Consider the following 112,254-nt stretch of genomic DNA (forward strand, 5'->3'; position numbering starts at 1 on the left):
AGGTGATCACACGCTCCGACTTGTACAACCCGGCCGTCTTCAGGCCCTCGAGTTCTAAACGGAGATGGGTGAGGAAGGCTGAAGTCATGGCGCTCTCGCTTCAAGAAAACATCGCGTGCCTGACGAGTATCATGACGGCTTTAGACTTGCAGCAAAATCCCTCGTTCTCCGGGACCGAGCGCAAAAACGACAGGGCATTTCACGATGAGAGGGCGGGTCGGACATATTGTGTCGCGCTGGATGCGTTACGAGACATTTTTCGTCCGACCCCGAAAAGGATCGGCCACACTACTCCTCTCGCGCCGCGTCTGCGGCGCGAGAGACCACTCAAAGCGTCAACAAGACGACGCCGCCTGGGGCAAGAAGCAACGAGCGAGCAGGCAGTCGATAACAACTTGTCCGCCTGCCCTCACCCGTCCACATATCCGTCGATAACGGCGAGAAACGCCTCGCCGTAGCGTTCGCGCTTGCTTTCGCCGATACCGGGAATGTCAAGCAGCTCGTCGAAATCGCGCGGGCGCTCCTTGGCGAGTGCAATGAGGGTCGCGTCGGGGAAGACGACATAGGGCGGGACGTTGAGGTCCTTGGCGATCGAGAAGCGCTCGGCGCGCAGCAGTTCGAAGAGTTCGAGGTCCGAACCCGCCAGATCGGCGCGCTCGCGCTGCGAGCCCGACTTGGCACCGCGCGCCGCCTTACCAGAGGTCGGGCGGTCCTTGCGGAAGAATACCTGGCGCTCGCGCTTGAAGACGGCGCGGGCCTCCGGTTCGAGTTTCATCGCGCCGAAGGCGGCGTGGTCGACGCTGATCAGGCCCGCCGCCAGCAATTGCCGGAAGACCGACTGCCAGGTGCGGGCCGGCAGGTCCTTGCCGGCGCCGAAGACCGGCATGTCGACATGGCCGAAGCGCTCGGTCTTCTCGTTGACCGTGCCCATCAGAACGTCGACCACATGGCCGGTGCCGAAGCGTTCGCCAGTGCGGTAGACGGCCGCCAGCGCCTTGATCGCCGCCTCCGTGCCGTCCCAGGTCTCGACCGGCTTCAGGCAGGTGTCGCAATGGCCACAACGACCGGGGTGGGCCTCGCCGAAATGCGCAAGGATCGCCTGGCGGCGACAGCCGGCCGTTTCGCAGATCGCGAGCAGCGCGTTGAGCTTGCCACGTTCGATCCGCTTGATGTCATCCGCCGCGCCGCCCTCGTCGATCATCCGGCGGCGCTGCAGAACGTCGGCCATGCCATAGGCCATCCAGACCTCCGACGGCTGGCCGTCACGGCCGGCGCGACCGGTCTCCTGATAATAGGCCTCGACCGATCCCGGCAGATCGAGATGGGCGACGTAGCGCACGTCCGGCTTGTCGATGCCCATGCCGAAGGCGACGGTCGCGACAAGGCAGAGGCTTTCTTCCTTGAGAAAAGCGTCCTGATGTTTGTCCCTGAGCGTACGGTCCATGCCGGCATGATAGGGCAAAGCGCGGATGCCCTGCGCATTCAGCCATTCGGCCGTATCATCGACCTTGGCGCGCGACAGGCAGTAGACGATGCCGGAGGCGCCTTTGAAACGCGAGAGAAAGCGCAGCAATTGCTGGCGCGGCTGGTCGCGCTCGACGATTTCATAGGCGATGTTCGGCCGGTCGAAGCTGGTGGTGAAGATCTCGGCTTGGTCGAGTGCCAGCCGCTCGACAATGTCGTCGCGGGTATGCGGGTCGGCGGTTGCCGTGAGCGCGATGCGCGGCACGCCGGGATAACGCTCGGCAAGCAGCCCGAGCGCGCGGTATTCGGGGCGGAAGTCGTGGCCCCATTGCGAAACGCAGTGCGCCTCGTCGATGGCAAAGAGCGCGATGCGGGCGTTGCCAAGGAGATCGGCGAAGCCATCGGTGACGGTCCGCTCCGGGGTCACGTAGAGAAGGTCGAGCGTGCCGTCGTGGATCTGCCGCCTGACGGCGATCGCTTCCTCGCGCGAAAGCGACGAGTTGAGGGCAGCCGCGTTGACGCCGAGCTGTTTCAACGCCTCCACCTGGTCGCGCATCAGCGCGATCAGCGGCGAGACGACGACGCCCAATCCGGGCCGGCAGAGTGCGGGGATCTGGAAGCAGAGCGACTTGCCGGCCCCGGTCGGAAAGAGCACGACCGCGTCGCCGCCAGCGGTCACATGTTCGACCACCGCCTGCTGCTTGCCGCGAAAGGCGGAATAGCCGTAGACGCGCTTCAGCACGTCGAGCGGCGCCCGGCCGGCTTCGTCGAAGAGCTGGCTGGCAGCGCTTCTTGAGGGCGTCGCCCTTTCGACGAACTCCATCACATCTCCTTCGGGAATCACCTTGGCCATCATCGCAAGAAGCGCAGGCAATGCCATAGCCCTTGCCGCAACTGAAGAGACAAGAGCGGTTTTCCCGAAAGTGCGCCGGCGCTTCCCGGGGGATTGCCCCCTTTGACAGCTTGACCTTGACAACGCATCGGTACTTTAGTGACGCGCAGAAATCGGGACGTGACTATGGCAAATATTCTGGCGGCGAGCGGCGGCGTCAAGCAGGTCATCTGCATCAATTGGGGTACGAAATACGGCGCACCGTTCATCAACCGGCTCTATGCCATGGTGGCGCGCAACATCACCCCGCCCTTCACCTTCACCTGCTTCACCGACAATCGTGAAGGCTTGCGCCCGGAGATTCTCTGCGAGGACTTGCCCCCGCTCGACATCGGCGAAATGCCCAAGAATACGCCCGGCATCTGGCAGAAGTCTCGGCTCTGGGGGCCGAAGCTCGGCAATCTCAAGGGCCCCGTCGTGTTCCTGGACCTCGACCTGGTGATCGTCGGTTCGCTCGACGGCTTCTTCGAGGAGGGAGAGCCTGACGACGTCATCCTCGCCCGCAACCAGACGACGCCGTTCGAACGCCTCGGCCAGACCTCGCTGTTTCGCTTTCCGGTCGGCAAGCTGGTGCCGCTGCAGGAAAAGTTCCGCGCCAACCCGCAAGGGATCGCCGACGAATACCGTTTCGAGCAGCGCTTCGTCACGCGCAACGCGCCGGGCGGAGCCAAACTCTTCCCGCGCCGCTGGGTGCTGCATTTCCGGCAGGACTGCCGCCGGCCGTTCCCGCTCAACTACTTCCTGGCGCCGCGCCTGCCCAAGGACGCGCGCGTCGTGCTCTTCCCGCGCAATATCCTGCCGCAGCATGCGATCGAGGGACGCTTCGGCAAGAAGGACAAGGTATCCACCCCGCTTGGCCACATTCTCGGGCTGTTTGCGCCCAACCGCTACGAGAAGAATCCTTTTACCTATCTCAGACACTACATTCGCCCGTCGCCGTGGGTGGCTGAGCATTGGCGCGAATAGTCGAGACGCCATCAAGAACAGGCCGGCCTTCGCCGTCTCGGCCGGAAGAAACGAGCAACTAGCGTGCCGCCGGCCCCTTCACGCGGCCGGAAAGCACGCCGAAGCCCTCGATGATCGCCTCCTGGTTTTCAAGCCGCGTCACCTCGTGCTGCACCTCCTGAAGCGTGCGCAAGAGCTGCGGCACCGCTTCGAGATCGCCTTCCTCGGTCGCATAGGCCAGTTCGCGTTCGAGTTCGCGCACCTGCCAGTGCAGCGCCTTCGAGCGCTGGTGCAGCGCCAGCGCCTGCAGATAGCCTTCGCGGGCATCCTCGGGCGCGGCGGCCGTCGTCGCAGTCCAGAGCCTGGCATAGCGGATCTGCTGGTCGATCGCGGCAATCAGCGCGCCGAAGCCCTCGGCCTGCAACTGTTCGAGCAGATCGTCCCGGTTCAGGCGCGGCCCCTGCGCGGCCGCGGCATTCAGCACCGCCGCCCAGCAGCGCTGCAACTCGCGATGATCGAACTCGATCGTCGAGATCTCGTCATACTCGTCGAACAGCAGTTGCGGGTGGTTGACGATGGTGAGCGCCAGCACGCTTTCGCGCAGAAGCGGGGCCACCTGCTGTCCGCTGACCAGCGTCGAGCGTGCCAGCCGATCGGAGATCGCGGTCGGGCCGCTTGCATTCGGCCCGCGTGGCTGACCGGCGCCGCGCGACCCGCCACCGCCCTGCCGGCCGCCCCGTTCGAAAGGACGCCGCTCGCCCCGCCCTGACCCTGACGATTGCAGGAAGGCGTTCAGCCGGTCGCGCATGTCCTGGCCGTAGTGGCGGCGCACGCTCTCGTCGGCGATGACCGACGTCACCTGCTTCAGCCGCGCTTCAAGCTCGGCACGCTTTTCCGGCGTGTCGAAGGCACCGCCCTGAACCTCGCGCAGCCAGACCATCTCGGCGAGCGAACGGGCATTGGCGAGCACCTTGTCGAAGGGCGCGCGCCCTTCCTGGCGCACGAGATCGTCCGGATCCTTGCCGTCGGGAAGCATGGCGAAGCGCACCGAGCGGCCGGGTTTCAGATGCGGCAGCGCCAGATCGACGCCGCGGTTGGCGGCGCGAATGCCCGCTCCATCGCCGTCGAAGCACAGCACCGGCTGCGATGTCATCTTCCACAAAAGGTCGAGCTGGTTTTCGGTGAGCGCCGTGCCGAGCGGCGCAACGGCATTCTCGACGCCCGCCTGATGCAGCGCGATCACGTCCATGTAGCCTTCGACGGCGATGATCGTTCCGGCCGCATCGTCCCCGCCGGCGTCGCGGGCGCCCCCTTGCGAAGCACGGCGGGCGCGGGCGAAATTGTAGAGCACGTTGCCCTTGTGGAAGAGCTCGGTCTCGTTCGAGTTCAGATATTTGGCCGGCGCATCCGGCGACATGGCGCGGCCGCCAAACGCGATGACCTTCTCGCGCGACGACAGGATCGGGAACATGATGCGGTCGCGGAAGCGGTCGTAGGAAAGCGGCAGGTCCGCCCCGTGCACGACGAGGCCGCAGGCCTCGATCTGTTCCTTGGCGACACCCTTGCCGGCGAGATGTTCCTTGAGCGCGTTGCGGCTGTCGGGCGCGTAGCCCAGGCGAAAGGTCTCGATCGTGCGCCCCGTCAGCCCGCGCTCGCGCAGATAGGCGCGCGCCTTGGCGCCATTGGCCGTCTGCAGCTGGTCCTCGAAAAACGCCGTCGCCAGCTCCATCACGTCGAGCAGGCTGGTGCGTTCCTTCTCGCGGCGCTCGGCCTGCGGATCGGGCTGAGGCATGGCAACGCCCGCCATGTCGGCGATCTGCTGTACGGCTTCCGGGAAGCTCAGGCCCTCGAGATCGGTGAGAAAACGGAAGTGGTCGCCGGAAACGCCGCAGCCGAAGCAATGGTAGCGGCCCTTGCGGTCCTCGCAGTGAAAGCTCGGCGACTTCTCGCCGTGAAAGGGGCAGCAGGCCCAGTAGTCGCCGCGCGAGACGTTGGTCTTGCGCCGGTCCCAGGCAACGCGTTTGGCAATCACGTCCGAAATCGGAACGCGATCGCGTATCTCGTCAAGGAAGGACTGTGAAAAGCGCATGGATACCTCTGGTCGATCCTCCATATAGGCGGCATGGCGGACAGACGCCACAGCCGTGATCCTGCGTGCACGCTATTCACAGGAGCGAAACGGGAAGCGCATCCTTAGCGTTCAATTTTCGGTTGAGTGTGAATATTTTCTAAAGACCAAAAGTAGCGCTTGACACCCCTTTGCCGAAAAGGATCAATTCGCCCTCTCGAATTGGATCACTTGCCATGGCCATTTCCGTCAAAGTGCTCGCTTCCAGTCCGGCCTTCTTTACCGCCGTGTTGAGCTACGCGCGCGGCATGGTGGAGATGTATGCGGCCAACCCGCGGCTCGCATCGATCTTCGCCTCGCAGCAGCGCTGGCTGATGGCCCAGTCCGGGCTTGCCCTCTATCACGACCGCGATCCGGACGACCCGTCGAGCGGTCTCTATAGCGGCCGTTTCATCAACTATGCCGTCATGCATGGGATAGCCAGCCGCAATACCGCAGCTTCCTTCGTGCAGGAAATGGTTGCCTACCGCTTTGCCAGCTACATCTCGGTGCAACCGGACAAGCGCAGCCGGCCGCTCGAACCCACGGAGGCAGCGCTCGACTATGTCTGGAAATGGATGCAATCCCATCTGGCCATACTCGACGCCTTCGATGGCCAGTCGCGGCTGGCGCGGCTGAGCGAGGAGCAAGACCAGTTCGGCCGGCTGCAGGCCGCCGTCGCCCACGCGCTTGTCGGCAACGATATGGTTCGTCGTCCGGGCCCGACCTTCGACCTCTTCACCTGGGTCAATTCCGGTGGCGTGGTGATGGACGATCTGTTCTCGCGCATCGGCGCCTTCGATCCCGAAGCGGAACGTTTCGCCATCGGGCCGGTTTCACCCGGAGACCTCAGCGAGCGCTTCATCATCTCCAAGACCCACCTCAAGCGGATCTTCGACAAGGCGGCCCTCCTGGGCAGCATGGAATGGGAGCGAACGCCCGGGCGTGGGGAGGTCTGGCTGTCGAAAGCCTTCATCCGCGAATACTGGGACTATCAGGCAGAGAAATTCGCGCTGATCGATCGCGCATTCCAAGCGACGTTCCAGGCGAAAAGCGAAGCGGCGACGCCCGTCCGATCCGAACGGGCGCCGGCGCTCACGTGAGCGGGGCTACTTGAGCAGTTCCTTCACCAGGCCCGAAGCCTTGGCGAAGTCCATCTGGCCGGGATAACGCTCCTTGAGCGCATTCATGCACTTGCCCATGTCGCGCAGGCCATGAGCACCGGTCTCGGCGATCACCGAGGCGCAGAGTTCCTTGACCTTTTCCTCCGAAAGCTGAGCCGGGAGGAACCGGTTGATGATGACGATTTCCTCGCGCTCCTGCGCGGCAAGTTCCGGCCGGCCGGCGTCGTCGTAGATACGGGCCGACTCCTCGCGCTGCTTGATCATCTTGGCGAGGATCTGCAGGATGTCTTCATCGCTGACCGGGTCCTTGCCCTGGCCGCGGTTGGCGATATCCCGGTCCTTGATCGCCGCCTGGATCAGCCGCACGGTCGAGGTACGCCGTGCGTCCTTGGCTTTGACGGCTTCCTTCAGTGCGTCAGCGAACAGGTCGCGCATGTCCATACTCCATGTCGAAACCGGCCCGCGGTGCTCTGCCCGGAACCGGTTCGAAACCATTAATGTTGTCGTCGTCTTAAACCAGTGTGACAGGCGCAATCAAACGGAATACGCAAGCAATTGAATTATAAGGAATTTTATTTCCAGACAATTCATGGGTGGCCGGTTGACCCGGCTAAGCGCTTTGGGTATTTTCCCGCACCTGCACAACATCGGCATGAGAGCACTTTTCCGCGGGGTTTCCGCGCGTCCATGCCTGAGCAAAGAAATGGCGATCGACCGCCGGGCTTTCAAGCCCCGCGCTCCGCGCCGCAACGGGATAGGAACGATGACCGCGACACCCGCATGGACCACTGAAAAACCAACCGCACTGCTCGTTCTGGCCGACGGCACCGTGATCGAGGGCAAGGGCATCGGCGCGACCGGCAAGGTGCAGGCGGAAGTCTGCTTCAACACCGCACTGACCGGCTACCAGGAAATCCTGACGGACCCCTCCTATCTCGGCCAGATCGTGACCTTCACCTTCCCGCATATCGGCAACATCGGCGCCAACGACGAGGACATCGAAGACCTGACGCCGGCAGCCCGCCGCGGCGCGGTCGGCGTCATCTTCAAGGCCGACATCACCGAGCCGTCGAACTACCGCGCCGCCAAGCATCTCGACGCCTGGCTGAAGGCGCGCGGCATCATCGGCCTTTGCGGCATTGATACGCGTGCACTTACCGCCTGGATCCGCGAAAACGGCATGCCGAACGCCGTCATCGCCCACGACCCCTCCGGCGTCTTCGACATCGACACGCTGAAGGCCGAAGCCAGGGCCTGGAGCGGACTTGAAGGCCTCGACCTCGCCAAGGTCGCAACCTCCGGCCAGTCGTCGCGCTGGGACGAGAAGCCCTGGGTTTGGAACGAAGGCTCCTCGACGCTCGGCGAAACCGATGCCGCCTACCACATCGTGGCGCTCGACTACGGCGTGAAGCGCAACATCCTGCGCCTCTTTGCCGGCCTCAACGCCCGCGTCACCGTCATGCCGGCCGCAACCAGCGCCGACGAAGTTCTGGCGCAGAAGCCGGACGGCATCTTCCTGTCGAACGGCCCGGGCGACCCGGCGGCAACCGGAAAATACGCCGTGCCTGTCATCCAGGATCTCTTGAAGACCGACATTCCGGTGTTCGGCATCTGCCTCGGCCACCAGATGCTGGCGCTGGCACTCGGCGGCAAGACCGAGAAGATGCACCAGGGTCACCACGGCGCCAACCACCCGGTCAAGGACCACACCACGGGCAAGGTCGAGATCGTCTCGATGAACCACGGCTTCGCGGTCGATTCGAAGTCGCTGCCGGAAGGCGTTGAAGAGACTCACATTTCGCTCTTCGACGGCACCAATTGCGGCCTGCGCGTCGCCGGCAAGCCGGTCTTCTCGGTCCAGCATCACCCGGAAGCCTCCCCCGGCCCGCAGGACAGCCACTACCTCTTCCGCCGCTTCATGAACCTCGTGCGCGAGAAGAAGGGCGAACCGGCACTCGCCGAGCGCTGAGAGCGCGACTGAAACACCTTCCGAAGGCCCGCCCCGAGCGGGCCTTTTCTTTGGGCGCATGGCACCGGCGGCACGTGCACTGGGATCGACGTCAGCGATCCGCCCCTTGTTCGGCGAGCCGCTCCGCGATGAAATCGACCACCGCCCTTACCGACGGGAGCTGGCCGCGCCGATGGGGCATCAGCAAGGTCGTCGTCACCACGCCCGCCTGCCAACCGGGAAGCACCCGCACCAGCGTCCCGTTCTCGATCTCGGCGCGACAGAGCTTGCGCGGAAAGGCCACGATCCCGAGGCCCGCAAGCGCCGCCTCGAGCAGCACCTGGGATTCGTCGGCTATAAAGCGCGGTGTGGGCCGCACGGAGACGATGGCACCTTCTTCGTTGCGCAGCGTCCAGCCTTCGCTCGTGAGCGACGCCAACAGGCCGTCGTGGCCCGCAAGATCTTCCGGACCGGAAGGCATGCCGTGCTCAGCAAGATAACCGGGTGCTGCGACCAATCCGATCGGCTCCGTCGCCACCCGTCGCTGCACCAGTGCGGAATCCGGCAAGGGCGCGAAATGATCCCGCACGGCAATGTCGAAGCCTTCCTGGATCAGATCGACGAAGCGGTCCGTCGCGTGCAGCACCACCCGCATCTTGGGATAGGCGAGCGCCAGTCGCGGCAGCAGCCCCGCAAGGGTCATCTGCGCCGTCGGCACCGAGGCGGTGATCCTGACCGTGCCGCTCGGTTCGGCGAGCCTGCCCATGACCACCGCCTCGGCCGCTTCCGCCTCGATCAGCATCGCCGCCGCATGCCGGTAGAAATCCTCGCCGACCTCGGTCACCGTGAAGCGCCGGGAGGTGCGGTTGATCAGTCGGACGCCGAGCGTCTTCTCAAGCTCGGCCACGCGCTTGCTGAGCGTCGATTTCGGCACATTGAGCACCCGTGCCGCCGGCGCAAAGCCCTTGTGGTCGACCACATGGGCGAAGATGATGAAGTCGTTGAGATTGCGCATGGCGGGTTCCGGTGGCTGCATGCATGGACGATCTATCGATATTTCACGGTTTTCCGCAGAGTCGTCCACGATTTTCGCAATCCGCGTCGAATAGGAAGGATCGCGCCTGGCGCCGCGACGTTGCGCGTGGTTGACCCTCGGCCACCCTTCGCGCATCCTTTCCTGCAACTGGAGGTGACGATGATTACAGGTCCACAGTGCCGCGCCGCCCGGGCGCTGATCGAAATTTCGCGCGAGATGCTTTCGAGCTTTTCAGGTGTCGACGAGGAGACGATCCTCAGGTTCGAACGCAAGTTGGAGACGCCCGGCGACGCCGTGATCCTGTCGCTGAAGCATGCGCTCGAAAATGCCGGAGCGGTGTTCCTGCCCGAAGGCGAGCGCGGCATCGGCGTGCGGCTGAAGTTCACGCGCTCCGAGGCGCGCCGTCTCTCGATCCTGGAAAGCGAGGGTGGCGTCGTTGGCGACGACGAGGTCCCCGGCGCCTGAGAATGGAATCTGATTTCAAGGCCTTAGCCGGCTGACTTGAATCAGGATGGCCAGCCGTTGAATCGCTTTGCGAACGAAAAAGCCCGCCGTTGCCGGCGGGCTTTTTCATTGAATGCCGTGCCTCAAGCTTACTTGCAGGCGGCGCAGAAGCGCTGGATGCGGCGGCAGGCTTCTTCGAGCTGGGCTTCCGAAGTCGCATAGGAAATGCGGAAGTTCGGACCGAGACCGAAGGCCGAACCGTGCACGACGGCAACGCCTTCGGATTCCAGCAGTTCCGAAACGAAGTCTTCGTCCGTCTCGATGACCTTGTCCGACGGCGCGGTCTTGCCGATCAGGCCGGCGCAGGACGGGTAGACGTAGAAGGCGCCTTCCGGCGTCGGGCACGAGATGCCCTTGGCCTGGTTCAGCATCGACACGACCAGATCGCGGCGGCCTTCGAAGATCTTCTTGTTGGCAGGGATAAAGTCCTGTGTGCCGTTCAGCGCCTCGACGGCCGCCCACTGGGCGATCGAGGTGGCGCCCGAAGTCTGCTGACCCTGGATCATGTCCATGGCCTTGATCAGCTGCAGCGGGCCGGCAGCGTAGCCGATACGCCAGCCGGTCATGGCATAGGCCTTGGAAACGCCGTTCATCGTCAGCGTGCGGTCATAAAGGCCGGGCTCGACTTCGACCGGAGTCGCGAACTTGAAGTCGCCATAGGTCAGGTGCTCGTACATGTCGTCGGTCAGAACCCAGACATGCGGATGCCTCATCAGCACGTCGGTCAGCGCCTTGAGTTCGGCATGGCTATAGGCAGCGCCGGACGGGTTGGACGGCGAGTTGAAGATGAACCACTTGGTCTTCGGCGTGATCGCCTTTTCCAGGTCCTCGGCCTTGAGCTTGAAGTTGTTTTCCTGCCTGGTCGAGACGGTGACCGGCGTGCCGCCGCACAGCGCTACCATTTCCGGATAGGAAACCCAGTAGGGCGCCGGGATGACGACTTCATCGCCCGCGTTCAGGGTCGCCATGAAGGCGTTGAAAAGAATCTGCTTTCCGCCGGTGCCGACGATCGTCTGGGCAGCCGTGTAGTCGAGGTTGTTTTCGCGCTTGAACTTCTTGGCGATCGCTTCGCGCAGTTCCGGAATGCCGGAGACCGGCGTGTACTTCGTCTCGCCGCGATTGATCGCGTCGATGGCGGCCTTCTTGATATTGTCGGGCGTATCGAAGTCCGGCTCCCCGGCGCCGAGACCGATGACATCGCGGCCCTTCGCTTTCAGCTCACGGGCTTTCTGCGAAACGGCGATGGTGGCGGAAGGCTTTACACGGGAAAGGGCATCGGCAAGGAAGGCCATGGGTGAAGGTCCTGATCGTTTCGAGACGAGGTGATCGCTACGGAACGTAAAAAAGCCAGGCTCCATAGCGGTTAGGTCTATGTCGAAAGACGCCCGGTCTTGCAAGCGCCAGAACGGCAAAAACGCCGGAAATGCGGGCAAAAAGCGTTACCATGACAAAGTTTCATGAGTGCGATCAGCATCCTCGATCATCCGGAAGAATTCCGATGAGGCTCTCGGGCGCGTGCAGCACCACGGAAACGCCACTGCCGCAGCCCCATAAATGGCCACGATTCATGTCAGCCAGAAACGGTTGTTGATCGCGATTTATTCAAAAAAATCAGCGCAATCGCGCAAATTCTCAAATGCCATAATTTAGCCACCACAACTGTCGCGGACCGCCGCAATTCCGTCCAGCAACAGCCGGTTTCCGGGCTTTTCCTTCGATCATCCGAACACATTCGCATTACGGGGGTTATGCAATGTTTCTCGACGACGAAATCGCTTCCACGAAGACACGGCAGAACGAAGCGCGCTGGGGCATGTACCTGGCGCTCGCGGCCCTGGCCGCCTGCATCCTGATGTTCATCGGTCTGATGACCCAGGCGAGTGCGCAAACGCCGGACGCCAAGCCGCAGCAGATGGCAGGCTATGTTCGCCCCAACGATATGGGCACCGGCGCCCTGCTCTTCCCTTCAAAAGAACCCGGCTATTTCGTCGAGGCGCCGCGGCTTGCGACCGACGTTCAGATCGACGTCAACGGCCCGATCATGCGCACCCGCGTCACCCAGCGCTTCGAGAACCCGAGCAAGGGCTGGGTCGAGGGCACCTATGTCTTCCCCCTGCCCGAGGATTCGGCCGTCGATACGCTGAGGATGCAGATCGGCGACCGCTTCATCGAGGGCCAGATCAAGCCGCGCCAGGCCGCCCGGGAAATCTACGAACAGGCGAAGGCCGAGGGCAAGAAGGCAGCGCTTCTCGAACAGCAGCGCCCGAACATCTTCACCAACCAGGTCGCCAATATCGGCCCGGGTGAAACGGTGGTCGTGCAGATCGAGTACCAAAGTGCTGTCCGCCAGTCGAACGGCCTTTATTCTCTCCGTTTCCCGATGGTCGTGGCGCCGCGCTACAATCCGCAGCCGATCGTCCAGACCGTCGACCTCGACAGCCGCACCGGCTATGCGGTCAGCGATCCGGTCCCGGATCGCGAGAAGATCGGAGCGCCGGTCCTCGATCCGAAGGCGAATGCGAAGATCAATCCGGTGACGCTCACCGTCAACCTCAAGGCCGGTTTCCCGCTCGGCGACGTGAAATCCGCCTATCACGCGGTCGATATCGCCAATCTCGACGATCTCAGCCGCCGTGTGACGCTGAAGGGCGATAGCGTGCCGGCCGACCGCGACTTCGAGCTCACCTGGAAGGCGATCGAGGGCAAGAGCCCCTATGCCGGCCTGTTCCGCGAAACGATCGGCGGCAAGACCTACCTGCTCTCCTTCGTCACGCCGCCGGCCGCCGCTGAAGCCAATGCAAAGCCAGTCAAACGCGAGGTCGTCTTCGTCATCGACAATTCCGGCTCCATGGCCGGCCCTTCGATGGAGCAGGCCAAGGAGAGCCTGGCGCTGGCGATCTCCAGGCTGAAGCTCGAGGACCGCTTCAACGTCATCCGCTTTGACGACACCATGTCGGTGCACTTCCCCGAGCTTGTCGAGGCGACGCCGGACAAGCGCGAGGACGCAATCGCCTATGTGCGCGGGCTGACGGCCGATGGCGGCACCGAGATGCTGCCGGCGCTGGAAGCAGCCCTTCGCACGCAAGGGCCGGTTCAGGCCGGCGCGCTTCGCCAGGTGGTCTTCCTGACCGACGGTGCCATCGGCAACGAGACGCAGCTTTTCGAGGAGATCCAGAAGAACCGCGGCGACGCCCGTGTCTTCACCGTCGGCATCGGCTCTACCCCGAACAGCCACTTCATGACCAAGGCGGCCGAATATGGCCGCGGCACCTTCACGCTGATCGGCTCGGAGAGCGAGGTCGCCGCACGCATGGGCGAGCTCTTCACCAAGCTCGAAAGCCCCGCGATGACCGACATCGCCGCAAGCTTCGAGGGGGCTTCCGCTGGCGACATCACGCCAAACCCGATGCCCGACCTTTATCGCGGCGAGCCCGTGGTGCTGACGGCCGAGCTCGATGGCACGCAGCCTCAGGGCAAGCTGCAGATCCTCGGCAAGGCCGGCGACCAGCCCTGGCGGGTGGAGATGGACATCGCCAAGGCCTCGGCCGGCCAGGGCATCGCCAAGCTCTGGGCGCGCCGCAAGATTGACGACCTCGAAGCGAGCGCCTCGACGATCGCCGACCCGGCGACCCTCGACAAGCGGATCGAGACGGTGGCACTTGCCCACCATCTCGTCTCCCGCGTGACCAGCCTCGTCGCCGTCGACGCGACGCCATCACGCCCCGCCAGCGAGAACCTGAGCGAAACGAAGCTGCCGCTCAATCTCCCTGCCGGCTGGGACTTCGGCAAGGTTTTTGGCGAGGAGCCGGCTGGCAATGCGCCGGGCAAGGTGGATGAGCGGGATGCCGCGCTCGAAAGCCGGACCAAGCTTGCGATGGTGACGGCCGACCGCATGCTCGCCGCACCGACGGCGCGGGCGGCAGGTCTGCTCGCGGAAGCCAACAACCAGGTCGCCCTGCCGCAGACGGCGACGGAAGCGGACAGGCAGATCCTGATCGGCCTGATGCTGCTCGCCTTCGCCCTGCTGGCCGGCACGACCTTCGTCTTCTGGCGCGCGCCGATCGCCGCCGTGGTCAATGCCGGAGTGCGCCGCCGTGGCCGCTGACAACGAAACGCCCGAACCACATCAGGGCTTTCTCGCCCGCCTCTCGGCGGCCGAGACGATCGTGCTCGCGATCATCGCCCTCATTGCCCTTGCCGGTCTGCTTTTGATCGGCAAGGGTTTCTACATGAAGGCGAAGGCCGAGGTCTCGCAGGTGCTGCTGAAACGCACCTTCGAGGCCCAACTGCACGGCAACCCGGATGGCAAGCCCTGGCCCTGGGCCGACTTCCAGACCGCCGCGGAGATCTCGGCGCCACGGATCAACCGCTCGGCGATCGTGCTCGAAGGTGCAAGCGGCGAAGCGCTCGCCTTCGGGCCCGCCTGGCTGACGACGACGCCGCTGCCCGGAAACGAGGGCACCTCCGTCATCGCCGCCCACCGCGACACGCACTTCCGCTGGCTGAAGGACGTCAACCCGGGCGACCTCCTGGTGCTGACCCGCAAGGACGGCCGCCGCTTCCTGTTCCGGGCCGGCGAAAGCCGCGTTGCCCGCTGGGACGAAAGCGGCATCAATGCGTCTGCCAGCGGCCACCACCTGGCGCTCGCCACCTGCTGGCCCTTCGATGCGATCGAGCAGGGTCCGATGCGCTACATCGTCGATGCCGAGCTCATCGGCGAACAGCGCCCGGTGCCGCTGACCACGGGCTCGATCTCGAAATAAACCGCTTTTGATCGGATGTGACTTGAACCGCTCCGTCGATCGCCCCAGCTTGGCTTCTGGACGAGTCGGCGTGGGAGAAACGGAATGCGGCAAGCGGGCGCTGGAACATCGGCACGGGCGGCAAATCGGTCAGGCACGGTCGCCATCCTGGCGATCTCCGTCGCTCTGGCAGCGTTTGCCCCTTCGGGCGCCGGGGCACAGGAAGTGCGCGAGTTTCCGAGCGAGCACGGCACCCTGCGCGTCGAGACGCTCGCGACCGGCCTTGAACACCCCTGGTCCGTCGAGGCCCTTCCCGATGGTAGCCTGATCGTCAGCGAGCGCCCGGGACGGATCCGGATCGTGCACGACGGCAAGGTCTCGAAGCCGCTGACCGGCGTGCCCAAGGTCGCAGAACGCGGCCAGGGGGGCCTGCTCGATATTGCCCTTGACCCGGGCTTTGCGGAAAACCGGACGCTCTTCCTGACGCTGGCAGCAAATGGCAATGGTGGCTTCGGTACGGCGCTCATGCGCGCGAAACTGACCGAAGACGGAACCGGTCTTGCCGACGTCAAGGAACTCTTCCGGATGAACAAGTTCACCGGCAAGGGTCAGCATTTCGGCTCGCGTATCGCGATCGCCCCCGACGGCAGCCTGTTCTTCGGCATCGGCGACCGCGGCGAAGGCGACCGGGCGCAGGACCCGCGCGATCATGCCGGCGCCATCCTGCACATCAATGCCGACGGCAGCATTCCCGGATCGAACCCCTATCACGGCGGCACCGGGGGTCTCGCGGAGGTGTGGTCGAAAGGCCACCGCAATCCGCAAGGGATCGCCTTCGATCCGAAGGACGGCACGCTTCTGACGGTCGAGCACGGCGCGCGCGGCGGCGACGAGATCAACAATCCGAAGGCCGGCCACAATTACGGCTGGCCCGTCATCACCTATGGCAAGGACTATTCCGGCGCCGAGATCGGCGAAGGGACGGCGAAAGAAGGCCTCGATCAGCCGCTCTTCTATTGGGATCCCTCGATCGCGCCCGGCGCGCTTGCCGTCTATCGCGGCAAGATGTTCCCCGAATGGGACGGCGACCTTCTGGTGGCGGCACTGAAGTACCAGTTGCTGGCCCGCCTCGAGCGTGACGACAGCGGCGCCATCGGGTCGGAGGAACGGCTGTTCGACGGCGAGTTCGGCCGCATTCGCGACGTGGTCGTGGCGCCCGACGGAGCCTTGCTGATGGTGACGGACGAGGAAGACGGCGCCGTGCTCAGGGTCTCCCGGGCGGCAACGCAGTAGCCGGCGCCCGTCACCACCTCACGAAAGACGATCTCGAACCTCGCGCCGGAACATGAATTTCAGGCCGGACCAGACGGCATCGACGGCGCAAACCTTCACGTCGACGAGCCCGAGCGGCAGGAAAATGTCGCGCAACACGTCCTCCGTCAGCGTCGTCATCCGCTTCGACGCCTTTTTCGGCCAGGAGACCCACAGCATGCCGTCGGGCTTCAGCCTTGCAGCCAGCATCGGCGCGCGCTGTTCCAAGGCCGATCGCTGCGTTTCGAACACATGCGCATAGTCAATGTTGCGCGCGGCCATCGTGCCGATCGCCGTTTCGAAGGTCCGAAAGCCAGCAAAGCCGCTGATCGCGTCGAGCCCGGACGGCACCCCGAGAAGCAGGGCATGCTGCCCGTCCTTCAGCCCCAGCTTGCGCCCAAGCGGCGTGCCGGAATACCCGGCGTCGCTCATGGCCGCCGCCCTTCAACCGGGCAAAGGAGCCAAGCCCCCTCGTGGGCGCCCTCTCCCGCTGCCGCATCGCCGACCGTTTCCATCGCGAACAACTCCGCCCGACCTTGGCGAGGATGAGCCTTGCCCGGCGAAAACGCAACTGCTAGACGCGCCTGTCCGAGGGGAGAACGACATGCCGCGCATTCAGGCCAATCTGCTGCTTTTGATTTCAGGCGCCATCTGGGGCGCCGGCTTCGTTGCGCAGTCGACGGCGATGGATGCGATCAGCCCGCTCTGGTTCATCGCGCTGCGTTTTGCGATCGCGACACTGGTCGCCATGCCCTTGGCCATCATCGAGACGAAACGTGCGGCCGAGCCGATCAAGCTGGCAACCGTCCGCAATTTCATCTTCATCGGCCTGGCGCTTTTTGCCGGCGCGGTCACGCAGCAATACGGCCTGCTCGACACCAGCGTCACCAATTCCGGCTTCCTGACCGGGCTCTATGTGGTCTTCGTTCCCGTGTTGACGGTGATCTTCCTGCGCCGCAGGCCGCACTGGGTGATCTGGCCGGGGGCGCTGATGGCGCTGTTCGGCATTTTCCTTTTGAGCGGCGGCACGCTCTCGACGCTGACGGGTGGCGATTACCTGACGGTGGTCTGCGCCCTGTTCTGGGCGGTGCAATTGCTGCTCATCGGCCTGTTCGCGCCGAGCAGTGGTCGGCCGATGCTGTTGTCGATGACGCAATTTGCCGTCTGCGCCGTGCTCGGCTTTGCCCTCGCCGTAACGACAGAGCCGCTGAGCTTCGCGGCGATTGAAGGCGCGCTCTTCGAGATCCTTTATGCCGGTATCTTCTCGAGCGGCCTTGCCTTCATTCTTCAGGTCGTCGGGCAGCGCTACACCACCGCGCCGCAGGCCGCGATCTTCCTGTCGAGCGAAGCGCTCTTTGCCGCCCTCTTCGGCGTTCTCCTGCTTGGCGAAGTCATCACCCCGATCGGTTATGCCGGCTGCGCCATCATCTTTGCCGCCATGCTGACCGTCGAGATCGTGCCGGAACTGACGAAGGGCCGTCGCGCCGCAGCCCCTGCCTGAGGGCTCCTCAAGAAACTATAGGCACCCCGCCGCCAAGACGCTGGACTGAGGCTTTACTTGCTGTTGTTCAGGCAACAGGCCCGTTGCTTCGCAACGAAGGCGTGGCTTTGCCCTGCGTTTTCGACCCGGCCCGATAGCTGTAGATTTTCTGCAAGAATTCCACGTAAGAAACCGCCGACGTGAGAAGCCTCAAACATATCAGGGAGTTGCCGAAAGCACGCGTCATAAGCGATTGGCCTGCTTTACGCGCCGCACACAGGAAATCGGTGAAAACCACTCAATTTTGCAGCAATTGTTTTCAAAAAGCTGTGATTTCAACAGCTTGCGATATATTTTGCGCAGCGCCCCGCAAAGCCGCAAATGACCGATTTTTGAGCAATGACAAGACGCAATACCAATCCCGAAAAGTTTTGCTTGCCAATTCAAAATAAACCCATCAATCTTACTTCCGTTCGGGCAATCTGCGAACACGGGAAGATCTTGAAATAAAAGCGGGCCGGAGACGCAAAAACTCCGGGCGGCCAGACCGATGGGAAGCATGGTGATGCGACCCTTCCTATGGCTGGCTGCGGTAACCAGGACCCTTTCCTCAAACGTCGAGAACTGCCTGCCAACGCCCAATCGGGCAAAACTGCAATGCTGCCCGTCCGTCAAACGGGTGGAGAGAAAAGGACCTGACGCATGGCCGAAACTGGCACTGTAAAATTCTTCAACACCGACAAGGGCTTTGGTTTCATCAAGCCTGACAACGGTGGTGCAGATATCTTCGTACACATTTCCGCAGTCCAGGCTTCCGGCCTGACCGGTCTGACGGAAAACCAGAAGGTAAGCTTCGACACCGAACCGGATCGCCGCGGCAAGGGCCCGAAGGCGGTCAACCTGCAGATCGCCGGCTAACGCCGCAATCTGCTGACAGATTCCAAGTTGAAGCCCGGCATACTTGCCGGGTTTTTTTGTTTTCGATCCGGCGGAGTTTGCCGGTCGCCTTGTTCAGGCTCCGTTCAGTTTGGCGCCGTTAACCTTCCTCTCATCATGAAGCCCGGATGGATCCGGTCCATGCGATAGGATTGAAGCCCATGAACAAGTTCATCAAAGCCGCCGTTCTCTCGATCGCCGCAGCCGCCATCGTCGTTCCGACGTTCGGCGTTGCCGAGGCGGGCGGCCGCCACCATCACAACAACGACGATGCATGGGCAGCAGGCGCAGCGGGTCTCGTTGCCGGCGCCCTGATCGGCGGCGCGATCGCCTCGCAGCCGCGCTACAACGGCGGTTACAACGAGCGGGTCTATATCGATCCGGAACCGGAATACGACTACTACGAACCGCGCCCGGTCTATCGCCCTCGCCCGGTCTACCAGGCACGCTCGGTTGTCGTCGACAGCTACGGCGGCGGCTACCGCTCGCTCGAGCCGTGGACGCCGTCCTGGTACCGTTACTGCTCGCAGCGTTACCGCTCGTTCAACCCGGACAGCGGCACCTTCCGTGGCTATGACGGCCGCAGCTACTTCTGCACCGCCGGCTGATCAGGTTCGGTGTAAGAATCGAAAAGCCCATGTCTTGATCGAGACATGGGCTTTTTTTTTATGTGCGGCATGCGGGGCTCAAAGCCCGCGCAGGTAGGGATTGGTGCGGCGCTCCTCGCCGATCTGGCCGCCCGGGCCGTGGCCGCAGATGAAGCCGACGCTGTCACCGAGCGGCAGGATCTTGTCGCGGATCGAATCGAGCAATTGCTGGTGATTGCCGCCCGGCAGGTCGGTGCGGCCGATCGAGCCGTGGAACAGCACGTCGCCGACATGGGCGAAATTCTGCGCCCGGTTGAAGTAGACCACGTGGCCGGGTGCGTGACCCGGGCAATGCAGGACCTCGAAGACGTGGTCGCCGAAGGAGACCGTGTCGCCTTCTTCGAGCCAGCGATCCGGGATGACGTTCTGAACCTTCATCGCCAGCCCGAAGCGCTCGGCCTGGCTTTCGAGCCTCTCGAGCAGCGGCAGGTCGTCCTTGTGCGGGCCGATGATTTCGAGCCCGAGCGCATCCTTCAGTTCCTTGGCGCCGCCGGCATGGTCGATATGGCCGTGGGTGATCCAGATCGCCTTCAGCGTGATGCCGTTTTCGCGAACCGTCTGCAGGATGAGATCGACATCGCCACCGGGATCGACGATCACGCCTTCCTTGGTTTCGCTGTCGAACAGCACGGTGCAGTTCTGCTCGAAATGGGTAACCGGGATGATGCCCGCCTGTAACATGCGCGTCTGCCTCTCTAGAGCATGTCGCGCAAAGGTGTGTGAGCGGTATTGCGATAACGACATGCGACAAATCAGGAACCTAAAGTGTCGGAAGCGAATCTGGAAGATCGCAACGCGCTTTGGGATCTCATCATCTTCCTATAGCGGCAATTGGCGTCCGTGACAGCGCCAATCAACGCAGCGAGGCGATCTGGGCGGTGGCGGGCTGAGGCGCCGGCCATTGCACGGTCGTCATCAGCAGCGCCGAAATGGCGACTTCCGCGGCAACGACGATCCTGACGACCGGCTTGAGGCTCAGAGCGGTGAAATTGTTCTGCTCGGGCTGGCTGTTCTGCATTTCCGTCCCCTCTCCCGTTGCCCTGTTCTCCTGGCGCGTCCCTGCGCGGCAACGGCTGGAGAATGTCACAGCGTCATATTTCGTGACGTTCCCGGGGGAACATCCACGCGCTTGCCGGCGTTTGGCCCTCGTCAATATAAGGAGAAACACGATGGTGAAGCTTACCCGCCCCCTGTTGCGAGCCGCTGCGGCCGCGGGTTTGGTGTTGGCGATCGGTACGCCGTCCGCCTTTGCAGCCATGACCGCGACCACGGTGACGGACCTCAACATCCGCACGGGTCCGGGCCCTCAATATCCAACGGTCGGCCTTGCGACCCGCGGTAGCACCGCGATCGTCGACGGCTGCATCGAAGGCAGCAAATGGTGCCGCATCGACGTCGGCGGCGTGCGCGGCTGGGTCTATGCCCAGTATCTGACGACAGATCTTGGCGGCTCGGCCGTCGTGGTTCAGGAGCGTCGCGCCGATCTGGCCATTCCGGCCGTTACCTACGAGGTGCAGCCCAATGATCCCGTCGTCGTCAGCAGTGGCGATGAATTGATCGGCCCGGTCGAACAGATCGACCCGATCGTGCCGCCGGACAACGTGCGGACCTACGTCACATCGAACCCCGGCGAGACCGTCTATCTCGACGGCGAGGTCGTGGTCGGCGCCGAACTGCCCCAGACCGTGGCCGTCCAGCGTGTCCCCGACTATTCCTATGACTATGTCAGCATCAACGGCCAGCCGGTTCTGGTCGAACCGGCAACGCGACGCATCGTTTACGTCTACCGTTGATCGCCAAGAACTTCCGGCGGCCTGAGTGGCCGCCGGAAGTGCATTGGACAAGGCGCGCGCTCCCTTACCGCGTCCACGAATCATTCGCCCTACAGGCACCGAGCGTCGGCGATCCAGCCGCCGGCAATAGCCTCTCGCCTCGCGCGATTGACGCTGTTTCGCCTAAAAATCAGCCAAATCAATAGACTATGGCGCAGGCACCCAGGCCGGCATTTCGCTCAAATTGACAATAAACCAGAATAGGCTTCAACCTATCGATGCCGGATCATCGGCTTTTAGTGGCCCGTCCACGACGAGCCACGACACGGAGGGATCAATGGAAGCATTAATGCCTATCATTACCCAATTGATCGCGGGGGCGGCCGGCGGCAACGCGGCCAGCGCAGTGTTGAAGCAGCAGGCATTCGGTGTCGTCGCACGCACCATCGTCGGCGCAATCGGAGGCCTCGGCGGCGGGTTCCTCATCCAGATGCTCGGCGGCGAAGCAGCCGCGACCGGACTTGCCATGCAAGCCATCGGCGGCCTCGTCGGCGGCGGCGTGCTGAGCGGCATCGTCGGGCAGTTCTTGGGGAAGACCGCCTAACTCTGCGATCATATCCGTAGCAAGACAAAAGGCGGCCCCTGGCCGCCTTTTCTGCATTCGAGACAGTTCCAAATGCCGTTACTCGGCGGCCGCGGCGACCGGGTAGACTTCCTTCATGTAGTCGTTCATCAGCGTTTCTGAGATCGTCGCCGGCGTGAAGCGGTAAGGCCCGATTTCGGAGACCGGCGTCACTTCGGCGGCGGACCCGGTCAGGAAGCACTCGCTGAACCCGGACAGTTCCTCCGGCATGATCGTCCGCTCGACCACTTCATAGCCGCGGCGCTTGGCAAGCTCGATCACCGTGCGGCGGGTAATGCCGTCGAGGAAGCAATCCGGCACCGGGGTGTGGATGACGCCGTCCTTGACGAAGAAGATGTTGGCGCCGGTCGCTTCCGCCACCCGGCCGCGATAGTCGAGCATCATCGCATCGGCATAGCCCTTGGCCTCGGCCGCATGCTTGGAGATGGTGCAGATCATGTAGAGGCCGGCGGCCTTCGACTTCGACGGCGCCGTCTGCGGATCCGGGCGGCGATATTCGGCAATGTCGAGCCGGATGCCCTTGAGCTTTTCCGCCGGGTTGAAGTAGCTGCCCCACTGCCAGATGGCGATGGCGACATTGATGCGGTTGTTCTGCGCCGAAACGCCCATGCTCTCGCTGCCGCGCCAGGCGATCGGCCGGACATAGGCCTCGGAGAAGCCCTGCCGCTTCAGGAGCTCGACGCTGGCGGCATCCAGTTCCTCCACCGAATGGGGGATCTTGAAGCCGAGGATCTCGGCGGACTGATGCAGGCGCTGGTTGTGTTCGGTCAGCTTGAAGATGCGGCCGCCATAGGCGCGCTCGCCTTCAAAGACCGCGCTGGCATAGTGCAAACCGTGGGTCAGCACGTGAATCTTGGCATCCTTCCACGCGACGAACTCGCCGTTGAACCAGATCTGTCCGTCCAACTGATCAAAAGGAACCGCTGCCATGGTGTCATCCTCCGGCGCATGCGCGCCATTCTTAGTTGATTATCGTCCTGCTTTCAGTCTATCGGCAAACTGATTGAGGGAAAATTCAATTTCGTGATTTTGGATTTGCGATCGGAACGGCACGGCATATCCTTTCCAGATGTTGCCAATGCCAAATGTCTCGCTTACCGAGCATGGACGCTATCGACACGGTAAAAATATGTCAATAAAGCTGACGTATTTTTCCGAATGTTTCGCAAGTTGCAATCAGGCTGAAAGGAAATGACCGCGTGGCCGGCCAATCCAAAGAGAACACCCGGTATCTGAGCGATGCCGCCACCGATGACGATACGATCGATTTCGAGATCATCGAGCTGCTCTTCTTCGCCTATCGCGACTTTACCTCCGACCCCGATGCGATCCTTGAAAAGAGCGGCTTCGGACGGGCGCACCACCGCGTCGTGCACTTTGTCGACCGGGAGCCCGGCATGACCGTCGCCGACCTGCTGGACACGCTGAAGATCACCAAGCAGAGCCTTGCCCGCGTGCTGAAGCAGTTGATCGATTCCGGCTATATCCGCCAGGAGACCGGTCCCGAGGACCGGCGCCAGCGCATGCTCTATACGACGGAAGAAGGCCAGGCGCTGGCGCGTGCGCTTGCCGAGCCACAGTCCCGCCGCATAGCGGATGCATTGGCAAGAACCGGTCCGGGTGCGCGCGAAACGGTCAAGTGCTTTCTCGCCGGTATGAAGAACAACGACTGAGACTGAGACCCGCCCTAGCGCGGACTTGGCCTGGAACTTGGGAAGCGTGGAATGACGACAAAAGCGACTGTCTCGGACGATGCGGCTCACCTTCTGGTCGTCGACGACGACCGGCGCATCCGCGATCTGCTCAACCGGTATCTGGTCGAACAGGGCTTTCGCGTGACGACCGCGTCCGACGCCGACGAAGCTCGCCGCAAACTCGTCGGCCTCGACTTCGACCTTCTGATCGTCGATGTGATGATGCCGGGCGAAAGCGGCATTTCGCTCACCCAGAGCCTCCGGCAGATCAAGACCGTGCCGATCCTGATGCTGACGGCGCTGGCGGAATCGAACTCGCGCATCGAGGGTCTCGAGGCCGGCGCCGACGACTATCTGTCCAAACCCTTCGACCCGCGCGAACTGGTGCTGCGCATCAACAACATCCTGCGCCGCAACCAGCCGGCCCAGGCTCCCAAGGTCGACCAGGTCATCTTCGGCCCCTATACCTTCTCGGTGGTGCGCAAGGAGCTTAGGCGCGGCGCCGACCACATCCGCCTGACGGACCGCGAGCAGGAGATCATGACGCTCTTCTCGCAGCGCGCCGGTGAAACGATCCCGCGCCACGAGCTGATCGGCGACGACGCCGAAGTCGGCGAGCGTACGATCGACGTGCAGATCAACCGCCTGCGCCGCAAGATCGAGGATGACCCCTCCAACCCCGTCTGGCTGCAGACGGTGCGCGGCATCGGCTACCGGCTGAGCGTGGACTGAAGTGGCAGCCCTTCCGATGAGCGCGGCAAACAATGGCAAGCTTTGACGGCATAGAGCAAGGAACGACAGGGGCGAGCGACAATGCCTGGAGGCGTTTCACCCGCTGGCTGCGCCGTCGCCTGCCCATGGGGCTTTACGCCCGCTCGCTGCTGATCGTCATCATCCCCATGGTGCTTCTGCAGTCGGTGGTCGCCTTCATCTTCATGGAGCGCCATTGGCAGCTGGTGACGCAGCGCCTGTCGGCGGCCGTGACCGGCGACATCGCGGCGATCGTCGATCTCATCGACACCTTCCCCGAGGATCGCAACATTGCGGAGATCATCCGCATCGCCCGCGAGCAGCTCGATCTCAGCATTTCCGTGGACCCGCCCGGCGAATTGCCGCCGCCGCGCCCCAGCCCCTTCTTCGAAATCCTCGACCAGATCCTCGGCGAGGAAATCTCCAACCAGCTCCGCCGCCCCTTCTGGATCGACACGGTCGGCAATTCCAAGCTCGTCGAGATCCGCATCAAGCTCGACGATGGCCGCATCCTGCGCGTCTACGCCCGCCGCAACCAGGCCTATGCATCGAACACCCACATCTTCCTCGTCTGGATGGTCGCCGCCTCGCTGGTGCTCCTGACCATCGCGATCCTGTTCCTACGCGGCCAGATCCGGCCGATCCTGGCGCTGACGAAGGCGGCGGAGAGCTTCGGCAAGGGCCAGAAGATCGACGACTTCGCGCCGCGCGGCGCCGACGAGATCCGTCGCGCCGGCCTCGCCTTCATCCTGATGCGCGAGCGCATCGAGCGGCAGATCGAGCAGCGCACCGCGATGCTGACCGGCGTCAGCCACGACCTTAGAACCATCCTCACCCGCTTCAAGCTGCAGCTGGCGCTTGCCGGCAACAATCCCGACCTCGACGGCCTCAACCAGGATGTCGAGGACATGCAGAACATGCTGGAGGGCTATCTGGCCTTCGCCCGCAGCGAGGCGGAGGAAGATGTCGGCCAGCTCAAGCTCAGCGATCTGATGACCCGGCTTGCGGCGGAAGCCGAGCTGCTCGGCAAGACGCTCACCACCTCCGTCGAGGGCGAGGACGAGGTTCGCGTGCGCCCGAACGCCTTCACCCGTCTCGTCGCCAACATCGCCTCCAACGCCTACCGCTACGCCAACACCGTCAAGATCGATGCACGCCACAGTGCCAAGTGGCTGACGATCACCGTCGACGATGATGGTCCAGGCATTCCCGAACGTTCGCGCGAGGACGTGTTCAAACCGTTCTTCCGCCTCGACGAGGCCCGCAATCTCGACAGCTCCGGCACCGGCCTTGGGCTGGCGATCGCCCGCGACATTGCCCGCAGCCACGGCGGCAACGTCACGCTCGGCGACAGTCCGCTCGGGGGCCTGAGGGCAACCGTGCGCGTACCGGCTTGACCTTCCCACCCGGGCGGGACACTGCTGTCGGCGATCGAGGCTGAGGGGAAGCGGGCAATGGCAGACGCCATCAATTGGGGCGATTGGGAACGACGGGTCGCCGAACTCTGGGCAGCCTTCGACACTGTCGACGTGGACGCTTTCCTAGCACGTATCGATGCCCTTGCCGCCGAACTGCCGGCGGGACACGCCATCGGACTGTTCGAAAGAGCCTCGGCGCAGGATTCGACGGGCAATGAAGCAAAAGCCGAACGGCTCTACCGGCAGGCGCTGGAAAACGGCCTTCAGGGAATTCGCCGGCGGCGCGCCACCATCCAGCTCGCGAGCACGCTGCGCAATCTTGGCCGCGCCGATGAAGGCGTCGCGCTTCTGAACGCCGAGCTGACCCAGCCGGCGGACGAACTCGACGATGCGGTCGTCGCCTTCCTGGCGCTCTGCCTCGTCGATACCGGGCAGGCAAAACAGGCGGCGGCACTCGCGCTCGGCAGCCTGTCGCGGCACCTTCCCCGCTACAACCGCTCGCTCAAACGCTACGCCGAAGCAGTGCGCACCGACGCCTGATTTCTAGCGCTTGTAGATCGAGATCAGGCCGCGCCGTTCGTTGAAACGGTGCCAGGCATCGATGCGGCGCGGATGGCGTGCGCGCATGACGTCGAGCGGCGCCAGCAGCCGCCCGTCGCGGCCAAGGGCTGCATCGAGGATCTCGATGATGCGACGGTTCGGCCAGGGCTTGCGCGTGATCGTCAGCAGCGCCCGGAAGGCCTCGTCCTCCCGCCCTGCCCCAAGCTGATGGGCGATCAGCCCATAGGCAAAGGCAGTCGAGCGGCTGACGCCGGCATGGCAATGCACGAGAATGCGGCTCTCCACGTCCTCCGCCGAGGGGCGCATGGCCTCGAACACCTCGAGCACCAGATCCGGGAAATGCTGCGTGGCGTTCGGATTTTCCTGGTCGCGCATGCGCACGACCCGGTGGCTCGCGTCGGCAATGACGGGCACATCGGCATCCGGCAGTTCCGGATCGAGCAGTGAGAGCACGTGGCTTGCGCGCCAGTCGCGCGCGGCATCGGCAGCGCGCCACAGGCAGGACACCTTGACGCGTTCGGGGATCGCTTCGATTGCAATGGTCATGGGATCACATCAGCTTCTTGCCGTTGGGGACCGGCCGTTCGGTGGCAGCCAGCACGATCGCGCCGGCCTCGTCTGCAAAGCCCAGGGTCAGCACTTCCGAGCGCACAGGCCCGATCTGACGCGGCGGAAAATTGACCACGCCCAGCACCTGCCGCCCGACGAGATCCTCCGGACGATAATGCACCGTGATTTGGGCTGATGACTTTTTTATGCCGATTTCCGGACCGAAATCGATTTTCAGCTTGAAGGCCGGCTTGCGGGCTTCGGGGAAAGGCTCGGCTTCGACGATGGTGCCGACGCGGATATCCACGCGCTCGAAATCAGCAAATTCAATCGTTTCCGCCATCACAAATCCCTTTGCATGAAAAATTCTCCGCCGCCGGATTAAAGCATCGGAGGAGATTCCGGAAGCGCGCCGACTTCGGCAGGCTCCCCGCGAAATCTGGCCTCCTCCCATGAGCGGCGCGCGAACTGCTCGGCAAGAAAATCGACGAAGACCCGCACCCGCGGTGGCAGGAAGCGCCGGTGCGGGTAGACGACCGTGATCGGTTCCGCCTCGGCATAGTTGCAATTGGTCAGAAGCGGCACCAGCCAGCCCGCCCTGATGTCTTCTCCGACCAGAATCTCCGAGAGCCGCACGATCCCGATGCCCGCAAGCGCAAGCCGCCTGAGCGCTTCGGTGCTGTTGGCCTCGACGGAGCCCCGGACACGGATCGCGCGCCGGCCATCGCCATCCTGGAACTCCCAGACATTGAGGCGGCCGCGCGCGGTTATGGCGAGGCAGACGTGCCGCTGCAGGTCGTCGGGCGTCTTCGGAACGCCGTGCCGTTCAAGATATCCCGGCGCCGCACAGATGACGCGGCGGTTCGATGCCAGGCGCCTCGTCACCAGCGTGCTGTCGCTTGGCGCCGCGACCCGTATCGCAACGTCGGCGTCACCGCTCATGAGATCGACGACCGCGTCGCTGAAATCGAGCTCCAGATCGATCGTGGGGTAGCGCGCTATGAAGTCGGGCAGCATCGGCACGATCAGGCGATGACCGAAGGCGCTGGGCAGGCTCACCCGCAGCCGCCCGCGCGGCACCGCCCCCGGTTGGATGGCGATTTCCGCATCCTCGATGTCCCCGAGGATGCGGCGGGTCGATTCCGCATAGGCGCTGCCTTCGCTCGTCAGGCTGATGCTGCGCGTCGAGCGCTGCAGCAGCCGCACGCCGAGGCGCGCCTCCAGCCGGCCGACGATCTTGCTGACCGCCGACGGCGTCATGCGCAGCCGCCGCGCCGCCGCCGAGAAATCGCCCTCCTCGACGACGGCGAGAAACACCGCCATGGCTTCCTGTCGATCCATCTCATCTATTCCATGTCGTCACAGATGAACCGAAATTATCATGGATTATCGCGGTCGGCGATGGGTTGTAGCCTGAGCCGGAACTCAGATGGCAAAGCTGAAGGGTGACGGAAATGGACGATCAGCGGATCAATGTGCCGATGAGCTACCAGCTGCATTCCTGGGCGCGGCGTCAGCGCAGCGCCGCGATCGGCAAGACATGCCGCCGGACAGCAAGGGCGATCTGGAGGTTTCTGCTCGGCCGGCAAGCGCGCCGCCAACAGAGTACACGCGCTGCCGTCGCTTCCACGCGCACGCCATAGCCGCCGGCACCATCACGGCACCGGTGGCCCTGCGGGCTCAGCCCGCCAGTTCTTCCGCCCGCTTGCGCGCCGCGGCGATCGCCTTGTCGAACAGCGGCTGCATGCCGTCGTCGGCCATGAGCACGGACAGGGCGGCAGCGGTGGTGCCGCCGGGCGAAGTCACGTTCTGGCGCAGGCGCGCCGCTTCGTCGGGGGACTGGTGCAACAGTTCGCCAGCTCCTGCGACGGTTTCGCGCGCGAGCCGCATGGCAAGGTCCGCCTCAAGGCCGGCCTTGCGGCCCGCCTCGGCCATGCACTCGACGAGGTAGAAGACATAGGCCGGCCCGCTGCCGGAAACGGCGGTGACGGCATCGATCTCGGCTTCGGTCCTGACCCATTCGACCGGACCGCTGACCTTCAGGAGATCGTGAACCTGGGCGCGCTGCTGATCACTGACGCGGGCATTGGCAAAGGCGCCGGTGACGCCGCGGCCGATCATCGCCGGCGTGTTCGGCATGGCGCGCACGGTCGCCGCGGCACCCAGATGGGTTTCGATAAAGGCAAGCGTCTTGCCGGCTGCGACCGAAACGATGACGGTGTCAGTACCGACGAGCGACTTCAGCGGCGGCAAGACCGCCTCCATCACCTGCGGCTTGACCGCGAGGAAGATCGCGCCCGCCTGGACACCCGCCGGCGCCGAGGTCGCATGCGTGACGCCGTTGTCGGCAATGAGCTGTGCCATGGCCGGCGGCGGACCGGGATCGACGACGAGAACGTCGGCGCCCTTCACACCGCTCTTCAGCCAGCCGGAAAGCATGGCGCCGCCCATATTGCCGGCGCCGACGAGCACGATGGGCCCGGAAGCGGCATTGGTCATGATCAGGCTTCTCCAACCGTTTCGAACAGGACCGCATCGACGGCGCGCTGCGCGTCCATGCCGGACCAGACGACGAATTGAAACGCCTGATAATAGGATTCGCAAGCGTCGAGTGCGCTTGAAAGCAGCACTTCGACCTGCTGATTCGTGGGCTCGGCGCCGCCGGCAAGCAGCAGCGACTGGCGGAAGATCACCACTTCCTCCTGGCGCCACAGATCGAAGTGACCCATGAGCACCTGCCCGTTGATATGGGAGAGCAGGCGGATGACTTCGTTGACCCGGCTTTCCGGCACCTTGATGTCGAAGGCACAGGCAAGGTGCAACGCCTCGAATTCCTCCATCCAGGAGAAGGAAACGTGGTAGTCCGCCCACTTGCCTTCGACCGTCATGGCGATTTCGTCTTCGCCGGATCGTTCGAACGACCAGTCGTTATTGGCAGCCACGAACTCGATCATATCGACCGGGTTGGATTGGCGCTCGACTTCCATTTCCAAAAGGCTCATGCATCACCCTGTATAGGTGTGGCATGGGCAAGCGTCATCACGTTCACACGACGCAACGCTGCAAACCCAACACCGATTACAAACACACTATGATTGCTGAACTCACATCCATCCTGGCTGACTTACCCTGCCCGGAGCTTACGTGGTTCGTTTCGAATCATCATTTAAAATCAGTGTATAATGGCGGAGTCAGGCTGCCAGCCCCTCGGCCCAAAAATAGCCGTGAACAATCGCGCCCACGTTGTCATGTGAATGAAGCGGTTGAGCTTAACTGACTCTGCCATAAGGGTTTTTTGGCAGTGTCCACAGGTGGAAAACTTTTCAGCTTTTATTAACCACCCATCGCGCCGTTTCAGACGCATGCTGTCTGACGACAGCAAAACGCCCGCAGAAGAGGTCCGCGGGCGAAGTAAAAACGCTGAAATGCCGTTATTTCAAGGGAATCGCGTTACTTGCCCTCGTCAACGAGACGCGCTTCAAGAGCCTCAATACGGGCGAGAAGCGCATCGTTTTCCTCGCGCGCCTTGATGGCCATTTCCTTGACCATTTCGAACTCTTCGCGCTTGACCACGTCGAGCGAATTCAGCGCCCGCTCCGCCTGCGCCCGGAAGGCCGTTTCAACCTCGCGGCGCACGCCTTGAGCGGCGCCTGCGGCATCGGTCATCAGCTTGGCAAAGTCATCCAGCATGCGGTTGGTGCCTGTGCTCATCGTCGCGATCTCCATTTCAGCCATCGCCTCCATAAAGAGCGATGCGGTCCATGGGTTTCAGGTAGGGTCACCGGCGGCCCGATGCAAGAAAAATCACGCGCGCCATCACGGCTCCCTTCACGACCCTGTGTGCTGGCCGCGCATCGCCGCCCTTGACCGGGGTGAAATCGCTCGCCATGTTCCGCCGAAACAACCGGCCCGGCACGAGAAGAATAAATTGGAAACCCTAGCGACCCGCCTCGCCATCCTCCCCTTCCCCGAAATCGATCCCGTCATCGTCCAGATCGGGCCCCTTGCCATCCACTGGTATGGGCTCGCCTATGTCGCCGGTATTCTGCTGGGCTGGTTCTATGCGCGGCGTCTGGCCATGAATGCGCCGCTCTGGCGCGACGACAAGCCGGCGATCACGCTGCAGCAACTCGACGACTTCCTGCTGTGGGCGGCGGGCGGCATCGTGCTCGGCGGCCGCATCGGCTACATCCTTTTTTATGATCTCGGCTCCGTGCTTGCCAACCCGATCCGCGCGCTCGAGATCTGGAACGGCGGCATGTCGTTCCATGGTGGCTTCCTCGGCACCACGCTCGCGATGATCCTGTTTGCGCGAAAGAACAAGATCGCGCTCTGGAGCCTGTTCGATGTCGTCGCCGCCGTCGTGCCGATCGGCCTGTTCTTCGGTCGTATCGCCAACTTCATCAACGGCGAACTCTGGGGACGGCTGTCGTCGATGCCCTGGGCCATCGTCTTCCCGACCGGCGGTCCCTTTGCCCGCCACCCGAGCCAGCTTTATGAAGCTGCACTCGAAGGCCTCGTGCTCCTGGCCGTGCTGGCGTGGTTCATCTACCGTCACCACGCGCTCAAGTCGCCGGGCCTTGTCACCGGCATCTTCGTGCTTGGTTATGCCATGAGCCGCATTTTCGTCGAATTCTTCCGCGAACCGGACGCGCAGATCGGCTATCTTGCCGGTGGCTGGCTGACCATGGGCATGCTTCTGTCGCTGCCGATGGCGCTCGCCGGCCTCTGGGCGATTGCCCGGGCGCGGCGCGCAGCCGCCTGAGAGCGGAAAAGGCAAGGGTGCGCGGCTTTGTGAGCCGCGCCTCGGCGAATGGACGAAGGCATGACGACACCACTTGCGGACAAGATCAAGGCGCTGATCAAGGCCCACGGCCCGATCAGCGTCACCGATTATTTCTCGCTTTGCCTGGCGGATCCGGAGCACGGCTACTACCGGGTGCACGAACCCTTCGGCAAGGAGGGCGACTTCACCACGGCGCCGGAAATCAGCCAACTCTTCGGCGAGATGATCGGCATCTTCCTTGTCCATGCCTGGCAGCAGCACGGCGAACCGGGAAGCGCCGTGATCGCCGAGATCGGCCCCGGCCGCGGCACGATGATGGCCGACATGCTGCGCGTCGTGCGCCGGCTTGCGCCCGATCTCTATGCTTCCGCCAGCGTGCACCTTGTCGAAACCAGCGAGCGCCTGCGCAAGGTCCAGTCCGAAACGCTCGCCGCCCACGGGCACAAGGTGGAATGGCACACAAGCTTCGAGACCTTGCCCGAAGGCTTCCTGCTGCTTGCTGCCAACGAGCTGTTCGACGCCATTCCGATCCGGCAATTCGTGCGCACCGCGCAAGGGTTCCGCGAGCGCATGGTCGGCCTTGATGCTGACGACGAACTGACCTTTGCTGCCGGCGTTGCCGGCATCGATCCGGACCTTCTGCCGACGCCGACCCAGGGCATCGCCGAAGGCACGATCTTCGAGATTGCGCCGGCCCGCGACGCCGTCATGTCGGCCCTTTGCGAACGGCTGAAGATCAGCGGCGGCACCGCCGTCATCATCGACTACGGACATCTCGCCACCGGCTACGGCGACACGCTGCAGGCGATCCGCGACCACGAATACGATCCGCCGCTTTCCAGCCCCGGCCGGGCCGATCTCACCAGCCATGTCGACTTCGAGCAGCTTGCCCGCCGCGCCAAGACGGAGGACGTGCAGATCAACGGCCTTGCCCACCAGGGCGATTTCCTCGTCGGTCTCGGCCTTCTGGAACGGGCAGCCGCACTCGGCCGCGACAAGGATGCGCTGACGCAGGAAACGATCCGCCAGGACGTCGAAAGGCTCGCCGGTGCCGGGGCCGGAAAGATGGGCGAACTCTTCAAGGTTCTTGCCGTCAGCAGCCCGCCGGTGCCGCTCTCCCCCTTCCGCAAACCGAAGCCCTGATCCTGACCCGGACGGCACCCCTGCCGTTCGGCAATTGACAGCCCTGCCGTCGCGGGTCAACATCGCGCCGGCAAATCAAGAGCCAGTCGCCGGGCCGGAGCGCGCCCCCAAACCCATTGATTTTCCTGATAAAGCAAAGGCGAATACACCAATGCAGCATGACGCCGCGCTCTCTCCCGTGCAAAGCTCGCTTTTCAGCGAGAAGGCCGGGCCGGCAATCGCCCATGGTTATTTCACCCGAAAGGGCGGCGTCTCCGAAGGGCTCTATCGCGGCCTCAATGTCGGGCTTGGCTCCAAGGACGAGCGTGCCCATGTCAACGAGAACCGCGCCCGCGTTGCCCGCTGGTTCGGCGCGGCGCCAGAGCGGCTGGCGACGGTGCACCAGATCCATTCCCCCGATGCCGTCGTGGTCGACGAAAGCTATGACGGCAGCCGTCCCGAGGCCGATGCGCTGGTGACGGCAACATCGGGCATCGTGCTCGGCGTGCTCTCGGCCGATTGCGGCCCCATCCTCTTTGCCGATGCCGAGGCCAACGTCATTGGCGCGGCGCATGCCGGCTGGAAGGGCGCGCTTGGCGGCGTGCTCGAAAGCACCATCGACAAGATGGTTTCGCTTGGCGCCCGGCGCGAGCGCATCGTTGCCTGCCTCGGCCCGTCGATCAGCCGTCGGAACTATGAGGTCGGCTCCGAGTTCGTAGAACGCTTCGTCGCGGCGAACGAAAGCTACGCCTCGTTCTTCCGGCCTTCGGAGCGCGACGGCCATGCCATGTTCGACCTGCCGGGGCTGACGATCAAACGGCTGGTCGAAGCGGGCGTTACCGCCGAGAATCTCGACATCTGCACCTATGCCGACGAGGAGCGCTTCTTCTCCTATCGGCGCACGACCCACAGGCAGGAACCGGACTACGGCCGACAGATTTCCGCCATTTGCATACGAGGGACCTGACATGGCGCTTCATTTTGCCCAGGAAGAATATGCAAGCCGTCTCGAGCGGCTGACGGAGAAGATGCGCGAAGAGAAACTGGACGCGGTGCTGCTCTTTGCCCAGGAGAGCATGTACTGGCTGACCGGTTACGACACCTTCGGCTACTGCTTCTTCCAGACGCTGGTCGTCAAGAAGGACGGTTCGATGGTCCTTCTGACGCGCTCGGCCGACCTGCGCCAGGCGCGCCACACATCCAACATCGAGCGCATCGAGATCTGGGTCGACCGGGCCAATGCCGACCCGACCATGGATCTGAAGAACCTCTTGAGCGAACTCGACCTGCTCGGCTGCCGCATCGGCATCGAGTACGACACCCACGGCATGACCGGCCGCGCCGCGCGGTTGATCGACCGGCAGCTACAGACCTTTGGCGAGCTGATCGACGCCTCGCACCTCGTCGGCCGCCTGCGCCTGATCAAGAGCGACGCCGAAATCGCCCATGTCGAAAAGGCCGCGAGCCTTGCCGACGATGCGCTCGATGCCGCGCTGCCGCTCATTCGTCCCGGCGGAAACGAGGCCGACGTTCTGGCGGCCATGCAGGGCACGATCCTTGCCGGCGGCGGCGATTATCCGGCCAATGAGTTCATCATCGGCTCCGGCGCCGACGCGCTGCTCTGCCGCTACAAGTCCGGCCGCCGCCTGCTCGACAGCCAGGACCAGCTCACGCTGGAATGGGCCGGCGTCAGCGCTCACTATCATGCGGCGATGATGCGCACCGTCGTCATCGGCGAGCCGACCAACCGCCATCGCGAACTCTACAGCGCCTGCCGCGAAACGATCCAGGCGATCGAGATGGTGCTTCGCCCCGGCAACACATTCGGCACCGTCTTTGATGTTCATGCCAGGATCATGGACGAGCGCGGCCTTGCCCGGCACCGTCTGAACGCCTGCGGCTACTCGCTCGGCGCCCGCTTCTCGCCCTCCTGGATGGAGCAGCAGATGTTCCACCTCGGCAATCCCCAGGAGATCGAGCCGAACATGTCGCTGTTCGTGCACATGATCATCATGGATTCCGACAGCGGGACCGCCATGACGCTCGGCCAGACCTACCTGACGACAACCGACACGCCGCGCGCGCTGTCGCGCTATGGGCTCGACTTCATTTCTGCTTAGGGAAATCCGCCTAGACTTGTTTTCGTACGGGCAGACGACAGGAGACGTTTCAGGAAACTGCCGCGAAGAAAACGGACGGTTTGAACATGCGAAAGCTCACCACGCCCATCGTAGCCCTTGGCTTCGCCATTGCGCTCGCCGGCTGCAACAGCACCGAGATGCTGACGCCACAGGTTGACGTCGGCGCGGGAACCTTCCGCTCGCCGCCGGTGACGCAATCCGACCTCGACGCCATGTCGGCGCAGACCGTTCCGGTGAGCCGCGAACCCGTCAACCAGGCCACGGCCTACTCTCCTGAACCCGCCGCTTCAAATACGCCGATGGCCTATGCCACCGGCGACGCGACCTATACGGATCCGGCTGGCACCTTCGAGGGACAGGCAAGCCGGCTTGCCGCCGGTTCCGAGCCCGTCCAGAACACGATTGAGAACCGGCAAGCGCCGGTGGAACAGGCGCCAGTACAGCACACGCCCGTTCAGCAGACAGCGGCCGCGGCCGAAGAAATCCAGAGCCAGCCAAACGTCGCCGCTTTGCCGAAGGCAAGTGCTGCCGCGAGCGGCACGATCCGCTTCCTGCCGATCATCGGCGCGCCGGTCCAGGCCGTCACCCCGCTCTCCAAGCAGCTCGGTGCGGATGCCCGCGCCCGCGGGCTTACGATCAAGGGCTCGGCCGACGCCAGCAGCGAACACATTCTCAAAGGCTACTTCTCGGCGCTGAAGGACGGCGACAAGACGACCGTCGTCTATGTCTGGGACGTGCTCGACGGCAGCGGCAACCGCCTGCACCGCATCCAGGGACAGGACCAGGTTCCAGGCGGCGGCACGGATTTGTGGAGTGGCGTGCCGGCCACAACCATGCAGGGAATCGCGACCAAAACCATCGACGCCTATCTCGAATGGCGGCAATCTCAGGCCGGTTGACACAAAGTTTTTAGGATATTGGCCTTCGCGGCGCAGCATTCCCCTTGCATTCAAGTTCAGTCTCGCTAAAAAGCGGCCGATCAGCTCTGAACGGCGGCCATCCGCAAAGAATGACCGCGATTGGAATGGCTCTCGGAATCTGCGCGGAACACACCGCTGCCGGAAAAGTACCGGACGGTGACCGCGCCAGCTCAAGGCGGTCCGTCAATGAAGGTTTTCGCAGGTAATTCGAACCGGCTCCTGGCCGAAGCGATCTGCAACTATCTCAACCTGCCTCTCGGCAAAGCGACGGTACGCCGTTTCGCCGATCAGGAAATCTTCGTCGAGATCGGCGAGAATGTGCGCGGCGAGGATGTCTTCATCATCCAGTCGACCTCGTTTCCCACCAACGATCACCTGATGGAACTGCTCATCATGATCGACGCGGTGCGCCGCTCCTCCGCTCGCCGCATCACCGCCGTGCTTCCCTATTTCGGCTATGCCCGCCAGGACCGCAAACCCGGCCCGCGCACGCCGATCTCCGCCAAGCTGGTCTCCAACCTGATCACCGAAGCCGGTGCCGACCGCGTGCTGACGCTCGATCTTCATGCCGGCCAGATCCAGGGCTTCTTCGACATCCCGACCGACAACCTCTATGCGATCCCGATCCTGGCGCGTGACGTCAAGGAAAACTACGACCTCAAGAACGTCATGGTCGTTTCGCCCGACGTCGGCGGCGTGGTGCGCGCGCGTGCGCTTGCCAAGCGTCTCGACTGTCTGCTGGCGATCGTCGACAAGCGTCGCGACCGTCCGGGCGAATCCGAAGTCATGAACGTCATCGGCGACGTGAAGGGCAAGGACTGCCTGCTGATCGACGACATCGTCGATTCCGGCGGCACGCTCTGCAACGCGGCCGAAGCGCTTCTGAAGAACGGCGCGACCAGCGTCACCGCCTACATCACCCACGGCGTGCTCTCCGGCGGCGCGGTTGCCCGCGTTACCTCGTCGATGCTGAAGGAACTGGTCATCACCGACTCGATCCAGCCGACGACCGCCGTCCAGTCCGCCCACAACATCCGCGTCATCTCGACCGCGGGCCTGCTCGGCGAAGCCATCAGCCGCACGAGCCAGGAAGAGTCGGTTTCGAGCCTCTTCGACTGAGGCTGTGCCGATCCCAGAAATTCACGGAAACGCCGGTGCCAAAGCGCCGGCGTTTTTCGTTGCGGGGAACGGCTATTTTCCGAGCGCCTGCGCCAGCGGTTGGTCGGCGAGATTGTCGATGAACCAGTTGGGATAGACAGGCGCCGGCACGGTCTCGGCATCGAGCGCCGAGATCTCCGCCGCCGTCAGAGCGAGATCGGCCGCGCCGAGATTGTCCTGGAGCTGGTGCGGCTTAGAAGCGCCGAGCAGCACGCTGGTCACGGCCTTTTTCGAAAGCAGCCAGGCGATCGCCACCTGTGCCACGCTCGCACCATGTGCGTCGGCGATCGCACGCATACGCTCCACCAGCTTGAAGCCGTGCTCCTTGTCGAAGGGCAGGATGTCGAAGCCGGAATAGCGGTTGTCCGGATCGCCGAGATTGTCGCGGGTGTACTTGCCCGAGAGGAACCCCGAGGCGAGCGGGCTCCAGACCGAAAGCCCAAGCCCGTAGCGCTGCATCATCGGAACGACATCGCGCTCCACGTCGCGGCCGAGCAGCGAATAGTGCATCTGGCCATGGGTAAAGGGCGCCAGTCCGTTGGCCTTCTGGATTTCCAGCGCCGCCGCCACCTTCCAGGCCGACCAGTTGGAAAAGCCGATGTAGCGTACCTTGCCGGAACGTACGACCGCATCGAGCGCGACAAGCGTCTCCTCGAGCGGCGTATGCGGGTCTTCCTTATGCACGATGTAAGCGTCGATCCAATCGGTACCAAGGCGCTTCAGGCTCTCGTCGACCGACCAGAGAATGTGACGGCGCGACAGACCGGCCTGGTTGAGCGACGTGCCGGTGCGGAAACCGACCTTGGTGGCGATCACCATCTCGTCGCGGCGGGACTTGAGCGCCGCACCCAGGATCCGCTCCGATTGGCCGGAGGCATAGGCGTCGGCCGTGTCGAAGAAATTGATACCGGCATCGAGCGCCTGCCCGACAAGGGCGTCGGCAGCCTTTGCATCGGTCTTGTAGATGGCGCCGAGGCTGCGGTCGCCGGCGGTAAACGTCATCGCCCCGAAGGCGAGGCGCGAGACCACCAGACCGGTATTTCCAAGCGTCGTATACTGCATGTCGTTCTCCATCCTCTGAGAGACAGGTTGCGGTTGGAAAGACCATGCCAAGGTTGATTGCCATGAAAAACCATAGCTCTCTTGATAGGCTTGGAAGATTTGCTTCATAATCGCCCGATGGCGAACGATCCTTTCGACGGACTGAGAGAATTTCTGGCAGTGGCCGAGGCAAAGAGCTTCACTGCCGCGGCAGCGACGCTCGGCGTCACCCCGAACGCCGTCAGCCAGACGATCAAGGCGTTGGAAGCCCGCCTCGGCCTTCAGCTCTTCGTGCGCACCACCCGGCGCGTCGCATTGACCGAGGCAGGCCTCGCCTTCCTGAAGCGCGTGCGTCCCGCCGCCTCGGAGATAGCCGATGCCTATGAGCTGCTTGGCGATTTTCGTGACCGGCCCCTGGGCCATCTCCGGCTGACCGTGCCGCGCATGGCGATCCCGCTGGTCCTGACACCGCTGCTGCCACGCTTCCGAGAGGCCTATCCCGACGTGAAGGTGGAAATCTCGATCGACGACGCGGCCGTCGACATTACCGAACGCGGCTTCGACGCCGGCATCCGCATCGGCGAAGCGGTCGAGCGCGACATGATCGCGGTCCGGCTGACGCCCGACATCACCTGGGCGGTGATCGGCTCGCCCTCCTATTTCGCCAGGAATGGGCGGCCGCAAACGCCCGAGGACCTGACGCGCCACGAGGCGATCCGCTATCGCTATCCGGCATCCGGCACGATTTACCGCTGGGAGTTCGAGCGGGAGGGACGCGACTTCTCGGTCGACGTGCCCGGCGGGCTGACCGTCAACGACTTCCAGATGCTCATGGAGATGGCCGAGGCCGGCACCGGGCTCGCCTATGTGCCTGATCTCTCTGTGCGCGACGCAATATCGGCCGGTCGCCTCGAACGGGTGCTCGAGGTCTATCTGCCGAAGTCGCCGGGTCTGTTCATCTATTTTCCGGCGAAGGCCCAGACCCAGCCGAAGCTGCGGGCCTTTCTCGACATGGCGGCAAGAGTCATGCGGGAGCGGAAATAGCTCCGCGGCTCACCGTCCGCGGAAAACCACCGCACAGGCCTCGCCGCCGCCAAAGAGCCGCGATCGCGTCAGGAACCGTTTCTCCCGTCCGTTGTCGAGCGAGAACATGCCGCCCCTGCCCGGCACCACGTCGATGATCAGTTGCGTGTGTTTCCACACTTCGAACTGGCTGGCGCTGATATAGAAGGGCACGCCGCCGATCTCGCCGAGCTTCACGTCGTTGTCGCCGACGATGTAATCGTCGGCCGGATAGCACATGGGCGACGAGCCGTCGCAACAGCCGCCGGACTGGTGAAACAGGATATCCGGATGGTCGCGCCGGATTTCGGCGATGAAGCCGAGCGCCGCATCGGTTGCAACCACACGCGGCTCGTTGATCCCGGTCACTCCCGTCGTTTCGGCGGACATGGCAAACCTCCTTTCCCGATGGGCGTCGTCTGGCATTGGCCGGCTGAGGCGCGGGTGGAGAGCACGCCTCAGCCGTTGGTCGAGCGAGAGGAAAAGGAGGAGAATACCCGCCCTCCCGCTCCTGTTGCCTTCCCCGGGCGGCGGGGAAGGCAGATCCCGATCAGAAGAAGCCGAGCGCCTTCGGGCTGTAGCTCACCAGCATGTTCTTGGTCTGCTGGTAGTGGTCGAGCATCATCTTGTGCGTCTCGCGGCCGATGCCGGACTGCTTGTAGCCGCCGAAGGCCGCATGGGCCGGATAGGCGTGGTAGCAATTCGTCCACACGCGCCCGGCCTGGATCTCGCGGCCGAAGCGGTAGCAGCGATTGGCATCGCGGCTCCAGACCCCGGCGCCAAGGCCGTAAAGCGTGTCGTTGGCGATCTCCAACGCCTCGGCTTCCGTCTTGAAGGTGGTGACGGAGACGACAGGCCCGAAGATTTCCTCCTGGAAGATGCGCATCTTGTTGTGCCCGCGGAAGACGGTCGGCTTGACGTAGAAGCCTTCCGACAGCTCGCCTTCGAGCACGTTGCGGCCGCCACCGGTCAAGACTTCAGCGCCTTCCTGCTTGCCGATGTCGATATAGGAGAGGATCTTTTCAAGCTGTTCGCTCGACGCCTGCGCGCCGATCATCGTGGCGCTGTCGAGCGGATTGCCCTGGCGGATCGCCTCGACCCGCTTTACCGCCCGTTCCATGAAGCGGTCATAGATGCTTTCCTGCACCAGCGCGCGGCTTGGGCAGGTGCAGACCTCACCCTGGTTCAGCGCGAACATGGCAAAGCCTTCGAGCGCCTTGTCGAAATAGTCGTCGTCCTCAGCGAGCACGTCGGCAAAGAAGATGTTCGGCGACTTGCCGCCGAGCTCCAGCGTTACCGGAATGAGGTTCTGGCTGGCATATTGCATGATCAGCCGCCCGGTCGTCGTCTCGCCGGTAAAGGCGATCTTGGCGATGCGCGGGCTGGTGGCGAGCGGCTTGCCGGCCTCGAGACCAAAGCCATTGACGATGTTGAGAACACCGGCCGGCAGGAGATCGCCGATCAGATCCGCCCAGACGAGGATCGAGGCTGGGGTCTGTTCGGCCGGCTTCAGCACGACGCAATTGCCCGCGGCAAGTGCCGGCGCCAGCTTCCAGGCGGCCATCAGGATCGGGAAGTTCCAGGGGATGATCTGGCCGACGACGCCGAGCGGTTCATGGAAATGATAGGCGACCGTGTCGTGGTCGATCTCGCCGATCGAGCCTTCCTGTGCGCGGATGCAGGCCGCAAAGTAGCGGAAATGGTCGATGGCGAGCGGAATATCGGCGGCCATGGTCTCGCGGATCGGCTTGCCGTTGTCGAAGGTTTCCGCGCGAGCAAGCAGTTCGAGATTGTCCTCCATGCGGCCGGCGATCTTCATCAGGATGTTGGAGCGCTCGGCGGCCGACGTCCGGCCCCACTTCTCGCGAACGGCATGGGCGGCATCGAGCGCCAGCTCGATATCGGCGGCATCCGAGCGCGCCACCTGGCAAAGCACGCCGCCGGTCACCGGCGTGGTGTTGTCGAAGTAGCGGCCGGCCACCGGCTCGCGCCATTCGCCACCGATGAAGTTGCCGTATTTCTGCTTGAACGGGCTTTCGACGATCTTCTGATGCAGCATGGTCATTCCTCCCTGAAAACCAGCAACGGGGCTGTGAGGAGGAGCGTGGAGCGGATCGGTTGTCTTCGATAGTGAGGCGCGATCGCCCGCGACGCGATCTGTTTCAGAATTGAGACAGACGGGCGTGGGGCGTCGTGCTGCAATGCAGCAAGCGGGGGAACGGAGACGGTTGGAAGCTGCCCCTCATCCCCTGCCGGGACCTTCTCAAGCGGCGCTCGCTGAGGTCAACGGCTACCTGGCGGCGGCGACTCTTGCTCACCACCGAAGCCATGTCTTCAAAAACCCAAGGCCCCGGCACCCTGTGTGGTCGCGGCCCGTCACGTCCCCTCTCCCCGCCTGCCGGGAGAGGGTTAGGGTGAGGGGCAACTTCCGCGTTGACGGGTCAATTCACCTGGAGCCGCTTCATCTTGCGGTAGAGCGTGGCGCGGCTGATGCCGAGCAGTTCGGCGGCCATCGAGACGTTGCCGTTGGCACGCGACAGCACGCGGCGAAGGGCGGCGCGTTCCGCATCGGGAAGCTCGGCGGCGTCACCCGAGGTATCCTCCCGCAGCAGATCGGAGGCCGGAACGCCGGCCGCAATGCGTTTGTCGTCGAGATCGAGCCATTGCCGGGCCGCTCGCGTGGCGCCGAGCACGAGGTCGTCGCGGTCGACCGCAAGCAGCGCCGGACCGGCGCGATCGACCGGAACGAGCACGATGCGCGCGCCGGCAAAGGCGCGGCGGAAGAGGCCGGCCTCGATGCGTCCGGCCGCGTCGCGCACCGCCTGTGACAAGAGCGACATCGTCATCTCGGAGGCATCCGCGCGGCAGGTGGAGATGTCGATGGCCGCGGCCAACCGGCCGAGATGGTCGCGGATCGGCGCGGTGGTGCAGCTGAGGCCGATGTTGCTGCTGAGGAAGTGCTGGTCGCGCTGGATGACGACGGCGCGCTCGTCGGCGATCGCCGTGCCGATGCCGTTGGTGCCGACGCTCGCCTCGCTCCAGACCGTTGCCGACCAGAGCCCGACATCACGAAAATCGGCATCGTCGCCGACGGCGCCGCGGCGTTCCAGCGCCACGCCCTTGTCGTCGGTCAGAAGCAGGCAGCAGCCGGCCCGACCGACGGTGGCAAACAGCCGGTCGAGTTCACCACCCGCTTCCAGGATCAGCTCGGCCGATCTTTGCCGGGCAAGCTCGAATTCGGCACCGGAAAGCCTCAGCGGCCGGCGCCCCTCTTCGGGCGCAAGGCCATGCAGCGTCATGCACCGCCGCCACGAAGCGGCGATCGGCGAACTCGCGGCCGCCGAAGGCTGATGCGCGACCTTGTAGACATAGTCCGAATGTTCCCTGACGGCAGCCATCGGCTTCCTCCCTGAAAGCGTCGTCCGGCGGAAAGTCGATGCGGCCGATCTCCCAAGCAACCGCATACAAGTGGCGCCACTATAGCCGTCGTTTTCCGTCGAGGTCCAGCCAGACGAAGGTTCGAGGACCGGCATCCGTCAGCGCGTTTGATCGGTGCATCACGCCGCCGATATCGACAGCGGGCCCGAATGTGCTACGCGGAAAGGACCATATTGCCGCGACTCAACCCCACAACAGCCGGTTGCCGCCATGCTTCGTGACTTTTCGCTCCAGAGCCTGTTCATGGGCCTCCTGATCGCCTTCGTCGGCTTTGCCAGCTCCTTCGCCGTCGTGCTTCACGGCCTGAGCGGCGTCGGCGCCAGCGAAGCACAGGCCGCCTCCGGGCTGATGGCGCTGTCGATCTCCATGGGCGTCTGCGCGATCGTCATCAGCGCTGTCACGCGGCTACCGGTCAGTATCGCCTGGTCGACGCCCGGCGCCGCACTCCTCGCAAGCGCCGGTGTCGTAGAGGGCGGCTTCAACGCCGCGGTCGGCGCCTTTCTCGTCTGCGGCCTGCTCGTGGTGATCGCCGGCCTCTGGAAACCGCTCGGCCGCCTGGTCTCGTCCATACCGGCGCCGCTGGCCAATGCAATGCTTGCCGGCGTGCTGCTCAGCCTCTGCTTCGCGCCGGTGAAGGCGATCGCCTTCAACCCGCTGTTCGGCCTGCCGATCCTCATTGCCTGGGCGCTCGTCGGCAGCATCAACAAGCTCTACGCGGTACCGGCAGCGCTGATCGCCTTCGTGCTCGTCATCGCCTTCGGTGTCGAGATCCCGGCCGGCGCCTTCTCCGCCTTGTCCTCGGCGCTCGTGCCAACCGTGGAATTCGTGGCGCCGCAATTCAACGTCGCAGCCATGATCAGCATCGCCCTGCCGCTCTTCATCGTCACCATGGCCTCGCAGAACATTCCCGGCATCGCGGTGCTGAAGGTCAACGACTACCACCCGCAACCCGGACCGCTGTTTGCGACGACAGGCGTCTTTTCGATGCTGAGCGCGCCCTTCGGCGGCCATGCGGTGAACCTTGCCGCGATCACCGCCGCCATGTGCGCCGGCAGCGATAGCCATCCCGACCGCAATCGCCGCTACTGGTCGGCGATCAATGCCGGCGCCTTCTACATTCTCTTCGGTCTGCTTGCCGGCGCCGTCACCACCTTCGTCAGCCTGGCGCCGTCGATCCTGATCGAGGCGGTGGCGGGCCTCGCTTTGGTCGGTGCCTTTGCAAGCTCCGCCATGGCCGCCTTTACCGAGGCAAAAACACGAGAGGCGGCCGCGATTACCTTTCTTGTGACGGCATCCGGTGTCAGCTTCGGCGGCGTTTCCGGTGCCTTCTGGGGGCTGATTGCCGGCGGTGCCATGCTGGCGCTTGCGCGCTTCACCGCCAAAAAGAGCTGAAACCGCGGCAAAGCTTGCATTTGCAGGGGATCTCGTCTATGGAGCGCCCGTCCGCGTAGACACCCTTGGAGGCAACGCGGATGAAGTCCTTGCGACTTCGGTTCTTCCGCACGGCGGACGAACTCTCCAGCATTAGACATAGAAAGGTCTATCCATGAGCCACGCATCCTACGAGCTCAAGGCCGAGACGCGCGAACGGGTTGGTAAGGGGTCCTCCCGTGAACTTCGTCGCAACGGTCTTATCCCGGCTGTCATCTACGGTGACAAGCAGGCCCCCCTTTCCATCGCACTCTCCACCAAGGAAGTGACGATGAAGATCCACGCCGGCGGTTTCATGACCACCGTCGCCACGATCGACGTCAACGGCGAAAAGATCCGCGTCCTGCCGAAGGACTACCAGCTGGATCCGGTCCGTGACTTCACCATGCATGTCGACTTCCTGCGCGTCTCCAAGGACAGCCAGGTTACCGTTGCCGTTCCGGTTCACTTCGAAAACGAAGAGAAGTCCCCGGGCCTCAAGGCTGGCGGCGTTCTCAACATCGTTCGTCACGATGTCGAACTCAACGTTTCGGCCAACGACATTCCGGAATTCCTGACCGTTGACCTCTCCGGTCTCAAGGTCGGCGACGCCGTTCACATTTCCAACATCAAGCTGCCGAAGGGCGCGACCCCGGTCATCACCGACCGCGACTTCACCGTTGCAACGATCGTTGCTCCGGCCGGTGGCGTGAAGGAAGAAGCCGAAGGCGAAGCAGAAGCCTGATTGGCCTCTGGGTGACCGGCGACAGCCGGTCCCGCTGCACTTCATCGAGAGCCCGTCCCATTCGTTTGGGGCGGGCTTTTTGCATTGGCGGCAACCTGCCGTCGCCCGGCCGCAATTCGCCGCGCCTCACGAATTCTCATGAAGCGATTTCAGCAACATTTAAGATTTTGATGATGTCCTTCTGACGGGGAAACTGGGACTTGTCTGAAGAGAATCCTGATATGAGATGCGTGGCAGCAGCGTCTAAGGCGTGCATACGATGATGCACTCCGTGGAGAACCGATTTATTGCGATTGTCTGTGGCGCGATGCTCGTCTTCGTTGCCCCGCTGCTTGCGCTCTTTCTCAGCATTTCCAGCGACCGGATCGCACGTGAACGCCTGCACAACATCGAACTCCTGATGGCGGCGAGCGCCGAGGCGCTCGGCAAGCCGATCTGGGACTTCGACAGCGACGGCATCAAGCACATCGCCCGCTCGCTGATCAACGGCACCGACATCCTCTCCGTCACCATCCGCGACCAATCCGGATCGATCCTCGCACAGCTGCCGGTGGGCGGTGTGATGTCGAGCACCAAGGACCGGATCCTCATCCTGCCCATTTCCTACCAGTCGGTGGATGGACTGAAGGATATCGGCGGCATCGAGGTCCGGGTTCCGACACCGGGTCTGCTGTCGCAGTTCAGCAAGGACGAACTGGCGATCCTCGCCATCCTGCTCTTTGCGGTCGCGATCGTTTTCGCCGCGGCGCTCGTCGGCAACCGTTTCACGGTGATGCGCCCGCTGATGCGCCTGACCGCCGCGATCGAGGCCACGCGCCGGCTCGGATCGCGCCACCGCGTCGACTGGACCTCCGACGACGAGATGGGCGCGCTCGCCGCCAACTTCAACAAGATGCAGGACCGCCTCGAGCGCGAAGAAACCGAACTGAAAAACGCCCACGCGCGCGTCACCGACATCTATAACCTGACGCCGGCCATGCTGTTTTCGCTGGATGTCGACGGGCGCCTGCTCGCCGTCAGCGACTATTGGCTGCTTGCGACCGGCTACAGCCGCGACGACGTCGTCGGGCGCGACTTCATCGATTTCGTCGATCCGCACTGGCATGAAACCTATCGGAGCCACGCCAAGACGATCGCCGTTGCCGATCATGCGATCCGCGAAGTGACCGTGCCCTTCCGCAAGGCCGACGGCGAAGCGATGACCGTGCTGATCCTGGAGACCAAGGCGACCGGCGAGAGCACGCCGTCGCTGTCGGTCATGACCGACGTCACCGCGCTGAAGCAGGCGGAAAGCCGCAACCACACCCAGGCGATCACCGATCACCTGACCGGCCTGCTCAATCGTCAGGGCTTCGAGGCAGCGCTCGACGAGGCGATCACCGAGGCCGATGACTGCGGTATGCAGCTCGGCTGTCTCTTCATCGACCTCGACCGCTTCAAGTGGATCAACGACAATTTCGGCCATGCCGCCGGCGACGAAGTGCTGCGTCAAACGGTAGAGCTCATCCAGGCCGCCCTGCCGCCCGGCGACATCATGGCGCGGCTTGGCGGCGACGAGTTCGCCATCCTGCTTTCCGATCCAAGCGCCGCAGCTCTGGCGAGCGAAATCGGCGAACGAATCGTCACCGCACTGCGCGAACCCATGGTGATCGCCGGCAACGAGCTTTTCGTCAGCGCCAGCGTCGGCATCGCCGTCTACCCGACCCATGCAGAAAACGCCTCCGATCTGCTGCTCAAGGCGGACATGGCGATGTATGCGCGCAAGCACGACGGCAAGAATGGCCTGCAGGTGTTCGACGCCGGCATGCTCGACGCTTCGCGCGAGCGCCACGAGATCGAACAGTGCATCGAGGCCGGGCTGAAGGACGATCATTTCGAGGCCTGGCTGCAGCCGATCGTCAGCCTCGCCGATGGGCAGATCGCCGGCTTCGAGGCGCTGATGCGCCTCAACCACCCGGAAAAGGGCCTGATGCCGCCCGGCAAGATCATCGGCATTGCCGAGGAGACCGGGACGATCGCCCGCATCGGCGACCACATCCTCGAAAAGGCGATCCGCCATCTGGCGGCGATCTCACAACTCGACGGCACACAGAACACCTATCTCGCCGTCAACTTCTCGCCGCTGCAGTTCGAGCTGACGCTGCCGCACAAGCTCGCCGCCCTGCTCCTCAAGCACCATATTTCGCCGAGCCGGATCGTCGTCGAAATCACCGAGGCGGTGCTGATGCTCGACAATCCGGAAGTGCATGCCGTGCTGAAGCAACTCAACGAATTCGGCTGCCGCATCGCGCTCGACGATTTCGGCACCGGCTATTCGTCGCTGAGCTACCTCAACCGCTTCCCGGTCGATATCGTCAAGGTCGACCAGTCCTTCACCCGGTCGCTCAGCTCCGGCACCGCCGACATCCGCCGCAAGAGCCGCATGCTGATCAAGGGCATCCGCACGATCTCGCACCAGATGGGTTGCACGGTCGTCGCCGAAGGCATCGAGACGAAGGAACAGTGGCAGCTCCTGCGCAAGCTCGGCGTCGATTGCGGTCAGGGCTACCTCTTCAGCAAACCGATGCCGGTCGACCGGATGCTGACCATGCTCGAAAGCGACTCCGAGGCAAAGGCGTCCGCTGTGCCGAACATGCGGGCATGAGTCCCCTCGCCCGGTTCCCGGAGCGGACGCGCGTCCAGGCCGGGGATCGTGCATGGGCAACAGGAATGAGCCGTCGCAAGGCGGATGCGGAAGAGGAGGAAAAGGTGTGAAGGCGCTGATCGCAGCATTATTCCTCGGCCTTGCAACGACGGCCGAGGCTCAGACGATCAAGTTCGTCACCGAGGAGTATCCGCCTTACAACTTTTCCACCGAGGCCGGTCCGAGCGGTGCGGCCGTCGATCAGGTCAAGCGCATCATGGAGCGCCTGAAGCTGCCCTACACGATCGAGGTCCTGCCTTGGGCGCGGGCCTTCATGCTGGCCGAGACCGACCCCGCCTATTGTGTTTTCACCACCGGCCACGACGCCGAGCGCGACGGAAACTTCCAATGGGTCGAGCCTTTGCTGATCGACCATATGGTCATGGTCCGGCTGGCCGGTTCCGCGATTGCGCCGGCGTCGCTCGAAGACGCGCATCAGTATACCGTGGGCACGCAGCGCGAGGATTTTTCGGCCTCCTACCTCAAGGAGCATGGTTTCCCCAAGATCGACTACGCCGCCAGCCTCGACTCCAGCCTGAAGAAGCTGATGGCCGGCCGGGTCGATCTCCTGATGACGTCCGAGAAGACCTTCGAGAGCATGCGCGCCGAAGGCAAGCCGGTGGAAGCGGCGCTGGTGCTGGAAGGCAAGCTCTACGGCATCGCCTGCCACCGCGATTTTCCGCGCGATATCGTGGCCGCCATGCAATACGAGCTCGACCGGCTGATCGGCAACGGCACGCAGGACGTGATCTTCCGGCAGTACGGGCTCAAGCCCAATGCCAGCCTGCAGGCGGAGAAATAGGCGTTGACTTCGAGGGTGCGCGATGTCTTTGGATTGCACCACCCCGAAATCATGAATGCATAGCACCATGTTGATCATCGTAGGGCTTGGCAATCCAGGTTCGAAATACGCCGCCAACCGGCACAATATCGGCTTCATGGCCGTCGACGTCATTCATCGCCGCCACGGCTTCGCCTCCTGGTCGAAGAAGTTCAAGGCCGAGATCGCCGAGGGCGAGATCGCCGGCGAGCGTGTTCTGCTGATGAAACCGCAGACCTATATGAACCTGTCCGGCGAAGCCGTCGGCGAGGCCATGCGCTTCTACAAGCTGCAGCCGAAGGACATCACCGTCATCTATGACGAGCTCGACCTGCCGGCCGCCAAGGCGCGCATCAAGGTCGGCGGCGGCCATGGCGGCCACAACGGCATCAAGTCGATCGATGCCCACTGCGGCAAGGACTACCGCCGCATGCGCCTCGGCATCGGCCATCCCGGCGTCAAGGATCTGGTGCACGCCCATGTGCTCGGCGATTTCGCCAAGGCCGACCAGGCGTGGCTGGTGCCGTTGCTCGACGCCATCGCCGACAATGCCGACATGCTGGTACGCGGCGAAGACAGCCAGCTTCTGAACAAGATCGCGCTCGCGACCGGCGGCAAGCCGGAGGCGGAAAAGCCAGAAAGCCCGAAGAAGCAGGGCGCGCAATCGCATATCCACCAGGCCCGCAACGCGGCCCAGCCGAAGAAACTGCCGGCGACAGGCCCGATGGCCGACATGCTGAAGAAGATGTTCGGCTCGAAGGGCGACTAGCTTCCCCTTTCAGGTGCGCGCCCTAGCTTGTGGTCGGGACGGGTCTGCGATCGGCCCGACGATACAAGCCTGGAGCACGCCCGTGAACGACCCGGTGATTGAGTGGCTTCTTGCTTCGGATCCTGCGATCCGCTGGCAGGTGCTGCGCGACCTGCTGGATGCCCCGGAGCCCATCTGGAAGGCTGAACGCGCCAAGGTGGAAACCGAGGGCTGGGGCGCTCGGCTTCTCTCGCATCAGGACGCAGACGGCCAATGGGCCGGCGGCGCCTTCATCCCCGCCGGTTTCGACCCGCACGAGTGGTCCGAACGCGGCCAGCCCTGGACGGCAACCTGCTTCTCGCTGTCGCAACTGAGGGAATTCGGCCTCGACCCGTCGTCCAGCCGCGCCCGGGAAACCGTCGAACTGATCGGCGGCAATTCCCGCTGGGACGAAGGCGGCCAGCCCTATTGGCAGGGCGAAGTCGAGGAATGCATCAACGGCCGCACCGTCGCCGACGGCGCCTATTTCGGCGTCGACGTTTCAGCCATCGTCGAAAGGCTCATCAGCGAAGTCCAGGCTGACGGCGGCTGGAACTGCGAGCGGGCGAACGGTTCACTGCGGTCCTCCTTCGCCTCCACCATCAACGTGCTCGAAGGATTGCTGGAGTTCGAACGGGCAACCGGCGGCACGCCGCAGTCCAGGGCAGCGCGCCGGGCCGGCGAGGACTACCTGCTCAAGCGCCACCTCTTCCGGCGCCTGAGCACGGGCGAACCTGCCGACAAACGCTTCCTGTGCCTTTGCCACCCGAGCCGCTGGCACTACGACATCCTGCGCGCGCTCGATTACTTTCGTGCCGCGGGGCTCCTGAGCGGTGCGGCACCCGATCCCCGCCTCAGCGAAGCGATCGACCATCTGCGTTCAAAGCGCCTCGAAAACGGCACATGGCCGCTCGACTGGCGCCCCGCCGGACGCGTGTGGTTCGACCTCGACGACGGGGTCGACGCCCCTTCGCGCTGGGTGACGCTGAAGGCGATGCGCGTCCTCAAATGGTGGAACAGCCCGGCAAACGCAGCGCCCTGATTTGCTTCGCGCCCAATGGATGGGCTTGGGCCTGAAACCTAGCCGGCTCTATGGGCTGCCAGAAAAATCCGCACCGCCTCGGCCGCATGCACCTTCAGCACCTTCGGCGTGGGAATGGCGCCGTCTCCGAGCAGCATGGCGTCATTGACCGGGCCGCCCATCACCAGCCAGTTGAAGAACCCGCCGGCGACCTCGGCGTCCGCCACCCGGATATCCCCCTTCTCGCCGTAGCGCTTGAAGGCGACCGCCAGCCGCCGGATCGAGCGCATCGGCCCGCGCTCGTGCAGCGCCTCGCCAAGCTGCGGAAAGCGCTCCACCTCGGCGATCACGAGACGCCGAACCTGCATCAGCCGCGGCGTCATGACGATCGAAAGCAGTTGCGTGGCATAGTCGAGCAGGAAGTCCTCGATCGGCTCGTCGCCCAGGGGGTCGGCGACCTGCTCCTGGAATTCGTCTCCTGCCCCACCCGTCATGCTGCGCACGACCTCCAGAAACAGCGCCTCCTTGTTCTGGAAATGGGAATAGACCGTCTGCTTCGACACGTCTGCGGCCGCGGCGATCTCGTCCATGTTGGTGCCGAGAAAGCCGTGCTTGAGGAAAAGGTCGCTTGCCGCCGTCACGATTGCCTTGCGGGTGCGCTCCATGCGCGTCTTGGCGCCGTTGCTCAAAGCTGCCTTCCCCTGCCTGAACCAAATCACTTGGCTTGCAGAATAGGCCAGTCGGATTGACAAATCAAACTAGACGGTACAGTCTATTTAGTGAGATCAGTTCCGGAGAGGATCATGGCCAAACCACAAGCAAGAAATCGCATCGCCACCTGCCGCTGCGGGCTGGTGGCCTTTGAAGCCGCAGGCGAGCCGATCGTCGGCGCCGCCTGCTACTGCACCAGCTGCCGCACCGCCGGCGAGCGCTTCGAGGCCTTGCCGGAGGCGTCGCCGGTCATGGAAGCAGACGGCTCGACCCGGTTTGCGCTCTACCGCAAGGACCGGATCCGCTGCGTCAGGGGCAGTGACCTTCTGCGCGAGCATCGGCTGACGCCGGAGGCGCCGACGCGCCGGGTCATCGCCAGCTGCTGCAACGCCGCCATGTTCCTGGAATTCAAGGGCGGGCATTGGCTGAGCGTCTACAATCAGCGTTTTGCCCCGGACGAACAGCCGCCGCTCGAAATGCGCACGATGACGAAGGACCGCAAGGCCGGCGTCGAGTTTGCCGACACGCTGCCGAGCTACAGGACGCATTCGGGCCGCTTCATGTGGCGGCTTCTGACCGCCTGGGCGGCGATGGGATTCAAGGCGCCGAAGATCGACTATGTGAAAGGCGAGGCCAATGGCATCCCCGGCTGAGAAGATCGAGATCGAAAACATCGTCTCGCCCGGCCACAAGTACCGCGTCGACCGGGTGAAATACGAGGCGATGCGTGAAGCCCTGCTCGCGGTGCTGCCGCCGTCGACGCCGGGCCTGACCGTGGCGGACGCGAAGGAGCAGCTGCTGCCGTCGCTGCCGCAGGACCTTTTCCCCGAGGGCGCGAAGGCAGGTTGGTGGCTAAAGGCGGTTCAGCTCGATCTCGAAGCCAAGGGCACGATCGAGCGCGAAGCGAGCAAGCCGCTTCGCCTGCACAGGAAGGTATGACGCAGGCCGCTGGCCGCCGGGCATATTCCCCGGCCGCCACTCGCTATTCATGAGGCCTGCTAGTCCTCGGGCTCGGTGGTGAAAAGCAGCGGGAAACCCGCTTCCTTGGCAAGATCGGTTGCTTCCTTGGCCTTGGTTTCGGCGATGTCGCGGGCGCAGACGACCACCACGCAGCTCCCCATCTTGTGGGCCGTCATCATCACGCGGTAGCCCGCCTCCTCGCTCATATGGAACACGGCCTTGAGCACGCCGACGACGAACTCGCGCGGCGTGTAATCGTCATTGAGCAGCATGACCTTGTAAAGCTTCGGCCGATCGAGCTTGGGCTTCACCTTGACTTTGACTTTTCTGGCAACCTCGTTGTCGCTCATCGGAACCACCCCGTTGATGACAGATTGGCCGGAACCGCCGCCGCACGCCTTCCGGGCAAAGCCGTCTCGGCGCACCGCCAGACGCACCGGCGCCGTAGGGGCACTATCCTACGGGCGCAGGTGCCGATCAAGCAAAAGCAGGCGCACTGGCGCAGGCGGCGATCAGCGCTTCCCCCAATGGCCGACGAACATCGCCGCCGCCTCGTCATAGGAGCGGGCTTTTGCCAGCGCCGCCTTCGCCTCCTGCTTGCGCGCCAGCAGCGCATGGAAGAAGCAATGTACGAAGAGCGGTGCATCCGCCCCTTCCGGCGAACCGTCGGGAGCAACGTAAAGGGCGGCCCCTCCCTTCTCCACGAAGGCGTCGCCATAGCTCGTGCCGCCGGTTTCGCAGCAGGTGCTGAGCACGATCTTGCCGTCGAGCCTGGCGTGTTCGGCGATAACCGCGGGCGGCAGGCTGCCCCTCACCAGCATCGAGGTGTCGATCTCCTCGATATAGTCGCCGAAGACGAAACCGTTCTCGTCGCCGTGGCCTGAAATGATCAGATGCCGGTGCACGAGCTCGCCACCGGCAATGAGCGTCAGAAAATCCCCTGGTGTTCCCGGCAAATGCAGGGTGACGACGGCCCCCATGCTTTCGAGCGTGGCGCGGATCAACAGCGCCTCGAGCGTATCGCCGATATCGACGACCGCCACCGGCACGCGCGGAAACAGGAACTTCTGGTCGATCAAAGCGGGGGCTCCTTAAAATTCCTTGGCCGCCGAACACGTTCGGCGGAAATCTGAGCGCATATGCGGCCCGCAGACCCCGCGTTCAACGGTCAAGGCCCCTTATTTACCGTGAACGGGGCATGCGCCCTTGACCGGGAAGCGCCCTTCCCGCATAGCCACGCCAACGGAATTTTAAGATACGGACGAGACCCCATGGGCTTCAAATGCGGTATTGTCGGACTGCCGAACGTCGGCAAGTCCACGCTCTTCAACGCGCTCACCAAGACGGCAGCGGCGCAAGCGGCCAACTATCCCTTCTGCACCATCGAGCCGAACACCGGCGAAGTGGCGGTGCCGGACCCGCGCATGCGCAAGCTTGCCGACATCGCCAAGTCGAAGGAAATCATCCCGACGCGCATCTCCTTCGTCGATATCGCCGGCCTCGTGCGCGGCGCGTCGAAGGGCGAAGGCCTCGGCAACCAGTTCCTCGCCAACATCCGCGAAGTGGACGCCGTCGTCCACGTGCTGCGCTGCTTCGAGGATGACGACATCACCCACGTCGAAGGCCGCATCAACCCGGTTGCCGACGCCGAGACGATCGAGACCGAGCTGATGCTCGCCGACCTCGAAAGCCTGGAGCGCCGCACCGAGCAGACCCGCAAGCGCGCCGTCGGCAAGGACAAGGATTCCATGGCTCAGCTTCCGATCATGGAAGCCTCGCTGAAGCTGCTCCAGGACGGCAAGCCGGTCCGCACGCTGCTATCGACGCTCGATGCCGAAGAACTGCGCATCCTGCAGGGCCTCAATCTCCTGACGGCGCATCCGGTTCTCTACGTCTGCAACGTCGCCGAAAGTGATGCCGTCGACGGCAACGAGCACACCCGCGCGGTCGCCGAAATGGCCAAGGCGCAAGGGGCCGAGAGCGTCGTGATCTCCGCTGCTATCGAGTCGGAAGTGGCGCAGCTGCCGGAAGACGAATCCAAGGAGTTCCTGAGCGCGCTCGGCCTCGAAGAAGCCGGTCTCGACCGCCTGATCCGCGCCGGCTACAAGCTGCTCGACCTCATCACCTATTTCACAGTCGGCCCGAAGGAAACCCGCGCCTGGACGATCCAGCGCGGCACCAAGGCGCCGCAGGCGGCCGGCGTCATCCACACCGACTTCGAACGCGGCTTCATCCGCGCCAACACCATCGCCTATGAAGATTACATCGCGCTTGGTGGCGAAGTGGGCGCCAAGGAAGCCGGCAAGGCCCGCGACGAAGGCAAGGAATACGTCGTCCAGGACGGCGACGTCATCCACTTCCGCTTCAACACGTAAGGCCTTTCGCGCCGATCCCGCGTTTAAGATGCGGGATCGGAACGCATCAGAGCTTGAGATTACGGCGCGGCATGCAACCGCGCCGTAATTGTTTGCGGCAACAGGCCCATGACGATGCGGCGCAGCTTCTGCCAGAAAATACCGATGACGAGTACGGTCGCGCCGACGGCGGCGAAGGCGACGAAGACGTAGCTGTCGAGCGAGGCGCCGGTCTGGCTCAGCATCGTCCAGATCGCCCCGCCAAGCGACAGCAGCCCGGACGTCACGAAAGCGCGGCGGTCAATGATGAGGCCGACCAGCATGAACAGCGCGACGATCACGATGGCGGAAGCGGCCTGGCTGAAGCTCGCCTGTCCGTCCCACCATGTCGCGCCGCCATTCGTCAGAAACACCAGCCCCATCAGCGAATAGAGCAAGGCCGGAGCCGCGGCCAGATGGAGCCAGAAGGCGGTGTCCGAGCGCGTGGTGAGCCGCAGCGGGTCCGAGACGTCGTAGCGCATGGCAATGGCGAATACCGCCAGGGCGCCGACGAGCAAGGTGAGCGGAAGGACCATGAAACGATCGCCGCTGGCAAGGTCGATGCCGAGGCCCTTGTCGAGACCCAACAGCACCGCGACCACGCCGACCAGCGCGATCGACACAACAAAACCGGCAAGCGCCAGCGGGACGCGATAGCGCAGATAGAACAGTCCGAGCGGGATTGGAAAAGCGGAAACATAGCCGAGCATGAAGCCGAGGGGACGCAAGGTCTCCGCATGATCGTCCACGAACCACATCGACGTCATCGCGACCCAATGGACGAGCGCGAGCGTCAGCGCCACCGATGGCAGCGCCAGGCGCTGGCGCCGCACGAGAATTTCCGCAAGCACGAGAATGACCGGCAGCGTCACGACGGGACCACCGAGCCCCCAAAGACCGACGAGCACGACGACGACGCCGATCGTGATCAGGATATCGTGAAAGCCCCTCAGGAAGCGTGGCTGCTCGCTGTCTTCGGTCGCCTGCGCGTCAACGGCTGCGTCGGCCCTGTCCACGGCGGCATCCGGCGCCACCGGGCCAAAGCGGAAGCCACGTTCGGCAAGATAGACTTCGAGATCCCGCACCTGATGGGCGGAGATGATCCCTTTTTCGGCAGCGCCTGCGAGCGCCCTGTTCAGTTCGGTCACGAATGGTCCTCGATCAAGCGTTGGCGGCATGGCGCAGCTCGGCAGGAGGTTGCATGAACGGCCGGCATGCGCAACCTGGAAAGCGAACTCTCCCGCTCTTTGCAGGACGTCCGCTCAAATCGATTCCGCTTCGCGACATTATGCAGTAGGTAACCGGCAGCAAATCAGACGGGACAGGACAAGCATGCTGTATTTCGAGGATTTTTCGCCAGGACGGCGCTTCGACTATGCGCCTGTCGAGATGAAGCCGGCAGACATGATCGCCTTTGCCAGCGAATTCGACCAGCAGCCCATGCATCTCGACGAGGAAGCGGGAAAACGCAGCATTCTCGGCGGCCTTGCAGCCTCCGGCTGGCACACGAGCGCCATCGGTATGCGCATGATGCTCGATGCCTTCATGGGCAATTCGACGTCTCAAGGGTCGCCCGGCATCGACTTTATGGACTGGCGGAAGCCCGTCATATCAGGCGATGTGCTCTCCGGCTTCAGCCTCGTGGTCGAGGCGCGCCGCTCGAACTCGAAACCTGATCTGGGCATCGTCAAATTTCGCAACGAAATCAACAACCAGGCCGGCGAACCCGTGGCGGTTTCCGAATGCTCGGTTCTCTTTCGCTGCCGCGACAAGGGCAAAGCCTAATGATGACGATGGAAGAATTCTACGCGGCCAAGAGCCGGACCGTGATCGGCAGCCTGACCTTTACGGCCGAGGACATCATCCGCTTTGCCACCGACTTCGACCCGCAACCCTTTCATCTCGACGCGGAAGCGGCGCGGCACTCGCTGTTTGGCGGCCTTTGCGCCTCGGGCTGGCACACCTGCGCCGGGTGGATGCAGTGCTTCGTCAAGTTCTGGAGGAACGAGCAGCGGCGGCTTGCGGCCGAAGGCCTGAAGGCACCGAACCTCGGCCCCTCGCCCGGCTTTCGCGACCTCAAATGGCTGAAGCCCGTCTATGCCGACGACACGGTCACCTATTTCGTCACGTTTCTTGAAAGCCGCACGCTCGCCTCCAAGTCCGGCTGGCGGGTCAACACGATCCTGTGCGAGGGCGAGAACCAGCACGGCGAAGCGGTCATCCGTTTCGAGAGCAAGGTCATCGAGTTCGTCTGACAGGACAAAACCGGCCAGGACCACCATAATTTCTTAAAATCGCCTTCCGCCGGATGTAAAATATGGGGCGGTAGGTTGCGCGCTCCCGGCCGCGCCGAAGCGGCTTCCAGGCTCGCGACCATTGGTAGCGGAGGAGCGGCTATGGAAAAAACCCACGCCCGCGAACTGGCGGACGAATATCTGCGTCTTGGCGGTCACCGTCGCGTCGTCATCGACGATAACGAAACATCGGTCAGAAGCTGGGAGGAAGAGCCGCCGGAAGCCGAGAGCTTTTGGCGCAACGAAGTGGAGACATTGTCGCCGGCAGCCCAGCGCGAAGTGCAGCTGATGTTGCGGACGATCAACCGCATGTAGGCCGAAGGAAGGGCGCGGTCGCCCGCACCCATCCCGTCGCGATCGCTCAGTGGCCTTCGAACTCGATCAGCGTGCGGACATTGACGCCAAGCGCTTCTAGCTTCTTGCGCCCGCCGAGTTCGGGAAGGTCGATGACGAAGCAGGCGGCAACGATCTCCGCGCCCATCTGCTTCAGAAGCTTGGTGGCCGCTTCCGCCGTGCCGCCGGTCGCGATCAGATCGTCGACCAGGATCACCTTTTCGCCCGGCTGGATCGCATCCTTGTGCATTTCCATCTCGTCGACGCCGTATTCCAGGCTGTAGGCGATGCGCACGGTGTCGTGCGGCAGCTTGCCCTTCTTGCGGATCGGCACGAAGCCTGAGGACAGCTGGTGCGCGATTGCGCCACCGAGGATGAAGCCACGCGCCTCGATGCCGGCGATCTTGTCGATCTTGGTGCCGGCATAGGGATGCACGAGTTCGTCGATCGCGCGGCGGAATGCACGCGGATTGCCGAGCAGCGTGGTGATATCGCGAAACATCACGCCCGGCTTCGGATAATCAGGAATGTTCCGGATGGCGGAGATCAGTTCCGATTGAACGGTGGTCATGGGCAAAAGGGCCTTTGCGTCTCTTGTTACCGCAAACCCATATCACCATCGGCGCGCTTGTCGATAACGCTTTCTTCTCGCTGCGGGCGCTGGAACAAATTCGCCGCACGCAGGGTTCATGCTATTCTAACCGTGCGGTCGCCCGACCAGCGCGCCGCGCGCTCGCATCAAACTTACACAGGGAAGGAAGCAACCATGCGCCTGTTTGAATGCGGTTCCCTCGTCCCGGGTTGCGAATGGCACACCCGCGCCGACAACGATGCCGAAATCGTCCGCCGGGTCGTCGAACACATGCGCGAAACGCACGGCGAAACCGTCATCCGCGAAAACATGATCGACAACATCAAGGCCCGGATCGTGGACGAATCCAAGGCGGCTTGACCGTCCTCGAGACGGCACAGCCGTCCGATCAATCCGGCTGCACCATCGCTTCGAGCCGGGCGACGAGGTTTGCCCGGTCGAGGGTGAAGTTGCGCTCGACCCAGAGGTTTTCCAGTTCGCCGAGGATCTCGCCCACCCGCGGGCCGGCCGGCACGCCCGCCTTCAGCACGTCACCGCCATTCAAGGGGAAGCTCGGCCGCTTGAAGGCCTCGGCCCGCGCCAGCAGGCGGCGCAGCGAGGCGGTCTCGGACAAAAGCGCCGGGTCGCCTTCCGATTTTCGGCGCGCCGTCGCCAGCGCCAGCCGCAAGCCGACGACAATGCCTTCCACGCCATGACGATAGAGCAGACGGTCGAACGCGGTATCGACGGTCGTCGCTGCGACCGCCGGCGCCTTGACCCAGCGGCTGAAATAGGCGGCTTCGGCCTTCGACAGACGCAGGCGCTCCGCCATCGCCTCGAGCCGCTCCCCGTCCGGCGGCACGATCGCAGAGAGCCGCAGAAGCGGATCGGGTTTCCAGCCAAAGGCCCGCTCTGCCGCGACGATATCCGGGATCGCGTCGATGCCCCATTTTTCCGTTTCCGGCAGGATTTCGGTGAGCACGCCGGCCTGGCGCATCCAGAGCAGCGCGCGGCCCGGATCCTCCGCCGAAAGCAGCTTCTTTGTTTCCGCCCAGACCCGCTCGGCCGAAAGGGTTGCAAGCTTCGAGCGCGCACGGGCGCAGGCGCGCAGGCCATCTGCATCCGGCCGACCGCGGCCGTAATGGGCGAAGAAGCGGAAGAAGCGCAGGATGCGCAGATAGTCCTCGGCGACCCGTTCGGAGGCATCGCCGATGAAGCGCAGCGTGCGGGTCTCGATATCGGCGAGACCGCCGACATCGTCGAAGACCTCGCCGCGATCGTTGGCATAGAGCGCGTTGATGGTGAAATCCCGTCGCTCAGCGTCGGCCTTCCAGTCGCTGCCGAAGGCGACCTCCGCGCGGCGGCCGTCGGTTGCAACGTCGCGGCGTAGTGTCGTCACCTCATAGGGCGTGCCGTCGATGACGAGCGTCACCGTGCCGTGGTCGATGCCCGTCGGCACCACCTTGATGCCGGCGGCCCTTGCTCGCTCGGAAACGTCCTCCGGGCGCCAGGTCGTCGCCATGTCGATATCGCCGGCCGGCAGCCCCATTAGGCTGTTGCGCACCGCACCGCCGACGACCCGGACTTCGCCGCCATCGACATTGAGCACATCGAAGACGCGACGCAGGGAGGGCGTCGAGAACCAGCCTTCGCCAGCAACCGAGGTCATGCATAAAGCCTTTCATAGAGCATGCGCAGAATTCCGGCGGTGATACCCCAGATGTTGCGGCCACCATAGGGCATCCGGTAGAAATGCCGTTCCTCCCCCTGCCAGTGGCCGCTGCCGCGATCGTGATTGCCGGGGTTCATCAGGAAGGACAGCGGCACCTCGAAGACGCTTTCGACCTCTTCCGGGTTGGGCACGAGTTCGAAACCGGGCTTGACCACCGCCAGCACCGGGGTAATGCGAAAACCGGACATGGCCATGTAGTGCGGAAGCCGGCCGATGGTTTCGACAAAGCGCGGATCGAGCCCGATCTCCTCCTGCGCCTCGCGCAGCGCCGCCACCTCGACCGACCGATCCTCGGGATCGACCGCGCCGCCCGGGAAGGCGACCTGGCCGGAATGCTTGCGCAGGCTGGTCGTGCGTTGCGTCAGGATAACGGTCGCGTCGTCGCCGTCATCGACCACAGGGACGAGAACCGCCGCGTCCTTGAGCTTCAGCGTCTCCAGATAGGGCACGATGCCCGGATTGAGCAGGAAGTCGCCGTGCTCTCGCCAGGAGGTCTCGATCGGCCCGCCCATCTGGGTCAGCGCCCGGCGGCGAAACTCATCGGCGGAAAAGGGATGCGAATTCATAGGGAAAGCGCTTCCAGTTCGGCGGCCGGCATGATCGGGAAGACGGCGCCGCCCGAGCGCACGCAGAACATCTCCGTACCGTCGATCGCGACCGTCTCGCCGAGTTCGACGATGTCGTACATCACCGGCCGCGACACCAGGGCCTCCAGCCGTCCGCGCACATGCAGATACGGCTTCAGCTCGCGGTTCTCGCCGTGGATGACGAAGCGCAGAGCATGGTCCGGCCCGGCTTCGACCACGTCGCCGACATTGGTGCGGAAGGTCAGGACCTGGCCCTCCTCCCCCTCGGTCACGCTCATCTCGACGGCGACGAAAGGTGCGTCGACGATGCGGATGCCGACCTTTTCCACAGGCGTGACGAGATAGGTATGCCCGTCCTCATCCTTGCGCAGGACGGTGGAAAACAGCCGCACCAAAGGCTGCCGGCCGATCGGCGTGCCCAGGTAGAACCAGGTGCCGTCGGCGCGGATCTCCATGTCGATGTCGCCGCAGAACGGCGGATTCCAGCGGTCCACCGGCGGCAGGCCGCGCGCTTTTTCGCCGGTCTGCCCGGCGGCGCGTGCAATCAGGGCCGCCAGTCCGGCCGCATCGCCGGTTCGCTGAATTTCGGCTTCTGCCATTGTTCCGTCCCGTTTGACCTCGATTTTGCATCGAGACCTTTGATATCTCACGAGATAGTGCGTCGGCGCCGACTTGTCAGCCGTCCGGCAGGGTCTAAATTGGATTTTGGCGACTGAAATCCCGGCCACCGCATGATTCCTTAAATCGGGATCGATCTGAGGACAGAAATCAGGCGGCGGTTCAAAATGTTACAGCGAGCCTGGCGCGCCCTATAAGGACGCGCGGCGCTGTAGGGGCGATTCGGTTTAACAACGGGCGACCGGGGAGTATGACCATGAGTGTGATGAAGGGCGCGGCGGACGCGGTCGACGAGAAGGCGATTGTCGCTGCGGCCGAAAGTGCGCTGGGCGAAATCGCCCAGGTGCGTGCGGAAGTCGGCAAGGTCATCTTCGGCCAGGAAAGCGTGGTCGAGCAGACCCTGCTTGCGGTCCTGTCCGGCGGTCACGCGCTGCTCGTCGGCGTTCCGGGCCTTGCCAAGACGAAGCTCGTCGCCACGCTCGGCACCGTGCTCGGGCTTGATTCCAGCCGCGTGCAGTTCACGCCCGACCTGATGCCGTCGGACATTCTCGGTTCCGAAGTGATGGACCAGGATGCAAGCGGCCGTCGCTCGTTCCGCTTCGTGCCCGGCCCGATCTTCACGCAATTGCTGATGGCCGACGAAATCAACCGCGCATCGCCGCGCACCCAATCGGCGCTGCTGCAGGCGATGCAGGAGTACCACATCACCGTTGCCGGCGCGCGCAAGGACCTGCCGGCCCCCTTCCACGTGCTCGCGACCCAGAACCCGCTTGAGCAGGAAGGCACCTATCCCCTGCCCGAGGCACAGCTCGACCGCTTCCTGATGCAGGTCGATGTCGGCTATCCGGACATTGCCGCAGAACGGCAGATCCTGCTCGAAACGACGGGCGTCGGCGAAGCGACCGCCCATCCGGTGATCGATGCCGCGCGGCTGCAGCAGATCCAGAGCCTCATCCGCCAGATGCCGGTCGGCGAAAAGGTGGTCGATGCGATCCTGTCGCTGGTGCGCTCCGCCCGCCCTGGCAACGGCAATGCCGCCACCGACAAGAACGTCGCCTGGGGCCCGGGCCCCCGCGCCGGACAGGCGCTGATGCTCTGCGCCCGCGCCCGCGCGCTCTACGATGGCCGCCTGGCGCCGTCGATCGACGACATCCTGGCGCTTGCCGAACCCGTGCTGCAGCACCGCATGGCGCTGACCTTCGCCGCCCGTGCCGAAGGCATGACCGTGCGCGACGTCATCGCCGACCTGGTGAAGCAGGCCAGAGGCTGACGCATGGCCACCGTCGGGCACATAGTCTCGCGTACTCCCGCCAGTGAAGTGCTTTCACGCGCGCAGCAGCGCGCCATGCTCGTTCCCGATTGCCTGGTCGAGGCGCGACGGATCGCCAACACGGTGATCTCCGGCTGGCACGGCCGGCGCAAGCGCGGCATCGGCGAGAATTTCTGGCAGTTCCGGCCCTATTCGGACGGCGAGAGCATGTCGCGCATCGACTGGCGACGTTCTGCCCGCGACGACCATACCTATGTCCGCGACCGCGAATGGGAGGCCGCGCACACCATCTGGCTCTGGGCCGATCTTTCGCCGTCGATGATGTACAAATCGACGCTCGGCACGGTCTCCAAGGAGAGCCGCGCGCTCGTGCTGATGCTGGCGCTCGCCGAAATTCTTGCGCGCTCCGGCGAGCGCATCGGTTGCCCCGGCATCATGGAACCGATCTCGGCCCGCAACGCCGCCGAACGGCTGGCGACCGCGATCATGCTGAGCCCGCTCGCCGAGGGCCTTCCCGAGACCGGAATGATCCGCAGCGCCAGCGATCTGGTGCTGATCGGCGATTTCCTCGATCCGGCGGAAAAAATCATGGAGCGCCTCGGCCCGCTGGCGCGCCGCGGCTTGCGCGGCCATGTGGTCGAGATCGCCGACCCCGCCGAGGAAGTATTTCCCTATTCCGGCCGGACCGAATTCACCGACCCGGAGACCGGCGAGAAGCTGACCGCCGGCCGCGCCGAAACGCTGCGTGAAGACTACCAGCGCGCCTATGTCGGCCGCCGCGACACGCTCGGCGTGACGCTCCGTCATCTCGGCTGGACTTTCACCCCGCACAGGACCGACCGGCCCGCCTCCGAGGCGCTCGTCGCCGTGCATACCTATCTTTCGGGCATGCCGGGACGGGCAACCCACGGGGGCCAGCTATGAGCGGCCTTGCCTTCCTCTTCACCAATCCGGCCATCCTGGCCGCCCTGGTCGTCCTTCCGGTCATCTGGTGGCTGTTGCGCATGACGCCGCCGAGGCCGGCGGCCGAAGTCTTCCCGCCGCTGCGCATCCTTGCGTCGGTGATGAAACGCGAGGAGACCCCGGCGCAAAGCCCGTGGTGGCTGACGCTCTTGCGCATGCTGATGGCCGCCGCGCTGATCCTCGCCATCGCCGATCCCGTGATCAACCCACGGCAGAATACGCTGTCATCAGCCGGTCCACTCGCGCTCGTCATCGACAACAGCTGGGCGACCGTCAGCGACTGGAACCAGCGGGTCGAAGCCGCCAATGCCCTGATCGACGATGCGGAAGCCAAGGAGCTTCCGGTCTCGATCGTCTTTACCACCGACCGACAGCACGACGCGACGCCCGCTTCCGCCGCCACGGCGCGCGACCGTCTGGCCGCCGCCCAGCCGCAACCGCTGCCGGCGGAACGCGGGCTGGCGCTCGCGGCCATGAAGGCCGCCCTCGCCGGTTCTCCGCCCGGCACCCTTGCCTTCTTGAGCGACGGCATCGAAGCTTCGGATGGCGGGACCATGCAGAAGATCGCGGAACTTGGTGCTGCGAATGTCCGCCGCGTCGAAGGCAATGCGGAAAGCGCCATCGCGCTGACCGCCGCGACCAACGAAAACGACGGAATGCGGGTCACCGCCTCGCGCCTGCCGCTCGGCGAGCCGCGCGCCTATTACGTGCTCGCCCGTGACATTCGCGGCACGGCGATCGCCGAGGGCGAGCTTCGCTTCGCGACGGGTGCGACCAGCGCCGATGCACTGCTGAAGGCGCCGTTCGAGCTGCGCAACGACTTCGCGCGCCTGACGATCGAAGGGCAGGCGACGGCCGGCGGCGTTCACCTGCTGGACGACGGCAACCGCCGACGCCGGGTGGCCCTGCTCAGCGGTGAGGTTCACCAGTCGCAGCCGCTGCTTTCGCCGCTCTACTACATCAAGCGTGCGCTGGAACCGCATGCCGACCTGATCGAGCCCCGCGAAGAGGCGATCGGCAAGGCAATCGCCGAGCTTCTGGCGCAAAACCCGTCGATCCTCGTCATGGCCGACGTCGGCCGTCTGCCGGACGAAAGCTACCCGCTGGTCACGCGCTGGCTGGAAAATGGCGGCATGCTGGTGCGCTTCGCCGGCCCGAGGCTCGCCGGCGCGCCCGCCGACGATCCGCTCGTACCGGTCGTGCTCCGGCAGGGCGAACGCACGCTCGATGGCGCGCTCTCCTGGTCGGAACCGCAGCCACTTGCCGACTACCCGTCCTTGAGCCCCTTTGCCGGCCTGGAACGCCCGCGCGACGTGCTGGTGAAGCGCCAGGTTCTGGCGCAGCCGACGCCCGATCTCACGGAGCGGACCTGGGCCAACCTCGCCGACGGCACACCGCTGGTCACGACCGCCGAGCGCGGACGCGGACGCATCGTGCTCTTCCATGTGAGCGCCGATCCGAACTGGTCCAACCTGCCGATCTCGGGCTCTTTCGTCGACATGCTGCGCCGCTCAATACAGCTTTCGCGTGCCGGCGGCGTTGCCGGCGATCAGCCGAGCAAGGCGCAGACGCTGCCCCCCTATCGCCTGGTGAGTGCCCGCGGCGAACTGACCGGTGATACCGGCAGCGCCCGGCCGCTCGAAATAGCGCCCGGGGTAGCCCCGAAGGTTTCCGCCGACACGCCGCCCGGCCTCTATGGTTCGGAAGAAGGTTTCGTCGCCAACAATCTTCTGCCCGACGGCGGTACACTCACCCCGATAGCAGGCAATCTCGTTGGGGCGCGGGCCGAAGGACTGGAGGGCGCCCGGCCCTTCTCGATCCGGCCCTATCTCTTCGGGCTGGCACTGGCGCTCTTCGTGCTCGACACGCTGATCGTGCTCTACATGGCCGGTGGTCTTGCCGGGTTGCGTCGCCGTACGAGCCGCGGCGCTGCAGCCGCAGCCCTGGTTGCGACCGTCGGTCTTGCGACGCTCGGCCTTGTGGCCGCACTCGCCCCAGTGACCGCCTATGCGCAGGACAGCCAGCCGAGCGACGAGCAGACGCTGCAGCGGCTGGACACCACTCATCTCGCCTATGTCATGACCGGCGAAGCGGAGGTCGACCGGCTTTCCGAGCAGGGCCTCATCGGCCTCAGCAACTACCTGACCTACCGGACGGCGCTGGAACCGGGCGCCCCCGTCGGCGTCGACCTCGAACAGGACGAGCTGGCCTTCTATCCGATCATCTACTGGCCGGTTTCGGCCACCGCCCCAATGCCGAGCAGCCGGGTCATGAGCCGGATCGACGCCTATATGCGCAACGGCGGCACCGTGCTCTTCGACACGCGCGACCAGTTCTCTTCGCTGACGCCGTCAGCCGCCGGCGATAGCCCCAACGTGCAGCGCCTGCAGGCAATGCTGAGCGGGCTCGATATTCCGCCCTTGGAGCCGGTGCCCTCCGACCACGTGCTGACCAAAGCCTTCTACCTGCTTTCGAACTTCCCCGGACGCTACGCGGAGAGCCAGCTCTGGGTGGAGGCAGCCCCCAATGGCGATGAGGACCGGGGCAACCGCCCGGTGCGTGGCGGTGACGGCGTCACCCCGATCATGATCACCGGCAACGACTTTGCCGGAGCCTGGGCCGTGGACGTCAACGGTGCGCCGCTGTTGCCGACGGTGCCGCCGGACGAGATGCAACGCGAATATGCCTACCGGTCCGGCGTCAACATCATGATGTATATGCTGACGGGCAACTACAAGGCCGACCAGGTTCACGTGCCGGACCTCCTGCAAAGGCTTGGACAGTGAGGGCCGATCGATGACCTATGGCTTTGCCCCACTGCTTCCGTGGATCTACTTCGCCCCGCTCCTGGCAATCGCGGCGCTGTTCATCGCCTATGGCCTCTGGCAGAAGGTGCGCGGCGCATGGCTGCGTCTGGCCGCACTTGCAGCGCTCGGGCTGGCGATCGCCAATCCCTCCATTTTCGTGGAGCTGCGCGATCCGCTCTCGACCATCGTCGCGGTCGTCGTCGACCGCAGTCAGAGCCAGCAGAACGGCGACCGCACCGCGCAGACCGACCGCGCCGTCGAGGGCCTGAAGGAGCGGCTGGCAGCGATACCGCTGATCGAACCCCGCATCATCGAGGCAAAGACCGATCCGGCAAACGTCTCGCCATCGACCAATCTCTTCTCGGCGCTCGCCTCCTCGCTCTCGGACGTTCCGCCGGCGCGCATCGGCGGCGCCATCTTCGTCACCGACGGCCAGATCCACGACGTGCCCGATGTCAGCCGCGCGCTCGGCTTCGATGCGCCGGTTCACGGGCTGATCACCGGCAAGCCCGATGAGTTCGACCGGCGTGTCGAGCTGATCAACCCGCCGCGCTTCGGCATCGTCGGCGAGGAACAAAAGCTCTCGTTCCGCGTCGTCGACGATGGTGCGGCTCCCGGCGGCAGCGCCGAGGTGACGATCCGCCTCAACGGCAACGAGATCGCCCGCGAACGGGCCGAGCCCGGCACCGACATTCCCTTCACCTTCAACGTTCCGCGCGGCGGCAACAACGTGCTTGAATTTGCCGTCGATGCCGTTCCCGGCGAAGTGACGACGGCCAACAACCGCGCGGTTCACGTGCTCGACGGCATCCGCGAGAACCTGCGCGTCCTCCTGGTTTCCGGCGAACCGCATGCCGGCGAACGCGCCTGGCGCAATCTGCTGAAGTCCGACGCCGCCGTCGACCTCGTGCACTTCACCATTCTGCGTCCGCAGGAAAAACAGGACGGCACGCCGATCAACGAACTGTCGCTGATCGCCTTCCCGACACGCGAACTCTTCGTCGACAAGATCAACGAGTTCGACCTGATCATCCTCGACCGCTACCAGCACCGCGGCCTGTTGCCGATCCTCTACTACGACAACATCGCGCAATATGTGGAGAACGGCGGCGCGCTGCTGATCGCGGCCGGTCCCGAACATGCCGGCGACGATTCCATCGCCGCAACGCCGCTCTCGGCGGTGCTGCCGGCGGCACCCACGGGCGTCATGAACGAAAAGGCCTTCTTCCCCCGTCTGTCCGAGGAGGGAAAGAAGCATCCGGTGACCCGCGGGCTCGAAGGCTCCGACAGCGAGCCGCCGCATTGGGGCCGCTGGTTCCGCACCGTCGACGTCGACAGGCCGCAGGGCCACACGGTGATGCAGGCAGCCGACGGCAAGCCGCTGCTGGTGCTCAACCGCGTCGGCAAGGGCCGCGTCGCCATGCTGCTCTCCGACCAGGGCTGGCTCTGGGCCCGCGGCTTCGAAGGCGGCGGCCCGCATGTGTCGCTCTATCGCCGCACCGCCCATTGGCTGATGCAGGAGCCTTCGCTCGAAGAAGAGGCGCTGACGGCGCGCGCGCGTGGCCGAACGCTCGAAATCACCCGCCAGACGATCGACGGCGATCCGGGGCCGGTGACGCTGGTCGCTCCCTCCGGCCAGAAGCAGGAGATCAAGCTGACCGAACGCCAGCCGGGCCTCTATTCGGCCGAAGTCGCCACGACTGAAACAGGGCTGTTCGAGATGTCGAACGGCGAACTGACCGCGCTTGCCCATGTCGGCGACCCGAACGCCCCTGAATTCAAGGCGGCGATCTCGACCGAGGACAAGCTGCGCCCCTGGGCGGAAAAGACCAAGGGCATCGTACGGCGCCTCGCAAGCGCCGAAGGGCCGCTCGATCTGCCGACGGTGCTGCCGGTCAGGGGCTCGATCCGCTCGGCCGACGACCAGCGGCTCTCGATCCGCATGACCGACGAAACCGTGCTGAAGGGCGTCAATTCGGTGCCGCTGTTTACCGGCTTCCTTGGCCTTGCAGCACTGCTGCTGCTGATTTCCGCCACTTGGTATCGCGAGGGACGATGACCGATCAGACCATTACCGTCAGCGATCTTCGCGACGCGCCGCATTTCTTCGATCCCGTGGCCGACCGCATCTGGCGCGCCTGGTGGGAGCCGAATGGCTTTCCGCTGGAACACATTGCCGAGCTGCTTCAGGAGAGCCTTTCCGACGACGCCGAGCAGCTGTGCCTGGTGGCGCATGCCGGCGACCGTTTCGTCGGCACCGCCTCGGTGATTGCCTCCGACCTCGAAGAACGCCCGGACCTCACCCCCTGGGTCGCCGCCGTCTGGGTCGATCCGCCATTCCGCGGGGCAGGCATCGGCGGCGACATCGTGCTGAAGGCGGCACACGCAGCGCTCGACAAGGGCGCCGAGGCCGTGCACCTCTGCGCCCTTGCGGGAAAGCGTTCCTTCTACGAACGCCTCGGCTGGCGGCTCGACGAGAAGGATGTCGGCGAGGATCGCCTCGATGTCTTCAGCATGCGCCGCGCCGAAAAGTAAGATCCATGTTCGTCGTCACCGATACCCCGCCACCCGAGGCGCTCGAGACAATCGGCAACAGTCTTAACGCCTTCAATACTGCCGATGTCGGCCCGTCGCAGCGACGCCCGCTCGCCGTTCTTGTCGGCGGCCCCGAGGCAAACGGAGCGCGCGGTGGCTTGAACGGTTACACCGGCCGCGGCTGGCTGTTCGTGCAGTGGCTGTGGTTGCCTGAGGACCTTCGTGGCCAGGGGCTTGCCGGCAAGCTGCTTCAGGCCGCCGAGGACGAAGCGCAAAAGCGCGGCTGCCATGGCGCCTACATCGACACTTTCAACCCGCAGGCCCGGCGCGCCTATGAGCGCCAGGGCTACGAGGCCTTCGGCGAGCTGCCGGATTATCCCGTCGGCCGAACCCGGGTGTTTCTGAAGAAGTCGCTCGTCGCGCGATAGTGCTCAGCTTCAGACGGCAAGCGGCAGTTCGAGCGGGACATCGCATGCCGCCGCATCATCCCGCCAGCCGATGACGCCCGAAAGCCCGGCATGCACGCCTTCGGCCATCGGCACGACGAGCACCCGCGCCGGGTCGACCGGCCCCGGGAATTCGAGTGCGGCGTAGCGCACCTTCTCGAAGCCGAGCGGCTGATAATAGGGCGGATCACCGACGAGGATCACCGCTTGCGAACCCTTCCGCCGCGCGGCCTCGATCGCGATGCGCACAAGCTCCCGCCCGATGCCCATGTTCTTGTGCGACGGCCTGACGGCGAGCGGTCCGAGCAGGTGGCCCTTGACCGAACCGGCCATGACCGGCGTCATCCGGACCGATGCGATCGTCTCGCCATTGTCGGCGCAGATGAAGGAGAGCGACCGGTCATGCGGCCCCTGCTCGCGGATGCGCGCGGCCGCCCGGGCAAACCGGCCGGGGCCGAAGGCTTCTTCGTTGATGATTTCGATGGCTGCGTCGTGGGACGCGTCTTCGGTCAGATAGACGAGATCGTGCTTTTTCATGGGATCGAGAAACCAGGCATGCGAACGGACATAGGGATGGCTTCGCCCGCAGGGGGCGTTGGCAGCATCAGCGTCGTCGCAGGTTTCCCGAGAACATCATCTGTGTGGATTCTTCCAGACACGAAAAAAGCTATGAGATCGCCGATAGCAGAAATTTGCTCTCTGTCAAAGCCTAAAACGCACTGTTCCGATTTCGCCACCTATCGAATGCCGCTGGAAGCGCTATCTATGGGAGCAACGATCACGAAGGAGTTTGTCCCATGGGCAGGTTGGTGGATGGCGTCTGGCAGGACGTCTGGTACGACACGGTGGCAACGAACGGCCATTTCAAGCGCAGCGCCTCGCAGTTCCGCAACTGGGTAACGGCGGACGGATCGGCCGGCCCGAGCGGTGATGCCGGTTTCAAGGCCGAGGCCGGGCGCTACCACCTCTATGTTTCGCTTGCCTGTCCCTGGGCGCACCGCACGCTGATCTTCCGCAAGCTGAAGAAACTCGAGGACCTGATCTCGGTCTCGGTGGTCGATCCGCTGATGCTCACCCAGGGTTGGGAGTTCAAGGACGGCGGCATCGGCACTGGCGACCATCTCTTCGGATCGAAGGCGCTGTGGCAGGTCTATACCCGCGCCGACGCCAACTATTCCGGCCGCGTGACCGTGCCTGTTCTCTGGGACAAGAAGCAGAACACCATCGTCTCGAATGAATCCTCCGAGATCATCCGGATGTTCAACTCCGCCTTCGATCACCTCACCGGCTCGACGCTCGATTTCTACCCGGAAGAGCAGCGCGGCGAGATCGATGCGATGAACACCGACGTCTACAACGACGTCAACAACGGCGTCTACAAGGCGGGCTTTGCCACCACGCAGACCGCCTATGAGGAAAGCGTCACCTCCCTCTTTGCCCGGCTCGACAAGCTGGAAGAGCGTCTCGGCTCAAACCGCTACCTGACCGGCAACCGCCTTACCGAGGCCGACTGGCGGCTGTTTACGACGCTGGTGCGCTTCGACCCTGTCTATGTCGGCCACTTCAAGTGCAACATCCGCCGGATCGCCGACTATCCGAACCTTCAAGGCTATCTCCGGGAGCTCTATCAGGTGCCGGGCGTGGCCGAGACGGTCGACATGCGCCACATCAAGGAGCACTACTACCGCAGCCACGCCACCATCAACCCGACGGGCGTCGTGCCAGTGGGGCCAGAACTCGACCTCACCGCCCCGCACGGGCGCGAGGCGCTGTAAGTCTCAGGCGAAACGGGCGGCGGTCGGTCGCGCCTACCAGTAGCGATCGACGGCTGCGCTGCCGGCGAGTTCCGCCAGCCGGCGGCGTGTCGCCGGCGTGGTGTCATCCGGCAGCGCGTCGAGCGCGAAGAAGCCGCTTGCGGCGATTTCCAGGTCCGGCGTCTTCGGCGCGCTCTGGCTGACGCCGTCGCAACGGTAGAAGACCACATGGTCGCGCCGGCTCGTGCGCCTGTTGTAGTAGACCTGGATCAGCACCGGCGGCTGCGATACTTCGAGATTTCCTTCCTCACGCAGCTCCCGCAGCAACCCGTCGATCGAGGCCTCGTCGCGGTCGAGCCCCCCGCCCGGCAGGTGCCAGCCCGGCAGGTAGGAGTGCCGCACGAGGAAAACGCGGCCCTTTGCATCGAAACAGGCCGCCCGCACGCCCATCGTCATACCGCGCGAGAGCGCGTAATAGCCATGTGCAAGCCGCATCAGAAGCCGGAGATACCAGCGTCGCATCTCCGGTGGCCGATCCTGTTCCAGACGTTTTTTCCTTCCTCGTCCCGGCCGCGCGCGATTCATCGGCCGACCTGATTCCCCTCGGCCGGAATATGCGCTAGACGGGGTCGATGTTCAAACTCGCCCATATTTCCGATGTCCACCTCGGGCCCCTGCCCGAGCTATCCCTCAGGGAACTCGCCTCCAAGCGCATCACCGGTTTCGTCAATTGGCACCGCAACCGCAGCCGCCATCTCTTTACCGGCACGCTCGACACCCTGTTGGCCGACATCGAGAAGAAGGATCCGGACCATCTGGCGATGACGGGCGATCTCGTCAACCTCGCCTCCTCGCGCGAGATCCAGACGGTGACCGAATGGCTGGAGGATGCCGGCGAGCCGGAGAACATCTCGATCGTTCCGGGCAACCACGACGCTTATGTGCCGGGCGCCTACGAGAAGACCACCCGCGCCTGGTATCCCTACATGCGCGGCGACGATGCCCCGGCGCACTGGCATGACCGGCACCATTGCTTTCCCTACATGCGCGTGCGCGGCCCGGTGGCCCTGATCGGCTGCTCGACCGCCGTCGCCACGCCGCCCTTTGCCGCCAGCGGCTACTTCGGCCAGCGCCAGGCCCGCGCCACCGTCAACCTGCTGCGCCAGGCCGGCGAGGCCGGCCTCTTCCGCATCGTCATGATCCACCATCCGCCGATCCGCGGTGCGACATCCATGCACAAGCGCATGATCGGCATCCGCCGCTTTGCCGCGACGATCTCGTCCGGCGGCGCGGAACTGGTGATCCACGGCCACACGCACCTCAACACCGTCTATTGGCTGAAGGGCCAGCATGCTCCAGTCCCGGTCGTCGGCATCGCCTCGGCCTCGCAAGGACCGGGCGGGCACAAGCCGCCAGCCGCCTACAACCTGTTCACCGTGGCCGGCGAAGCCGGAAACTGGCACCTCACGCGCGAGCGCTACGCCCTGAACGACGACGCCACCACGGTGTCGCTCGCCGAAACGACGCGCTTCTAGCCCACGGGCCCTTCCGCAAAAAGTTCATCTCCGGGCGAATAAACCCCGGCCCTGGTGCGTCATACCCCGGTCTGCCGCCGCATGGCAGCACGCCCTCCTCCGGCGTGCTGCCATGCGGCGTGCCGGCCGGCGGGCTCCCGCCTCCCTGCGCAAATGCAGAAATCACAGTCGTTTGAACCGGCGCGGATCATGCGCCAGCAATGGGAGATGGCATGATGAACCACAAGAGCGTCGTTTTCGCCCTGTTTGCAGCCGGGGCAACCAGCTTCATGGCGCATGCGGCGATGGCGGCCGGCGAGGATACGAGCGAACCGCCGAAGAAAACCAGGACGACCAGCGAATGCACCGCCGGCAAGGTTTGGGACGCCAAGAAGAATGCCTGCGTCAATGCCAGGAAGAGTGACCTCAGCGACGACATCCTGTTCCAGGCGGCGCGTGAACTCGCCTATGCCGGCCAGTATGAAAACGCGATCAAAGTGCTTGGCGCCGTCAAGGACCAGAAAAGCGCCCGGGTGCTCAACTATCTTGGCTATTCAAACCGCAAGGCCGGGCGGATGGAACTCGGCATGCAGTACTACAAGCGCGCGCTCCAGGCCGACGAGAACTACATCCTCGCCCGTTCCTACATGGGCCAGGCGCTGATCGAACAGGGCCGCGTCGAAGAAGCGCGCGTGCAACTCGTCGAGATCCGCGACCGCGGCGGCGAAAACACCTGGGCATACCACGCCCTGCTGCAGTCGCTCGGCGGCATCCGCCAGTACTGATCGGGCGACAAAAGGACGGGCGGCGCCAGGCGCCGCCTCGATCCGAGTTGCCACCGACGCGCGCCTGGCGCTAGGTTTTCTTTGCCGGGCTTCCCTTGGGCCCGCTTCCTTTCGGCTCGGTCCCCTTGGCATCAGCTCCGATGGCCGCGCCTCCGTCTGCAGCACTCCCCGTGGTGCCGCCCGCAATCGACTTTGCCTCGTTCTTCTTCTCCGACCATTCCGGCGGCAGGCCGAGCGCGCCGCCGGCGATGCCGCCGAGCCCGGATCCCTTGCCGAAAACGGCGCAATCGGGATCCGTGGGTTTGCCGGTGACCGCATAGGCGACGCTGTTCTTGACGTTCTTCATCGACGGCAGCTCGAAATCGGACTTCATCGGATCACCCGACTTTTCCAGGAGCGCGCTGAAATCCTCGGCGAAATCCCCTGACAGTTCGAAGGCGTCGGCCGCCGTCGACGCGCGGGAGCCGTTGGTGAGGATGTTGGCGCCCCTCGCCCATGTCAGGCCCGCAATCTGCTTGCCATTTGGATCGAAGGCTTCGGCCTCCATGGAAAGGCTGCCGAGACCGATCGGAATGCGCGGCACGGGAACGGGAGAGACAGCCGAGGTGACGGTCGACACCCCGGCAACGACGGCATTCGTCGCCTTGACGTTGCTGACCACCGAACGCACGGCCATGTCGGCCGGCTTCGACACCGGCACGATATCGTAGTTCGCGCTCAGCGCTTCGCACAGCTTCCGGTCGATCGCCGTTGCCACCAGCTTCTTCTGCGGATCCCCGAGCTTGTCGAGTTTGGCGTTGGCCGCAAAGGTCGTCGGTATCACGTGCACCGTCTTGACGGTTTTCAGCGAAGCGGTATCGACCCGATACTTGGTCTTGGTCACGAGGCCGTCGCTGGCAACGAAATCCTTGTAGGAGGAAAGCGACCCCGTTTCGATGACCTCGGCGCTCTGGCAGGCCGCGAGCCCCGCAAACAGGGGAACCAGGGCCGCCACGCGGATCACGGTCGCGCCACCGCGGATACGGCGCCGGCCACGATGCCTCCCGACATATCTGACAATACTCATGCCCTTGCAATGCTGTGCGTTCATTGGCGTGTCCCCGACATCGACCTGCAGTTGTGCATGAGGTCCAGTCAGATTCGGGCCGAACTTTGACGCGATCTCCGAGCAGCGATGCAGTTAACGGTAACGAAGCCCGCGATTAACGGCCGCCAGCAAGCGAAAGCTTTTTGGGAAAAGGCGCCATGAAGCAGCAGAATTTGCTTTCCGTTCCGGCACTTCCCTTGCAGACTAAGGAGCAAATGTTTCATATCATCCGCTCGTGCCCTGCACGGCGAATAAAAGCATGATCCGGCACGTTCCATTGGAAGAGAAATGCGTCCAGCGGCAGAAACGAAGGACTTCAGACGCGACTTGGTCAGCCTGCTGCCCAAATTGCGCCGTTTCGCGATGACGCTGACGCGCAATGCCAACGACGCCGACGACCTCGTCCAGGAAGCCTGCGAGCGTGCGATTACCCGCAGCCATCTCTGGAACGGAGAAGGCCGGCTGGAAAGCTGGGTCTACGCGATGACGCGCAATCTCTGGGTCGACGAAATCCGCAAGCGCAAGGTCCGCACCGGCAGCGGTACCGTCGATGCGCTTGGGCATGACGAACTCAGCATCGAACCGTCGGCGGAAAAGGCCGTCTACGCCAATCAGCTGCAGAAGATGATCCTGTCGATGCCCGAGGGACTTGCGAGCGTGTTCCTGCTGGTCAACGTCGAAGGTCATAGCTATCGCGAGACGGCCGATATCCTCGGCATTCCGATCGGCACCGTCATGAGCAGGCTGTCGACCGCGCGCCTGAGACTTGCGGCCATGATCTCAGAAAATACCGAAAGGAGGGCCTGACCGTTGCAGCAGACAAGGGGTCAAGCGCTCGAAGTACGCCTCTCCGCCTATATCGACGGCGAGATCGGCGAGGCTGAACGAAGCGAACTCGACGCGCTTCTCGCCCGCGACGAGGATGCGAAGGCGCTGTTTGAGAGACTGAAGGCCGGCAGCAGCTTCGGCGATACCGCCTTTGAGGATTTCCTGCACGATCCCGTGCCGCTCGCTCTGGTGCGGCAAATCAAGCAGGGCCCCGGGACCAACCCGAAAACCGAGCGGATCGCGACGACGACAGCGACCGTCAGGCACACGCGGGCCTGGCCGCGCATGCTTGCTGCGTCGGTGGCCCTGGTGCTGCTGGGCGCCGGCGCCGGCTTCATCGTCGGAACGGCGAGCAGCGTGAGCGAACCGGCGGAGGTCGCCGCGGCGCGTGGCTGGCTCGACGACATCGCCGACTACCACCGGATCTATTCGCGGCAGAAGGAACATCTGGTCGAGGTCCCGGCCTCCGAAGCCCCGAAGATCGAGACCTGGCTTGCCGCAAGCGTCGGCGTTCCCTTCAAGATCCCGCAGCTCTCGGGCAAGGGCCTGACCTTCGAAGGCGCCCGCCTGCTGGTCGCCAACGGAAAACCTGTGGCACAGCTGGTGTATCGGAGCGCCGAAGGCGAGATCTTCGCGATCTGTTTCCTCAAGAGCACGACCGGTCCTCAGTCCGACGATTTCGACGAGAGCATCCGCGACGATCTCGGCATGGTCTCCTGGCAGAGAGGCGGCGCCTCCTTCGTGCTCGTCGGCCCGTCTGCCCATGTCGGCATGCAGGACATCGCCGAAAGCGTCGCCGCGGCGATCTGAGGTCGACGGCGGTCCCTACGGCTTGTGTCCTTTAATCGTAGCCGATTGAAGGACAAAAACATGCAGTATTTCAAAGTTCTACAGCGACCTTGGTGCGCCTGATAAGACGCGCGGCGCTGTAGATCCCGACAGAAAAAGGCCGCGCCGGGTTTCCCCGACGCGGCCTTGTTTCGTAGCGCTCGGGCCTATCAGCCGCGCTTCATCTCGAGCACGCGGTTCGCCGCCGACACGATCGCTTCGAGCGATGCGGCAACGATGTTGGTGTTGATGCCCGCACCGAACAGCTTGCCATCCGGATGCTCCATCTCGACATAGGCGATGGCCGCGGCGTTCGAACCGTGCTGCAGCGAATGCTCGGAATAGTCCGCAACCGAAAGATCGACGCCGAGATAGATCGACAGCGCGTTGATGAAGCCGTCGATCGGGCCGGTGCCCTTGCCTTCAATGCGCTTGACCTCGCCATTGTCGGTGATCTCGGCGGCCACCACGCGCACGCCCTTGTGCTCGCCCACCGGATAGGTGTGGTGATCGACGAACTTGATGCGGGCGCCCGGCTGTTCGACATAGCGCTCGATGAAGCGTTCATGGATGCGCTTGGAGGGAAGCTCCTTGCCTTCTTCGTCGGTGATGCGCTGGATGTCCTCGCGGAACTCGACCTGGAGGTTGCGCGGCAGGTTGATGCCGTAGTCTTCCTGCAGGATGTAGGCGATGCCGCCCTTGCCCGACTGCGAGTTGATGCGGATGATCGCCTCGTAGGAGCGGCCGACGTCACGCGGATCGATCGGCAGGTACGGCACTTCCCAGAGCGGCTTGTTGGCGGTCTTGATCGCCTTCATGCCCTTGTTGATCGCATCCTGGTGCGAGCCGGAGAAGGCCGTGTAGACCAGTTCGCCGACGTAGGGATGGCGCTCGGGAATGACCATCTGGTTGGAGTATTCGTAGACTTCCTTGATCCGCTCGATGTCGGAGCAGTCGAGCTGCGGGTCGACGCCTTGCGTGAACATGTTCAGCGCCAGGGTCACGACGTCGACATTGCCGGTGCGCTCGCCATTGCCGAACAGCGTGCCTTCGACGCGGTCGGCGCCGGCCATCAGGCCGAGCTCGGTGGCGGCGATGCCGGTGCCGCGGTCGTTGTGCGGGTGCAGCGAGATGATCAGGCTCTCGCGGTTGTCGAGGTTGCGGCACATCCATTCGATCTGGTCGGCATAGATGTTCGGCGTCGCCATCTCGACGGTCGAGGGCAGGTTGAGGATCAGCTTGTTGTCGGGCGTCGGCTTGACGATTTCGGTGACCGCATTGCAGATCTCCAGCGCCACTTCGAGTTCGGTGCCGGTAAAGCTCTCCGGCGAATATTCGAAGCGGTAGCCGCCACCTGCCTTGGCCGCCATGTCGGTGATCATCTTGGCGGCGTCGGTCGCAATCTGCTTGATGCCGCGCACGTCCTTGGCAAACACCACGCGGCGCTGCAATTCACTGGTGGAATTGTAGAAATGCACGATCGGCTGGTGCGCACCTTCCAAAGCCTCAAAGGTGCGGGTGATCAGCTCGGGCCGGCACTGCACCAGCACCTGCAGCGACACATCCTTGGCGACATTGCCTTCCTCGATGCACCAGCGGGCAAAATCGAAGTCGGTCTGCGAGGCCGAGGGGAAGCCGATTTCGATTTCCTTGAAGCCCATGTCGAGCAGCAGCTGGAACATGCGGGCCTTGCGATCGTGCCCCATCGGGTCGACCAGCGACTGGTTGCCGTCACGCAGGTCGACAGAGCACCAAATCGGCGCCTTGGTGATCGTCTTCGACGGCCAGGTGCGGTCGGCAAGTGCGATCTGCGGATAGGCCTGGTACTTCACCGCCGCTTCCGGCATGCCAATCTTAACGGGATGGGATTTCTGGATCATTGCAGCTTCTCTTCATCACTGGACGTCCTGGCCGCCTTGCCATAGCCGATCGGGGATCGGATTGCGATGGCTAATGCCGCGCAGAACGCGCCTTTATCCTAAAACACTTGATGGGGTCGAGGAGCATCCGCCGGCGTGGCTTTTCGGCCGCCGGGCGCTCCTCAGCGAACCCGGCAACCGCGAGTAAGGCCGAGAAGAAGAAGCGATGCGAAGGCGCGCGACGGCGCACGATTGGTATCGTGTCCGGCGGGGATCGAGGCGATCCGATATGCGTCAGCCTTGGTCATGGTCAAAGCCTATACACGGCTTGCCGGACGGCGGCAAGCCGCCGAATGCGCGAAAGGGCACCGGCGCGATGCCGATGCCCTTCCGATCTCTACAGTGCCTGCGAACTCAGATGTCTGCAGCAGACGAGATGATGCGCGAAACGAGGCCGTAGGCCTTGGCTTCCTCGGCCGAAAGCCAGTAGTCACGGTCCGTGTCCTTGGCGATCTTCTCGACCGGCTGGCCGGTCGCATCGGCGAAGATCTTGTTCAGGCGGTCGTTCATCTTGATGATCTCGCGCGCCTGGATCTCGATGTCCGAAGCCATGCCGCGGGTGCCGCCGGACGGTTGGTGCAACAGGAAGCGGGTGTTCGGCAGGCAGATGCGGCGCTCCTTGGGGGCGCCGACATAGATCAGCGCGCCGGCGGAAGCGACCCAGCCTGTGCCGATGGTCCAGACCTTCGGCTTCACGAACTTGATCATGTCGTGGATGCTGTCACCCGATTCGACATGGCCACCCGGCGAATTGACGAAGATGCGGATGTCTTCGTCGCTGGCTGCGGCAAGCGCCACGAGCTGCGAGCAGACCTTCTGCGCCAGTTCCTGGTTGATCGAACCGTAGATGAAAATCGAACGCGACTTGAAAAGGTTCGCCTCCGTTTCCTTGCCGAGCGGCAATTCGGTCTTCTTGTCGTCCTCGTCGTCGTTCATCATCCGTTTTTCTCCGGCGTCTCATGAAGTCTTCAGTCAAAGTCAGATAATGCGACTCGACCGCGAAGACAATGCAACAAACGGAAGCGGCGACAAAGCGGCAAGGCACAGTGCGCTTATGGTAAAAACACCTACCGCCAAATGCCGTATAGACAGGGTGGCAAAGGCCAATAAGATCGTCGCGTCAAACACTCAAGAACGGGGCCATCCTCCCAGGCTCCGCCGATCCATGGGGACACGCATGAACAGACGCATCCTGATCGCCGCAGCAGCGCTGATCGCTTCCGCCGCACCCGCCTTCGCCCATCTCAACCCGGAAGAGCACGGCTCGTTTGCCGCCGGCTTCTCGCATCCGCTCTTCGGGCTCGACCATATCCTCGTCATGGTCGCCGTCGGCCTCTGGGCAGCCCAGATCGGCGGGCGGGCGCTCTGGATGGTTCCGACCGCCTTCGTGTCGATGATGGCTGTCGGCTTCGCGCTCGCGGTCGCCGGCGTCGGCCTCCCCTTCGTCGAACCGGCAATCCTTGCCTCGGTCGTGGCACTCGGCCTGCTCGTCGCCATGGCGGTTCGCCTCGACACCGCGGCATCAGCCGCGATCGTCGGCATCTTCGCCCTCTTCCATGGCCATGCCCATGGCGGTGAACTCGGCAGCGCCGGCGCGCTTGCCTTCTCGGTCGGCTTCATCGGCGCGACCGCCCTCCTGCACGTCGCCGGCATCGGTCTCGGCATTGCGCTTCAGCGTCTCTCTGGCGGCGGCCTGGTTGCCCGCATTCTCGGTGGAGCGACGGCGGTTGCCGGCGCCGCACTGATCTTCGGCTGAGACCGGCAAGCGTGCAGCACGGGCGCATCATCTTCCTGAACGGCACGTCGAGTGCCGGAAAATCAACGCTGGCCAAGGCGCTCCGGGAAATCCTCCCGGAGCCCTTCTGCTACTATGCGTCAGACCAGTTGGCCGACGCCGGCTTCCGGGTTCTCAAACGCGGCATGCACCAAGGCATGCGCGGCGAACGCAACCGGTTCTTCGACGGTTTCCATCGCTCGATCGCGGCTTTCGCCGAGGCCGGCAACGACCTGATCGTCGAGCACATCGTCGAGGAACAGAGTTGGGCCGACGATCTCAGGAACCGAACCGCGCATCTTGATAGCTTCTGGGTCGGCGTGCACGCGCCCATCGCAGACCTCGAACGGCGCGAGCACGAGCGCGGCGACCGCACGATTGGCGAAGCCCGCTTTCACCTGAAGACGCATGACTATTGCACCTATGACCTCGAAGTGGACACGCGCGACCCGACCGCTGAGGTGGCCGGGCGCATCGTCGACGCCTGGCGCCAGCGTCAACCTCGCGGGCAGTAGCGGCAACCGCCCCGTTCTTGGCCGCGACCACGCCGCGGCTACGCGCCTTGCATCGCTCGGCGCAGCTTTTCCGAAGCCGCGGCAACGGCCGCAAGCTCTATCTCAGAGCTCATGTTGTCGCGCGCGTGCAGAAGCGCCGGGCGAACCGCATCGATCGATTTCCCGAACTTCGTCATCCAGGGATATCGAGGCACCATCCAGAGGTGAAAGTGATGCGACGTGTCCTCGTTATAGAAGTAGTACACGTGTTCGATACCGAGCTGTTCTTGCTGTTGTTTCCTCAGCCTTTGCACGAGCGGCAGGAACTCTGACGTTTCATCGGACGTCATGTCGGTCAGCAACGTGAAATGCCGTTTCGCCGCCACGATGACCTGACCCGGTACGGGATAGGCCACGTCCTGGTGGGCATGAAAGTGTTCTGTCTCAAAGATGGGCCCGCCACGGGGCTGTCGCCGCCCGGACGTAACCTCGCAACTCACGCACAGACCATCCATGCCGCACTCCCCCTGTTCCCTTGCCTGGTTCACAAGAAGAAATCTGTGCGGGCGCCCCCGCACAGTCACTCAAGGCCGAAGGCCAGCATACAGGCTTTAGCCGCGGCCGCGATAGGTCGGCACGCCCTGGTCGGGTAGCCACAGGCCCTCCGGCGGCTTGCCGGTCTGCCAGAAAACGTCGATCGGGATACCACCGCGCGGATACCAGTAGGCGCCGATCCTAAGCCAGCGCGGAGACAGCAGCGACACCAGCCGTTGGGCGATCTCGATCGTGCAGTCCTCGTGGAAGGCGCCGTGGTTGCGGAAGGAATGCAGGAACAGCTTCAGCGATTTGGATTCCACCAACCATTCGTCCGGCACATAGTCGATGACGATATGGGCGAAATCTGGCTGGCCGGTCATCGGGCAGAGCGAGGTGAACTCCGGCGCCGTGAAGCGCACCAGATAGTCCTTGCCCTTGTTGCCGCTCGGCACCCGCTCCAGCACCGCCTCTTCAGGGCTTTGCGGCAGGTCGACCTTCGCACCCAATTGCGAAAGGCCAGATACGTCAGTCTTGCTCATTTGCGTGTTGCTCCGTCAATCTTACGGCGTTGGCCGGACGTTACGGACTTGTGTCCCCACCCGGCCCCACGCTGTTTGCGGCCCTTAAATCAGAACTGACTCAAGAAGGAAACCTTGTCAGGGTTGAAGCGCCGTTGACCGTGGATCAGTGGCGCCCGACCGTTGTCTTCACGCGCACGCCATGGGCCTTTTCGCCTTCGGGCTCCACATGAATGGCAATCCTTGCGCCCGGATGCACGTCCCGGATCGCATCCTCGATCCGGTCGCAGATGTCATGCGCCTCGCCGACCGGCATCAACTCCGGCACGACCATGTGGAAATCGACGAAAATGGCCGGCCCGGCCTGGCGGGTCTTCAGGTCGTGCACGCCGAGCGAGCCCGCGGCATTGGCCGCGATCGCCTGCTTGATCGCCTCTTCCTCTTCGCCAGAGACCGCCCGGTCCATCAGCCCGTCGATCGAGCGCGAAATCACCATCCAGCCCTGGTAAAGGATATTGCAGGCGACGACGACGGCGAGCAAGGGATCGAGGATCGCGTAGCCGGTGGCAATTGCAAGGACGAGGCCGACGAGAACGCCGATCGAGGTGACGACATCAGACAGGATATGGTGGCCATCGGCACTCAGCGCAGGTGAGCGATGCTTGCGGCCCGCCGTGATCAGCACATAGGCCCAGATGGCGTTGATCACACCGGCCGCAAAGTTGATCGCAAGGCCGAGCGCCGGCGCTTCCATCACGACAGGCGCCATCATCGCCGGCACCGCTTCCCAGACGATCAGAAGGGCTGCGACGACAATCAGCACGCCCTCGATGACCGCTGAAAAGTACTCTGCCTTGTGGTGTCCGAAGGGATGGCCGGCATCCGCCGGCTTGGAGGCATAGCCGATCATCAGATAGGCGATGACGGCGGCGATCACATTGACGGTGGATTCGAGACCATCGGACAGAAGCGCGACCGAGCCGGTGAGCCACCAGGCAAGAAGCTTCAGCCCCAGCACGGCCAGAGACAGGGGAATGCCCCAGAAGGCAAGCCGCAGGACGGTTCTGTTGTCGGATCCAGACATTTTGATCATTCCCTATGCAGATGCAAACGAGTTGCAAACGCAAGCCCATTGAAACGCAAAACCGCCCGCGCGAATTTCGCGCAGGCGGTCTGTTACACATGCATATGCGGGAATAGACGCCGCTTGTCAAAGGTTGCTGCGGGTCATCCCGGCCTCGCCGACTGGTACCGGCTCGAGGGCCGGCGGCCCGGCATCCGCCTCCCGCGGCGCGACGGCCTCCCCGCCCCGCCCGACAAACAGAAAGACGACGATTGCCGTCATCGCGGTTATCCCGGTCAAGATCAGCAGCAGGCCGCTGAACGCATCGCCATAGGCTTTGAGCAAGATCGTCTGCGAAATGTCCGGCGAAAGCAGCGACGCCTCCGCCAGATTGCCGGTTGCGAGCCTCTGTGCCATGGCGGCGGCGTCTGCGCCGACAGACGCATCGAGGTTCGAGGCGGTGAGCGCCGAAAGCACCGCCGTCACGATTGCCAGCGCCACGCCTTCGCCCGCGACACGGGTCGTGCTGAAGATCCCCGTCGCCATACCGGCGCGCTCCTTCGGCACGACGCTGACGGCGAGCCCGTCCATCAGGCCCCAGGGAAGGCTGATGCCGAGACCGATCAACAGCAAGGGTGCAAGCAGGTTCACCGGATCGGATCCGACCGGAAACCGGCTCAACCAGAAGAGCCCGGCCGCCGAGAGCAGCAATCCCGCCCCGCAGATCGCCGCCGGCGCAAGCCATCGGGTCAGGAGACCTGCTGCGATCGGCACGACCAGAAGCGGCGCGGACATGGCGATCATCATCCGCCCGCCGTCGGCCGCACTCATGCCCTCGACGCCGATGAAACGCACCGGAAGCAGGATCAGCAAGACGACGAAGCCATAGGCCGGTGCTGCCGCCAGCAACTGCACGCCGACAAAGCGCGGATAGCGGAAGAGCGTCAAATCCAGCATCGGCCGCGCAACCGAACGCTCGATCCGCCAGAACGCCAGGAAGAACAGCGCGGAGACCACGAACATGGCGACAACGAGCGGATCCCCCCAGCCGTTTTCGGGCGCCTGCAGGATACCGAAAGTGAGCGACGTCAGCGCCACGGTGAAACTTGCAGCCCCCTTCCAATCCAGTCCGCCGGCATCCGGATCGCGCGTCTCGCGCAGGAAGATCGCTCCAAGCGCCAGAGCAAGCGCCGCGAAGACGACGACGGGCACGAAGATCGCCGGCCAGCCGAAGGCCTCGACCATCAGACCCGAAGCAATCGGCCCGAAGGCAAGGCCGACTCCGAAACTGGCGCCGACGAGGCTGAAGGCTCTGAGCCGCTCGCTCTCTTCGAACTCCTGCGCCAGCGAAGCCATGCCGCCGGAAAAGGCGGCGGCTGCCCCGATGCCCTGAAGGGCGCGCAGAATATCGAACCAAAGGATGTCTCGGGCAAAGGCGAGACCCACCGAGAACAGCAGGAAAGCCGTCAGCCCTCCGAGGAAGATGCGCTTGCGACCATAGCTGTCGGCAAGTGCGCCGGCCGCCATCAGCGCGCTGCCGAAGGTCAGCATGAAGGCGTTGGTGACCCAATTGAGCGCGACCGGATCGGCGCCGAGGCTGCGGCTGATCGCCGGCAGCGCCACCGCCGGTCCGGTAAAGGTGAGCGGCATCGCCGCGGCGGCGCAACAAACCGCAAGCAGCACGAGCCGGCGCCCGCGCGGTTCTCGAATTTCGGTGCTCATTCCCCGTTCCATCCGTTCGAGCAAAAGGGATACCCACGCAGATCCCGCCGGACCTCCGTCTTGATGTCGGCAGTTGCCGGGTATCGGTTGACGAATGCAGGATAGTTTCGACATAATTCGATGAAAACCACCGCAATATTCCGGTCATAGCGGAACAAAACGCTCGAATGGAAACGCAATGGATCGAATGACCGCCTTCGTCCGCACCGCCGATCTCGGCAGTTTCGTCGCGGCCGGTCGCGCGCTCGGCCTGTCCGCCTCTTCGGTCGGGAAGGCCGTAACCAAGCTGGAGCAAGAACTCGGTGTGCGCCTGCTGCAGCGCTCGACCCGCAGCATAAGGTTGACCGAGGAAGGCCGTCTCTTCCACGAGCGCTGCCGTCGCATCCTCGACGATCTCGCCGACGCCCAGGCTTCATTGGCGCAAGCCGTGGCCACGCCGCGGGGACGGCTGCGCGTCAGCGTGCCGATCGTCAGCTACCATCTGCTGTTGCCGGTGCTGCCGGAATTCGTGCGGCGCTATCCCGAGGTCGAACTCGATCTCGACTTCAACGACCGCATCGTCGACCTGATCGACGATGAAGTGGATGTCGCCATTCGCAGCGGCGTGTTGCCGGATTCCCGGCTGATGACCCGCGCGCTCAGGCCTTTCCAGCTTCTGCTTTGCGCCGCACCTGCCTATCTCGACAGGCATGGCACGCCTCAGGCCCCGCGCGATCTCGACGGGCACCACGCAATCCGCTTCCGTTTTCCCAACAGCGGCAAGCTGCAGGAATGGCCGATCGCCATGCCGGAAGGCGGACCCGAGCCGCAGATCAAGACCGTTCTCAACTGCAACAACATGGAGGCGCTGAGCGGCGCGGTCCTCAGCGGGCTCGGCATCGGCTGCCTGCCGGACTTCCTCGCGCGCCAGCCGCTGAGCGATGGCCGGCTGCGCACCGTGCTCGACGCCCATCTCGACGCCCCCGGCCAGTTCCACCTGCTCTGGCCGTCCAACCGGCACCTGTCACCGAAGGTCCGCGTCTTCGTCGATTTCCTGAGCGAACGGCTGTTTGCCGATCGCTGCGAACGCGCACCCGCCGTCGAAGCGATGCGGTAGGTCAGGACAGAGCAGCGTCGAGCATTGACCGGTTGCGTAAGAGCCAGGCGACGCTTCGTGCCTGCCAGGCGATGCCCCAGACCCGCGGCACATGCTCGCTCTCCGGACGGATATCGAGTTCGAAGGCCTCGTTGGCAGCGCTCTCGGCGGCGAAATGGATAATCCGGTCCGCAAGCCGATGTCGATCGCCCGCGGCCAGCCCGTAGCCATCGGCAAAGAGTCGCACCTGCCGCATCCGCGACAGGGCGTCCGGCAAGCCGTTCATCTCGGCGACACCGTCGTCATAGAGCTGGGCATTGTTCCAGGCGGCCATGGCGAGTTCGGTCAGGCGATCGACGGGGCCTGCCGCCTCCCAGTCGATGAGCGCTGCCGGCAGCCCGTCGCGCGAGACGATGTTCCAGGGTGCGGCGTCGCAATGGCCGACAATATCGGGTGTGCCGACCGCACGGCCGAACCAGGGACGCCAGTGTGCCTCCTGCGGAGGCTGGAAGGATGCAGCGGCATCATGCATCTGGCGCATCAGCCGTCCGAGTTCCGCAATTGCCGCGTCCGACCAGGGCACCGGATTGAGGATGTCGCCTTCGACATAGGTGAGCATTTCACGCCCGGATTCATCGAAGCCGGCACCGACGACGCGAGGCGCGCCATCGAAGCCGATGGTCTCGAAATGCCTGAGAAGCGCGTGCACCGAAGGCGCCCAAGGCCCGGTCTCACGCAACACGACAGCGCCCCTGCGGCTGACGACCGTGCGGCCGCCTCCGCCCAAGGGCGTATCGTCTGCCATGCCATCCTTTCCCGTCATGGGACCTCCAGCAAATGGCCGCGTGAAAGGAAGCGGCACCGAAGCGCCGCGCCCGTATATCCGGCGTTATCAGGCAGCCTTGATCTTGGCGCGCTTGGCGAGATGCGCCACGACGTTCTCGATCATGCGCATGCCGGCGTCGCCACCGAGCGTCATGATCGATTCCGGGTGGAACTGTACGGCCGCCACCGGCTCCTTCGTGTGCTCGATGCCCATGATCGTGCCGTCTTCGCTTTCGGCGGTGATCATGAAATCAGCGGGCAGGCTCGCCGGATCGGCGAAGATCGAATGGTAGCGACCGACGGTGACTTCCTTGCCGAGGCCGGAGAAGACGATGCCCGGTTCCAGCACGCGGATGCGCGACGGCTTGCCATGCATCGGGATCGCCAGCTGGCGCAGGTCCCCGCCATAGGCTTCGGCAAGCGCCTGAAGCCCGAGGCAGACACCGAAGACCGGCAGGTCGCGCGCCCGTGCCTTCTTGATCGTCGCCTTGCAATCGAAGTCCTTCGGATTGCCCGGTCCGGGCGAAAGCACGACGAGATCCGGCTTGACGCGGTCGAAGATCTCTTCGGCCACCGGCGTGCGCACCGTCGTCACGGTTGCGCCCGTCTGGCGGAAATAGTTCGCGAGCGTATGGACGAAGCTGTCCTCGTGATCGACGAGCAGAATGTTGACGCCGGCGCCGACCGCCGCAACGTCGCGACCGGCCTTGCCGGCATTGGCGGATCTCGCATCGCGAATGGCAGCGATCATGGCGGAGGCCTTCAGTTCGGTTTCGGCTTCTTCTTCTTCCGGGTTTGAATCGTAAAGCAGTGTCGCCCCTGCCCTGACCTCTGCAATGCCGTCCTTGATGCGGATGGTGCGCAGGGTGAGGCCCGTGTTCATGTCGCCGTTGAAGCCGACCATGCCGATCGCGCCACCATACCATGCGCGCGGGCTCTTCTCATGGCTTTCGATGAAGCGCATGGCCCAGAGCTTCGGCGCGCCGGTGACGGTCACCGCCCAGGCGTGGCTCAGGAATCCATCGAAGGCATCCATGTCGTCGCGCAGGCGCCCCTCGATGTGGTCGACCGTGTGGATAAGGCGCGAATACATCTCGATCTGGCGGCGGCCGATGACCTTGACGGAGCCCGGCACGCACACACGGCTCTTGTCGTTGCGGTCGACGTCCGAGCACATGGTGAGCTCGGATTCGTCCTTCTTCGAGTTCAGGAGCTTCAGGATCTGCTCGCTGTCGGCGATCGGGTCGTCGCCGCGCTTGATCGTGCCCGAGATCGGGCAGGTCTCGATGCGGCGGCCCGAGACGCGCACGAACATTTCCGGCGAGGCGCCGACGAGATATTCCTGGTTTCCAAGGTTGATGAAGAAGGAATAGGGCGAAGGGTTGATCGCCTTCAGCCGGTTGGAGATCTCCGACGGCTTGCTCTCGCAGCGCTCGAAGAACTTCTGACCGGGCACGACTTCGAAGAGGTCGCCACGGCGGAAGCTCTCCTTCGCCTTGACGACGAGTTCGGCATATTCGCCGGGACGGTGGTCGCCGTGCGGCGGAATGCTGTCGACGGTCTGGAACGGCTCGGAGGCGATGTCCTCCGCCTTGCCTTCGGTCGTCTTGCCGTCCTTGGCAAAATCATAGCGGTCGATCCAGGCCTTGGCGGCATAGTGGTCGACGACGAGGATCTCGTCCGGCAGGAACAGCACCATGTCGCGCTGGTCGTCCGGGCGCTTCAGCTTCAGCTCGATCGCATCGAACTGGAAGGCGAGATCGTAGCCGAAGGCGCCGTAAAGGCCGAGGCTCGCATCCTCAGCGGAATGGAAGAGATTGGTGACGGCGCGCAGCACGCTGAACACCGTCGGCATCTTCGAGCGCTCTTCCTCGGTGAAGACGCGGTCGGGCTGGTTGATCGTCAGGTCGAGGCGGCGGCTGGTCGAAGCGCCGAGCGTGATGTCCGCGACTGTCTTCAGGTGCTCGGCGATGATCGCCAGCAACACCTCGCCACGGCCGTTATAGGCTTCGATCCAGAGCGAGCGACCGAACGACGAGATCCCGAGCGGCGGGTCGACGACGGCCGTGTCCCAGCGGGTGTAGCGGCCGGGATATTCGTAGTTGGAAGAAAACACCGCGCCGCGACGCTCGTCGAGCTTGTCGACATAGCTCGCGATCGCCTGGCCGTAGGACGCTTCGCGCCGCCTGCGCGTCACCACGATGCCGCCCTTTGTCGTGTAGCTCTCCGAGCCGTCCTCGAGAATTACCGTTGCCATTCGCCTCGCTCCGTAAAAGCCCGGTCCTTGAGCGGCCTGAAGATGAAAAAAGCCGCCTCGAAATCTCCGGGCGGCTTCATCTCTCAATCACGCATGACTGGTCAAGGCCGCTTCAGCGAGCCCACCACCAGATCGAAATGTTGCGTGCGTTTTCCATAGGCCAAAGTGTTAGCGTGGGTTCGTGCCGTGCGCAAGCGGGAAAGCGGCGCGGTTCGTCACGGTTGCGTCAAAAATACGGGCGGCTCCGAAGAGCCGCCCGCCAGGACGATCTGACCGCCTTTAGAAACGCTGCGTGAGCGAGATCTTGAAGGTGCGGCCCGGTTCCGAATAGTAATCGCGCGGCTGGTTGCTCGGGGACCCAACGTTGGTGTCGCGCAGCGCGAGCGCGTCGAAGTACTTCTTGTCGAAGATGTTGTAGACGCCCGCCTGCACACGCAGCCCCTTGAATTCCTCGGGCGTCCACCAGCCGGTCAGGTCGACGATACCGTAGCCGGGTGCGTCGAAGGTATTCGCAGCACCGTCATCCGACATGGCGGCCGAAAGCGTGGTGGAGAGATCGACGCCGAAGGTTTCCTGGCTGTAGCCCGCACCGAGGATCGCCTTGAACGGTGCAACCGAGCGCAGGCGCTTGTCGGTATCCTCGTTCTTGCCATAGGCATAGGCGATCGAGCCATGGACGTTGAAGCCGTTGTCGAAGGTCTTCAGAGCGCTCAGCTCGAAACCAGAGATGCGCGCCTTCTGCACGTTCTCGTAACGGATCTCCATGAACCGGGTTACCGGGTTTATGGTCGTCTTCGTCTCGATGAAGTTGTCGTAGACGTTGTGGAACGCAGCAAAGCGGCCGGTCAGGTCACCCGTATCGAAGTTGGCGCCGACCTCGAAGCCATTGCCGGTCTCGGGCTTCAGGTCCGGGTTGCCGAGCTGGGCGTAGCCTTGAGCCCGGTTGTAGAAGCGGCTGTAAAGTTCATCGACAGTCGGGGCGCGATAGGCCATCGACCATTGTGCGAAGAGCTCGACGTCAGGTGTGATGTCGTAGGTCGCAAGCAGCTTGGGCGACAGGCGGGCGCCGTCCCGGTCCCGCGGTTCGCCGAAGCGCGGCTCCGTGGGGTTGGCCTGGAAACCGGCATTGGCCTCCGGCTGGTAGTCGAACCAGTCGAAGCGCACACCGGGCGTCAGCGCAAAGGCACTGTCACCCATCGAGATGCGGTCTTCCAGAACCGCGCCAATCGTCGTGCTCTTGACGGTCGGGATTTCCGACTGGTTGTTGTTGACCGGGCATGTCGTCGGCGTCGGGCATAGCGCCCAGGTGTACTGGTTCCAGTCCGAGCGCTGGACGTCGAGCCTGAACAGCACGGAGTGGTCGAAGCCACCGGCTTCGAAATCCTTGCCGGCGCTGCCGCTGAAGCCGATGCTCTTGTTGTTGATCGAATTGTCGCGGCCATAGGGCACATCGAAACGCGTGCGACCGTTCGCACCGGAAGACCGCTCCAGTTCCTGCCAGTAGAGCGTGGCGCGCGCAAAGCTGAACAGGTCGTCGGACGAAAGGGCCTCGAAATCATAATCGAGCGAGACACGCTTGCGCGAGCGATCCTCGAAGCCTCGGTAGTCACCGATCTTGTAGGTGCGCGGCGCCCCCTGGTCCGTCAACAGGTCGGCGTCGGCATCACGGCGGAAGCTTTCGGCGGTCAGGCCGATGCGGTGGCCGCCTTCGAGTTGATGGCGAAGCTTGAAGAGCAGGTTGCTTTGGTCGAAATCGAGCGGATTGGCTTCCGTGCGGGTCGGACCGGTGCCGCCAACCGTGCCTTCGTTTTCTCGCTCATGTCCCTTGCGGTAGCTGCCCTGGAAGAGCACCGAGGTATCGCCGAACTGCTTGGCAACGGCAGCGGAGCCGGTGATGCTGTCGTCCTCGCTGTCATAGATGGTCTTGAATAGAGCACCCCAGTCCTTGCCGTCGGAAATCAGGTCCTCCGGCTCGAGGGTACGCAGCACGATCGCGCCCCCCAGCATGCCCGAACCGCCGCGGCTCGAATCCGCGCCACGCACCACATCAAGTGCGGAAAGCGAGTTGAAGTCGAAGGTGTCGCCGCCGCCATTCGCGTTTGTCGTCGCGGTCTGCGTCCGTGCACTGTTCGAAATAAAGGGGATCGGAACCCCGTCGATCGTGGTCAAGATGCGCGGACCGGAAAGACCGCGGATGTTGATTCCCGAGTCCTTCTTCGACGCGTTGATGCCGGCGTCGACGCTGCGACCGAGGTCATCGAGATCGGTCACCTGCTTTGCTTCGAGCGTCTTTTCATCGATCTCGCTGGCAAGCGGCGTGTCGGCGATGCTGCCCTTCGGCGCCGTCGTCACGCGATTTCCCTTGGCCACGATCTTCTGAAGCACCGTGGTGTTGGCGCCGGCCTCCGCAGTCGTCGCCGGCTTGGCGCTCTGGGCGAAGGCCTCGGAAATGGGGGGTACGAAGGTGACTGCAGCGCAAGCCAAGAGAGCCAGGCGACGATGCCGGGTGAGCATAGACCAATCCTTTGAGTTTCGAGGGCCGGGCTTGCTGTTGAGCGGCGAACTCAAGGGGCTGGCTGGGCGTAATGTCGAGGGCGCTGCGACATGTCGCCGCCTCTTTTATGCCGCATAAAAAACATGAGTTTCTTTGTCAACTAACAAAGACCATCCCCACAATTTGTGGGGTCGTGCCAATTCGAGGCGTTGCTAAACTGCAACGGTTTTCGTGACGGGCCGATGAAACCAGATCCGCGTCCGTGCGTTCCCTCCCCTCCAGGCCCCGCTGCGGGGGCAACGAGAAAGGAACCGAATGCGTCGCTCTTTTCCCTTGATCCTGCTGTCCCTGCTGATCCTCACCGGCGCCAGCCTGCCGAAATCCGGCCCCATCCCGATAAAGAAGCCACCGGCCGAGGTGGAAACCCAAAAAGCTCCAACACCCGAGGAAAAACCGGCAGCCCCGGCGGACGACACCAAGGGCAATCAGAAACAGGTGCCGACCGAGGGCCAACAGCCCGTGCCGCAGCCGAAACCGACCGAAGGGAATGAGCAACCGGCGAAGGATCAAAAGCCGGTCGTGGACGAAAAGGACAAGCGTGCCGACGAAAAGAAGGAGGAGGAGGAAAAGCCGGCGCCGATCGTCTATCCGCCGGTCGAACCGGAAAATGCCGCCGACTATGCCAGGTGCCTGACCGACCTGAAAGCGATCGGAGCGACGTTTGTCGAAGCCAAGCGCATTGATGACGGCAAGGGCTGCGGCATCGACAAGCCGCTGGAGGTCACGAACATCCTCTCCGGCGTCACGCTCGCGCCCAAGGGCCTGATGCGATGCGAGACGGCGCTGGCCTTGGCGCGCTGGACCAAGGAAACCGCTCAGCCGGCCGCCGAGGTCGCCTTCGACAAGGCCATCAAGATCAAGAGGTTGAACCAGGCCTCGACCTATGTCTGCCGCCTGCGCAACAATGCGACGACAGGCAAGATCTCCGAGCATGCCCACGGCAACGCCGTCGACATTGCCTCCTTCACGTTCAGCAACGGCACGACGATCGCCATCCAGCCGCGTGACGAGGACGGCACGATGGACGGCGCCTTCCAGCGCGCCGTCACCGCCTCCGCCTGCCTCTACTTCAAGACCGTGCTCGATCCCGGCAGCGATGCCGCGCACGAGACCCATCTGCATCTCGATGTCATCGAGCGCCGCAACGACTATCGCTACTGCCGTTAGGAAGCTTGTCCTGACGGCACCACTGCTCAATCGTCGTCATAGCCAAGGGCAACGAACTCGCCCTCGAAGCGTCCTGCCAGCGTGTCGCCATCGAGGAGGTCGGCGACGACCACCGCCCGCGCCCGGCCCCGCCTTTCGAGCAATCGGAGGAAGCCCGGCCATTGCCCGGCATCCGCCAGCGACGAGCGCGCCGCAAAAGCACCGGCGACCGGTCTCAGATAGTCCATGCGATTGCTCTGGATCACCAGGCGCGCCGCCACGCCGCTGTTGCGCAGCCGCACGTGCAGGAGCGACCAGGCCGAGAGGATCGCAAGCGCCGAAGCGCTGCCGCCGAAGACCGTCTCACGATGGTTGATGTTGGGCCCCAGAGGGGCCGAGAGCAGCACATGTTCGTCCGCCACCATGTCGACCTGGACCTGCATTGCCGCCGACAGCGGAATATGGGCATGAAGATAGGCTTGGAGTTCCTTTGGCGTCATCGCGGCATCCCTGATGCGTTCATCTGCGGGAGATCAATGCACGAGACCGGTTGCTCTGGCCATAGTCGCCACACGCTCCGATCCGACCGGTGCTCCCCTGAAAAGATACCGGTTCAGCCGCCTTGCAGGACCGCACCCAGTGTCCCAAATACAGGCGCGAGGAAAATCCACCCATTTTGCGCCCAGTCTCAAGGAAATCTGTCATGGCACTGACGATGTATCAGCTCTCCATTCCCGCACTCGTCCGCGGCCTTGGTGTCCTTACCAAACTGCTCGACAAGGCAGAGGCTTTTGCCCAGGAAAAGGGCATCTCCGCTGACGATCTCGTCAACGCCCGGCTGGCGCCCGATATGCTGCCGCTTGCCGGCCAGGTACAGCGCGTCAGCGACACCAGCAAGGGCCTGGTCGGCCGCCTGACCTCGCTCGAGGTGCCCCGTTTTCCGGATGAGGAAAAGACGATCGACGAGCTGCGCCAGCGCATCGCCAAGACCATCGCCTTCCTTGCAACGGTCGGTCCTGATGATCTCGAAGACAGCGACAGTCGCGAAGTCGTGCTCAATTTCCCGACGCTGAAGGTCACGCTCACGGGCGAGGAGTATCTGCAGAAGTTCGTGCTGCCGAACTTCTACTTCCACCTGACGACCGCCTACGACATCCTGCGCCACAAGGGCGTGCCGATCGGCAAGGCAGACTACCTCAGCCTCACCGCCTGATTGCCGCGGAAGAACGCAGACATAGCAACGCCGCGCATCGACCCCGATGCGCGGCGTCTTTCTTCACGTAAGCAGGAAGCGGCTAGAACAGCCCTTCGATGTAGCCCTGCTCGTTGAGGAAGATCTTCTCCGACGAGGGCACCTTGGGCAGGCCCGGCATGGTCATGATCTCGCCGGTGATGACGACGATGAAGCCGGCACCGGCCGCAAGCCTGACCTCGCGGATCGGCACCGCATGACCGCTCGGGGCGCCGCGCAGGTTCGGATCGGTCGAGAAGGAATACTGAGTCTTCGCCATGCAGATCGGCAGGTGGCCGTAACCCTGATCCTCCCAGCTGCGCAGCTGATCGCGCACCGACTTGTCGGCGATCACCTCGCTTGCGTGGTAGATGTCCTTGGCGATCGTTTCGATCTTGTGGAAGAGCGACATGTCGTCGGGATAGAGCGGCGAGAACTGCGAGTGCCCGCCTTCGGCAAGGGCCGCCACCTTGCGCGCCAGCTCCTCGATACCGGCCGACCCCTCGGCCCAGTGACGGCAGAGCACCGCTTCGGCGCCGAGCGTCGCCACATAGTCCTTGATCGCCTGCACCTCGGCTGGCGTGTCGGAGGTGAAGTGGTTGATGGCGACGATGACGGGAACGCCGAACTTCTTGACGTTCTGCACGTGCCGGCCGAGATTGGCGCAGCCCTTGCGCAAGGCCTCGAGGTTTTCTTTCCCGAGGTCGTCCTTCTTGACGCCGCCATTCATCTTGATCGCGCGCACGGTCGCGACCAGCACCGCCGCATCGGGTTTCAGCCCGGCCTTGCGGCACTTGATGTCGAAGAATTTTTCTGCCCCGAGATCGGCGCCGAACCCGGCTTCGGTCACCACATAGTCGGCGAGCTTCAGCGCCGTCGTCGTCGCGACCACCGAATTGCAGCCATGGGCGATGTTGGCGAAGGGGCCGCCATGCACGAAGGCGGGATTGTTTTCGAGCGTCTGCACCAGGTTCGGCTGCATCGCGTCCTTGAGCAGCACGGTCATGGCGCCATCGGCCTTGATGTCACGCGCAAAGACCGGGCTCTTGTCGCGGCGATAACCGATGATGATGTTGCCGAGCCGTTTCTCGAGATCCTTGAGGTCGGTCGACAGGCAGAGGATCGCCATGACTTCGGAAGCGACGGTGATGTCGAAGCCGGTCTCGCGCGGATAGCCGTTGGCGACGCCGCCGAGCGAGCCGACGATGCTGCGCAGCGCCCGGTCGTTCATGTCCATGACGCGCCGCCAGGCGATGCGGCGAATGTCGATGTTCTGCTCGTTGCCCCAATAGATGTGGTTGTCGATCAGTGCCGCCAGCAGGTTGTGAGCCGAAGTGATCGCGTGAAAATCGCCGGTGAAGTGAAGGTTCATATCCTCCATCGGCACCACCTGCGCATAGCCGCCACCGGCAGCACCGCCCTTGACGCCAAAGCAGGGACCGAGCGACGCCTCGCGGATGCAGACGATCGCCTTCTTGCCGATGCGGTTCAACCCATCGCCAAGACCCACGGTCGTCGTCGTCTTGCCTTCGCCTGCCGGCGTCGGGTTGATCGCCGTCACCAGGATCAGATGGCCGTTTTTCTTCTCGCGCTGCCGGGCGATGAAATCGGCGCCGATCTTCGCCTTGTCATGGCCATAGGGCAGCAGATCTTCGGCCGGAATGCCGAGCGCCGCACCGATCTCCAGGATCGGCTTTTTCTTCGCCGCGCGCGCAATCTCGATATCGGACTTCACCTCCGCCATGACAGTCCCCTCCCCAGGGTCTCGTTTTTACCCGCGCCTTTCAAGACGCGGTTCATGATACCGGAGCGGGATGAGGAAACGCGTCTGCGGTTTTCGGCCCGCGTCCCGCTTGAACTCAAGTCATCGGCAGCGCCCGGATAGTCAGGCGCCGCCTTGCCGTTCTGTCTTAGCGCGCGAGGATATCGCGCATCTCGACGATGTTGGAGCGGACGCGCAGCGTATAGAAGCCCATGGTCGCCAGATGGGTCGGCATGATCCAGCCGGCTTCCTCGCCGTTGGAGATGATCCATGGCTGGATGCGGAGTGCGGCGCGCAGCTGCTTGATCGTTTCCGTCCAGATCGGCAGCAGGCCGCGCTGGGCGACGACGTTGTCGAAGTCGGCACCAGCCGCCGAGAGGATGCCGTAGTAGCCGTAGAGCTGGCCATAGGCGAACCAGAAGCGGTCGTCGGCGCGCGTGTCGAACCAGCCGCCATTATGGTTTTCCGAGCGCTCGCGCAGGATCGCCGAAGTGTTGCCGAGGTCGTTGGCGACGCGGTCGAGGAACTCGACCAGGTTGTCCGAACGGCCGTCGAAGATCGCCTCGCACTTGCTGAGCGTCGTGTTGAAGGACCTCAGGTCCTTCATCGCCGCCCGATAGAAGCTCGGCGTCGGCGTCTTCGGGCCGAACGGGTTGATCCCGAAATACCAGGTCTCCTCATCGAACTGCATATTGCCGCGGGCGCTCTGAAGGGCGTTGTTGATGCCCGAGGTGCCGCGCATGCGACCGAGCGAATCGACGAGCTCCACCGAGGTACGGCGGATCGCCTGGTTGACCCCGCGCTGGAACGACGCCTTGTTGTCGAGCCAGGGCGTGTCGTCCCAATCGAGCCCGAAGAAGCCAAGCTTGTAGAGCAGCATCGACGAGATCCAGGCGTTTTCGTTGACGTTGAAGTCGATGAGATCGGCGGTGACGTCGACGATCGCCGAGGTCTGGCAGACGGTGCCGGCCGGCAGTTGCACGGCGGCCAGCGCCTCCGGCGTCGATTCCTGCGGCTGCGCCGCCACGCCCGCAAGGGTGTTGGCGCCACCGGTCGTCGCCTGCCCCGTCGAGGTGGTGCCAGGTCCGCTCATCGGCGAACCGGCGGGAACCTTGCGCTCGGCCAGCTTGTAGCGGTCGACGTAGTCCTCGTTGAAGTTCGTCCAGGCCTGGGTCTGCCAGATGAAGTAGCCGTAGAACAGGATCAGACCGATGAGGACGATGCCGATCGGCCCCTTGATGATCCAGCTGCGCTGCCGGTACCAGTTGCCGACCGCGATAAAGGGCCAGAGCAACCAGGCAACGACGAGCCCGATGCCCCGGCCGATTGCCGTAAAGACACGCTGGAAAAACGCAACGATCGGGTCGAACATGTCCTATTCCTCTCTGAGGCCGTAAAGCTTGTGGCGGAAGGCCGCCTTGTCTTTCAGATATGTGCCGGTCAGCGTCACCACAACATAGGCCTTGAAGCTTTCGCTATAACGCTCGTAGGCGTCATAGAAGCCCTGCTTGTCGAAGACGAAGCGCGAGACGAAATCGCGGGGCACGAGCTGGGATATCAGCCGGTTGACCAGCCACTGGTCCGGATGGGCGGGCGCTGCGCGCACCAGCATGAAGCGGTTGGCCGGCGCCACGTCCTGCATCTTGATCGTGCCTGTCGCAGCGACCGCGCGGATCATTTCCTGCAGGAACGGATAGGCGCCGTCATTGGCGACAGCCGCGGCGTTTCGGTGCATCCAGGTCTGCAGCCAGATGCGGTCGGCATTGGCAAGATCGGCCGTCGGATCGCTCTCGTTGATCAGCCCGCGCACCACCATGTCGGCGCGATGCTGGTAGAGCCCGGAATCCTCGACCCAGGAAGCCTGCGGCAATTGCAGGCGCTTGGTCGAAGCGAGGAAATCATAGATCCGGGCGTGATCGTTGATGGCGATATAGCTCACCTGCCAGGGCCGCGAGCGGCGGAAGCCTGGCACGGAAGGATCGCAGATGACCGTCGTCGTCTTGTCGTCGAGGAAGACGTAGACGCCGCCGAAATGATTGGCCCAGAAGGCTTCGTGATGGAAGACGAGCTGATCCGGCACCAGTGCGTTCTGGCGGATGTCGCCGGTCTGCTTGGCAAGCTCGACCATGCGCGTCAGCATCTCGTCGTCGGCCCAGGCCGTCGGCACCTTCTTCAAGCGGTCGACGAGACCACGCAGTTCGGCCGCCTTGCCGAGCATGTCCTCGGCCGACAGCACCCGGAAGCGGACCTCGTTGATCGATAGCAGATCGTCGATATCGTCGACGATCGAGACCGAATCCTCGATCTCGCCGTAGAGCGCATCCTTGATGGTGATCGCGTTGATCGCCCGGCTGTTGGCGTTGAAGAATTCGTGCATCAGCGCGGCGGTGTTGGAGAAGCTCGTATGCACGCACGGCAGCTCCGCCTGCTCCGGCGTCATGATGATGAAGCGGCGGTTGACCCGGTTCGGGTCGAGATAGTCGCGGTCACCCAGCTCCTCGGCGATCTCCGGCGAGAACCCGGTCATGTCGATGCTGAACTGGGCCAGCGCCGTCGGCCGCAGCCCGAACCCTTCAAGCGCCTTGTTGTAGCGCGCGATCAGGTGCGGCTCGGAAATATCGAGCAACCGTCCATAGATCAATTCCGCTTCGAGCAGGCGTTTCATACGACATCCCCTCTAGTGCAGGTGTCGCGTAGACCACGTCCCCTCTCCCCGCCTGCGGGGAGAGGGCTAGGGTGAGGGGCAACTCGCCATAGCTCAATCATGTCTTCTGCCCGCTGGAATGAACGTCAAATCCGTTGCTCTCACTTCGTCCGTCAGCCGCTTTTCCAGGATTGCGACAATCGTCTCAAGAACCGTCCCACGTTCCTTCAAAACGTGCGTGTTCCAGAAGCGAGCGACACTCCATCCACTGGCCACCATGTACATATCGCGAATTGAATCGCTACTCCTGTTTGCATGCTGGCTGCCATCGACTTCGACAACGAGATGGTGGTCGCGGCAGGCGAAATCGGCAAAGTACCGGCCGATCGGAAACTGCCGCACGAACTTGTAATCGTTGAGGCGACGTCCTCTCAGCTCCGACCACAAGACGGCTTCGGCCTCGTTGTCTGAGCGCCTGAGGAGCCGGGCGCGTTCGGTCTCTTTCGTATTCGCGCCTCTCAAGGTCTGCCCCTCACCCTAACCCTCTCCCCGCGAGCGGAGAGAGGGGATGTGCCCCAAAGCCAGCTCCCGAAACCGGGTACGACCCAGACGCCAGACACCATCACCCCTGCCATCGGCCGTCGCGCTTCATCGCCTCGATCTCGCGGATCGCCTTTTCGCGCTGGCGCTCGCGGCGGATGATGTCGGTGACGGCGGCGTCGTCGGATTTGTCGGTGTAGCGGAATTCGCTGTCGGCGTAGCGGTTGATCTCCTGCAGCACCATGTCGATGGTGATCGGGCCGCGCAGTGCCTCGATCATCGCTTTCTTCTCCTCGTAGCCCTTGTGCATGAAGGAGCCGGCGTCCTTGAACCAGTCATCCGGCAGTTCCACGTCCATGGCGCGCAGTTTGATCGCGTCGGTGATGTTCTTGATGGCCCGGCCGGTAAAGCGCGGCTCCGCCTCCTTGATCATGTGCAGGTAGGCGCCGACATCGGCGAGCGAGGCGATCGCCCCCTTCTCCTTCTCGTATCGCTCCCAGACGGCGACGAGACCATCCTCTTTCGGACGTGCATGCTCGGCATAGGACTGGGCAACCGCGCGCTTGATCTCCTGCCCCTCGAACAGCTGGTGCTCGCCGAGCGGGATCTTGTGGTTCTTGCCGACGAGCAGCGCGAAGATGTCGATATAGTCGTCCTCGGTCTGCGGTCCGTCGACCAGCCAGCGGGCACCGGCGCGCTGGCGCAGCGCGTCGTCGACATTTTCAGGGTAGTTGGAAAACATGCCGAAAGTGCAGTTGCCGCGAACGACCGTCGAGGCGCCGGCAAAGCTTTCCATCAAGACCGCCGTCACCTCGTGCTGGCCGGCAGAGGCGCGATCGTCGGAGCGCTTGGCCGCCACCTGGTCGACATCGTCGATCGTGCCGAAGCCGATCGCCCGCGGATTGATGACGTTGTTGACGAATTCCTTGCAGTTCTGGCCGGATTTGCCCTGGTAGGAGGAAATCTGGTCGACGCCGAAATTCTCGTAGTGGAAGGCGTAGCCGGCGATCTCGCAGTAATCGTTGAGCATGCCGGCAAGCATCTGGATCAGGATGGTCTTGCCGGTGCCCGGCATGCCGTCGCCGATGAAGGTGAAGAGAAAGCCGCCAAGCTCGACAAACGGGTTCATCTGCCGGTCGAAGTCATAGGCCATCAGCATCTTGGCAAGCTTCAGCGCCTGGTACTTGGCGATGTGGTTGCCGATGATCTCCTCGGGCTTCTTGAAGGTCATCACCAGCGGCTTGCGCTTCTGGCCCGGTGCGACGTCGAACCCGTTCAGCGTAAAATCGTCCTGGTCGAGCCGGATATGCACGTTCTCGAAGCTCTGCAGGCCGGTAAACCGCGCCTTGCGGGCAATCAGGCCTTCGATTGCCACCCGCGAAAAGGCACGCGCCCGGGCAGTCAGCGCCAGATCGTCGGGTGCCCCGGCAAGGCCGCGATCGAGTGCTGCGACCATGCTCTTCAGGGCGTCCTGCGGCGTATCGAACAGGAAGTCGGGCTCGACGGCATCGTCAACCGGCTCGCCCTCGCCTGCCAATGTCGATCCGAGATAGGCGGCGAGCGTGAAAGCGGCCACGTAGGCAGACGCCGAAAGCAGCGCCTTGAACTGGTTGGCCTCGTCTCCGGCAAGCGGCGACGTCGCATTTTTCGCCTGCAACTGCTCGAGGTTCGTCTGGCGCGCAAAGACGTCGGCGACGGCCAGCGCCACCTGGATGCCGCGGCGCGTGCGATAGAGCAGCGCATGCTGGGCCGGCGACAGCATGGGGTCGCCCTGGCGCACAGCCTGAACCGTCCTGGTCAACTCAACTTCGCGCGTGCGGCGCTGGCCGCCGGTCGAAACCGTGGACACGAAGCGGCGCCCGGTGCCGGCAAGCGAGGTCCCGGCGGAAGCGTCGTCCCGCTCGAGGATGATGAGCTTGGTCACCAGCCCCTGCGCCACCGCCTGATGCTTGGCAATCTCGTCCTCGTGCAGCGTCGTCAGCCCCGTATTGAGTGTCATGGTCAAACCTCGCTGACGACCTGGTTGCCGGAAATGACGTGGACCTTGTAGTCGCCAAAGACCTTTTCGGCCTCTCCGGCGGCATAGAGCGCCTGGTAGGCATCGTGCGGCACCAGCGCATGTTTCTCGTAGGAGGAGACCCCCATGCGCGTCGCTTCCAGATTGGCGGTATCGATGTGGAATTCCTCCTGCGCCGGCGTCGTCGACCAGAAACCGCGCTTGGCCGGCCGCTCCGACTTGGAGAAGACCTCCTGCACCGTCCAGGTCAAAAGCCAGGCGTTCTCGGTCTTTCGCACCTTGGAGAGGATGTCATTGATGCGGGCATTGTTTTCGGTAATACCCGCCGAGTAGAAGGGCCCGAGCACGATGCGGCGCAACTGCTTCGGATGCAGTTCCTCGAAATCCTTGTCGAGATTGGTGGCAATCGTCACCGGCGTCAGCGAATAGCTGCTGTTCTTGGACGCAAAGTCGTCGAAGCGGCTGGCAAGCTCGGGATTGAGCAGGCCGCCGACCGGCAAGGGGATCTCGACCCGCGGGTTGAGCTTGCCGTCTTCAGTCACCAGCATCTCGACGATCTTTTCCGACGAATCCTCGATCGTCGCCATGTAGACCATCGGCAGCGTGCTGGCGCCGTCGAAGGCCCCCCAGCTCACCACGTAATAGGGCCGCATCGTCTTGGAGTTGACGGCGACGCGAATGGTCTCCGGCAGGATGAAGGGCGAAAAGATCTCGCCCTTGCCGATCTGTTCCAGATAGAGCCGCTCGGCCATGCGCGTCTGCAACGCCTCAGGGAAGGCCTTCTGACGGAGGATGAAATCGACCATCTCGTCGCGCAGCGCATCGGCCGAAGGGATGTCGGCCAGGCGCTTTGCCGCCGTCTGGCGATCGTTTTCCAGCTCCAGCACGTTCTGGAAGACGGGAAAACCGCTTTCCGCCCGCGAAATACGGAACTGATCGACAAAGCCGATCCGGTTTTCCCAGCAGTCGATCGAGGCCTTCAGCCGGGCGAGATAGGGAACGATCACCTCGCCGACGACGGTGTTGCGATAGAGCGGCGAATTGCGGTCGCCGAGAAACAGTTCGAGCCCGGCGAGTGCCGCGTGGATCGACGCGAAATACTGTGCGACAGCGGATGAAGCCGCGACCTTCATGCAAATCCCCGTGGCGCCTGCCAGCCGGTCAACTCGGTTCGGACCATGCGCCGGCCGTTCACTGCTTCACGTAATTGGCAGTGTTGTGTTTATCCATCACCGACTGGAAGCGGCGGGCAAAGGCGTCGTCGGCGAGCTTCTTGCGGCGCTGGATATCCTGCGTCGAAAGCATGTTCTTTTCATGCATTTCGAGGAGATCGCCGATGTGGCGCTGGGCGGCCGCACCGATGCCGGCCATCGTTTCCTCGGCCGCGGTGTCGACCTGGCTGCCGAGCGTGTTGATCTTGTGGGCGACGTCCTGCTGGGCGGCCGTCTTCAACGAATCTTCCAGTGCCTTGTAGAGCACGATGCGCTGCTCGGTATCGATCGTCAGCTTGTTGATCAGCGTGTTCTGCGCGGCGATCTGGTTGTTGAGCGAATCGACGAAGGTCTGGAACATCGAGGTATAGCGCTCGAGCGTCTGGCTCTCGGCAAGCAGTTCCTGCTCCTTTGCCTGCTTCTCGTTGTACTCGGTCGCAAGGGCCGAACGCTCGCCCTCAAGCTCGGTGCGGACCTTCTGCTCGGTCGAGGCGGCAATGCGGTTCTCGATGTCGAGCAGCAGCGGGTTCAGTTCCTCGATGCGCTTCTGCACCGCTTCGAGGTTTGCCATCGTGCCCTTGCGGCGCTCGATCACCTGGATCAGGCTCTGCTCCGAGGTCTTGTAGCGCTGGTCGAGGACCGACTTCTGCTCCTTGAGGATACCGACGATCATGTCGGACTTGGAGAGCAGTTCCTGCAGGTTGCCGGCCAGCGACATGTTGCGCACGCGGTCGGTGCGCATGCGCTGCATCTTCTGCTTGGAGAAGATGCCGATGAACTTCTCGTAGCCGGTATAGTTCTTCATGCTCTCGAATTCGGAGCCGAAGACATTGGTCGCATCCTCGAGCCCGATGATCAGGTCGGCGATGTTGGCCTCCATCACCTTCTGCTGGTTGATCACGTCCTGGATCCGGGCGTTCTCGATGTCGAAGTTGACGTCGCCGAGCTTGGTCTCGGCCTTGGCAAACTGCTCCAGCACGACACCGGATTGTTCGAGCTTGCCGCGCATCTGTTCGACCACGCTTTTCGTCTTCTCGATCTCCGCGTCAAAATTCTGAAGAGTCGCCATGTCCTGCCCCTCGGTCCACCGTGGCGAGATCCGCCACCCCGACTGAATTATTCAGCCTTCGATTGCAGTTATATAAAGGGTGTTTATCGAAAGAGAACAAGCCTTTCCCGGCAGCTTTTTGATCAGCCGCCCTTCTATTTGGCCGCCGGCGGCGCCTTCAGATAGGCGATCACGTCGGCGATGTCCTGCGGCTTCTTGAGACCGGCAAAAGCCATCTTGGTGGCACCGACCATTGCCTTGGGACTGAGCAGATACTCGCTGAGCGTCGCCTCGTCCCAGACATGGCCCTCCGCGCCAAAAGCCTTCATCGCCTCGGAATAGTTGTAGTCCGCGACCGATGCGGCAGCCCGCCCGACAACGCCCATCAGGCTCGGGCCGACGCGGTTTGTCGGCTCGCTTGCGGTGTGGCAGGCGGCGCATTTGCGAAAGACGGCAGCGCCCGCCGCAGCATCGCCACCGGCATGCGCGACCGTTGCACCCAGACAGAGCGACAGGAAAAGGCTGGTGGCAAGGCGCGACATCGAAGACCCCCGGCGTGTGTTACCGGCGCAGGATGGCATTGCGGACACTTCGCTTTCAAGCCGCCACGACGCCGCACTCATTCGCAGCGCATCAGGTCGTCCCAATGGCGCCGGCAATAGGAAACATATTTCTCGTTGCCGCCAACCTCGACCTGGGCGCCTTCACGCACGACCCTGCCCTCACCGTCCAGGCGCACGACCATCGTCGCCTTGCGGCCGCAATGGCAGATGGTGCGCACTTCGCGCAACTCGTCGGCAAGGGCGAGCAGCGCCATGGAACCCGGAAACAGCTTGCCCTGGAAATCCGTGCGCAGGCCGTAGGCCATGACCGGGACGCCGATCCGGTCGGCGACGCGGGCAAGCTGCCAGACCTGTCCCTCGTTGAGGAACTGCGCCTCGTCGACGAAGACGCAGGCGATCTCGCCCGAGCCGTCGACGTTCAGCTTGTCGATCAACGCATAGAGATCGTCGTCGCCATGAAACGGAATGGCGTCGGCACCAAGTCCGATGCGCGAAGAGATGCGGCCAACCCCTGCCCGGTCGTCATGGGCTGCGATCAGCATCACCACGCGCATGCCGCGCTCCTGGTAATTGTAGGAGGCCTGCAGGAGCATCGTGCTCTTGCCCGCATTCATCGTCGCATAGCTGAAATAGAGTTTGGCCATTGTCACCGCGTCCGGTTTTTTCCGTTTTCCGGGTAATGACGAGGCTTGGCCGCGAAGGCCAGAGTGCGTTTGCAGCACCCACAGATTTTCGCCGGACTAGACCATTTCGTGGACAATGCGACATTCAGCGTCGCATCGTGCACCCCGCCAGCGTATTGACGCAATACACTTCCTTCGACATCAAAGCGCTTGAATTCGCTACCCAATGGTGTTTGGCTAAAACAATAATAGAGGCAGGGGAACGACAACGATGAAAAAAGGACTCTCTCTCAAACTGATGCTGGCAGGCGCCGTCTCGCTCCTCGCCATGTCGGCCGGGCAGGCTGCAGCTGCCGAGCCGGAAAGCTGTGGCACCGTCCGCTTCTCCGACGTCGGATGGACGGACATCACTGCAACCACCGCGACGATCTCGACCGTTCTGAAGGGCCTCGGCTACCAGACCGACATCAAGGTGCTCTCGGTTCCGGTCACCTACACCTCGCTCAAGAACAAGGACATCGACGTCTTCCTCGGCAACTGGATGCCGACCCAGGAAAACGATGTTCGTCCCTTCCTCGACGACAAGTCGGTCGAATCCTTCGGACCGAACCTGGTGGGCGCCAAGTACACGCTCGCGACCAACGCCAAGGGCGCGGAGCTCGGCATCAAGGACTTCAAGGACATCGCCACCAAGAAGGACGCGCTTGAAGGCAAGATCTACGGCATCGAGCCCGGCAATGACGGCAACCGCCTGATCATCGACATGGTCGACAAGGACACCTTCGGCCTCAAGGGCTTCGAGGTGGTCGAGTCCTCCGAACAGGGCATGCTCGCGCAGGTCTCCCGCGCCGAGAAGGACGGTTCGCCGATCGTCTTCCTCGGTTGGGAACCGCATCCGATGAACGCCAATTTCAAGCTCACCTATCTTGCGGGCGGCGACGACATCTTCGGCGCCAATTTCGGCGGCGCGGAAGTCTTCACCAACGTGCGCGCCGGCTACACCACCGAATGCCCGAACGTCGGCAAGCTGCTCACCAATCTGAAGTTCTCGCTGCAGATGGAAAACGAGATCATGGGCAAGATCCTCAACGACGGGCAGGAGCCGGACAAGGCCGCCGAGGAATGGCTGAAGGCCAACCCGACCGCCGTCGATCCGTGGCTTGCCGGTGTGACCGCCAAGGATGGCGGCGATGGCCTTGCCGCGGTCAAGGCCGCGCTCGGCCTCTGATCGGCATCAAGGCGGGGAATGACCCCGCCTTTTTTCACCGCGTCATGCGCTCCTTTTTTGACCTGACGAGACGGATTACCTTCGTGGAATATCTGACCGACAACCGCATCCCTATCGGGGGCTGGGCCAAGGCGTTCGTCGACTGGCTGACGACGAATTTCGAGTTCTTCTTCGACCAGCTCGCCCTCTTCCTGCAGGCGGTCGCCAACGCCCTGCTCTGGGTGCTCTATGCACCGCACCCGCTAATCGTCGTTGCAGTCATCACCGGGCTGACGTGGTGGTTCCGCCGCTCGATCGGCGTGACGCTGTTCACGTTCCTCGGCCTGCTCCTGATCATCAATCAGGGCTACTGGAAGGAAACGACGGAAACGCTGGCTCTGGTGCTCGCCGCCACGGCTGTCAGCATGGCCGTCGGCGTTCCGCTCGGGATCGCTGCCGCCCGACGCCCCTGGGTCTATGCCGTCATGCGGCCAATCCTCGACCTGATGCAGACGATCCCGACCTTCGTCTACCTGATCCCGGCGCTGATCCTCTTCGGCCTCGGCATGGTGCCTGGCCTCATCGCCACGGTCATTTTCGCGATTCCGGCGCCGATCCGCCTCACCCGCCTCGGCATCATCTCAACCCCGCCGTCACTGGTCGAAGCCGCACAGGCCTTCGGCGCCACGCCCGGCCAGGTGCTGCGCAAGGTGGAACTGCCCTTTGCCATGCCGCAGATCATGGCCGGTCTCACCCAGACGATCATGCTGTCCTTGTCGATGGTGGTCATCGCCGCCCTCGTCGGGGCCAGCGGCCTTGGCGTTCCGGTCGTGAGAGCCCTGAACACCGTCAACATCGCCAAGGGCTTTGAAGCGGGCCTGTGCATCGTCATCCTGGCGATTATTCTCGACCGCCTTTTCCGCTCGTCCGACGAAGGAGAAGGTGCATGACCAACGCCGTCGTTTTCAAGAATGTCGACATCATCTTCGGCAACAACCCGCAAGTTGCGCTGCAGATGGTCGACCAGGGCAGGACCCGCGACGAGATCGGCGCTGAAACCGGGCTCGTGCTCGGTGTCGCCGGCGCCTCGCTCGAAATCACCGAGGGCGAGATCCTCGTGCTGATGGGGCTTTCGGGCTCCGGCAAGTCGACGCTGCTTCGCGCCGTCAACGGCCTTGCGCCTGTCGTGCGCGGTGAGGTCGAGGTCAAGACCGCAAACGGGGCGCTCAATCCCTATCGCACCAATGCCAAGTCGCTGCGCGACTTCCGCATGCACACGGTCTCGATGGTGTTCCAGCAGTTCGCGCTGCTTCCGTGGCGCACCGTTGCCGACAATGTCGGCTTCGGGCTCGAGCTTGCCGGCATGCCGGACGCGGAGCGCAAGGCGCGCGTCGGCGAGCAGCTCGAACTCGTCAATCTGTCGAAATGGGCCGGACGCAAGGTCAATGAGCTCTCCGGCGGCATGCAGCAGCGCGTCGGGCTTGCCCGCGCCTTTGCGACAGGCGCGCCGATCCTGCTGATGGACGAGCCGTTCTCTGCACTCGACCCGCTGATTCGCACCCGTCTGCAGGACGAACTGCTCGAATTCCAGCGGCGGCTGAAGAAGACGATCATCTTCGTAAGCCATGATCTCGACGAGGCGTTCCGCATCGGCAACCGCATCGCCATCATGGAGGGCGGGCGCATCATCCAGTGCGGCACGCCGCAGGATATCGTCAAGAATCCGGCCAACCAGTATGTCGCCGATTTCGTCCAGCACATGAACCCGATCACCATGCTGACGGCGAAAGACGTGATGCAGACCGGCGTCCAGCGCGGGGTGACGGTTGCAGGCGTGACGGCCACCGCCAAGCCGACGACACCGCTGGTCGATATTCTCGACGCCATGTCGCGCCAGCCGGGCAGCATCGGGGTCGTCGACAACGGTTCCGTCGTCGGCACCATCGATGCTCAGGATATCGTGCAAGGGTTGACGCGCCACCGTAACAAAAGTTGACGACGCCGCTCAACAAGCCAATAAAAGCCCGGAGACCGCTCCGGGCTTTTTTCATTGCGGAGTGGTGATAGCATGGCAGAGAGGTTTCAAGGACATGAGCGACAAACCGAGCGTACTGCGCGACACCGATGACGAGGCTCGCACGCTCGCCCGCACGCTTCTGCGCGGCGCCCGCAGCGCTTCGCTTGCCGCAATCGAGCCGGAGAGCGGCGGCTTTCCCTTCGTCAGCCGCGTGCTCGTCGGCATGGATGTCGACGGAGTTCCAGTCATCCTGATCTCAAAGCTGTCGACCCACACCCAGGCGCTGCTTGCCGACGTCAGGGCCTCGCTTCTGGCCGGCGAACCCGGCAAGGGCGATCCGCTCGCCCATCCCCGCCTCACGGTACAGTGCACCGCCGAACAGGTGGAGCGCGACAGCGAAGCACATGTTCGCATCCGCGAGCGATTCGTTCGCCGCCACCCCAAGTCGAAGCTCTATGTCGATTTTCCCGATTTCGGCTTCTTCCGGCTGACGCCGCTGCGTGCCAGCCTCAACGGCGGCTTCGGCCGCGCCTACGTCTTGACCGCCGAAGACCTTCTGATCGACACGCCCGCCATCGCTTCGCTCGCCGCGTTGGAGGCGAACGCGATCGATCACATGAATGCGGATCATTCTGACGCAGTTCAGCGCTATGCGGTGAAGCTTTGCAAGGCACCGGAAGGCAATTGGAAAGTCGTGGGTCTCGACGCCGCGGGGCTCGATCTTGCAGATGGCGATCAGCTAAAACGCCTTGAGTTCCCGACACCTATCGACGATAGTTCCAATTTACGGGCAATTTTGCGTGAACTTAACGGTTAATCGCTGGAGAGCTACCCCCATTTCTTGCAGTAGGTGGTTGCCCTTTTATGCATCACGACTAATTATCTTGCTTCGTCAACCATAACTACGTGTGATGTAATTTTCGCATGGAGCACGCAATGCAGCCACTTTCGCCTGAAAAACACGATGAAGCCGAGGTAGCAGCCGGTTTCCTCTCGGCCATGGCAAATCCTAAGCGCCTCCTCATCCTCGATTCCCTCGTCAAGGAAGAGATGGCAGTCGGCGCATTGGCCAACAAGGTTGGGCTGAGCCAGTCGGCTCTCTCCCAGCATCTTTCCAAGCTCCGTGCACAGAATCTCGTCAGCACCCGTCGCGATGCGCAGACGATTTACTATTCGAGCTCATCCGACGCGGTCATGCGGATTCTAGGCACGCTCAACCAGATCTACGGTGACGATCAGAACGCCACCGCAGAAAAGACTTCGGTCCGCAAATCGGCCTGATATTCGGTCCGCATCCGCGGACCCGTTCGAACAGCCCCACACGAGAAATCGCGCGGGGCTTATTCTTTGCCGGATCTCTCCCCAAAATGCGTGACGAATGCCGGCGCTCGCCGGCATTTACCGGGCCTTGAGACTTCCGGGGCACCATGCGCCGCGACAGGATCAACCGGAAAGCGGACATCGGGATATGCGTGACAAGGTCCGCTGGGGCATCGCCGGAACCGGCACGATTGCAAGCAGCTTTGCCGCCGACATTCGCTTCGCTGCCAATGCGGAGCTTGTCGCCGTTTCCTCCCGCAGCGCCGAGACCGCCAGCATCTTCGCAGCGCGTTTCGGCGGTATCCGCAGCTATCAGGGCATCGAGGCGCTGGCCGACGCCAGCGATATCGACGCGATCTACATCGCGTCACCCAATGCGCTTCACCGGGAGCACGCCGAACGCGTCCTGGCCGCCGGCAAGGCCGTGCTGGTCGAAAAGCCGCTGACGACGACATCGACCGATGCGCGCGCGCTCGCAACTGCGGCTGCCGTCAGCGGCGCCTTTGCCATGGAAGCGCTGTGGACCTGTTTCCTCCCGGCGATATCGAGTGTTCGCGCGCTACTGGCTGCCGGAACGATCGGCACGATCGGCCGTGTCCGGGCGGAACTTGCCTATGAAAAACCGTTCGACGCCGGCAGCCGTTTCTTCGATCCGGCGCTTGGCGGCGGATCGCTGCTCGACCTCGGCATCTATCCGATCGCGCTTTGCCTCAATCTCTTCGGCCAGCCTCAGTCCGTCGATGGCGGGTGGAAGAGCGCGCCGACCGGTGTCGATCGCTCGGCGGAGATCAAGCTCGCCTATGACGGCTTTGACGCTGAGCTTGGCTGTGGCTTCGACCGGGACGGACACAATCGCTTCGTCGTCGAGGGTGAGGGTGGCACGCTGGTCATCGACGCGCCGTTTCTGAAGGCAAACCGCCTGTTCATTTCCACCGGGGGGCCGACGCGCAGGCTGCTCGCTTCGAATGGAAAGACGGCCTGCCGGCTGGCCCGGCACGTCCCCCTGCCCGGCCTCACCCGCCACGACCATGGTTTTCCCGGCAACGGCCTGCAATTCGAAATCGAGGCGGCGAGCGCGGCCATTCTCAAGGGCCACGTCGAGCATCCGTTGATGCCGCTGTCAACGAGCACAAAGGCCCTGGAGATCATCGAGACGATCCGCGCAAAGGCGCCGGCGGCAGGCTAACCCTGCCCTGAAACAGAGGCGGGAAACGTTCCCGGCTGGGTGTTTCAGAGATCGAGCGGACGGTACTCCCGCCAGCCGCTGTTGAGCGCCAACACGATCTCGGTCAGATGCCTTGCGGTAGCGCCGGAGAAGAACGGCGCCTGCCCCTCGGCGATCGCCTGCGCCTGCACGGCAATGCCGCGCACGAAATCGATCTGCGACGGGAAGGCCGGAAGCGCACTTGCGGACGGTGCCGACGGATAACGCACCCTCGTTCCCGGATAGAGCCGAACCGGAAGCTTGCGGCCGAGTTTCCACTCCAGCCAGTCGAGCCCGCGGTGAAGGAGCGGCCGCTTCGCCCCGAACGTCTCCACATGGATCGGCGAACGATTGTCCCAGAGATCGCGGACGGAGATGATGCCCTTGTCGCCGATGATGGTCAGCGAGCGGTCGCGCGGCGCCGCAAGCCCACAGGTGACCCGCGCCGTCACCCCGGCGCGGAACGTCAGGCAACCCACGGAAAAATCGGGTCCGAGCGCCAGCGTTTCGGTGCCCGGTCCCTTATCCGGAAAGGTCAGCGCCGAAACCGCACTGACCTCGGTGACCGGACCGAAGAGCGAGACGAGCCAGCTTGCCGCATAGCCCGCATGTTCGAGCGTGCAGCCGACCTCGAACTCGTGCACGCCGGGCCAGCGGGCGCCCGAGCGGCTGCGCCAGGCCCGCCAATTGGCCTTGAACACCGGCCCATCTTCCATTTCCGCATAGACGAGCCGCGGCGTGCCGATGGCGCCGTCCTTAAGCAGGCTGGCACAAAGCGCCTGCGCATCGCCAAGGCCGTTGGCCGGAGCGCCCGCAAGCACCAGCCCCTTGGCCTTTGCCAGCGCGACGAGTTCGCTCGCCTCTTCGACCGTCATCGCCAGGGGTTTTTCGCAATAGACATGCTTGCCGGCCGAAAGTGCCATGCAATTTACGGTATAGTGGCTCTCCGGCGTCGTCAGATTGACGACGATCGACACGGCCGGATCGGCAAGCACGGCGTCGAGCGAGGCATAGGGCGAAACCTTCCAGTAGCGCGCGAAGGCGTCGAGACGTTCGGCGTCGCGGTCCCAAACGCCGACAAGCCGCAGCTCCGGATGGTTGGCAAGCGTCGTCATGTAGTAGTCGGCGACGAAGCCGGTTCCGACAAAGGCAATCCCGGTCACGCTTTCAGTCTCCTACCGCGCATCGGCCAGGAACGACGCGACGTAAACGAGCGGCGCATTCCAGTTGATGGCGATTTCGTTGGACCCATAGGCTTCGATGTCGTCGACATAGCAGGTCTGCGGCGCGCAGCCGCGCAACCGCTCCCTGGCGATGTCGTCGACGAAGGTCGAGTTCGGACCGCCGGCAAGCGAGCCGACGGGCGGGTTTGGCAGCTGCGGATCGCGCTGGCGGGCATACCAGCGGCTGTGTTGGTTCTGCGGCGAGCGGCTGCCGTAGCCGGTCACATAGGAAAGCCCCATCGCGTTGCGTCCGAGAATGTAGTCCATGCCCTCGCGCGCGCCGTCGAGAAAAGTCCTCTCGCCCGAAAGGTCGAAGGCGGCCGACAGCACGACGATGTTCTGCAGCATCAACTGGTTCGATCCCCAGTCGTAGCGCCTGCTCTCCGGTCGGTAGACCAGGCCGAAGCTCTCGGCCTTTTGCACGGACAGCAGGCGCTGCGCCGCCGACAGCACCGAACTGCCGATCGCCTCGCGCTCTGCCGCAGGCAGGTCTTTGCCGTAGAGGGCCAGTTGCAGCCGCGCGAAGCCGGCGACGTTGCGCCAGTCGAAAGCGCCGCCGGGAGAAAGTACATCTGCCGCCCACAGCGGCGAGGCGCGCAGGGTCTTGAGATATTCGCCGTTGCCGGTCGTCAGGTAGAGTTCGCTCGCCGCCCAGAAAAGCTCGTCGGAAATGCTGTCGTCGTCATAGTCCCCGCCGCCGCCATACCCGTCGGACTTTGGCGCAAGGAGCGCCGGATTGGCATTGGCCGCCACCCACGCCTTGCGCGCCGCCGAAAGCAGCCGTGCCGAGAACGTCGGGTTGTGCTCGGCAAAAAGCCGTGCGCCCTGGGCGGCGACCGCCGCGACGTCGAGCGTGGCCGCGGTCGAAGGGCGATAGAGCGCGCGCGGCTGCGGGTCGTCGCCCGGCAGCATCGGTGCGGCCGTCCAGGCCGTATCGTGGATCTTGTGGTGCACCATGCCGGCGAGCGGTTCACCGTCCGGGACCATCATCCGCAGCAGGAACTCCAGCTCCCAGCGCGCCTCGTCCAATATGTCCGGAAGGCCGTTGCCGTTTTCCGGAATGCGCGACAGCCCGTCGCGCGTCACCGCCGACTTGGGCGCAAACGTCAGGCCGCGCTCGTAGGCGGCAAGCAGTTGGGCGGCTGCCAGCGCTCCGGTCACCGCATATTTGCCGTGGTCGCCGGCGTCGTACCAGCCACCCGTCACATCAAGCTGATAGGAACAGGACCAGCCGTCATAGAGCGCCCCGGCCTGCGCGCCGCCAAGGCACGGAACCGCCTTGTCGCCCTGGTTCGGCGCGACGCCGACATGGCCGGCCGGCCGGGCATAGGCCTTGCCGGCGATCGCCGCCTTGATCTCGATCCCGCTTCTTTGCGGGTAGAACCAGGACAGCGCATCGACCCGCAGCCGCGCATAGAGATCCTCGCCGATCGAAAAACGGTCGCTCGCCCAGTCGCCGGACACGAGACGATAGTCGTCTCCGGCGGTCTTGAAGGCGGAGAAGTCCGCAACCTGCGTTTCGACGCCTGCCGTCGGATCGAAGCCGTGCGGTTGCGTCTTGCCCTTGCCGACGATCCTGTCCTTGGAATCCAGCAGTTGAAAATCGATCGGTCGTTTCGCATCGGCGACAAAGGTCGCCCGCTTCGGGCCATCGGTCAGGTAGCCGAGCTGGTTGACGCGAATGGCCGGCCCTTCGGTCGCTCGCCGCGCCGCCGGCGAGGAAGCACCGGTTGCCACCAGCGAGATGTCGTCGAGGCAGACAAGGCCGCTGTCGCCGCCGCCGAGGGGAAACACGAGCTGGGCTTCATCCGGCTCCTGCCCCACCAATTCCGCCGAGAACAGGCTGCCCTCTGGCGTGGCTTCGATCGTGAACGCGTCGATCGTAGTCCAGGGATCGGCAGCCCGCTGCATCCTTGCCTGGACGCTGCGCGCCGGCTCGGCGACCACCTTCATCGACAGGCGATAGATACGACCGGGCTCGAGCCTCAGACCGTTGGTGCCGATGAGCTGGCCCCAGGCTTCACCACCCCGCTCAACCTCGACGCAAAGCCGGCCCTTCTCGCGTGCAAGCGCCAGCCCGTCGCTCGCCCAGAACGTATCCTGTTCCTTGTCGAAGTGGCCGTCCGCGATCAGCTCGGTGCCTCTTGCCAGGCCCGGCAGGAAGAGCACGGCAATCGCCGCGTGTGCTATCCCGAACCTCGACACGTTTCCAACCCCGCACTCACCGGCCATTCAAGAGAGCGCCATGGAGCCGACAAGTCATGGCAGCAGAGCGTTGCCGCAAACAAGTTAAGCTTGAGAAAACATCCGGCCGCCCTGCGAAATTTCGCTGTCGCCCAGACCTGTCAAAGACCCCTCGCCGCACGGGCGCGAGGCTTGACGCGTCCCGGCGCCCTGATAGTTTGACCAAAGGGTAAAAATATGGGCGGCAGCACCGCCCTGACGACAAGAGAGACCGAGGAGAACTGGAATGTCGAACCGCCTCAACACGCCGAACGACCTGCGCGCCTTCTGGATGCCGTTCACCGCGAACCGGCAGTTCAAGAAGGAACCGCGCCTGTTCGTCGGCGCCAAGGACATGTACTACACGACCCATGATGGCCGCACGGTACTGGACGGCACGGCGGGTCTGTGGTGCGTCAACGCCGGCCATTGTCGCCCGAAGATCACCGAGGCGATCCGCGAGCAGGCGGGCGAACTCGACTATGCGCCGGCCTTCCAGCTTGGCCACCCCAAGGCCTTCGAACTGGCGAACCGCCTCGTCGATATCGCCCCTGAAGGCATGAACCACGTTCTCTACACCAACTCCGGCTCGGAGTCGGTCGACACGGCGCTGAAGGTCGCGCTCGCCTACCACCGCGCCAAGGGCGACGGCGCGCGCTTCCGCCTGATCGGTCGCGAGCGCGGCTACCACGGCGTCAATTTCGGTGGCGTTTCCGTCGGCGGCATCGTCTCCAACCGCAAGATGTTCGGCACGCTTCTGACCGGCGTCGACCACATGCCGCATACCCATCTGCCCGGAAAGAACGCCTTTACCCGCGGCGAGCCGGAGCATGGCGGCGATATCGCGACCGAACTCGAGCGCAT

General features: G+C 63.7%; 112 protein-coding genes (1 of these 112 only partly in view). 59 read left to right on the forward strand and 53 right to left on the reverse strand.

All coding sequences use genetic code 11. The features are described 5' to 3' along the window. Nucleotides 1–409: 409 nt before the first annotated feature. A complete protein-coding gene (recQ, locus tag C1A35_RS27875; protein ID WP_234823038.1) occupies nt 410–2,287 on the reverse strand; it encodes a DNA helicase RecQ in 1,878 nt (625 codons plus the stop codon). Nucleotides 2,288–2,482: 195 nt separating this feature from the next. Between recQ and C1A35_RS27880 the strand changes: the two genes are divergently transcribed. After that, nucleotides 2,483–3,322, forward strand: coding sequence for a glycosyl transferase (locus C1A35_RS27880; RefSeq protein WP_104667496.1), 840 nt, complete (start codon nt 2,483–2,485; stop codon nt 3,320–3,322). A 58-nt stretch (nt 3,323–3,380) separates the two neighbouring features. Here the strand turns inward: C1A35_RS27880 and dnaG are convergent, their stop codons facing one another. Beyond that, entirely contained in the window at nt 3,381–5,390 is a 2,010-nt protein-coding gene (gene dnaG / locus C1A35_RS27885) for a DNA primase (protein ID WP_104667497.1), read from the reverse strand. Between the two features lie 215 nt (nt 5,391–5,605). Between dnaG and C1A35_RS27890 the strand changes: the two genes are divergently transcribed. Beyond that, a complete protein-coding gene (locus C1A35_RS27890) occupies nt 5,606–6,511 on the forward strand; it encodes a hypothetical protein (RefSeq protein WP_199773050.1) in 906 nt (301 codons plus the stop codon). A 6-nt stretch (nt 6,512–6,517) separates the two neighbouring features. Here the strand turns inward: C1A35_RS27890 and C1A35_RS27895 are convergent, their stop codons facing one another. After that, nucleotides 6,518–6,967 carry a GatB/YqeY domain-containing protein gene (locus C1A35_RS27895; RefSeq protein ID WP_104667630.1) on the reverse strand — a complete coding sequence of 150 codons (450 nt, stop codon included), beginning with the start codon at nt 6,965–6,967 and terminating at the stop codon, nt 6,518–6,520. Nucleotides 6,968–7,295: 328 nt separating this feature from the next. Between C1A35_RS27895 and carA the strand changes: the two genes are divergently transcribed. Then, nucleotides 7,296–8,501 carry a glutamine-hydrolyzing carbamoyl-phosphate synthase small subunit gene (carA, locus tag C1A35_RS27900; RefSeq protein WP_104667631.1) on the forward strand — a complete coding sequence of 402 codons (1,206 nt, stop codon included), beginning with the start codon at nt 7,296–7,298 and terminating at the stop codon, nt 8,499–8,501. A 91-nt stretch (nt 8,502–8,592) separates the two neighbouring features. Here the strand turns inward: carA and C1A35_RS27905 are convergent, their stop codons facing one another. After that, nucleotides 8,593–9,495 (reverse strand): LysR substrate-binding domain-containing protein, encoded by a 903-nt coding sequence (locus C1A35_RS27905; protein WP_104667632.1) that lies wholly within the window; start codon nt 9,493–9,495, stop codon nt 8,593–8,595. 180 nt (nt 9,496–9,675) lie between these two features. Here C1A35_RS27905 and C1A35_RS27910 point away from each other — a divergent pair, with 180 nt between their 5' ends. Then, nucleotides 9,676–9,981 carry a hypothetical protein gene (locus tag C1A35_RS27910; RefSeq protein WP_104667498.1) on the forward strand — a complete coding sequence of 102 codons (306 nt, stop codon included), beginning with the start codon at nt 9,676–9,678 and terminating at the stop codon, nt 9,979–9,981. A 128-nt stretch (nt 9,982–10,109) separates the two neighbouring features. On the opposite strand, the gene C1A35_RS27915 is transcribed toward C1A35_RS27910, so the two are convergent. Next, nucleotides 10,110–11,312 carry a pyridoxal phosphate-dependent aminotransferase gene (locus tag C1A35_RS27915; protein ID WP_104667499.1) on the reverse strand — a complete coding sequence of 401 codons (1,203 nt, stop codon included), beginning with the start codon at nt 11,310–11,312 and terminating at the stop codon, nt 10,110–10,112. Between the two features lie 461 nt (nt 11,313–11,773). Here C1A35_RS27915 and C1A35_RS27920 point away from each other — a divergent pair, with 461 nt between their 5' ends. From C1A35_RS27920 to C1A35_RS27930, 3 genes are all read left to right on the forward strand, one after another. After that, nucleotides 11,774–14,125, forward strand: coding sequence for a marine proteobacterial sortase target protein (locus tag C1A35_RS27920; protein ID WP_104667500.1), 2,352 nt, complete (start codon nt 11,774–11,776; stop codon nt 14,123–14,125). Next, on the forward strand, nt 14,097–14,783 hold the full coding sequence (locus tag C1A35_RS27925; RefSeq protein WP_104667501.1) for a class GN sortase: 687 nt from the start codon (nt 14,097–14,099) through the stop codon (nt 14,781–14,783). Before C1A35_RS27920 ends, C1A35_RS27925 begins: the two co-directional genes overlap by 29 nt. A gap of 84 nt (nt 14,784–14,867) precedes the next feature. Beyond that, nucleotides 14,868–16,055, forward strand: a complete 1,188-nt coding sequence (locus tag C1A35_RS27930) for a PQQ-dependent sugar dehydrogenase (protein WP_104667502.1) — start codon at nt 14,868–14,870, stop codon at nt 16,053–16,055. A gap of 18 nt (nt 16,056–16,073) precedes the next feature. Here the strand turns inward: C1A35_RS27930 and C1A35_RS27935 are convergent, their stop codons facing one another. Continuing rightward, nucleotides 16,074–16,505 (reverse strand): hypothetical protein, encoded by a 432-nt coding sequence (locus C1A35_RS27935; protein ID WP_104667503.1) that lies wholly within the window; start codon nt 16,503–16,505, stop codon nt 16,074–16,076. Between the two features lie 172 nt (nt 16,506–16,677). Here C1A35_RS27935 and C1A35_RS27940 point away from each other — a divergent pair, with 172 nt between their 5' ends. Further along, nucleotides 16,678–17,574: a DMT family transporter gene (locus C1A35_RS27940; RefSeq protein WP_104667504.1), complete on the forward strand. Its 897-nt coding sequence runs from the start codon at nt 16,678–16,680 to the stop codon at nt 17,572–17,574. A 222-nt stretch (nt 17,575–17,796) separates the two neighbouring features. Here the strand turns inward: C1A35_RS27940 and C1A35_RS36105 are convergent, their stop codons facing one another. Next, nucleotides 17,797–18,114 carry a hypothetical protein gene (locus C1A35_RS36105; protein WP_158665184.1) on the reverse strand — a complete coding sequence of 106 codons (318 nt, stop codon included), beginning with the start codon at nt 18,112–18,114 and terminating at the stop codon, nt 17,797–17,799. 141 nt (nt 18,115–18,255) lie between these two features. Between C1A35_RS36105 and C1A35_RS27945 the strand changes: the two genes are divergently transcribed. Both C1A35_RS27945 and C1A35_RS27950 read left to right on the forward strand, forming a co-directional pair. After that, entirely contained in the window at nt 18,256–18,471 is a 216-nt protein-coding gene (locus C1A35_RS27945) for a cold-shock protein (protein ID WP_034788690.1), read from the forward strand. A gap of 179 nt (nt 18,472–18,650) precedes the next feature. Beyond that, nucleotides 18,651–19,097: a BA14K family protein gene (locus tag C1A35_RS27950; RefSeq protein ID WP_104667633.1), complete on the forward strand. Its 447-nt coding sequence runs from the start codon at nt 18,651–18,653 to the stop codon at nt 19,095–19,097. Nucleotides 19,098–19,175: 78 nt separating this feature from the next. Here the strand turns inward: C1A35_RS27950 and C1A35_RS27955 are convergent, their stop codons facing one another. Next, nucleotides 19,176–19,817: an MBL fold metallo-hydrolase gene (locus C1A35_RS27955; RefSeq protein WP_104667505.1), complete on the reverse strand. Its 642-nt coding sequence runs from the start codon at nt 19,815–19,817 to the stop codon at nt 19,176–19,178. A 172-nt stretch (nt 19,818–19,989) separates the two neighbouring features. Then, on the reverse strand, nt 19,990–20,154 hold the full coding sequence (locus tag C1A35_RS36450) for a hypothetical protein (RefSeq protein ID WP_199773051.1): 165 nt from the start codon (nt 20,152–20,154) through the stop codon (nt 19,990–19,992). Nucleotides 20,155–20,305: 151 nt separating this feature from the next. Between C1A35_RS36450 and C1A35_RS27960 the strand changes: the two genes are divergently transcribed. Beyond that, a complete protein-coding gene (locus C1A35_RS27960; RefSeq protein ID WP_104667506.1) occupies nt 20,306–20,929 on the forward strand; it encodes a DUF1236 domain-containing protein in 624 nt (207 codons plus the stop codon). A gap of 316 nt (nt 20,930–21,245) precedes the next feature. Further along, complete coding sequence (locus tag C1A35_RS27965; protein ID WP_034788698.1) at nt 21,246–21,512, forward strand: hypothetical protein; 267 nt, start codon at nt 21,246–21,248, stop codon at nt 21,510–21,512. 78 nt (nt 21,513–21,590) lie between these two features. Here C1A35_RS27965 and C1A35_RS27970 read toward each other — a convergent pair whose 3' ends face one another. Continuing rightward, nucleotides 21,591–22,481: a branched-chain amino acid aminotransferase gene (locus C1A35_RS27970; RefSeq protein ID WP_104667507.1), complete on the reverse strand. Its 891-nt coding sequence runs from the start codon at nt 22,479–22,481 to the stop codon at nt 21,591–21,593. A 269-nt stretch (nt 22,482–22,750) separates the two neighbouring features. On the opposite strand from C1A35_RS27970, the gene C1A35_RS27975 reads away from it, so the two are divergent. From C1A35_RS27975 to C1A35_RS27990, 4 genes are read left to right on the forward strand one after another with little or no spacing between them, the layout of a single operon-like run. Beyond that, on the forward strand, nt 22,751–23,224 hold the full coding sequence (locus C1A35_RS27975) for a MarR family winged helix-turn-helix transcriptional regulator (protein WP_104667508.1): 474 nt from the start codon (nt 22,751–22,753) through the stop codon (nt 23,222–23,224). A 51-nt stretch (nt 23,225–23,275) separates the two neighbouring features. After that, a complete protein-coding gene (locus C1A35_RS27980; protein WP_043618070.1) occupies nt 23,276–23,977 on the forward strand; it encodes a response regulator in 702 nt (233 codons plus the stop codon). A gap of 32 nt (nt 23,978–24,009) precedes the next feature. After that, the gene (locus C1A35_RS27985; protein WP_104667509.1) at nt 24,010–25,392 is read left to right on the forward strand and encodes an ATP-binding protein; all 1,383 of its coding nucleotides are present in this window, start codon (nt 24,010–24,012) and stop codon (nt 25,390–25,392) included. A 57-nt stretch (nt 25,393–25,449) separates the two neighbouring features. Further along, the gene (locus C1A35_RS27990; RefSeq protein WP_104667510.1) at nt 25,450–25,953 is read left to right on the forward strand and encodes a tetratricopeptide repeat protein; all 504 of its coding nucleotides are present in this window, start codon (nt 25,450–25,452) and stop codon (nt 25,951–25,953) included. Between the two features lie 3 nt (nt 25,954–25,956). On the opposite strand, the gene C1A35_RS27995 is transcribed toward C1A35_RS27990, so the two are convergent. From C1A35_RS27995 to C1A35_RS28025, 6 genes are all read right to left on the reverse strand, one after another. After that, the gene (locus C1A35_RS27995) at nt 25,957–26,520 is read right to left on the reverse strand and encodes a protein-tyrosine phosphatase family protein (protein WP_104667511.1); all 564 of its coding nucleotides are present in this window, start codon (nt 26,518–26,520) and stop codon (nt 25,957–25,959) included. A gap of 4 nt (nt 26,521–26,524) precedes the next feature. Beyond that, nucleotides 26,525–26,866, reverse strand: a complete 342-nt coding sequence (locus C1A35_RS28000) for a tRNA-binding protein (RefSeq protein ID WP_104667512.1) — start codon at nt 26,864–26,866, stop codon at nt 26,525–26,527. 38 nt (nt 26,867–26,904) lie between these two features. Continuing rightward, nucleotides 26,905–27,864 (reverse strand): LysR family transcriptional regulator, encoded by a 960-nt coding sequence (locus C1A35_RS28005; protein WP_104667513.1) that lies wholly within the window; start codon nt 27,862–27,864, stop codon nt 26,905–26,907. A gap of 339 nt (nt 27,865–28,203) precedes the next feature. Then, nucleotides 28,204–29,022: a pyrroline-5-carboxylate reductase gene (gene proC / locus C1A35_RS28015; protein WP_104667515.1), complete on the reverse strand. Its 819-nt coding sequence runs from the start codon at nt 29,020–29,022 to the stop codon at nt 28,204–28,206. A 2-nt stretch (nt 29,023–29,024) separates the two neighbouring features. Continuing rightward, complete coding sequence (locus C1A35_RS28020; RefSeq protein ID WP_043618087.1) at nt 29,025–29,525, reverse strand: YbjN domain-containing protein; 501 nt, start codon at nt 29,523–29,525, stop codon at nt 29,025–29,027. Between the two features lie 448 nt (nt 29,526–29,973). Continuing rightward, a complete protein-coding gene (locus C1A35_RS28025; protein ID WP_077960274.1) occupies nt 29,974–30,234 on the reverse strand; it encodes an accessory factor UbiK family protein in 261 nt (86 codons plus the stop codon). A 217-nt stretch (nt 30,235–30,451) separates the two neighbouring features. Here C1A35_RS28025 and lgt point away from each other — a divergent pair, with 217 nt between their 5' ends. The 6 genes from lgt to C1A35_RS28055 all read left to right on the forward strand — a co-directional run bounded on the left by lgt (nt 30,452) and on the right by C1A35_RS28055 (nt 36,611). After that, complete coding sequence (gene lgt / locus C1A35_RS28030) at nt 30,452–31,288, forward strand: prolipoprotein diacylglyceryl transferase (RefSeq protein WP_104667516.1); 837 nt, start codon at nt 30,452–30,454, stop codon at nt 31,286–31,288. A 60-nt stretch (nt 31,289–31,348) separates the two neighbouring features. Continuing rightward, on the forward strand, nt 31,349–32,452 hold the full coding sequence (locus C1A35_RS28035) for a class I SAM-dependent methyltransferase (protein WP_104667634.1): 1,104 nt from the start codon (nt 31,349–31,351) through the stop codon (nt 32,450–32,452). Between the two features lie 151 nt (nt 32,453–32,603). Further along, nucleotides 32,604–33,398 carry a peptidoglycan editing factor PgeF gene (gene pgeF, locus C1A35_RS28040; RefSeq protein WP_104667517.1) on the forward strand — a complete coding sequence of 265 codons (795 nt, stop codon included), beginning with the start codon at nt 32,604–32,606 and terminating at the stop codon, nt 33,396–33,398. A 1-nt stretch (nt 33,399) separates the two neighbouring features. Next, nucleotides 33,400–34,551, forward strand: coding sequence for a M24 family metallopeptidase (locus C1A35_RS28045; RefSeq protein ID WP_104667518.1), 1,152 nt, complete (start codon nt 33,400–33,402; stop codon nt 34,549–34,551). An 86-nt stretch (nt 34,552–34,637) separates the two neighbouring features. After that, nucleotides 34,638–35,471: a hypothetical protein gene (locus C1A35_RS28050; protein WP_104667519.1), complete on the forward strand. Its 834-nt coding sequence runs from the start codon at nt 34,638–34,640 to the stop codon at nt 35,469–35,471. A 207-nt stretch (nt 35,472–35,678) separates the two neighbouring features. Continuing rightward, nucleotides 35,679–36,611 carry a ribose-phosphate pyrophosphokinase gene (locus tag C1A35_RS28055; RefSeq protein ID WP_034788749.1) on the forward strand — a complete coding sequence of 311 codons (933 nt, stop codon included), beginning with the start codon at nt 35,679–35,681 and terminating at the stop codon, nt 36,609–36,611. A 72-nt stretch (nt 36,612–36,683) separates the two neighbouring features. Here the strand turns inward: C1A35_RS28055 and C1A35_RS28060 are convergent, their stop codons facing one another. Further along, entirely contained in the window at nt 36,684–37,712 is a 1,029-nt protein-coding gene (locus tag C1A35_RS28060; protein ID WP_104667520.1) for an aldo/keto reductase, read from the reverse strand. Nucleotides 37,713–37,829: 117 nt separating this feature from the next. Here C1A35_RS28060 and C1A35_RS28065 point away from each other — a divergent pair, with 117 nt between their 5' ends. Beyond that, nucleotides 37,830–38,735, forward strand: coding sequence for a LysR family transcriptional regulator (locus C1A35_RS28065; protein ID WP_104667521.1), 906 nt, complete (start codon nt 37,830–37,832; stop codon nt 38,733–38,735). Between the two features lie 9 nt (nt 38,736–38,744). Here C1A35_RS28065 and C1A35_RS28070 read toward each other — a convergent pair whose 3' ends face one another. From C1A35_RS28070 to C1A35_RS28080, 3 genes are all read right to left on the reverse strand, one after another. Further along, nucleotides 38,745–39,143: a DUF779 domain-containing protein gene (locus tag C1A35_RS28070; RefSeq protein WP_104667522.1), complete on the reverse strand. Its 399-nt coding sequence runs from the start codon at nt 39,141–39,143 to the stop codon at nt 38,745–38,747. 160 nt (nt 39,144–39,303) lie between these two features. Beyond that, nucleotides 39,304–40,812, reverse strand: coding sequence for an aldehyde dehydrogenase (gene adh, locus C1A35_RS28075; protein ID WP_104667523.1), 1,509 nt, complete (start codon nt 40,810–40,812; stop codon nt 39,304–39,306). A gap of 382 nt (nt 40,813–41,194) precedes the next feature. Continuing rightward, complete coding sequence (locus C1A35_RS28080; protein ID WP_104667524.1) at nt 41,195–42,151, reverse strand: helix-turn-helix domain-containing protein; 957 nt, start codon at nt 42,149–42,151, stop codon at nt 41,195–41,197. 250 nt (nt 42,152–42,401) lie between these two features. Here C1A35_RS28080 and C1A35_RS28085 point away from each other — a divergent pair, with 250 nt between their 5' ends. The 6 genes from C1A35_RS28085 to C1A35_RS28110 all read left to right on the forward strand — a co-directional run bounded on the left by C1A35_RS28085 (nt 42,402) and on the right by C1A35_RS28110 (nt 49,678). After that, nucleotides 42,402–43,583 (forward strand): benzoate/H(+) symporter BenE family transporter, encoded by a 1,182-nt coding sequence (locus C1A35_RS28085; protein WP_104667525.1) that lies wholly within the window; start codon nt 42,402–42,404, stop codon nt 43,581–43,583. A 154-nt stretch (nt 43,584–43,737) separates the two neighbouring features. Beyond that, nucleotides 43,738–44,346, forward strand: coding sequence for a 50S ribosomal protein L25/general stress protein Ctc (locus C1A35_RS28090; RefSeq protein WP_104667526.1), 609 nt, complete (start codon nt 43,738–43,740; stop codon nt 44,344–44,346). Nucleotides 44,347–44,605: 259 nt separating this feature from the next. After that, complete coding sequence (locus tag C1A35_RS28095; protein WP_104667527.1) at nt 44,606–46,990, forward strand: EAL domain-containing protein; 2,385 nt, start codon at nt 44,606–44,608, stop codon at nt 46,988–46,990. Between the two features lie 106 nt (nt 46,991–47,096). Next, nucleotides 47,097–47,831 carry a substrate-binding periplasmic protein gene (locus tag C1A35_RS28100; protein ID WP_104667528.1) on the forward strand — a complete coding sequence of 245 codons (735 nt, stop codon included), beginning with the start codon at nt 47,097–47,099 and terminating at the stop codon, nt 47,829–47,831. Nucleotides 47,832–47,898: 67 nt separating this feature from the next. Next, the gene (pth, locus tag C1A35_RS28105) at nt 47,899–48,618 is read left to right on the forward strand and encodes an aminoacyl-tRNA hydrolase (protein ID WP_104667635.1); all 720 of its coding nucleotides are present in this window, start codon (nt 47,899–47,901) and stop codon (nt 48,616–48,618) included. An 82-nt stretch (nt 48,619–48,700) separates the two neighbouring features. After that, nucleotides 48,701–49,678: a squalene cyclase gene (locus C1A35_RS28110; protein ID WP_104667529.1), complete on the forward strand. Its 978-nt coding sequence runs from the start codon at nt 48,701–48,703 to the stop codon at nt 49,676–49,678. Nucleotides 49,679–49,716: 38 nt separating this feature from the next. Here C1A35_RS28110 and C1A35_RS28115 read toward each other — a convergent pair whose 3' ends face one another. Next, complete coding sequence (locus C1A35_RS28115) at nt 49,717–50,346, reverse strand: TetR/AcrR family transcriptional regulator (protein ID WP_234823040.1); 630 nt, start codon at nt 50,344–50,346, stop codon at nt 49,717–49,719. A 114-nt stretch (nt 50,347–50,460) separates the two neighbouring features. Between C1A35_RS28115 and C1A35_RS28120 the strand changes: the two genes are divergently transcribed. Next, nucleotides 50,461–51,021 (forward strand): GFA family protein, encoded by a 561-nt coding sequence (locus C1A35_RS28120; RefSeq protein ID WP_104667530.1) that lies wholly within the window; start codon nt 50,461–50,463, stop codon nt 51,019–51,021. Further along, nucleotides 51,005–51,307: a DUF6958 family protein gene (locus C1A35_RS28125; RefSeq protein ID WP_104667531.1), complete on the forward strand. Its 303-nt coding sequence runs from the start codon at nt 51,005–51,007 to the stop codon at nt 51,305–51,307. The genes C1A35_RS28120 and C1A35_RS28125 overlap by 17 nt, the downstream gene beginning before the upstream one ends. Before the next feature lie 59 nt (nt 51,308–51,366). On the opposite strand, the gene clpS is transcribed toward C1A35_RS28125, so the two are convergent. Then, nucleotides 51,367–51,678 (reverse strand): ATP-dependent Clp protease adapter ClpS, encoded by a 312-nt coding sequence (gene clpS, locus C1A35_RS28130; protein WP_104667637.1) that lies wholly within the window; start codon nt 51,676–51,678, stop codon nt 51,367–51,369. Nucleotides 51,679–51,840: 162 nt separating this feature from the next. Next, a complete protein-coding gene (locus tag C1A35_RS28135; protein ID WP_104667532.1) occupies nt 51,841–52,407 on the reverse strand; it encodes a hypothetical protein in 567 nt (188 codons plus the stop codon). A 192-nt stretch (nt 52,408–52,599) separates the two neighbouring features. Between C1A35_RS28135 and ychF the strand changes: the two genes are divergently transcribed. After that, nucleotides 52,600–53,703: a redox-regulated ATPase YchF gene (gene ychF / locus C1A35_RS28140; RefSeq protein WP_104667533.1), complete on the forward strand. Its 1,104-nt coding sequence runs from the start codon at nt 52,600–52,602 to the stop codon at nt 53,701–53,703. Between the two features lie 59 nt (nt 53,704–53,762). Here the strand turns inward: ychF and C1A35_RS28145 are convergent, their stop codons facing one another. Further along, the gene (locus C1A35_RS28145) at nt 53,763–54,869 is read right to left on the reverse strand and encodes a hypothetical protein (protein WP_199773052.1); all 1,107 of its coding nucleotides are present in this window, start codon (nt 54,867–54,869) and stop codon (nt 53,763–53,765) included. A 184-nt stretch (nt 54,870–55,053) separates the two neighbouring features. Here C1A35_RS28145 and C1A35_RS28150 point away from each other — a divergent pair, with 184 nt between their 5' ends. From C1A35_RS28150 to C1A35_RS28160, 3 genes are all read left to right on the forward strand, one after another. Then, nucleotides 55,054–55,506 carry a MaoC family dehydratase gene (locus C1A35_RS28150; RefSeq protein WP_104667534.1) on the forward strand — a complete coding sequence of 151 codons (453 nt, stop codon included), beginning with the start codon at nt 55,054–55,056 and terminating at the stop codon, nt 55,504–55,506. Continuing rightward, the gene (locus tag C1A35_RS28155; RefSeq protein ID WP_104667535.1) at nt 55,506–55,976 is read left to right on the forward strand and encodes a MaoC family dehydratase; all 471 of its coding nucleotides are present in this window, start codon (nt 55,506–55,508) and stop codon (nt 55,974–55,976) included. The genes C1A35_RS28150 and C1A35_RS28155 overlap by 1 nt, the downstream gene beginning before the upstream one ends. Before the next feature lie 141 nt (nt 55,977–56,117). After that, complete coding sequence (locus C1A35_RS28160) at nt 56,118–56,330, forward strand: hypothetical protein (protein ID WP_104667536.1); 213 nt, start codon at nt 56,118–56,120, stop codon at nt 56,328–56,330. Nucleotides 56,331–56,376: 46 nt separating this feature from the next. On the opposite strand, the gene C1A35_RS28165 is transcribed toward C1A35_RS28160, so the two are convergent. After that, nucleotides 56,377–56,919, reverse strand: coding sequence for an adenine phosphoribosyltransferase (locus C1A35_RS28165; RefSeq protein ID WP_104667537.1), 543 nt, complete (start codon nt 56,917–56,919; stop codon nt 56,377–56,379). A gap of 195 nt (nt 56,920–57,114) precedes the next feature. On the opposite strand from C1A35_RS28165, the gene C1A35_RS28170 reads away from it, so the two are divergent. Next, nucleotides 57,115–57,300: a DUF1059 domain-containing protein gene (locus C1A35_RS28170; RefSeq protein ID WP_104667538.1), complete on the forward strand. Its 186-nt coding sequence runs from the start codon at nt 57,115–57,117 to the stop codon at nt 57,298–57,300. Between the two features lie 28 nt (nt 57,301–57,328). Here the strand turns inward: C1A35_RS28170 and C1A35_RS28175 are convergent, their stop codons facing one another. The 3 genes from C1A35_RS28175 to C1A35_RS28185 are packed head-to-tail and all read right to left on the reverse strand — an operon-like array spanning nt 57,329 to nt 59,837. After that, nucleotides 57,329–58,588 carry a CCA tRNA nucleotidyltransferase gene (locus C1A35_RS28175; protein ID WP_104667539.1) on the reverse strand — a complete coding sequence of 420 codons (1,260 nt, stop codon included), beginning with the start codon at nt 58,586–58,588 and terminating at the stop codon, nt 57,329–57,331. Continuing rightward, nucleotides 58,585–59,217, reverse strand: a complete 633-nt coding sequence (locus C1A35_RS28180) for a CoA pyrophosphatase (RefSeq protein ID WP_104667540.1) — start codon at nt 59,215–59,217, stop codon at nt 58,585–58,587. Before C1A35_RS28180 ends, C1A35_RS28175 begins: the two co-directional genes overlap by 4 nt. Further along, entirely contained in the window at nt 59,214–59,837 is a 624-nt protein-coding gene (locus C1A35_RS28185) for a DUF1285 domain-containing protein (RefSeq protein WP_104667541.1), read from the reverse strand. Before C1A35_RS28185 ends, C1A35_RS28180 begins: the two co-directional genes overlap by 4 nt. A gap of 275 nt (nt 59,838–60,112) precedes the next feature. Here C1A35_RS28185 and C1A35_RS28190 point away from each other — a divergent pair, with 275 nt between their 5' ends. Genes C1A35_RS28190 through C1A35_RS28215 form a run of 6 tightly spaced genes read left to right on the forward strand, consistent with a single transcriptional unit; the run spans nt 60,113 to nt 67,859 of the window. Then, nucleotides 60,113–61,126: an AAA family ATPase gene (locus C1A35_RS28190; RefSeq protein WP_104667542.1), complete on the forward strand. Its 1,014-nt coding sequence runs from the start codon at nt 60,113–60,115 to the stop codon at nt 61,124–61,126. A gap of 3 nt (nt 61,127–61,129) precedes the next feature. Further along, nucleotides 61,130–62,050 (forward strand): DUF58 domain-containing protein, encoded by a 921-nt coding sequence (locus C1A35_RS28195; RefSeq protein ID WP_104667543.1) that lies wholly within the window; start codon nt 61,130–61,132, stop codon nt 62,048–62,050. Then, the gene (locus C1A35_RS28200) at nt 62,047–64,875 is read left to right on the forward strand and encodes a DUF4159 domain-containing protein (RefSeq protein WP_104667544.1); all 2,829 of its coding nucleotides are present in this window, start codon (nt 62,047–62,049) and stop codon (nt 64,873–64,875) included. Before C1A35_RS28195 ends, C1A35_RS28200 begins: the two co-directional genes overlap by 4 nt. Before the next feature lie 10 nt (nt 64,876–64,885). Continuing rightward, entirely contained in the window at nt 64,886–66,955 is a 2,070-nt protein-coding gene (locus C1A35_RS28205; protein WP_104667545.1) for a hypothetical protein, read from the forward strand. Continuing rightward, the gene (locus C1A35_RS28210) at nt 66,952–67,431 is read left to right on the forward strand and encodes a GNAT family N-acetyltransferase (protein ID WP_199773053.1); all 480 of its coding nucleotides are present in this window, start codon (nt 66,952–66,954) and stop codon (nt 67,429–67,431) included. The genes C1A35_RS28205 and C1A35_RS28210 overlap by 4 nt, the downstream gene beginning before the upstream one ends. Nucleotides 67,432–67,436: 5 nt before the next feature. Further along, nucleotides 67,437–67,859, forward strand: coding sequence for a GNAT family N-acetyltransferase (locus C1A35_RS28215; protein ID WP_104667547.1), 423 nt, complete (start codon nt 67,437–67,439; stop codon nt 67,857–67,859). Nucleotides 67,860–67,868: 9 nt separating this feature from the next. Here the strand turns inward: C1A35_RS28215 and C1A35_RS28220 are convergent, their stop codons facing one another. Continuing rightward, the gene (locus tag C1A35_RS28220) at nt 67,869–68,414 is read right to left on the reverse strand and encodes a GNAT family N-acetyltransferase (protein WP_104667548.1); all 546 of its coding nucleotides are present in this window, start codon (nt 68,412–68,414) and stop codon (nt 67,869–67,871) included. Nucleotides 68,415–68,674: 260 nt separating this feature from the next. Between C1A35_RS28220 and C1A35_RS28225 the strand changes: the two genes are divergently transcribed. Next, nucleotides 68,675–69,652, forward strand: a complete 978-nt coding sequence (locus C1A35_RS28225) for a glutathione S-transferase family protein (protein WP_104667549.1) — start codon at nt 68,675–68,677, stop codon at nt 69,650–69,652. 33 nt (nt 69,653–69,685) lie between these two features. On the opposite strand, the gene C1A35_RS28230 is transcribed toward C1A35_RS28225, so the two are convergent. Continuing rightward, entirely contained in the window at nt 69,686–70,153 is a 468-nt protein-coding gene (locus tag C1A35_RS28230) for an NUDIX domain-containing protein (RefSeq protein WP_234823041.1), read from the reverse strand. 110 nt (nt 70,154–70,263) lie between these two features. Between C1A35_RS28230 and C1A35_RS28235 the strand changes: the two genes are divergently transcribed. After that, complete coding sequence (locus tag C1A35_RS28235) at nt 70,264–71,166, forward strand: metallophosphoesterase family protein (RefSeq protein ID WP_104667551.1); 903 nt, start codon at nt 70,264–70,266, stop codon at nt 71,164–71,166. A gap of 215 nt (nt 71,167–71,381) precedes the next feature. After that, complete coding sequence (locus C1A35_RS28240) at nt 71,382–71,930, forward strand: tetratricopeptide repeat protein (protein WP_104667639.1); 549 nt, start codon at nt 71,382–71,384, stop codon at nt 71,928–71,930. Nucleotides 71,931–72,000: 70 nt separating this feature from the next. Here C1A35_RS28240 and C1A35_RS28245 read toward each other — a convergent pair whose 3' ends face one another. Continuing rightward, a complete protein-coding gene (locus tag C1A35_RS28245) occupies nt 72,001–72,996 on the reverse strand; it encodes a DUF3313 domain-containing protein (protein ID WP_158665185.1) in 996 nt (331 codons plus the stop codon). 309 nt (nt 72,997–73,305) lie between these two features. Between C1A35_RS28245 and C1A35_RS28250 the strand changes: the two genes are divergently transcribed. Together C1A35_RS28250 and C1A35_RS28255 are read left to right on the forward strand one after the other, a co-directional pair. Next, nucleotides 73,306–73,824, forward strand: a complete 519-nt coding sequence (locus C1A35_RS28250) for an RNA polymerase sigma factor (protein WP_034788854.1) — start codon at nt 73,306–73,308, stop codon at nt 73,822–73,824. Between the two features lie 3 nt (nt 73,825–73,827). Next, the gene (locus tag C1A35_RS28255; RefSeq protein WP_104667553.1) at nt 73,828–74,655 is read left to right on the forward strand and encodes an anti-sigma factor family protein; all 828 of its coding nucleotides are present in this window, start codon (nt 73,828–73,830) and stop codon (nt 74,653–74,655) included. Between the two features lie 188 nt (nt 74,656–74,843). Here C1A35_RS28255 and leuA read toward each other — a convergent pair whose 3' ends face one another. Continuing rightward, nucleotides 74,844–76,553, reverse strand: coding sequence for a 2-isopropylmalate synthase (gene leuA, locus C1A35_RS28260; protein WP_104667554.1), 1,710 nt, complete (start codon nt 76,551–76,553; stop codon nt 74,844–74,846). Between the two features lie 393 nt (nt 76,554–76,946). Further along, nucleotides 76,947–77,531, reverse strand: coding sequence for an ATP-dependent Clp protease proteolytic subunit (locus C1A35_RS28270; protein WP_104667556.1), 585 nt, complete (start codon nt 77,529–77,531; stop codon nt 76,947–76,949). A gap of 238 nt (nt 77,532–77,769) precedes the next feature. On the opposite strand from C1A35_RS28270, the gene C1A35_RS28275 reads away from it, so the two are divergent. After that, nucleotides 77,770–78,348 (forward strand): HupE/UreJ family protein, encoded by a 579-nt coding sequence (locus tag C1A35_RS28275; RefSeq protein WP_104667557.1) that lies wholly within the window; start codon nt 77,770–77,772, stop codon nt 78,346–78,348. A gap of 11 nt (nt 78,349–78,359) precedes the next feature. Further along, nucleotides 78,360–78,881: a chloramphenicol phosphotransferase CPT family protein gene (locus C1A35_RS28280; RefSeq protein WP_158665186.1), complete on the forward strand. Its 522-nt coding sequence runs from the start codon at nt 78,360–78,362 to the stop codon at nt 78,879–78,881. Between the two features lie 38 nt (nt 78,882–78,919). Here C1A35_RS28280 and C1A35_RS28285 read toward each other — a convergent pair whose 3' ends face one another. From C1A35_RS28285 to C1A35_RS28300, 4 genes are all read right to left on the reverse strand, one after another. Next, nucleotides 78,920–79,375, reverse strand: a complete 456-nt coding sequence (locus tag C1A35_RS28285) for an HIT family protein (RefSeq protein ID WP_104667559.1) — start codon at nt 79,373–79,375, stop codon at nt 78,920–78,922. A gap of 96 nt (nt 79,376–79,471) precedes the next feature. Then, on the reverse strand, nt 79,472–79,936 hold the full coding sequence (gene queF / locus C1A35_RS28290; protein WP_057253061.1) for a preQ(1) synthase: 465 nt from the start codon (nt 79,934–79,936) through the stop codon (nt 79,472–79,474). A 145-nt stretch (nt 79,937–80,081) separates the two neighbouring features. Beyond that, entirely contained in the window at nt 80,082–80,999 is a 918-nt protein-coding gene (locus C1A35_RS28295) for a cation diffusion facilitator family transporter (protein ID WP_104667640.1), read from the reverse strand. Nucleotides 81,000–81,125: 126 nt separating this feature from the next. Next, nucleotides 81,126–82,700, reverse strand: coding sequence for an MFS transporter (locus C1A35_RS28300; RefSeq protein WP_234823042.1), 1,575 nt, complete (start codon nt 82,698–82,700; stop codon nt 81,126–81,128). Nucleotides 82,701–82,878: 178 nt separating this feature from the next. Here C1A35_RS28300 and C1A35_RS28305 point away from each other — a divergent pair, with 178 nt between their 5' ends. Beyond that, the gene (locus C1A35_RS28305; protein ID WP_104667561.1) at nt 82,879–83,796 is read left to right on the forward strand and encodes a LysR substrate-binding domain-containing protein; all 918 of its coding nucleotides are present in this window, start codon (nt 82,879–82,881) and stop codon (nt 83,794–83,796) included. Between the two features lies 1 nt (nt 83,797). Here the strand turns inward: C1A35_RS28305 and C1A35_RS28310 are convergent, their stop codons facing one another. The 4 genes from C1A35_RS28310 to C1A35_RS28320 all read right to left on the reverse strand — a co-directional run bounded on the left by C1A35_RS28310 (nt 83,798) and on the right by C1A35_RS28320 (nt 89,371). Beyond that, nucleotides 83,798–84,598: a phosphotransferase gene (locus tag C1A35_RS28310; RefSeq protein WP_234823043.1), complete on the reverse strand. Its 801-nt coding sequence runs from the start codon at nt 84,596–84,598 to the stop codon at nt 83,798–83,800. Between the two features lie 69 nt (nt 84,599–84,667). Continuing rightward, nucleotides 84,668–86,857, reverse strand: a complete 2,190-nt coding sequence (locus C1A35_RS28315) for an anthranilate synthase (RefSeq protein ID WP_104667563.1) — start codon at nt 86,855–86,857, stop codon at nt 84,668–84,670. Between the two features lie 112 nt (nt 86,858–86,969). Continuing rightward, nucleotides 86,970–87,014 (reverse strand): trpE operon leader peptide TrpLE, encoded by a 45-nt coding sequence (gene trpLE, locus C1A35_RS36455; protein WP_178385070.1) that lies wholly within the window; start codon nt 87,012–87,014, stop codon nt 86,970–86,972. 122 nt (nt 87,015–87,136) lie between these two features. Continuing rightward, the gene (locus C1A35_RS28320) at nt 87,137–89,371 is read right to left on the reverse strand and encodes a TonB-dependent hemoglobin/transferrin/lactoferrin family receptor (RefSeq protein ID WP_104667564.1); all 2,235 of its coding nucleotides are present in this window, start codon (nt 89,369–89,371) and stop codon (nt 87,137–87,139) included. A gap of 295 nt (nt 89,372–89,666) precedes the next feature. Here C1A35_RS28320 and C1A35_RS28325 point away from each other — a divergent pair, with 295 nt between their 5' ends. Beyond that, nucleotides 89,667–90,578 carry an extensin-like domain-containing protein gene (locus C1A35_RS28325; RefSeq protein ID WP_104667565.1) on the forward strand — a complete coding sequence of 304 codons (912 nt, stop codon included), beginning with the start codon at nt 89,667–89,669 and terminating at the stop codon, nt 90,576–90,578. Between the two features lie 26 nt (nt 90,579–90,604). Here C1A35_RS28325 and C1A35_RS28330 read toward each other — a convergent pair whose 3' ends face one another. After that, nucleotides 90,605–91,057 carry a YiiD C-terminal domain-containing protein gene (locus C1A35_RS28330; protein WP_104667566.1) on the reverse strand — a complete coding sequence of 151 codons (453 nt, stop codon included), beginning with the start codon at nt 91,055–91,057 and terminating at the stop codon, nt 90,605–90,607. 203 nt (nt 91,058–91,260) lie between these two features. Here C1A35_RS28330 and C1A35_RS28335 point away from each other — a divergent pair, with 203 nt between their 5' ends. Next, complete coding sequence (locus C1A35_RS28335) at nt 91,261–91,770, forward strand: DUF1993 domain-containing protein (RefSeq protein WP_104667567.1); 510 nt, start codon at nt 91,261–91,263, stop codon at nt 91,768–91,770. A gap of 82 nt (nt 91,771–91,852) precedes the next feature. Here the strand turns inward: C1A35_RS28335 and C1A35_RS28340 are convergent, their stop codons facing one another. From C1A35_RS28340 to C1A35_RS28380, 9 genes are all read right to left on the reverse strand, one after another. Continuing rightward, nucleotides 91,853–93,532 (reverse strand): formate--tetrahydrofolate ligase, encoded by a 1,680-nt coding sequence (locus tag C1A35_RS28340; RefSeq protein ID WP_104667568.1) that lies wholly within the window; start codon nt 93,530–93,532, stop codon nt 91,853–91,855. 166 nt (nt 93,533–93,698) lie between these two features. Next, nucleotides 93,699–94,922: a DUF2333 family protein gene (locus C1A35_RS28345; protein ID WP_104667569.1), complete on the reverse strand. Its 1,224-nt coding sequence runs from the start codon at nt 94,920–94,922 to the stop codon at nt 93,699–93,701. Between the two features lie 3 nt (nt 94,923–94,925). Beyond that, the gene (locus C1A35_RS28350) at nt 94,926–96,215 is read right to left on the reverse strand and encodes a DUF6638 family protein (RefSeq protein WP_104667570.1); all 1,290 of its coding nucleotides are present in this window, start codon (nt 96,213–96,215) and stop codon (nt 94,926–94,928) included. A 93-nt stretch (nt 96,216–96,308) separates the two neighbouring features. Continuing rightward, nucleotides 96,309–96,716, reverse strand: coding sequence for an endonuclease domain-containing protein (locus C1A35_RS28355; protein ID WP_104667571.1), 408 nt, complete (start codon nt 96,714–96,716; stop codon nt 96,309–96,311). Between the two features lie 100 nt (nt 96,717–96,816). Further along, entirely contained in the window at nt 96,817–98,733 is a 1,917-nt protein-coding gene (locus C1A35_RS28360) for an AAA family ATPase (protein ID WP_104667572.1), read from the reverse strand. A gap of 2 nt (nt 98,734–98,735) precedes the next feature. Then, nucleotides 98,736–99,884, reverse strand: coding sequence for a hypothetical protein (locus C1A35_RS28365; protein ID WP_104667573.1), 1,149 nt, complete (start codon nt 99,882–99,884; stop codon nt 98,736–98,738). A 58-nt stretch (nt 99,885–99,942) separates the two neighbouring features. Next, nucleotides 99,943–101,031: a hypothetical protein gene (locus tag C1A35_RS28370; RefSeq protein WP_104667574.1), complete on the reverse strand. Its 1,089-nt coding sequence runs from the start codon at nt 101,029–101,031 to the stop codon at nt 99,943–99,945. A 134-nt stretch (nt 101,032–101,165) separates the two neighbouring features. Beyond that, nucleotides 101,166–101,552 (reverse strand): c-type cytochrome, encoded by a 387-nt coding sequence (locus tag C1A35_RS28375; RefSeq protein WP_104667575.1) that lies wholly within the window; start codon nt 101,550–101,552, stop codon nt 101,166–101,168. Nucleotides 101,553–101,629: 77 nt separating this feature from the next. Then, on the reverse strand, nt 101,630–102,217 hold the full coding sequence (locus tag C1A35_RS28380) for a thymidine kinase (RefSeq protein ID WP_104667576.1): 588 nt from the start codon (nt 102,215–102,217) through the stop codon (nt 101,630–101,632). A 250-nt stretch (nt 102,218–102,467) separates the two neighbouring features. Here C1A35_RS28380 and C1A35_RS28385 point away from each other — a divergent pair, with 250 nt between their 5' ends. The 6 genes from C1A35_RS28385 to C1A35_RS28410 all read left to right on the forward strand — a co-directional run bounded on the left by C1A35_RS28385 (nt 102,468) and on the right by C1A35_RS28410 (nt 107,926). Further along, complete coding sequence (locus tag C1A35_RS28385; RefSeq protein WP_104667577.1) at nt 102,468–103,424, forward strand: choline ABC transporter substrate-binding protein; 957 nt, start codon at nt 102,468–102,470, stop codon at nt 103,422–103,424. A gap of 83 nt (nt 103,425–103,507) precedes the next feature. Continuing rightward, a complete protein-coding gene (gene choW / locus C1A35_RS28390; RefSeq protein ID WP_104667641.1) occupies nt 103,508–104,353 on the forward strand; it encodes a choline ABC transporter permease subunit in 846 nt (281 codons plus the stop codon). Beyond that, the gene (choV, locus tag C1A35_RS28395; RefSeq protein ID WP_104667578.1) at nt 104,350–105,399 is read left to right on the forward strand and encodes a choline ABC transporter ATP-binding protein; all 1,050 of its coding nucleotides are present in this window, start codon (nt 104,350–104,352) and stop codon (nt 105,397–105,399) included. Before choW ends, choV begins: the two co-directional genes overlap by 4 nt. Before the next feature lie 94 nt (nt 105,400–105,493). Next, a complete protein-coding gene (locus C1A35_RS28400) occupies nt 105,494–106,237 on the forward strand; it encodes a HugZ family pyridoxamine 5'-phosphate oxidase (protein WP_104667579.1) in 744 nt (247 codons plus the stop codon). 119 nt (nt 106,238–106,356) lie between these two features. Beyond that, nucleotides 106,357–106,701: an ArsR/SmtB family transcription factor gene (locus C1A35_RS28405; protein WP_104667580.1), complete on the forward strand. Its 345-nt coding sequence runs from the start codon at nt 106,357–106,359 to the stop codon at nt 106,699–106,701. 187 nt (nt 106,702–106,888) lie between these two features. After that, entirely contained in the window at nt 106,889–107,926 is a 1,038-nt protein-coding gene (locus C1A35_RS28410; protein WP_158665187.1) for a Gfo/Idh/MocA family protein, read from the forward strand. A gap of 44 nt (nt 107,927–107,970) precedes the next feature. Here the strand turns inward: C1A35_RS28410 and C1A35_RS28415 are convergent, their stop codons facing one another. Together C1A35_RS28415 and C1A35_RS28420 are read right to left on the reverse strand one after the other, a co-directional pair. Continuing rightward, nucleotides 107,971–109,107, reverse strand: coding sequence for a Gfo/Idh/MocA family protein (locus C1A35_RS28415; protein ID WP_104667582.1), 1,137 nt, complete (start codon nt 109,105–109,107; stop codon nt 107,971–107,973). 12 nt (nt 109,108–109,119) lie between these two features. Beyond that, nucleotides 109,120–111,372: a glycoside hydrolase family 9 protein gene (locus C1A35_RS28420; protein WP_158665188.1), complete on the reverse strand. Its 2,253-nt coding sequence runs from the start codon at nt 111,370–111,372 to the stop codon at nt 109,120–109,122. A 265-nt stretch (nt 111,373–111,637) separates the two neighbouring features. On the opposite strand from C1A35_RS28420, the gene C1A35_RS28425 reads away from it, so the two are divergent. Next, nucleotides 111,638–112,254, forward strand: partial view of an aspartate aminotransferase family protein gene (locus C1A35_RS28425; protein WP_104667584.1) — the 5' end (the start) only. 709 nt of this gene lie beyond the right edge of the window; the window shows 617 of its 1,326 coding nt (coding positions 1–617); its start codon is at nt 111,638–111,640; its stop codon lies beyond the right edge, outside the window.

Origin of the sequence: Ensifer adhaerens, from assembly GCF_002940685.1 — a bacterium.
In the GTDB taxonomy this organism is placed as follows: domain Bacteria; phylum Pseudomonadota; class Alphaproteobacteria; order Rhizobiales; family Rhizobiaceae; genus Ensifer; species Ensifer adhaerens_E.

Coding starts and splice junctions, on each gene's coding strand:
- C1A35_RS28085 (WP_104667525.1), top strand. CDS start 42,402: ATGCTTCGTGACTTTTCGCTCCAGAGCCTGTTCATGGGCCTCCTGATC.
- C1A35_RS28080 (WP_104667524.1), bottom strand. CDS start 42,151: ATGGCTGCCGTCAGGGAACATTCGGACTATGTCTACAAGGTCGCGCAT.
- C1A35_RS27920 (WP_104667500.1), top strand. CDS start 11,774: ATGTTTCTCGACGACGAAATCGCTTCCACGAAGACACGGCAGAACGAA.
- pgeF (WP_104667517.1), top strand. CDS start 32,604: ATGCAGCATGACGCCGCGCTCTCTCCCGTGCAAAGCTCGCTTTTCAGC.
- C1A35_RS28025 (WP_077960274.1), bottom strand. CDS start 30,234: ATGAGCACAGGCACCAACCGCATGCTGGATGACTTTGCCAAGCTGATG.
- C1A35_RS28055 (WP_034788749.1), top strand. CDS start 35,679: ATGAAGGTTTTCGCAGGTAATTCGAACCGGCTCCTGGCCGAAGCGATC.
- C1A35_RS28170 (WP_104667538.1), top strand. CDS start 57,115: ATGCGCCTGTTTGAATGCGGTTCCCTCGTCCCGGGTTGCGAATGGCAC.
- C1A35_RS27905 (WP_104667632.1), bottom strand. CDS start 9,495: ATGCGCAATCTCAACGACTTCATCATCTTCGCCCATGTGGTCGACCAC.
- C1A35_RS28065 (WP_104667521.1), top strand. CDS start 37,830: ATGGCGAACGATCCTTTCGACGGACTGAGAGAATTTCTGGCAGTGGCC.
- clpS (WP_104667637.1), bottom strand. CDS start 51,678: ATGAGCGACAACGAGGTTGCCAGAAAAGTCAAAGTCAAGGTGAAGCCC.
- C1A35_RS28240 (WP_104667639.1), top strand. CDS start 71,382: ATGAACCACAAGAGCGTCGTTTTCGCCCTGTTTGCAGCCGGGGCAACC.
- C1A35_RS27970 (WP_104667507.1), bottom strand. CDS start 22,481: ATGGCAGCGGTTCCTTTTGATCAGTTGGACGGACAGATCTGGTTCAAC.
- C1A35_RS28330 (WP_104667566.1), bottom strand. CDS start 91,057: ATGACGCCAAAGGAACTCCAAGCCTATCTTCATGCCCATATTCCGCTG.
- C1A35_RS28155 (WP_104667535.1), top strand. CDS start 55,506: ATGATGACGATGGAAGAATTCTACGCGGCCAAGAGCCGGACCGTGATC.
- C1A35_RS28230 (WP_234823041.1), bottom strand. CDS start 70,153: ATGCGACGCTGGTATCTCCGGCTTCTGATGCGGCTTGCACATGGCTAT.
- carA (WP_104667631.1), top strand. CDS start 7,296: ATGACCGCGACACCCGCATGGACCACTGAAAAACCAACCGCACTGCTC.
- C1A35_RS27930 (WP_104667502.1), top strand. CDS start 14,868: ATGCGGCAAGCGGGCGCTGGAACATCGGCACGGGCGGCAAATCGGTCA.
- leuA (WP_104667554.1), bottom strand. CDS start 76,553: ATGATCCAGAAATCCCATCCCGTTAAGATTGGCATGCCGGAAGCGGCG.
- C1A35_RS28005 (WP_104667513.1), bottom strand. CDS start 27,864: ATGGATCGACAGGAAGCCATGGCGGTGTTTCTCGCCGTCGTCGAGGAG.
- C1A35_RS27985 (WP_104667509.1), top strand. CDS start 24,010: ATGGCAAGCTTTGACGGCATAGAGCAAGGAACGACAGGGGCGAGCGAC.
- C1A35_RS28340 (WP_104667568.1), bottom strand. CDS start 93,532: ATGGCGGAGGTGAAGTCCGATATCGAGATTGCGCGCGCGGCGAAGAAA.
- C1A35_RS28285 (WP_104667559.1), bottom strand. CDS start 79,375: ATGGATGGTCTGTGCGTGAGTTGCGAGGTTACGTCCGGGCGGCGACAG.
- C1A35_RS28060 (WP_104667520.1), bottom strand. CDS start 37,712: ATGCAGTATACGACGCTTGGAAATACCGGTCTGGTGGTCTCGCGCCTC.
- C1A35_RS28315 (WP_104667563.1), bottom strand. CDS start 86,857: ATGGCAACGGTAATTCTCGAGGACGGCTCGGAGAGCTACACGACAAAG.
- C1A35_RS27895 (WP_104667630.1), bottom strand. CDS start 6,967: ATGCGCGACCTGTTCGCTGACGCACTGAAGGAAGCCGTCAAAGCCAAG.
- C1A35_RS28385 (WP_104667577.1), top strand. CDS start 102,468: ATGAAAAAAGGACTCTCTCTCAAACTGATGCTGGCAGGCGCCGTCTCG.
- C1A35_RS27935 (WP_104667503.1), bottom strand. CDS start 16,505: ATGAGCGACGCCGGGTATTCCGGCACGCCGCTTGGGCGCAAGCTGGGG.
- C1A35_RS28045 (WP_104667518.1), top strand. CDS start 33,400: ATGGCGCTTCATTTTGCCCAGGAAGAATATGCAAGCCGTCTCGAGCGG.
- C1A35_RS27955 (WP_104667505.1), bottom strand. CDS start 19,817: ATGTTACAGGCGGGCATCATCCCGGTTACCCATTTCGAGCAGAACTGC.
- C1A35_RS28250 (WP_034788854.1), top strand. CDS start 73,306: ATGCGTCCAGCGGCAGAAACGAAGGACTTCAGACGCGACTTGGTCAGC.
- C1A35_RS28245 (WP_158665185.1), bottom strand. CDS start 72,996: ATGAGTATTGTCAGATATGTCGGGAGGCATCGTGGCCGGCGCCGTATC.
- C1A35_RS28400 (WP_104667579.1), top strand. CDS start 105,494: ATGAGCGACAAACCGAGCGTACTGCGCGACACCGATGACGAGGCTCGC.
- C1A35_RS28380 (WP_104667576.1), bottom strand. CDS start 102,217: ATGGCCAAACTCTATTTCAGCTATGCGACGATGAATGCGGGCAAGAGC.
- C1A35_RS28225 (WP_104667549.1), top strand. CDS start 68,675: ATGGGCAGGTTGGTGGATGGCGTCTGGCAGGACGTCTGGTACGACACG.
- adh (WP_104667523.1), bottom strand. CDS start 40,812: ATGCTGCATCAGAAGATCGTCGAAAGCCCGTTCAAGCAGAAATACGGC.
- C1A35_RS28195 (WP_104667543.1), top strand. CDS start 61,130: ATGGCCACCGTCGGGCACATAGTCTCGCGTACTCCCGCCAGTGAAGTG.
- C1A35_RS27995 (WP_104667511.1), bottom strand. CDS start 26,520: ATGACCATTGCAATCGAAGCGATCCCCGAACGCGTCAAGGTGTCCTGC.
- C1A35_RS27910 (WP_104667498.1), top strand. CDS start 9,676: ATGATTACAGGTCCACAGTGCCGCGCCGCCCGGGCGCTGATCGAAATT.
- C1A35_RS28275 (WP_104667557.1), top strand. CDS start 77,770: ATGAACAGACGCATCCTGATCGCCGCAGCAGCGCTGATCGCTTCCGCC.
- choV (WP_104667578.1), top strand. CDS start 104,350: ATGACCAACGCCGTCGTTTTCAAGAATGTCGACATCATCTTCGGCAAC.
- C1A35_RS28020 (WP_043618087.1), bottom strand. CDS start 29,525: ATGAGCCTTTTGGAAATGGAAGTCGAGCGCCAATCCAACCCGGTCGAT.
- C1A35_RS27980 (WP_043618070.1), top strand. CDS start 23,276: ATGACGACAAAAGCGACTGTCTCGGACGATGCGGCTCACCTTCTGGTC.
- recQ (WP_234823038.1), bottom strand. CDS start 2,287: ATGGAGTTCGTCGAAAGGGCGACGCCCTCAAGAAGCGCTGCCAGCCAG.
- C1A35_RS28090 (WP_104667526.1), top strand. CDS start 43,738: ATGAGCCACGCATCCTACGAGCTCAAGGCCGAGACGCGCGAACGGGTT.
- C1A35_RS28070 (WP_104667522.1), bottom strand. CDS start 39,143: ATGTCCGCCGAAACGACGGGAGTGACCGGGATCAACGAGCCGCGTGTG.
- C1A35_RS28220 (WP_104667548.1), bottom strand. CDS start 68,414: ATGAAAAAGCACGATCTCGTCTATCTGACCGAAGACGCGTCCCACGAC.
- C1A35_RS28095 (WP_104667527.1), top strand. CDS start 44,606: ATGATGCACTCCGTGGAGAACCGATTTATTGCGATTGTCTGTGGCGCG.
- C1A35_RS28175 (WP_104667539.1), bottom strand. CDS start 58,588: ATGACCTCGGTTGCTGGCGAAGGCTGGTTCTCGACGCCCTCCCTGCGT.
- C1A35_RS28410 (WP_158665187.1), top strand. CDS start 106,889: ATGCGTGACAAGGTCCGCTGGGGCATCGCCGGAACCGGCACGATTGCA.
- C1A35_RS28185 (WP_104667541.1), bottom strand. CDS start 59,837: ATGGCAGAAGCCGAAATTCAGCGAACCGGCGATGCGGCCGGACTGGCG.
- C1A35_RS28000 (WP_104667512.1), bottom strand. CDS start 26,866: ATGGCGGAAACGATTGAATTTGCTGATTTCGAGCGCGTGGATATCCGC.
- C1A35_RS36105 (WP_158665184.1), bottom strand. CDS start 18,114: ATGCTTCCCATCGGTCTGGCCGCCCGGAGTTTTTGCGTCTCCGGCCCG.
- C1A35_RS27960 (WP_104667506.1), top strand. CDS start 20,306: ATGGTGAAGCTTACCCGCCCCCTGTTGCGAGCCGCTGCGGCCGCGGGT.
- C1A35_RS27890 (WP_199773050.1), top strand. CDS start 5,606: ATGGCCATTTCCGTCAAAGTGCTCGCTTCCAGTCCGGCCTTCTTTACC.
- C1A35_RS28215 (WP_104667547.1), top strand. CDS start 67,437: ATGTTCGTCGTCACCGATACCCCGCCACCCGAGGCGCTCGAGACAATC.
- C1A35_RS28345 (WP_104667569.1), bottom strand. CDS start 94,922: ATGTTCGACCCGATCGTTGCGTTTTTCCAGCGTGTCTTTACGGCAATC.
- C1A35_RS28200 (WP_104667544.1), top strand. CDS start 62,047: ATGAGCGGCCTTGCCTTCCTCTTCACCAATCCGGCCATCCTGGCCGCC.
- C1A35_RS28320 (WP_104667564.1), bottom strand. CDS start 89,371: ATGCTCACCCGGCATCGTCGCCTGGCTCTCTTGGCTTGCGCTGCAGTC.
- C1A35_RS28235 (WP_104667551.1), top strand. CDS start 70,264: ATGTTCAAACTCGCCCATATTTCCGATGTCCACCTCGGGCCCCTGCCC.
- C1A35_RS27915 (WP_104667499.1), bottom strand. CDS start 11,312: ATGGCCTTCCTTGCCGATGCCCTTTCCCGTGTAAAGCCTTCCGCCACC.
- C1A35_RS28310 (WP_234823043.1), bottom strand. CDS start 84,598: ATGACGGGAAAGGATGGCATGGCAGACGATACGCCCTTGGGCGGAGGC.
- C1A35_RS28035 (WP_104667634.1), top strand. CDS start 31,349: ATGACGACACCACTTGCGGACAAGATCAAGGCGCTGATCAAGGCCCAC.
- C1A35_RS27965 (WP_034788698.1), top strand. CDS start 21,246: ATGGAAGCATTAATGCCTATCATTACCCAATTGATCGCGGGGGCGGCC.
- C1A35_RS28190 (WP_104667542.1), top strand. CDS start 60,113: ATGAGTGTGATGAAGGGCGCGGCGGACGCGGTCGACGAGAAGGCGATT.
- C1A35_RS28120 (WP_104667530.1), top strand. CDS start 50,461: ATGGCCAAACCACAAGCAAGAAATCGCATCGCCACCTGCCGCTGCGGG.
- C1A35_RS28160 (WP_104667536.1), top strand. CDS start 56,118: ATGGAAAAAACCCACGCCCGCGAACTGGCGGACGAATATCTGCGTCTT.
- C1A35_RS28165 (WP_104667537.1), bottom strand. CDS start 56,919: ATGACCACCGTTCAATCGGAACTGATCTCCGCCATCCGGAACATTCCT.
- proC (WP_104667515.1), bottom strand. CDS start 29,022: ATGACCAATGCCGCTTCCGGGCCCATCGTGCTCGTCGGCGCCGGCAAT.
- C1A35_RS28150 (WP_104667534.1), top strand. CDS start 55,054: ATGCTGTATTTCGAGGATTTTTCGCCAGGACGGCGCTTCGACTATGCG.
- C1A35_RS28350 (WP_104667570.1), bottom strand. CDS start 96,215: ATGAAACGCCTGCTCGAAGCGGAATTGATCTATGGACGGTTGCTCGAT.
- C1A35_RS28205 (WP_104667545.1), top strand. CDS start 64,886: ATGACCTATGGCTTTGCCCCACTGCTTCCGTGGATCTACTTCGCCCCG.
- C1A35_RS28405 (WP_104667580.1), top strand. CDS start 106,357: ATGCAGCCACTTTCGCCTGAAAAACACGATGAAGCCGAGGTAGCAGCC.
- C1A35_RS28050 (WP_104667519.1), top strand. CDS start 34,638: ATGCGAAAGCTCACCACGCCCATCGTAGCCCTTGGCTTCGCCATTGCG.
- C1A35_RS28365 (WP_104667573.1), bottom strand. CDS start 99,884: ATGAAGGTCGCGGCTTCATCCGCTGTCGCACAGTATTTCGCGTCGATC.
- C1A35_RS28370 (WP_104667574.1), bottom strand. CDS start 101,031: ATGGCGACTCTTCAGAATTTTGACGCGGAGATCGAGAAGACGAAAAGC.
- C1A35_RS28295 (WP_104667640.1), bottom strand. CDS start 80,999: ATGTCTGGATCCGACAACAGAACCGTCCTGCGGCTTGCCTTCTGGGGC.
- C1A35_RS28375 (WP_104667575.1), bottom strand. CDS start 101,552: ATGTCGCGCCTTGCCACCAGCCTTTTCCTGTCGCTCTGTCTGGGTGCA.
- C1A35_RS28305 (WP_104667561.1), top strand. CDS start 82,879: ATGGATCGAATGACCGCCTTCGTCCGCACCGCCGATCTCGGCAGTTTC.
- pth (WP_104667635.1), top strand. CDS start 47,899: ATGTTGATCATCGTAGGGCTTGGCAATCCAGGTTCGAAATACGCCGCC.
- C1A35_RS28270 (WP_104667556.1), bottom strand. CDS start 77,531: ATGATGAACGACGACGAGGACGACAAGAAGACCGAATTGCCGCTCGGC.
- queF (WP_057253061.1), bottom strand. CDS start 79,936: ATGAGCAAGACTGACGTATCTGGCCTTTCGCAATTGGGTGCGAAGGTC.
- C1A35_RS27990 (WP_104667510.1), top strand. CDS start 25,450: ATGGCAGACGCCATCAATTGGGGCGATTGGGAACGACGGGTCGCCGAA.
- C1A35_RS28180 (WP_104667540.1), bottom strand. CDS start 59,217: ATGAATTCGCATCCCTTTTCCGCCGATGAGTTTCGCCGCCGGGCGCTG.
- C1A35_RS28325 (WP_104667565.1), top strand. CDS start 89,667: ATGCGTCGCTCTTTTCCCTTGATCCTGCTGTCCCTGCTGATCCTCACC.
- C1A35_RS27950 (WP_104667633.1), top strand. CDS start 18,651: ATGAACAAGTTCATCAAAGCCGCCGTTCTCTCGATCGCCGCAGCCGCC.
- ychF (WP_104667533.1), top strand. CDS start 52,600: ATGGGCTTCAAATGCGGTATTGTCGGACTGCCGAACGTCGGCAAGTCC.
- C1A35_RS27925 (WP_104667501.1), top strand. CDS start 14,097: ATGCCGGAGTGCGCCGCCGTGGCCGCTGACAACGAAACGCCCGAACCA.
- C1A35_RS28210 (WP_199773053.1), top strand. CDS start 66,952: ATGACCGATCAGACCATTACCGTCAGCGATCTTCGCGACGCGCCGCAT.
- C1A35_RS28360 (WP_104667572.1), bottom strand. CDS start 98,733: ATGACACTCAATACGGGGCTGACGACGCTGCACGAGGACGAGATTGCC.
- C1A35_RS27945 (WP_034788690.1), top strand. CDS start 18,256: ATGGCCGAAACTGGCACTGTAAAATTCTTCAACACCGACAAGGGCTTT.
- C1A35_RS28300 (WP_234823042.1), bottom strand. CDS start 82,700: ATGAGCACCGAAATTCGAGAACCGCGCGGGCGCCGGCTCGTGCTGCTT.
- C1A35_RS28125 (WP_104667531.1), top strand. CDS start 51,005: ATGGCATCCCCGGCTGAGAAGATCGAGATCGAAAACATCGTCTCGCCC.
- C1A35_RS28335 (WP_104667567.1), top strand. CDS start 91,261: ATGGCACTGACGATGTATCAGCTCTCCATTCCCGCACTCGTCCGCGGC.
- C1A35_RS36450 (WP_199773051.1), bottom strand. CDS start 20,154: ATGCAGAACAGCCAGCCCGAGCAGAACAATTTCACCGCTCTGAGCCTC.
- C1A35_RS27880 (WP_104667496.1), top strand. CDS start 2,483: ATGGCAAATATTCTGGCGGCGAGCGGCGGCGTCAAGCAGGTCATCTGC.
- C1A35_RS27940 (WP_104667504.1), top strand. CDS start 16,678: ATGCCGCGCATTCAGGCCAATCTGCTGCTTTTGATTTCAGGCGCCATC.
- dnaG (WP_104667497.1), bottom strand. CDS start 5,390: ATGCGCTTTTCACAGTCCTTCCTTGACGAGATACGCGATCGCGTTCCG.